At 71.4% G+C, this 100,967-nt stretch carries 13 protein-coding genes; 7 read left to right on the top strand and 6 right to left on the bottom strand.

The annotated features are described in order from the left end of the window. Window positions 1-189: 189 nt before the first annotated feature. Window positions 190-699, bottom strand: coding sequence for a nitroreductase family protein (locus FPZ12_RS18245; RefSeq protein WP_144757152.1), 510 nt, complete (start codon window positions 697-699; stop codon window positions 190-192). A 69-nt stretch (window positions 700-768) separates the two neighbouring features. Here FPZ12_RS18245 and FPZ12_RS18240 point away from each other — a divergent pair, with 69 nt between their 5' ends. After that, window positions 769-2,229, top strand: a complete 1,461-nt coding sequence (locus FPZ12_RS18240; RefSeq protein ID WP_144757150.1) for an AlkA N-terminal domain-containing protein — start codon at window positions 769-771, stop codon at window positions 2,227-2,229. Here FPZ12_RS18240 and FPZ12_RS18235 read toward each other — a convergent pair. From FPZ12_RS18235 to FPZ12_RS18220, 4 genes are all read right to left on the bottom strand, one after another. After that, window positions 2,185-2,895 (bottom strand): pentapeptide repeat-containing protein, encoded by a 711-nt coding sequence (locus FPZ12_RS18235; protein WP_243769905.1) that lies wholly within the window; start codon window positions 2,893-2,895, stop codon window positions 2,185-2,187. The genes FPZ12_RS18240 and FPZ12_RS18235 overlap by 45 nt on opposite strands. A gap of 71 nt (window positions 2,896-2,966) precedes the next feature. Next, window positions 2,967-4,250, bottom strand: coding sequence for a glycosyltransferase 87 family protein (locus FPZ12_RS18230; RefSeq protein WP_243769904.1), 1,284 nt, complete (start codon window positions 4,248-4,250; stop codon window positions 2,967-2,969). An 80-nt stretch (window positions 4,251-4,330) separates the two neighbouring features. After that, window positions 4,331-6,466 carry a polyadenylate binding domain-containing protein gene (locus FPZ12_RS18225; protein ID WP_144757148.1) on the bottom strand — a complete coding sequence of 712 codons (2,136 nt, stop codon included), beginning with the start codon at window positions 6,464-6,466 and terminating at the stop codon, window positions 4,331-4,333. 6 nt (window positions 6,467-6,472) lie between these two features. Then, entirely contained in the window at window positions 6,473-7,546 is a 1,074-nt protein-coding gene (locus FPZ12_RS18220) for a hypothetical protein (protein WP_144757146.1), read from the bottom strand. A 268-nt stretch (window positions 7,547-7,814) separates the two neighbouring features. Here FPZ12_RS18220 and FPZ12_RS18215 point away from each other — a divergent pair, with 268 nt between their 5' ends. Further along, a complete protein-coding gene (locus FPZ12_RS18215; RefSeq protein ID WP_144757144.1) occupies window positions 7,815-8,168 on the top strand; it encodes a WXG100 family type VII secretion target in 354 nt (117 codons plus the stop codon). Window positions 8,169-8,204: 36 nt separating this feature from the next. Continuing rightward, window positions 8,205-8,501, top strand: a complete 297-nt coding sequence (locus FPZ12_RS18210; protein WP_144757142.1) for a WXG100 family type VII secretion target — start codon at window positions 8,205-8,207, stop codon at window positions 8,499-8,501. A 116-nt stretch (window positions 8,502-8,617) separates the two neighbouring features. Here FPZ12_RS18210 and FPZ12_RS18205 read toward each other — a convergent pair whose 3' ends face one another. Further along, window positions 8,618-9,889: a S8 family serine peptidase gene (locus tag FPZ12_RS18205; protein ID WP_144757140.1), complete on the bottom strand. Its 1,272-nt coding sequence runs from the start codon at window positions 9,887-9,889 to the stop codon at window positions 8,618-8,620. Between the two features lie 80 nt (window positions 9,890-9,969). Between FPZ12_RS18205 and FPZ12_RS18200 the strand changes: the two genes are divergently transcribed. The 4 genes from FPZ12_RS18200 to FPZ12_RS18185 are packed head-to-tail and all read left to right on the top strand — an operon-like array spanning window position 9,970 to window position 100,686. Further along, window positions 9,970-10,389, top strand: a complete 420-nt coding sequence (locus FPZ12_RS18200; protein ID WP_144757138.1) for a YbaB/EbfC family nucleoid-associated protein — start codon at window positions 9,970-9,972, stop codon at window positions 10,387-10,389. After that, the gene (locus tag FPZ12_RS18195; protein WP_144757136.1) at window positions 10,386-10,742 is read left to right on the top strand and encodes a hypothetical protein; all 357 of its coding nucleotides are present in this window, start codon (window positions 10,386-10,388) and stop codon (window positions 10,740-10,742) included. Before FPZ12_RS18200 ends, FPZ12_RS18195 begins: the two co-directional genes overlap by 4 nt. Window positions 10,743-10,795: 53 nt before the next feature. Next, window positions 10,796-99,784: a trypsin-like peptidase domain-containing protein gene (locus tag FPZ12_RS18190; RefSeq protein WP_150980394.1), complete on the top strand. Its 88,989-nt coding sequence runs from the start codon at window positions 10,796-10,798 to the stop codon at window positions 99,782-99,784. Window positions 99,785-99,813: 29 nt separating this feature from the next. Continuing rightward, the gene (locus FPZ12_RS18185) at window positions 99,814-100,686 is read left to right on the top strand and encodes an SseB family protein (protein ID WP_144747844.1); all 873 of its coding nucleotides are present in this window, start codon (window positions 99,814-99,816) and stop codon (window positions 100,684-100,686) included. The last annotated feature ends 281 nt before the right edge of the window (window positions 100,687-100,967 follow it).

Raw genomic sequence — 100,967 nt, 5'->3', positions numbered from 1 at the left:
ATCCCCAGCCTGCTTTTGCGATCTTGGGGCTGGGTCAAGGTACTCTTTCCCGCCTTGACGCAGCCCCAAGATCGCAAACACTCACAGATCGGGGCGGCGGAGGGGTCCACACAGCGCGCCCCGCGCGTCCGTTGCTGCCCCAACGCAACCACCAACCAGCGCAACCAACCAGCGCAACCAAAAACCCGACTACCACCGCTCCCGATGCACCACATCGTCGAACGCCCGCCGATCCGGCTTCCGAATCGGCCGCAAAGGTCGTCCGGCCGGGTACCCCAGCGCGATCAGGTACAGGCACGCCCGGTCGTCCGGGAATCCCAGCAGCTCCTGCGCCAGCACCTGGTCCCGCACCGCCGAGTGACCGGAGCCGATGCCGAGGTCGGTCGCGGCGAGCATGATGTTCGCGGTGGCCTGGCCGAGGTCGTACTGCACTCGCTCGCCGCCGGCCTCGTGCACCGGGCCGATGAGGGCGATCGTCGCGGCTGAGCCCGCCACGTGCCCGGCTCCTTGCCACACCTTGGCCAGTTCGACGAGCCGGTCGCGGTCGGTCACCACGACGAAGTCCCACGGCTGGGTGTTCCGTGAAGACGGTGCGCGGCGGCCGGCTTCCAGGATCCGGTCGAGGTGTTCGCCGGGGATGGGGTCCCCGGTGTACTCGCGGACGTTGCGGCGTGCGGTGATGGCGTCCCGGGTTTCCATCGCCCCATTGTCGAGGACGATGTCGCAATCCTGCTAGGCGAACGTCGCACCAGCGGGGATGCTGGAAGCGTGCATGAGGACAGGGAGCGGTGCGTCCGGGCGGTGCAGTCGAAGGACGCGCGGTTCGACGGGTGGTTCTTCTGCGCGGTGGTGACCACCCGGATCTACTGCCGCCCGAGTTGTCCCGTCGTTCCGCCGAAGGTGCGGAACATGCGCTTCTACCCGAGCGCGGCCGCTGCCCAGCAGGCCGGTTACCGCGCGTGCAAACGGTGCCGTCCGGACGCGAGCCCGGGTTCTCCACAGTGGAACGAACGGGCGGATCTCGTCGCGCGGGCCATGCGGTTGATCGCGGACGGTGTCGTCGACCGCGAGGGTGTGCCGGGGCTGGCCACGCGTTTGGGTTACAGCGTAAGGCAAATCCAGCGGCAGCTGCTCGCGGAACTCGGTGCGGGCCCGCTCGCGCTGGCGCGCGCACAACGGGCGCAGACGGCGCGGCTGCTCATCGAAACCAGCGCCGTGCCGATGGCGGATGTGGCGTTCGCGGCCGGATTCGCCAGCGTCCGGACGTTCAACGAAACCGTCCGCGAGGTTTTCGCCCTCACCCCGAGCGAGTTGCGCACCCGGTCCCGGCAGCAACCGTCGTCCGGCGCGATTTCGCTGCGCCTGCCATATCGAGCGCCGCTCTGCCCGGACAATCTCTTCGGCCATCTCGTCGCGACCGGAGTGCCCGGCGTCGAGGAATGGCGGGACGGCGCGTACCGGCGCACGCTGCGATTGCCGCACGGGCATGGGATCGTCGCGCTGCGTCCGACGCCCGAGCACGTCGAGTGCCGGCTGAACGTGACCGATCTGCGTGACCTGACCACCGCGATCGCCCGCTGTCGCAGGCTGCTGGACCTCGACGCCGACCCGGTCGCGGTCGACGCGCTCCTCAGCGAAGACCCGGTTCTCGCGCCCCTGGTGCGAAAGGCGCCCGGCCGCCGCGTGCCGCGGACCGTGGATGCCGAGGAGTTCGCCGTGCGTGCGGTGCTGGGGCAGCAGGTCTCGACCGCCGCGGCCCGCACCCACGCTTCCCGCCTCGTGACGGCCTGCGGCACGCCGGTGCCGGACCCCGCGGGCGGGCTGACGCACGTTTTTCCTTCGGTGGCGGCACTTTCCGAGCTGGATCCGGCGAACCTGGCCTTTCCGGAGAGTCGCCGCAGAACCCTCACGACGTTGATCGAAGCGCTCGCGACGGGCGCGCTGGACCTGAGCACCGGCAGCGACTGGGAACGGGCCTGCGCGCAACTCGCGGAGCTGCCCGGTTTCGGCCCGTGGACGGTCGAAACCATCGCGATGCGCGCCCTCGGCGACCCGGATGCCTTCACTCCGACCGACCTAGGAATCCGCTACGCCGCCGAATCCCTAAGCCTGCCAACAACTCCGGCGGCCTTGACCCGCTATTCCAGCGCGTGGCGCCCCTGGCGCGCCTACGCGACGCAATACCTATGGGCGACGGGAGACCACGCGATCAACCGCATGCCCGCTTAGTCCAGCGGGTCCAGGTCGCGGGGGTTGAGTTCCCACGGCTCGAACGGGACACCGTCGAGGGTGGCGTCGCGGAAGGCGGTGTAGCTGCTGAACGCGGCGCCACTGAACCACGCGTCCCAACCACACGTCCTCCAGGAACGTCGACCGGTCGAAGTCAGCGTCGCGCGCGAACACTGCTTGCCCGAAAAGCGCGGTGCCGGCGAAGGATGACTTCGTGAACTTGGTGTCCCGCAGGAAATGTGTCCCGCGGTCGAACCGGTCGAAACGGGAGTCGCCCAGTTCGCAGGACTGCAGGGAGAAGTCGATGAGCAGGGCGCCGCTCAGGTCCAGCCTGATGTGCTCCCAGAACCGGCTGCCGTCCTCGTTGTCCGGGTTGAGATGGCCGGTGATGATCCGTTGGGCCGTGATCCGGACTTCACGCTCCTGCAACTGTTCACCGTTGTCGGCCGGGAGCTGATACGGCATGCGCAGGTAAGCACTGATGACGTTCACGATCGTCTGGCGCTGTGGTGGATTGTCCTGGGCAAGCCGGTCGAGCGCGTACAGCCCGGCAAGTCGCACCGGAGCCTTTTCCGATCCCAGGTGTTCGACGGCTTTGAGGTATAGCTCGGTGATCCTTCGTTCGGCCGCGTCGAAACGCAGATCCTCGTTGGCTTTCTCCCGCAACGTCAGGTCTGCCCGTAAAGGGCGAAAAGAAACCAGCAGGTCAACGCCCGCGAATGCCGCCAGTCACGAAATCAGGCCGAGGACACCGCCGGTTGTGTGTCCGTTGCGGGGCTGCGCACGCCTCGCCGGGCTAGGGGGCGGAATGCGTTCCACGCCAGGAAAGCCAGGCCCAGCAGCAGATACGAGTCGCCGATGAGGTGTTCCCACGGGGTCCACGTCAGTTCACGGCCGTTGGTGGCCGGCAGGTGGGAATGGGGTGCGACGACGAAGATCACGCCCACCGCAAGCACCCCGCCCAGTGCGGCCGGGTTCGCCGCGCGCAGGGCCCGGCCGCCGAGCAGCACGAGTGCGGGCGCGATCCACACCCAGTGGTGCGACCACGAGATCGGCGAGATCACGAGCCCGGTGAGCGCCGTGAGGATCAGCCCCATCAACCGGTCGGCCCGGCGGATCGCGATCACGCCGAGCACCACGGTCGCACCGGTGAGCAACAACCAGAGCGCCTCGTGCCAGGACGGGGGCAACGCGAGCCTGTTCAGGGCACCCGTGATCGTCTGGTTCGTGGCGTACGGCGAGCCGCTCAACCCCGACGCGCCGGTGAGTTCGCCGCCGAAAAAGTACCGTCGCGTCGAGTCCGGCGCGATGAACCAGCACAGCCCGCAGACCACGGCAGCCGAAAGCACCGCGTTGCGCACGGCCCGGAAGTCTTTACGCAGGAACAGGAACAGGAGGAACACGGCGGGCGTCACCTTCACCGCCACGGCGATACCGACCAGGATTCCCCGCCGCCACCCCGGCCGGTCGTTGAGGCAGTCGACCGCGACGAGCGCCATGAGCACCAGGTTCACCTGGCCGAAGCTGAACGTCTCCCGCACCGGCTCCAATGCCACGCACGCCAACGACAACGCGACGGCGAACCCACAGGCGACACGGCGTGAGGCCGTCGTCCAGATTCGGCGGATCACGAGGTGCAGCGTCACCGCGAGCGAACCAGCCGACGCGGCGGCCATCGCCACCGCCGCCAGCGGCAGCGAGGGCAGCGCCAGCGGCAGGAACGCCAAGGCCGCGAACGGTGGGTAGATGAACGGTAACGGATTGCTTCCGGTCGGCACCGGCAGCGGACCGTACACATCGTGCCCGGCGGCCAGCGCGAGCGCGCCGAACCGGTAGACCTGCAGGTCCGTCGGGGACAAACCGCTGAACACCATGCCCGCGACGATCACCGGCAGCAACCCGGCCACCAGCAGCCACCCTCTGGCACGAGCAGGCAAAGCGCCCCAGCCGTGCACGGTGGTACGAGCCCGTTCGGCCCATCGGTGCACGGCTCCGCGTACTCCGTTCAGCCGTCCGGTCACGCCGGACACCCTAGGTCAGACCCATTCACCGGCAGAAGCGCGAAGCGGTGTGGCCTCCCGCACTCTTACCGACCGTTGACTCAGCTCGTCGAGCGGTTGTCCAGAGGTGTTGCCTCCACTTGGTTGTGCTTGGCCGGGGTGTGCCCGGCGACCATCGGTCCGCCTGGGTTTTCCACCTCCCAGGCGTTTTCGGGGGAAACGTCGGGTTGGCCCGTAGCCGGCTGATGCGCGACACGCGTTGTGCGGTCGGCGTGCTCCACGGGGCGGGCGTGCTTGTCCGGCTCCGGCAGCGCGTGCTTCGGCGCCAGCAACGAAGACGGGACCTCGCCGACCGATTCGACCGGTTCCTGGTGCACTCGGCCTTCCAGCACCGGCGCGGTGGCCGCGGGTAACCCGCTCAGGAACTCCGAGAGCTCATGCGGCTGCAGTTTCTTGTCGCGCCGCAACAGCTTCCGCAACGGGCGCGGCCGACGGCCCATGCCCTTGCCCGCACCTTCACGGCGCGGGTTGCCCAGCACGGGCGGAGTCGCACCGCCCAGACCTTGGTACTCGCTCTGGATACCTTCGGACAGGCTGCCCGGCCGGACGCGCCGCTTCGATTCGTTGCCCAGCACGGAAGGCGTGCTCGCGGGCGGCGGCCGGAAGGCGTCCGCGAGTTCGGGTGAGACACCGGCTGGCGCGCTCCCATCCTGCATTCCCTGGCGGGATTGGGGATTCTGCCCCATTGACGAACCGGGCGGCGGCGTCAGCTGGGAGCCAGGACCGCGACCGGCAGGCGCGCCGTTTCGTTGCGACTGCCGGGATTGCGGGCTCTGCCCCATCGACGAACCCGGCGGCGGCGTCAGCTGGGAGCCGGGCATCCCTTGCTGCTTCTGCTGTTCCTGCGGAACACTGCCGCCCGGCGGCGGGGTGATCGTGCCCGGCGGGTACATGCCGTTCTGCGTGGACAACGAATTCGGCAGGTTCTCCAGGTCCGCCGCACCGGCCGGGGGCGTGCCGCCGGGCGTGCTCCCGCCGCCGAGCGTGTCCGGCATCGACGGCGGCTGCACGTTCGGCAGGTTCTTGCCCATGTTCTTCAGGACGTTCGGCACCGACAGGTTCGGGTTCGCCAGAAACGGGGCCATTGTGGACAGCGCCTGCAGCATGTTCGGCACCGGTGGTGGCTGCACGGCCGGCGGCACCATCATCGGCCCGCCGCCCGCTCCGACCTCGGGCACGTTCGGCACGTCCGTGATCGACGGCACCGCGGGCGGGGTCGCGTTCGGCGCGACCGGCGGTCCGTCGGTGGGCGCGGTGAGGTTGTCCGGAACACTGGGGGCATTCTTGGCGAAACTCGGCACCGGACCGGCCGAAGTGGACGGTGGGCTGCCGCCCGGCGCCCCCGGCGCCCCGGGGGGAGCGCCCGGCGTGGACACGCTCGGGATCGGGGTGCCGAACGCGCCGGGGTGGATGTGCGCGTTGAACGGCTCCATGATCATCGCGTGCCCGCCGCGGAGATCCTGGATGATCGGGGCGTACGTGGTCGCGATCTCGCTCGCCAGCACGCGCGCCCGGTGGTTGAAGTCCTCGTGGTTCTCGTCCAGCGAACGGTTCTGGTACCCGAGTTTCCCCGCCTTCCTGTCCTGCTCCTGCTCGTACCCGCTCATCGCGGACTTGATGCCGGCGAGATCGATCTCGTTCGTGATCGACTGGCTCTTGGCCTTCTGCCATTCGGCCCACAGCGTGCGCATCTTGTCCTGCGCCTCCCGCTGCAGCGAGGCGAGGTTCGCGAGGTTCACCGAGTTCACCGACGACGCGTACTGCCAGACATCGAGGTACGCCAGCATTTCCCCGACCTTGAGCAGGTAGACCTCCTTGGCCGCCGGCGAATCCCAGCCCTCGGCCATGGTCTGCGTCTGCGTGCGCAGCTGCAGCTGGATGCCCGCCAGCATCAGCCCGAGCTTGCCCCACTGCATCGACAGGTCGTCCGACGTACCGGGCTGCTCGCCCATGAGCTCCAGGTTGACCATCTCGATGGTGCTGGCGTTGGCCGAGTCGTCGGCCGCCTTCGTCTCGTCCATCGAGTACGTCGGGTCGCTGGGCTGGTCGCCGTCCCAGGTCTGCGAGTAGTAGGTGGGCTCGTACTTGCCGCCGATCATGTACGGCTTGTCGCCGGTGGAGACCGCGCTCAGCCAGCTGTGGTCGAATCCGAAGTACTGGTCGTCGTTACCCGCCATCGCCGGTCAGTGCCCCTCGACCTTTTTCGAAGTGTCGTCGATCGATTCCTGGATGACCTTGTTCCACGCGTCCGAGGTGACGGCCTGCGGCTGCTCCGTGATCTCCCGGACGTCGCTGGTCGTCGTCTTCCCGTCCGCGGTCTCGGTTTCGGTGTAGTACTTGCGCGTGTAGGTGCCGTCGCTGTTGTAGACGCTGTCGTCGTGTTTGGTGACGGTCTGCGTGACCTTGCCCTCGCTGTTGTAGCGCACCGTGATGTTCGAGTTGTCGACGTCGGTGATGGAGGTGGATCCCGGCGCCGACTGCACGTTGTACGTCTGCGAGGTCATGGACTTCTTGCCGGTCTTCACATCGACGGAGTACGTGGTGGCCGCGCCGTTCGCGCCGCTGATCTTCAGCGTCCGCCCGGTCTTCTCACCGGTCTTCGTGCTGTAGGTGGTCGTCGTGGACCTGCCGCCGGCGACGACCGTTTCGGTGATCAGGTTGCCGTTCTTGTCGTAGAACGCCTCGGTCTTGTTGCCGCCGGGGCCCTGCACGACGGTGTGGATTCCACCACCCGCCAACGAATACGTGGAGAACGTCTCGTTGCCGACCTCGTGCGAGGAGAGCAGCTTCTCGCCCGTGGTGTCGGTGGCCGTCACCTTGCTCATCTCGCCCTGCAGCGTCGAGTTGTCGACGAAGGACGGCAGCCCCTTCGGCTTGTCCGCGCCGGGGATCGCGAACGCCCAGTCGATCGCGTTCACCGCCTGCGAGCCGTTCAGGTCCGTGGTGCGCAACAGCTCGGAGTAGATGAGCGCGACCGAGGACAGCGCGACCACGCTCTGATAGGCCGCCTGGAGGAACTGGCTCATTTCGGTGGCGTTGCGCGAGAGCAGCTGCTGGATCTGGTCGCCCTCGGGGAAATGCCCGGTGCTGACCTGTGTTTCCTCCCCGCCGCCCCGGATCAGCTGGACGGGGCCGTTGATGTCACTCTGGAAGTTCTTGCCGATGCTCGCGACGTTGTTGCCGTAACCCTCCATCTCGTGGGGGTCGTGCGTCAGCTTCGCCTTCGTGAGTGCCCAGTCTTCCCCCGCGTCGGCCATCGCCCCTCCGTCCAGTGGTCGAGCAGCTCTTCCTTAGACAACCAGACTCGGTCAAGGGTTCCCCTGAATTCCCGATCCGACTGGTTCCACCGCAGAGAATGCCGTACCCGGGTGCCCGCCGGTACGGGCTTCCCGTAGCGGGACCGCACCGGTGCCCCCGCGCGAGGTGCCTGACCTGCGATCGGACGGGGATTTTCGGTGTCCGCCCGATGTCAGTGGGCTCGCTTACCGTCGGCATCACCTGGCTAGTGACTTCGAGGGGTGAGCTATGTCCGACGAAAAGAAGCTCGATCCGGCACAGGTCCGGGAGATCCAGAAGATCATCGAAAAGTACGGCTTGGAAGCGCACATGGTCGTCACCGGGATCAGCACCGGCGTCGTCGACGCGGTCAGCAGCTCGACCTGGTCGGGTGCCGCCGCCAACGCGGCTCTGAGCAAGCAGCAGGACGAGCTCGAGCCCTACTGGCAGAACAACCTCAAGCCGATCCTCGACGACCTCGAGTCCGCCATCGGCCGGACCGTCAACCTGATGCAGAGCCAGGACGAGGACGACCGCAGCCACCTGGCCGCGATCTCCGCCGACAGTGGCGGCATGGCGGGCAACTTCGGCAGCAGGCTGTAGCAGGACCCGGGCAAACCAGGAAGGGGTGTGACAGGCATGACCGATCCGATGATCAAGGTCAGCGGGGCCGTCAGCGACATGGGGTCGAGCACGACCACCAAGGCCGGCCAGCTGATCCAGCTGTTCGAGGACCTCAAGAAGGACGCGATGGCCATCGCCGGGGAAGCCTGGGCCGGTCAGGCGCAGCAGGCGTTCGAGCGCGCGCAGGCGCAGTGGACCGTCAAGGCCAACGGGCTGGGCAACGCGCACTCGGAGGTCGGTTCCGCGGTGGTCAACAACGTCGAGAACCTGATCAACGCGGACATCAGGGCTGCGGGCTTCTTCGGCGGCTGACGTCTCGAGCACGGCTGGAACCGGCCCCGGAGTCCTGACTCCGGGACCGGTTCTTTGTCTCCACAATGGACAAACCGGGGGGAGGGGAAATGATGCGGGACGCCGCCCGCCGTCCGTCAGGGACGGTCGGCGAACAGCTGGGCCGGTGGTTCGGGCAGCTCGTCCTCGGGATGCTCGACCGGGGCCGCCGCCAGCCCGCCACGCCAGCGGCGGTTGCGGCCACGCGGCCCGAACGCGATGGCGCCGACCAGCAGCGCGGCGAGCGCGGCACCGGCCGCGGCCAGGATGTACGCCAGCCGGGCCGAGCTGTTTTCCGCGTCCTCCCTTGCCTTTTCGGCCTGATCGACGACGGGCGCCTGGTACGCCGGCATGGCAGCCGGGGTGCCGTCGGTGACGTTGTCCACCACCGCGGCGTACGGGTTCAGCACGCCGTAGCCGTAGCTCGCACTGCCGGCGCCTTCGGGCGCGGGCGCCGCCGCGGCCAGGAGGCGGCGTTCGACGTCCTGATTGGACAGTTGTGGGCGGTAGGAGCGGACCAGTGCGACGCTGCCCGCCACGTACGCGGTGGCGAAGCCGGTGCCCACCGCGGCGCCGAGGCCGCCGTCCGGGTACGTGGTCACCACGTTTTCGCCGGGTGCCACGATATCCACGGCTTGGGCGCGGGAATTCTGGGCCAGCTCGCCGTTTTCCCCGATCGACCCGACGCCGATGACGCCGTCGTACGCGGCCGGGTACGGGGTGAGGGGCAGCGTCTCGTTGTTGTCCCGCTCGCCCGTCGCGGCGACTACGACGATGTTCGCGTTCAGCGCTCGTTGCACGGCCGCGCGCAGCGCGTCGCTGTCGAGGTAGCTGATGGTGGGCACCGCGATCACCGTGGCGCCGTGGTCGACGGCCCAGTTGATGCCCGAGGCCAGGGTTTCCGGCATTACGGAGTTCGTCGGCAGGCCCTGCGGGAACTCGTCCCCGGCGACTTTCACCGAAAGCAGCTGCGCGTCCGGTGCCACACCGTGGAAACCGATGCCCGTGACGCGCTGGCCCACGATCAGCCCGGCCACTCCGGTGCCGATGCCGAGGCAGTCCGGCTTCCCACTCGAGCCACCGCCGGACTCACCGGGCGCGACGCTGGTCTGTGCCGCGATCTTGCCCTGCAGCAACGGGTTCGTGCCGGTTCCGGTGCTCAGCACGGCCACCTTCTGGCCCGCGCCGGTGGTCATCGGCCAGGCCCGTTCGGGCGCGAGCAGCTGTTGCGACCACGGCGCGGCCGTGATCGTGGTGCCCGGCTGGACGCACTGGTTCTGCTGAGCGGCGGCTTCGGGGGCCGAGGCCACGACGGTGGCGATCCCGGTGGCCGCGGCGAGCAGTGCACGAGGAATTTTTCTCGTTGCCATGAAAGGGATGCTAGCCCACTACGGAACCTCGCAAGTGGACTCGGCGTCGAATTTCCGAGCGGATCCGCGAGGAGGACACGATGAGTTTTCCGGTCAGTGACGGGCCGAACCCCGTTTTCCGGGAGATGCTCGCGCAGCTGAGCAAGGCTGCCGAGAACATTCCCAAGGCACAGGCGAAAATGCAGGCGCTCACCGGCGTGGCCTGGTCGGACGACCGGCTGGTCAAGGCCGTCGTCGGTTCCCGTGGCCAGCTCGTGGACCTGGAGATCGACCCGCGGGTGTTCCGCAATCCCGACGCCGGTGAACTGAGCGCGAAGATCGTGCACACGGCCAATGCCGCGGCGCGCGACGTGAGCGCGCAGGCCAGGGAAGTCCTCGAAGAAGGCCTGCCGCCGGACATGGCGGAGCTGCGCGCGCAGTACGCCCCCGACAGGGACGAACTGCCGGACATGTTCCGCACCGACGCCGAGCTCTACGCCGAACAGAAGGAGGACCGGTGAGCACGTACATCGACATGAACGGCGATCCAGCCGAGATCATGGCCAAGGGCGCGCAGTGGGCGCAGACGGGTTCGGAGTACGCGAGCGCCGCACGCGCGAAGGTCAACGACATCTGCACCAGCCTGGACGAGAGCAAATGCTTCGGCCAGGACGAAATCGGGCACAAGGCGCGCGCCAGTTTCTTCAAGGGCGCGCACAGCGCGAACGAGGCACTGGGCGACATGTTCACGCAGGACCACCAGATGGGCGAGAACTTCGGCACCATCGGCACCCAGGTGGTCACCGCGATCAGCACGTTCATCACCACCGACGCCGACGGCAAGGACGAGGTCGACAAGATCGACCCCGCGTAGCCGGTCGCCGGATTTTCGTTTCACCCCAAGCAGAGCACTGAAGGAGGTAAGCAGTGGCAGGCGGTTGGATCGACGACTCCGCTGCTTTCCTCTCCCGTGAGATGACCGCCTTCGCGCAGGCGGTCGACCACTGCATCAAGGAGTGGAGCGATTTCCTCGGCATGGAGTTCGTGCCGGACCACGCCGTCGAGAACGTGATCGACTGGTGTTTCGGCAAATATCCGGACGCGGACCCGAAGATCTCCGCGGAGGCGATGCGGCAGGCGCTGGCGAAGGCCCAGCACGCCGCGGACTTCAGCAAGCAGACCACGTCGCTGACGAAGGACCTGCTCGTCGACTGGGGCGGCGACGGGACGCCGGTCTCGCTGTCCCAGATGATGTCGGACTTCGCCAAGACGATGTACGACCTCGTCGAGGGGAACCTTTCGCTGGCGCTGGGGCTTTCCCAGTTCAACCAGTCGACCGTGCTGCACATCAACATGTTCGAGGCCAACCTCGCGATGATGGCCTTCGAACTGGTCCGCGCGATCCTGATGGCCTGGGGCACGCTCGGCGGGTCGCTGCTGAGCATTCCCGTCGCGCTGCTGGCACTCCGGACGGCCATCAAGGACGCCTGGGAGCGCGCGCTGGCCGCCGCGGGCCGGCACAGCGTCGAGGACGGGTTCGCGAAGTTCGTGCTCCCCGCCGCCGTCCGGATGGCGCCGGATCTGGTGCGGGTCGGCGGCCGGGCCGCGGGGCGGAACATCGCCGAGGGAGCCAAGAACCTCGGGCGCAACGTGGGTTCGCACATCCCGACCGACCCCGCCGCGTGGCGGACGCTCGGCCGGGACGCGCTGGAGCGCGGCAAGGATCTGGGCCGGGACCTTGCCCCGAGCCGCGTTGCGGGGCGAAGTCTTTCGCGGGAGGCGCAGCAGCATGCGATTCGAGCGGCCGCGCGGCAGGCAACGCGCGAGGGCGCCGCCCGAGGCGTCAGCCGGGAGCTCATCCAGCAGTTGAAGACCCGCGCGTTCCGGAAAGCGCTCGCGGAGGAGGCCTCGGTCCGCCTCGGCGGCAAGGCGGCGGCCAGGGCGATGACGAAGCTGTCCCCGGAACTCCAGGCCGCGGCCAGGTCCGCGGTGGAGCGGACCGTGCAGACTTCGGCAGGTCGCTTCGCCAAATACGGGATTCTGGCGAAGAAATCCCTCATGGGGTACGGCCTGCAGAGCGCGCTGAAGTTCGGCATGCTCTCGGACGTCGTCGGCCAGGGCGTGACCGTGCTGGAGACGGGCGGCGCCTACGGGTACCGGGTTTCCAGCACTATCGCCGCGTTCACGGGTGCGTTCCTCGGTGGCGCACCGCTGGGTCTCGCGCACCGCAGCCTCGGTTTCTTCATGCTGGGCGGGATCGGTGGTGTCACCGGCGCGCTGGGCGCGACCCTGTCCACGCAGATGTTCATGGGCCTCGACGCCACGCTGCACAACGCGCACCCCGGCGTTTTCGGCGCGCCGGACAGCGACTACGCCTTCACCAACAAGGCCGATCGCGGTCAGGGCGACGCGGGGCAGGTCACCTGGGGCTCCATCAAACAGGCGTTCAGCGATCTCGGCCATGGCGATTTCGGTGCGCTGCAGGACAGTGCGGTCGGTTCGGCGTTCATGCAGGGCGCGGTCGGCGGGCACTGGGAACAGTTCATCGGCGAGCGCGAGTGGGGCCTGAACCCGACGCAGCGCGCGCTGTTCGAGAACTCGATGATGAACTTCCGCGCCGAAACCGGCTGGGGCGGAGCGGAGAACTTCACGAGCCTGTTCACCGGCGGTTCCGGGGTGACGACTCCGACGACCGTGACAACGGTGACAACGGTGACGACGCCGACGACGGCGGGTGCCGGGGTGCCGTCGGCCGGTGGGACGATCACCTCCGGCGCGGGATCTTCGGGCTCGGCCGGTTCGGGCTCGGCCGGTTCGTCGAACGGCGCGGGGAGCCAGGGCGGTTCGGCTTCGCGACAGACCGCGGCGGCGCCTTCGAGCCCGGCCACCGCCCACCAGACGGCGACGACGAATCACGCACCGGACGAACAGGCAAAGACGCAGCAGCAGGCCCCGGCCCGCCAGACGGCGACAACCGATCACGGCGAGGAAGGGAAAACCGCGCAGCAGGCCGCCGGTACCACCACGAGTCAGGCGCCGGAGGCCCGCACCCCCGCGCACACGGCGGCCACCACCAACAGCGCGCCCGACGTACAGCAGACCCCCGACGCGCAGCAGACCCCTGACGCCTCGGCCACCACCGGCGACGCACCGTCCACTCCGGACCACAACCCGGCGCAGACCCAGGCCCCGGACCAAACTCAGACCCAGACCCCGGACCACAGCCCGGCGCAAACCCAGACGCAGGACCCAGAACAAACCCAGACTCCCGACCAACCGCAGCCCCAGAACACCCACGACGGCAACCAAACCGCCCAGCAATCGTCCACATCGGACGCTCCGCAGGTGCGCAGGCTGGGCGACACGGTCGGCGGCGGGCAGCACACGCTCACGGTCGGCGAGCCTGCCGGGAACACCGTCCAGTGGGACGACGCGTTCCGCCCGCTGCACGCCAGGAACCTGGAAGGCTTCCACAACACCAAGGTCGTCCAGGTCTCGGACGTCGACCCGAGCACGCAGACCTTCACTGCCACGTCGCCGGACGGCCACCAGGTCCGCGTCCAGGTCGTGATGAGCGGTGACGTGCCGCCCCACGAGGCGCATTTCACCGAGGGCCGGTTCGAGCTCACCGAGAACGGCTGGGTGCAGACCGCGGACGCCGTGATGACGTTGTCCACCCAGGGCTCGCCCGACTTCGAGATCGCGGGCCGGATGATCGAGTCGGCCCAGCGCGCGTTGCTGGAGAAGGCCTTCGAAACCACTCCGCTCGTCGCGCCCGGCAGCGCGGGCGCGGTGCACGGGACGACGACGGTGCGCGACGGGGATCCTGGCGCCAACCGCGGTGACTTCCGCCGCGCCGCGTCCCGGCTGGTGCGGGTGTTCCGGTCCACCACACCCGCCGCCGATGCCGAGGACACCCAGCCGCTGCGCGACGCGATCGACGCGCTGCGGGCCCGCCTCGCGGCGCGGCTGGCGGCGGACCCGGAGTCGGCGGCGCGCGGGCTCGGGCCGGACCTCACCGGGCCGAACCTGTGGGAACCGGTGCACGTCAGCACGTCGGAAGACGGGGTGTCACTGGTCGAATACCGCGAAGCCGGGACGAGGGTCGCCGTCCGGATCGTGCACAGCACGCAGGTGGCGCCCGGCTCGTTCGTCATCCGGCACGGCGGGTGGCAGAACGGCACCCAGACCGGCGTCACCACGATCGCGCTGGGCATGACCACGGACGCGCAGGAGACGGCCCGGCTGCTCGACGCTTCGTTGCGGGAGGCGTACTTCGGCGTCCCCGGCAGGGCGATCCCCGGCTCCGACGGACCGGTCACCGCGTTCAACCAGTCCGATGTGGAGCGTTTCCAGCGCCAGTCCGGGCCGAGGGTCGACCGGATGGACGCGGGCGAGGGCAGCACCGACCGCAGCCCGGAAGTGGCCGACGCGATGGCGAACAGGCTGCTCCAGTCGGCCGCCGCGCAACCGGGTACGACGCCGGTGCCGCAGTCGGCGCCGCCGGCGGCGAACGGCAACGGCATGGCGCAGCAGCCGACGCGGGTGGAGCACCTCGGTGGTTCCCTGTGGCGGGTGCATTTCGGCGCCGATGTCGTCGACGTGCACTTCAGTGTCCAATCAGGACTCCCGGCGGGCGAGGTCCAGGTGGTGCCGCCGCAGGTGGAGATCATCGACGGGCGCCCGGTGCAGATCACGCCGATGCAGATCGTGCTTTCCGGGCAGGGGCCGGAAAACGCGATGCAGGTCAGGCTGATGACCGGGCTGCGGATGTCGCGGGCGTTCGGCCTCGCCGCGGAGACGGTCCACGGCCTCGGCAACCTCAGCGACGGCAGGCTCGCCGCCACCTACAACGACGAGCTCCGCCCGATCGTCGACGCGCTGCGGGCGCAGTTCCCCGACGCGGCCGTCGTGCCGGACGTACTCGCCGCCCCCGGCGCGCCGTCCTATTCGATCGTGCTCGGCTCCGAGGACACCTTCGCCGGCGACGCGCAGGCCGTGCTCACGGACCTCACCGATCGGGGTTTCCTGTTCCAGGGCGCCGAAAACGGCTGGGCGAACGGCGACCCGGGACTGGTCACGCGGTGGGTGCACCCGGACACCGGCAACGAGCTGACCCTCCGGCTGGAGACAGCCGACGCGGCCGACGCCCGCCGCGCCGCCGCGGACGTGGACCGGATGCCGCGGCCGCGCACCGGTGAAACCGACCAGCGACAGGCGTTGCGCGACGCGGTGCTCAACGGCTCGGTCGAACCCGAGGGCCTCGGCGTCGTCGAACTTCCCGCGGTGCGGGGAAATGCCTGGGACACGGTGGCGGGTGAGCATCCGGCGCTGAGTTCCATCGTGCTCGCCGACGAGGTGCTGAACGACTTCCTCGGCGCGCACGGCCCCTCGGTCGTGGAGCCGGGCAGCCCCACCGTCCGCACGAGCTGGGTACTCGGACAGGCCACCGCGCGCGGCGTCGATGCGAGCCAGGCGCTGACCGATCAGCACGTCCGTCCGCTGCTCGGTGACGTCGTCCGCTCGGTCGCCCGCACGCCGGATACCGTGCGGCAGCAGGAAAACGGGACCTGGCTGGTGCGGGGCAGCCGCAGCGGGCTGACTGTCGACGTCACCGTCGACACCGATGGCAACATCCTTCGCGTCGAGCTGGTGGCCGGCCCGAACGTCACCGCTACGCCGTCGCTCGCCGAGGCGTACCACGCGCAGGCGGGACAGGATCTCGCCGACGCCGTCGCGCAGGTGGACAACGCGAGCCTCGCGGCGAACCCGGACGCCACGGTTTCGCCTGCCACGACCGGGGATTCCTCCGGCTACCTCGTGCGTTTCGCCGATGGGTCCACGTTCAGCGACGACGTGCAGCGGTTCACCGACACCTTGACGGCGAACGGCTATGCGCAGCAAGGCGAAACCCGGAACGAAGGCACCGACGTCGTCCTGACTTTCGTGCAGGAGGCCACCGGTCACACCCTGCGGATCCGGGCGACCGTCGACGAACCGGCGGAATTCCGGGCACCGCAGTTGGGCGAAGGCGAAGGTGAACCGCTCGCCCGCGGTGTGCGGCTGTTCCGCGACCCCGGGCACGGTTTCAGCATCGTCGTCGACCCGACCGTGCGGCTCAGCCCGGCGGAGGTGGCGGACCTGGTCGCCGCCGCGGTGCGCAACCAGGTCCGTATCAGCCGCGCCGAACTGGTGAAGCTGGTGAACCGGCTGCTGCCCGGTGCGAGCCCGCAGGCCGTGGACCAGCTGGTGCGGATGATGCGGGAGACGTCGCCCGCCACGTTCGCGGCGTTCGCGAGCATGGTGCCGGGGCAGTCGGTCGGCGAGCGGCTCGCGCGGGTCGTCGCGGAGCGGCCGGGGCTGCGCCGGTTCACGCTGGGCAGGCTGATCGCCCGCCTGCTGCCGGGCGCGCCGGGCAGGCTGGTCAGCCAGATCGTCGGACTGGTCCACGGGACGTCGCCGGAACTGCTGGGACACCTCATCGACGCGAGGGTCGGCGGGCGGCTTTCCCAGGTGGCGCAAAGCCGGGCAGCGAGCGCGGAGCGGAAGCTCGCGGAGCAGCTGCGGTCGCTGCTGCCGACCGTCTCGGACGAGAACCGGGCTCAGCTCGTCCGGCTCGTCGAGGGCGAGTCGATGCCGGACACGGCGCGCCGGATAGCCGAGCTGGCCCCGGACGCGAGCACTCAGGCCAAGCAGGATCTGGCCGACCTCGTCGACGGCAGGCCGGACCTGACCGACCAAGGCGTGATCGCCGAGGTCGAGGCGCTGGTCCCGGACGCGTCCGACGAGCTGGTCTCCTTCATCCAGGACGCGCGCCTGGTGCACAACGAGCTGGCACGCCAGATCGTGAGCCGCACCCCGGACGTGACCGATGCGGTGCGCGCGCAGGTCGCGCAGCGGATCTTCACCGCAAGGGACACCGCCCGCACCAGCGACCAGCAGCTCGACGCGCTGGTCGCGCAGCTGCTGCCGGACGCGTCCACGGAGACGCACGAACAGCTCGTGAGGCTGGTGCGGAGCACCCCGTCGGAGGTGCTGAACGCGCTGCGGCAGGCGACCCCCGGGCTGGATCCGGTCACGGCAACGGAAATCGCCAGGGTGCTCGACGGCGACCGTGGCGTGCGTTCGCCCGGCCGCCCGCTCCGGCGGGCAGCCGAGCACGCGCGCGGAGTCTGGCAGCGCAACACTTTCCGCAACACCAGGCGGTTCGCGCGGTGGGTTCGCGGGCGCCGCGGCCCGGCGCCGGAACCGGTGACGCCGGACGCCTGGTCCGGCGAGCACGTGTACGTGTCGGTGCGGCGCGGGGTGGACCCGTTCAGCATGGGCTTCGACCTGCACGAGCTCGGCCGGGAACTGGCCGGCCGGCTCGGCATCACGCTCGACAGCCCGGACGCGACCGGGCCGGGGCCCCGCGTGCTCGGGATGAGCCCGGACGGCTGGGTGCCCGAGTACCGGAACAACTCGGCCACGCTGGGCGAAGAGGCGCTCGACCGGATCTTCGGCACGATCGACTACACCGCCACCGCCCCGGGCGGGAAGGTGCTCAAGCGCAGCTGGTTCGGCGCGGACCGTAGCCCCGAGGCCCGGCGCGAGCGGGTTTCGGAACTGGTCGAGGCCGTCATCGCCAACCCGTCCGAGGTGACGCGGGTCGGCCGCGGCCTGTTCAGCGAGTTCCACGTGCGCGGCACCTACGGCGGCGTGACGCTGACCGTGGTCGTCGGTGCTGACGGCTCCGCGAAGTCGGCCACGCCGGAAGCGGGCGAGCACGTCCGGTCGATCCCTCGACTGCGCCGCGGCAGCGCGGTGAACTACTTGCCGGAGGACGAGGAATCCGTCCGCACGGTGTTGCCGGACGGGCGCGGAATCACGATCGGTGTCGACCACCCCGGCCCGCGCGGTCAGCAGTGGGACGGGCGCTTCACGATCGTCGTGGGCGGTGACCCTGGCTCGCCGGAGAGCGTGGCCCGCAACGCCGGGGACGAGATCCGTCGTGGCGACGGGTTCGGCTGGCAGGAGGGGCAGCCGATCTGGGTCGTCGCCGCGGACGGTCTGCAGTGGAGCCCGGCACAGCTCACCGAGTTCACCAGCGCGCTGACCACGGAGCTCGAGCAGCCGGTCACCACGTCGAACGAGGTGCTGCCCGTCAGCGCGGTGCCCGAGATCGTGTCCACTGTGGACAGTGTCAGGATCGCGCCGGTGGTGGGGCCGGAGCCGGTCGTGTTGCCCGATGGCCGTGGCGTCCTGCTCGGCGCGGCGGAAGCCCCGGCGGGCGAGCTTTGGCAGGACAGGTTCGCGCTCGTCCTCGGTGGCGAGCAGGGCGACCCGGCGGAGCTCGCCACCCGGCTTTCGACGCGGCTGCAGTCTTTCGGACACGACGGCCGCCCGGTGTGGGTCGTGCCGGGCGCAGAGCTGAACTGGACGGAACCCCAGCTCGCGGGTTTCACGACCGCGTTGGCGACACTGGGATTTGACGCGCAGATCGCCCGGAATGCCTTCGCCCCGCCGGAAATCCGGGTGAGCACGCTGCTCGACGCCATCGCCGGGCTCGAAGGCGCGTTCGTCCATCCGGTTCCGGCGTTCTCGCTCGACGCGCCGATGCACTACCTCGTTCAGCTCGCGAGCGAGACCTACACCCGCGACGCGCGGCAGGTGCTCGACCAGCTCGCCCAACGCGGCCTGCGGCTGACCGAACTGCGGAACGACTGGTACACCGAGGACGGGTTCGGTGTCACCGCGACGTTCGAAGACCCGGCGACGGGGCGCCTGCTGGAAGTGGAGCTGCTGACGGCGGAGGCGGTGGCCGCGCGGCCGCAGTTGCTGATCGCGAGGCAGAACGGCGACTTCGAGGCGCAGGCCCGCACGGTGGCCGCGGTCGCGGTCCCCGCCGGTGTCGAAACGGGATGGGCGTCGCCGGAGCCCGAACCGAGGCCGCGGCCGGTGGATCCCGCGCGGCCGCACGTGTTCACGGTCGAGGTCACGTCCGAGGACTTCGTCCACGGCGCCGAAGCCACCATCGCGGAACTGCGCGCGCAGGGTTTCGAACTGGACACTGTGGACAACGAGTGGGCGCGTGGCGGGCTGGGCGTCACGACCACCTGGAGCGAGCCGGTCACCGAACGCACGGTCACTGTCCGGTTCCTCACGCCGGACGCGACCGCCGCCGAGCGTGCGATCGGCCGACTCGACCGGGCAGATTTCCTGGGCAGGCAAGCGGCCAGGGCGACGGCGCCGGAGCCGGCGGGCGCGGCGCAGGTGTTCCAGCCGAGCAACGCGCGGCCGGATCCGGACTACCGCCCGCCGTCGGTGGCCGAACTCGCGAGGCAAATCGAGGGCGCGACGACCGCGCGGGAGCCCGACGGCGAAGACGGCACGGTCCGTTACCTCGTCACGGTTTCCACCGATGGCTATCGCGAAGCCGAGGAGCAGCTCAACGATTCCCTCGCCGCCAACGGTTATCAGCTCATCACGACCGAGAACCGTTGGTGGCGAGACGGAACGGGCTACGTCACGACGTGGACCGAACCGGTCAACGGCCGCACGCTCGAGGTGCGGGTCACCACCCACGACGCCGCGAACGCACTCGCCGAGATCGCGCGGATCGACCGCAGGCTCGGCTCGCTGGAGGCCTGGGACTCCGACAACGACGTCCTGCGTGACCAACTGCGGGACGAACGCGCCGAACTGACGAATGCCCTGACGCCGCCGGAAGAGGTCTACGAGCGGCCGTTGACGGTGACCGAGCTCGTGGCCGACGCGGAGGGCATCACCGCCGTCCAGACCGCCCCCGGCGAGCTGCTGGTCACCGTGCCCGCCGACAGCTACGCCGAGGACACCGCCTGGCTGCTCGGCGAAATGCTGAGCCAGAACTTCGAACTGTCCACACTGGACAACCAGTGGGCGGACGGCACCGGGCTGGTGCTCACCGCGACCGAGCCGGTCGACGGGCGCACGATCGTGGTGCGGGTGAGCACCCCGGACGTGGTCCGGGCGCAGAGCGAGATCGAGACCCTCGACCGCAGGCTCGGCGCGCTGGAGGCGTGGGACAGCGACAACGAGACTCTCCGCCAGGAACTCGAAACGGAACGCGCCGAAGCCGTCGCCAGGGTCCAGGCGCCCGCTGACGCGGACACCGTCGCGTTGCCCGGCCGGGAGCCCGAGCCCGTCCCGGCCCCCGAACCGGCGCCGGCTCCCGAGCCGGAACGGCAGCCGCTGGCCGACGAGGTCTACGACCGGCTGCTTTCCCAGCTGCGGCAAGAGAACCTACGCCCACACGCCAGCACCGTGCGGCCGAGCTGGTTCGCGGGCCGGGACGCGCGCGCCGCGGTCCGGGACCTCGTCGAGCACATCGTGCGGGACAGCACGGACGTGACCGTCACCCCGACGGAAACCAGGGTGCGCGGCGAGTACGACGGGGTCCGGGCGACGGTGACGCTCGACGCGGGCGGAGTGCCGGTGTCGATCTCCGTCGAGGGCGGTGAGCACACCCGGACGAACCCGGCGGCGGGCGTGCGGACGCTGAACCAGGTGGATGCCGCGCTTGTCAACGCCGACGAGCCCTCGCGGGCCCGGCTCCTCGCGGCGCGCGCCAGGGTGGCCGACGCGGACATGCGGGTGGCGCTCGCGCGTGAGGACGTGGCCAACGGAGAGCCCGGGGCCGAGGTCCGGCTCGCCGACGCGCGCACCACGCTGGCGGACGCGCTCGACGCGATCCAGCCGGTGCTGGACTCCGTGGTCGACGGACCCGAGGTGGTCCGGTTCGACGGCGGGGTGGCACTGGGCGCTTCCGGGCCGCGGCTGGCGACCCTGGCCGAAAACGGCGCGTTCACCGTTGTGGTCGCGGGAAATCCCGGGAACCCGGCAGAGCTCGCCCACCGGGTGGCGCGCGCGGTGCAGAGCGACGGTACGTGGGACGGCAGCGAAGTGCGGCTGCTCCCCGTCGGTGCGGGCTGGACTTCCGCGCAGCTGAACGAGTTCCGCGTGACGCTCAGCGCGGATCTCGGCGCGGACGTGGCTCTGCGGCTGCGGACCCCGATGCGTTCCGGCGTCACGGTCGCGTTCCCCGCCGAGCCCACGGCGTCCGGGGAAGACCTCAGGCGAATGGCGCAGCGGCTCGGCCCTGGCGCGCTGACGCCGGACACCGCGGTGCTGCGCGACGGCTGGGGCGGCGACCTGCACACGCTGCTGGAAACCGTTGCGCGAAACGGGGAACGGACCTGGGACGAGGTCCGCGCGACCTGGTCGGTGCACGGCGTGTACGAGGGTGTCGAGGCCACCGTCGTGGTCGGGCTGGACGGCGCGATCCGGTCCGTGGAGCTGGCGCCCGGCGAGCACGTTGAGGTCAACCCGGCCGAGCCGCGGCCGCCCGTGCCGGGGATGGCCGCCGCCCTCCGCAACGCCGACAACGACGGCCGCGCGGCCGTCAACGGCGCCCGCCGCCGGCTCCGGCTGGCCGATCTGCGAGCCGCCAAGGACGGCGTCACCGGCGAAGTGACGCCGGAGCAGGCCGAGGCGTTGCGTGAGCTGCGGAAGGCGATCCTCCATGCCCTGGCGGGATTGTCGGTGCCCACCGGGGAGCCGTCGCTGGCGGCGATGGCCAGTATCGTGGCGCAGCTCGGCGACTCCGGTTCGTATGCCGGGCGCGTCATCGCGGCGGTCGACGCCGCGCTGCGGGACCCCGGGGCGGACGGCCCGGCGTTGCAGGCGATCCGTGACGACGCGGTCGAACTGTCCTATTTGGACCTGGTCACGGTCGACGAGCCGGAGCACGCCGGTGAGCTGCTGGAGCAGGCGGCGGAAATCCGTACGACACTCGCCGCCGCTGTCACCGCAGCGGGGCTGACGATCGCACCGGCCACCACCGTGCCGGACACGCTTTCCAGCCGCGTCGGCGCCGAAATCGCGACGCCGTTCGAGGGCGGGCTGGCTGTCGGTGCGACGGCGGCGCCGGAGGAGGGCCGGTTCACCGTCGCCATCGGCGGCAATCCGGGCGATCCCGGCGCGGTCGCGGCGGAGATCGCGGCGCGGATGCTCGACGGCGGCGAAGCCTGGACCGGTCCACGGGTTCGCGTCCTGTGGAGCGCCGACATCGTCTGGAGCCGCGCGCAGCAGAGCGACTTCGAGGCGGACCTGGCCCGTGCCCTGCACGCGACCGTTTCCCGCGAGACGGCGCCGGTTCCGGTGGTCCCGGACGACTCCGGTGACTCGGGCGACTCCGGGACGGCGCCGGAATGGACGCGCGCGGATGACGGCTGGTTCGAGGCCGGAACCGCCGGTGTGCTCGACCGCGGCCATGGCACGACCGACGATGCGCGGTTCGTCGAGCTTCCGGTCGGCACGCGGGCGGTACTGGACAACGCGGGCGAGGCGCTGCACGTGGTGCTGCCCGACGGGGTCAGCTACGAGCGTGGCCTCGACGGCCGCTGGTCGCGGGGCAGGCTGGGCAGCGGCGAGCTGCAGGTGTCCAAACTGGACGCACCGGTGCGGCTCGACCTCGCCGACGGGTCCACTGTGGAGCTTCCGGCGGAGAGCGAGGTCGTGCACGACCAGGTCACCGGCGAACCGGTGGTCTACCGGCAGGTCAAGAACGAAAACGGCGATCGCCTGGCCGAGCCGCGCGTTTTCGTACCCGGCAGTGAAGGCAGCTGGAGCGAGCCGGCCACCGCGCCGCACCCGGCGGCGTACGAGGCTTGGCTGGCCGCCGCGAACAAGGCGCACGAAACGGCCCGGCTGCTCTACGACATCGCGGCGCGGTCGTCCGAGGACCTCCCGGAGCACCGCCGGCTGACCACCATGAGCATCGACAGCCTGAAGGAGCTGTTGAGCGGTACCAAGGACGACGCGACGGCGGCGATCTTCGAGGTCGCGCGCCGCAAGGACGGCATAGCGCTGCGCTGGACACAGCTGATGGCCACCGAAGCGTTCTACGACGGCGATCTCGTGAACATGGCCGCCGGCGAGGGCAAGTCGTGGGTGTTCCTGGTGGACGCGGTGCGGCAGGCGGTGCGCGGCGACATCGACGCGGCGTTCGCGATCAGCACCAGGGCGAACCTGTCCGACCGCGAGTACGAGCACTACCGTGACCTGCTGACCGAGTTCGGGTTCGACGTGTTCCGGGTCGACCCGGACGGGCCGCCGGTCAAGCTCGTGAAGGGCAAGCCCTCGATCGGCATCGGGACCACCGGCGAGATGGCGTTCTTCTTGCTGAAGAAGGGCGCGCTGCCTGGGCAGCTGCCGAAGGGCACGCGGTTCTCGGTCAGCGTGGACGAGATCGACGAGGCCCTGTTCTACTCCGACTCGCAGTTCATCATCAGCGACGGCGTGACCGAGGCGGCGGATGACGAGGTCGCCGCGCCGGTGTGGTGGGCGCAGGGGACCTTGGACCGGTACCTCGGCGGCAGGCTGACCCCGGAGCACTTCGGCCGCACGGAAGGCCAGCGCGGTGGGCCCGCGAGCCTGACCGAGGAGGGCAGGGCGGAAGTCGAGCGGATCCTCGGGCGGCCCCTGTTCGACTTCGAGCGCGTGAAGCTGGACCTGGCGGCCGCGGCGCGCTGGGAGTACGTGGAGAACGTCCACTACGTCGTCCACAACGGCAAGGTCTACATCATCGACCAGACCACCCACGAGGTGCTCTACGATCCGGAGACCGCGTCGGAGAGCCGGTGGAACGGTGGCCTGGCACAGGCGATCGAGGCCAAGCACGGGCTCACGATCCGCGCCGACGCCGGCTCCAACAAGAGCGTCACCGCCCAGCAGCTCTACGCCAACGAGGCGTTCGTGCGGAAGACGGGCGCCTCCGGCACCGCGGCCGACAAGGAGGACGTGTTCCGCAGGCAGGGTTTCCTCGGCGGCACGACGGACGCGACGGACGACGAGGGGACGTCCGGGAAGATCGTGGACATCGCGCGCTACTACGCGTCCCGCCTCGGTACCACCGACGACCACGTCAGCGAAAACGAGCAGGAGAAGGTGAAGCTGCTCACCGAGCACACCGCCGAAATGCGGAACGGCTCGGGGCGGCCGCAGCTGATCCTGGCCGACCGCAACGACCTCGTCTCGGTGATCTCCGGCGGGCTGGACCGGCTGGATGTGCCGCATATGGCCGTGGACGCGAAGTGGTTCCTGGAGCAGGGCAGCAACCGGGACGTCGCGTTCAAGGAGATCGTCCGCCGGGCGGGCGAGGTCGGCGCGGTCCTGGTCATCAACATGCAGGGCGCCCGCGGCGTCGACATTCCGATCAGCGACGCCGCGAAGGCGCTCGGCGGTCTGCACGTGCGGATCACGGCCCGGTCGAGCGTCTCCCAGGACATCGACATCCAGGGCGAGAACCGCGCGGCCCGCAGCGGTGACCCCGGCAGCGTCGAGTACTACATCGCCAAGGACGACGACGTCTTCCGGCTTTCCCACAACCCCAACGTGCGGCTCGCGGTGGTCCGGTACAGCGACGCGCAGGCCGCGGCGATCGCCAACGACACCAGCACCACGCGAAACGAGCTGGCGCAGGCCGAACAGGGACTCCGCGACCTGGTCGCGGAACTGCAGGCGGACGCGGCCGGGCGCAGGGGCATGCGGATGTCCACCGACGCCAACCCCAACGCCCCGCCCGCCACGAGGACCCCGCAGGGTTCGGCCGCCGCGGCGCTCGACCCCGACGACGAAGACGAGCCACCACCGGAACAACCCGGCGCCGACGCCGATCCGGAGAGCTGGGCCTACGCCGATACCGGCACGCCCGCCCCGGCCGACGGCACCGGGAACCAACGAGATCTTTCGCGCGGGGACGGGTCATCCCCGGTGCGAGCAGGAGATGGTTCGGACTCGGCTCCCCGGAAGGAGGTGTTGAACGGAGCCGATTCGAATACGTCCACCCCTGAGCCCGCGCCTGCCCGCGCGCTCGACGGTTCGGTCGTGCCGGACGAATTGCGGCAGGCCACCGCGGCCGCGCGGAACAGCGTGGTCAAGGTCTGGGTCTATGGCAGGGACGGCCGGACGGTCGGTACCGGGCACGGTTTCGTGGCCGCGAACGGTGTGGTGGTGACCAACAGGCACGTCGCCCGCGTGCCGGGTGCCTACTCCTACGACCTGGAGCTCCCGGACGGGAGCAGCATTCCGGCGACCGTCTTGTCCGGCACGGTGACGAGAAGTGACTGGGCCGAGGCCGCGGAGGAGCTGTTCGCGGATCCCGCCGCCCGCCCGCCGTACCCGACGGAAGACCTGCGCGACGTCGCCGTGCTGACCTTCGACGGCGCGGCCAACCCGTTGCCCGCCCTGCAGCTCGGCCGTACGCCGGAGGCCCGGCAGCTTGTGGCGAGGGTCGGTGCCGGCCAGGCATACGGCCGGATCGTCACCCCGGGCGCGCACAAGCACGGGGTGTTCATCCTGCAGCGCCCCGGCGACTCCGGCTCCCCGCTCGTCGACGAGACCGGCGCCGTCGTGGGCATGGCGACCGAGACCCGGATGGAGGAGCTCGACCCGGAGGTGGCGAGCGCCGTGCTGGGTGTCGAAGATCCGGTGCTGATGCGCAGCAACCGCCGCGGCGCCGTGTCCGCCGGGGTGCTGGCTGTCTACCTGCGACTGCTCGGCGTCGAACCGCTGGTCGCCGACCGTCCGTCCGCTGTCGGCTTCCCCGGTGGGCTGGCGGTGCACGCGTCGGGCCCGGACCTGGAGGATCTGGGCACGCCCGAGGCGTTCACCGTCGCGGTGACCGGCGATCTCGACGCCCCGGCGATCGTCGCGCGGCGGGTGGCGCGCCAAATGGTGGCCGGGGCTTGGCGGGGGGCCGCGGTCCGGGTGGTTCCGCTCGGGGATTCCACCTGGGGCACCGGGGAACTGCGCGAATTCGTGACGGCGCTGGGCCGGGAGCTCGGCGTCGAAGTGGCGTTGGGCAGTGGTAGTCCGCTGGCACCGGGCACCTACGTGGCTTTCCCGCGTGCGCCGCGACTGTCCACGGAGGACGCGGACAAGTACGGCGAGCGGATCGGGCCGGACGCGCAGACGCCGGATACGCGTGTGCTCCGCGCGAACTGGGGCGGCGATCTTCGGGCGGCCGTGGAAAGTGTCGCGGCGAACGGTGAACGGTCGTGGAACTTCGACTACGGGATCTGGACCGTACGCGGTGAAGAGCAGGGCGCCCGCTTCACGGTGACGATCGACGTCACCGGCCGGATCCGCCACGTGCGCCTGCGCGGCGGTGACGCGACCCGGCGAAACCCGGCGGCGCCGTCGCGTACCGTGCCGGGCTTCGCCCATGCGCTCGGCATGGCGGGGAGCGCGCGGAACCTGGCCTTGGTGGAAGCGCGGAACAGGGTGCGGCGTGCGGACATGCGCGTCGCGATCGCTGAGGAGGAAGCGCGCGTTGGCGGGGCGCCCGCGCGCGCGGAGCTGCGACGTGCGCGCGCTGAACAAGCCGAGGCGCTTCGCTTGCTGCGGAAGGCGATCCTGCACGTCGAGGCGCGGCAGCCGATCCACTCGGGCGAGCCGACCCTCGCGGCGATGACGAGCATCGTGGAGCAGTCCGGTGACCCGGATTCCTTCCTGGGCCGGGTGCTGGACGCGGTGGCGAACCGGATCCCCGCTGCCACCGGTCATGAGCGGGTGTTGCTGGACGCTGTCCGCCAGGACGCCATCGAACTATCCTATTTGGACCTGATCACGGCGGATGCCCCGGCCTACGCCGGAGAACTGGCTCTCGAAGCCGCGGAGCTGCACAGGTCGATCGCCGATGCGCTCGCCACACTCGGGCTCAATGTCCGTGCCGGTTCGGCGTTGCCCGGTTTGCTGTCCGGCCAGGTCGGGGTCGTGGCGATCAGGGACTTCGGCGGCGGGCTCGCGATCGGGGGCGTGCCGCTGCCCGCGCCCGAGCGCTTCACCTTGTCGTTGGGCGGAAATCCCGGCCACCCGAACGTCGTCGCGGCCCGGGTCGCCGCGCGGATGCTCGAGGGTGCGGAGCGCTGGACCGGCGAGCAGGTGCGTACGGTCTGGGGCGCCGACACGACGTGGTCGCTCGCGGAACAGGAACTCTTCGAAGCGGACCTCGCGCGGCTGCTGGGGGTGACGGTCGCCCGCGAGTCCTTGCCGCCGGGCCCGGAAGCGCCGCCACAGCCCGCCGACGCCAGTGTCGGGGCGCCGCAGCCGGTTTTCCAGGCGCCGACGACAGCCAGGCCGCTCGGGATCGTCGGCAGCGTCGTGCTGCGCGGGATCGAAGACAGCGTCCGCGCGCGCTTCGCCGGGCGCGACGTGGAAGTCGCCGCCTACGAGATCGCCGATGGCGAGGTCGCCGTGCGGCTCACCGCAGGCTGGGGCAACCCGGATGTGTGGCTGATCGCCGGGAACCACCGTTCGCTGGAAGGGGAACAGCGCGACGACGGCCTGCTGCGGCTTCGCCTGCCCGCGTTCGACCCGGACTCCGCGAAGATCATCGCCGACCGGCTCTTCGTCGCGGCCGAGCAGCGGAGCCCGGCTGAGACGCCGGGCTGGCCGTTGCGCATGGCGGCGGAGGCGCGCCGCGATCTCGAAGGGCGAATCCTTGCCCAGTACGGAATCCGGGCCGACGTCAAGGACACCCCTGGTGGGCTGCTGATCACCGCCGCGGACCGGTACGGCGAGTACCAAGTGCCCGTTTCGCTGCACAACGGCGCGTGGCCGACGCTCGCGCTCACCGTGCCCGGTGAGCGGCACACCCATCGGCTGAGCGTGCTGTCGGCTTCGGATTCAGTGGCCATTGTGGACAGTCTCCGGGCCGTGCACCTGCACCGCGCCCTCGTTTTCGGTGTCGCCGAAGCTTTACCGGACCCCGTGGTCGGACGTGAGGCGCAGGCCGACGCCGAGGTCCGGAAGTCGGCCGCGGACATCGCTTTGCTCGAAGAGGCGTTGCGGCTCCGCGACGGCCACAACCTCGCCGTCGTTCGCGACAAGTTGAACGACGCGCGGATCCGGCACGCCGCGAACCTCCGGAAACAGCAGGCCGCCCGCGTCGATGCGGAACGGACGCGCCGGATCGCGGTGGGCGACCTGCGCGCCCGAATCGCGGCGCAACGCGGCACCGAGCCCGGAATCCCTCCGGCGGAGCCGTGGCGCGGCGCCCCGCCCGCGAGCGCTTCGCTGACCGGCCATCTGCAATACGCCGTGTCTCAGCAGGAACAGCTCTGGATGCGGACGATCACGCTCGCGTCGGCCAGGGCGAGCGGGCCCACGTTCGCGTGGGCCGAGGAAGGCGCGCGCCGCTCGTTGGAGTTCCTGCGCGGCCAGGTCCGGCCGTTGGTGCAGCAGTACACCGACGACGCGGCGCGGGGTGACGTCGCCGCGGCAGGCGCCACGTTGCAGCGCGTGAGCGAACGGATCCGGGCGTACAACGAGTTCGTCCAGTCCGTGCTCGACGCCGACGTGGCCGGGGTGTTCGCGGACCTCCTGCCGGACCAGCTGGTGTCCGTGCACCACACCGACGGCGCGGTCGCGCCCGTCGCGACCATGGCGGACGGGCGACTGTGGGTGCCGGAGACCACGAACCCCGAGGCGCTGCGGAATCCGGCGGGCCCGCTGCTCCACGACCCGCTGGGCCCGAACTACGGCGGCGTCTTCCGGCTCACCACCGACCGGAGCACCGGCAGCGACCGGTACTCGTTCGACACCCAGGTGCTGGTGGCCGGCCTGTACCGGACGCTGCTGGAGGCCAAGGGGCTTCGCGGTGCCGAACTGGAGGACGAGGTCGCGGGCTACACGGGTTTCCTGGCCAGTGCGCCGGTCGTGCCGCGGCTCGTCGGCAGCCAGCTGGTCGAGGTGTTCGGCCACGCCCTGTACGACACGATCGAGATGAACCGCGGCGCCGCGGGCTTCCCGGAGAACGCGGCCTTCGCCGGAAACCTGGCGCGGCTGCGCGGTTTCTACGGCGAGCGGCTCCGGCTCGACGACACCGGCCCGATGGTCCAGACGCACGTGCGGGTGCTGGCGATGCTTCCCGACGCGGTGCACCGGGTGATCGCGCAGGCGATCGCCGACCGCGACGGTGAACTGAACATCGGCACGGGTTACGCGCGCTACGTCGGCGGCCTCGCCAAGGACGCTTTCACCAGCCTGCACAGCGACTACCACCGTGATCTCCGGCTGGACCACACCCACGGGCTCACCGAGTACGACAGCACGCGGATCACCATCGGTGGTTCCGAGTACGTTGCCTTCTCCCCGGACGGTGAACCGGACGGCAGGACGATGATGCATCTCGGCGGGCTGATGGCCGTGAGCCAGACCGGCAACCTGCTGCGGATTTCGGTACACGAGATTTCGCACCTGCTCAGCAGGTTCTTCGGCCCAGGGCCGGGCGAGCCCGCGGAGAACACCCCCGCGTGGACGGCGCTGCACGAGCTGGCGATCGCGTTGCCGGGGCAGCAGTTCAGCGTCTTCTCCTCGGTCAAGTCGCGTGGGGAGGTTTTCGCCGACCTACTGGCGGACTACCTGGCGGATCTCGCGGCGCAGGAACTCGAAGGGCATCAGGAATGGCCCACGCTGGGCACCTCGCTCGGGGTGGATCTGCCGCCCGCGGCGCCCGCGGTCGAGTTCCAGGGCGAGGTGCTGACCGTCCGGCTCCACGGTGCCGACCGGCCGGGCCCGGCCCTGCGCCTGCCACGGAACGGGGCCCCGGCCGTGGTCGGCTCGCGTGCCGGGATCGCCGTGTCCGAAGACGAAGCGCGCTTCATCGACGAGGCCGGCCGGGTCACGTCGATCTCGCGCGACCCGGCCACCGGCGCCAGGTCCGTGCGCACTCCGGATGGCACGACGACAATCGTCGCCGCTGATGGACGGGTGGAGGTCTACCAGTACGAAGAGCTGCTGGTCGCCTTCGCCGCGGATGGCACGGTGCTTCCCGGCACGGATCCGGCGAGCCCGTTCCAGGTCGGCGGCGCGCAACTGCGGCTGGACGCGGGCGGGTGGGTCCGCGCGCACTCCGAGGACGGCACGGTCCGGGTTCAGGCCGGTGGCGGGGCGATCGAGGTGACCTCGACCGGGAACCGGACACCCGGCGGTGTCGGGGTGGACGAGGTGCTGCGGCAGGTCGTCGAGTACTTCGGTGAGCTGCTGGCGCAGCGGGGAACCAGCCAGGACGTCCGCCGGTCGTGGAACGCCGAGGCGAATGTCCGCCGCTCGCACACGCCGCTGACCTATCTGCGGTTCTGGCTGGACGGGCCGTCCGCGGTCCCCGGGTTCGAAGCGCGGTCCGGTTTCGACCGTGCCCTCGGCGACGAGCTGCAGCGGCGTTGGGCGCACGTGCTCGACCGGCTCACGAACGCGGCCTCGTTCCTCGAGTACGCCGACCTGCTCGCCGAAGCCCACGAGGTGATCGAGCGGATCGACGGGCTACTGGAACAGTGGGCGCGGGTCGCGGCGACGGAAGCACCGGTCCACCGGTTCGCGGCCGGAGTCGCCTTGTCCCACGCGCGCAAAAGCGCGATCTGGAGCGATCTTTCGGCGCCGTTGTCCGCCGCGATGCTCGACCGGCAACCGTACGACGGGCAGGTGGTCTCCCAGGCGTTGCTGAGCGCGGCATTGCGGGTCCGTGGTGTGTCCGATGTGGACCCTGGGACCGTGCTGGAGCCGGTGCGGGACGCACGCACGCAGGGCGACGCCTTGCGGCAGATCCTTGCCGCGCGGGGAATCCCGCTCAGCGCAGGGGACAGCGAAGCCGTCGTCCCCCGGCCGCTGAGCGCGGCGGTCATCGCGGAGAACGCGGACTGGAGCACGCTGCCAGGGCTGAACCTCGGTATGGGCCTTGGCAACCAGCACGCACCGGCGGAGGAGCGGGTGCCGGGCCGCGACACCGTGGAACCGGCCGAACTCGTGCTGAGCCTGCCGGTTCCCGAGGGCACGGAAGGCGAAGTCGTCCCGGCGGCGCTGCGCGACGCGATCACCGCGCGGCGGTTCGAGCTGGGCAGCGACATGGTGCTCGGTGATCTCCGCGAGGACACCGGAGACCTGCTCGGCACCTGGGAGATGGGGTACCGCGGCTCCACCCAGTGGCTGATGACCGCGGTGATCGACCCGGCCGCGACGGCGGTCCGCCTGCGGTTGCCGGGTTTCCGGCTCGTCGGCGGGGAGTGGACGGCGGACGGGCCGGTGGTACTGGTGCTGCCCGGGCTGCCGCCCGCCGGGGCCGCGCGCGACGCCTTCCTCGACGAGGTTCTGCGCGCCCTCAACGAGATTTCCGGATACCTGGAACGGTCGCTCAGGAGCGCGGGCCCGGTCGATGTCCGGCCCGTCATGCCGACCGAGCCCGAGGTCGACCTGACGGCCATCACGCGGATGCACGAGATTTTCGACGCGGGCGAGAACCTTCCTGCCGAAGCGGAGACGATCCGGCAGTGGGGCCGCGAAGCGCTGGCGGAACTGGAGGAGGCCGCGCGGCAGTTCGCCGCCGATCCCGCCAGTACTCAGGCCGCCGATCGTGGCGTCGAACTCGTCCAGCTGGTGGAGGATCTCGCCACCGCGTACGGAAACCTGACGGGACAACCGATTTCGCTGCTGGACCCGTCCGTGGTGAGCGCGCTGCGGCCGGTCTCGGGCTGGGGCCGGGTGGACGCGATCGGCTACTTCGTGCATCGGTACCTGGTTCCGGGCGACGCCTATTCGGCGTACCGGCGGCGGGTGGCCGACGTGCCGGCGGATTCCTCGCTGCTGAGGGTGATCGGCGAATCCCGTTTTGCCGAAGGGTTGCTGCGTGACGCCCACACCCGGCGCAGCGCGCAGGCGATGGTCCTCGGCCTCGCGCGGTCGACCGGGGCGAGCGTGCCGGTGGACACGAACACCCGGTTCAGCCGCGAGGTGCCGGATGCCGATCCGGAAGCGATCGCCGAGCGCCTCCGGGTGTTCTGGGCCGGGCTGAGCGAGGACGATCGCGAGTGGCTGGAAAAGTTCCAGGACAAGAACCCGGAACCGAACCGGTATCTCGCGCATCTCGCGCGCTGGCGAGGAGTGCGGGCGGCCCGGCCCGCCGTACCCGATGGCGCCGAGGACATCGGTGTCATCGCCGAGAACGCGGCGCGGATCGTCCGCGACGCGCCACTGGCGGACGAACCCCGGACCTTCCTGCGCGGCACCAAGATCACCGCCGAGCAGTACGCCCACCTGCTCCGGCTCGGTGGCGGGATCGACCCGATGGCCGCGGTGCGGGACGGCATGTTCCGCGAGGGCTCGGCGATTGCGTTCCCCACGCTGAACTACGCGACCACCGACGCCGAGCTCGCGGAGCTGTTCGGCAACGCCGACGGGGTGCCGGTGCTGATGCGCGTCACCACCCGCGACTGGGTGCCGTTGCACGCGTCCGGGAAGCGGAACGAGGTGCTGCTGGCGCCGGAGTCCCTGCTGGTGGTGGAAAGCCGGATCGTCACCGGCGCCGACGGGCGCCGCAGGCTCATCGTCGACCTGATCGGCGAGAGCGCCGAACAATCCACTGTGGACACGACCGGGCGTGCAGACCGCGCCGAGATGGACATCATCGAGCAGACGATCCGGGCGCGCTTCGCCGGTACCGAGGTGGTCGTCAACGCCTACCGGATCCGGGACGGCGAGGTCGTGGTCAGGCTCGGGCATCCGGGCGCGGAGCAGGACATCTGGCTGACGGTGGGCACCGGTCCGGCTGTCCCCGAATGGTCGTACTTCGCCGCGGCGCGGGAACACCGGCCACTGCTGCCGACCGACCTCGTCCAGCGCGACGAGAACGGCTTCTTCCGGCTGCGGGCGCCCGGGGTGTACCAGGTGGACCGATTGTCGGCCCCGATCATCGCCGACAGCCTGTATGCCGCGGTGCTTTCGCTGATCTCCGCCGGGGAGATCACCGAGATGGGCGAGCGGCTGCCGGAATCGGTTCCGCGGTTGACGGGGGAGCAGCGCTGGCGGCTTGAGCGCGAGATCGAACTGCGGCTCGGCGCCTCGGTCCGCGCGGTGCGTGTGCGGGCCGAGTCTGATGGCCTGACCGTCGAGATCCACGACAGCCATGGCGTGTACCGGATCCCGGTGACCTACCAGCAGGGCGCGAGTGGCCCGAACCTTTCCCTGCTGCGTCCGGCGGACTGGGACACGCAGTTGGTCCGGATGCCAGCGAGCGCCGAACCGGACGTGGCCGGGATCGCGGAAAGCGTTGCCGCCGTGGTGTTCTACCGCGCCGTCGTGCTGCGCACGGGCTCGCTGCCGCCGGTTCTGCCGCCGCCCGCCGTCGTCGCCTCGGTCTACAGCGACCCGCGCCGGGAACGTGCGCTCGCCGCGGCTCGCCTCGGCCGTACGGTGCGGGTCGCACCGCCCGCGTGGTGGGGCGAGAACTCCCCAGCCGAGGGGACCATCGCCTGGCACCTGCAGAACTCGGTGGATCTGACCGAAGACGGCTGGGCGCGGTTGATCGCCGCCGCCGAGGCGATCGGTGGACAGTCCTATTCGGACGCTGCCGCGCAGGGCCGGAGGGCGCTCGCCTTGCTGCGGGACGAGATTCGCCCGCTCGTCCAGTGGTACAGCGACGTCGCCGTCACGCGTCAGGTCGTGCCGGCCCAGCAGGTGCTGGTCGAACTCAGCGCCGCCATCCGTGCGTACGACGATCTGGTCCGGCTCGTGCTCGACCAGGACGCCGATCGGGTTTTCCCGGACCTGCTGCCGAACCAGCCGTTGTCGGGAGAGTGGCCCGTGTTCCTGGCAGGACTGGGAATCTGGGCGCCGCGGCCCGACAACCCCCACCTGCTCCGCAATCCGCTCGTGCCGGAGCTGTTCGACCCGCTGGGCACCGAATACGCGGCGATGGCGGTGCTCAGCACCTACCAGCACACCGACGGCCGCCAGTACTTCAGCTTCGAATCCCAGACGTTGCTCGTCGCGATCTACCACGCCGCGCGGCAGGCGGAAGGGTCGGCCGGCGAAGCACTCGCCCGGGAAGTGGCCGCCTACGCCGAGTTGGTCCGCGTCAGTCCGGCGGAGGCCGGGATTTCCGGCAGGCGGGTGGCCGTCGTGCTCGGGCCGGACGGCAGGCTGCGGCAGCCGGTCGCGCCACGCGATGGTGGCCCGGAAGCCGGCTGGGCGACGCCTTCCCTGCCACGCGGGATCCCGGGGCAGTCCATCGTCCTGGCCTCCGGCGGCGAGCAGCAGGAGCGGAAGCCGGACCCGGCTCGTGCCCGGCTCGCGGAAGCGCGGGAAGAGCTGAGCCGAGCCGAAGCGCGATTGCTCGCCGCAACGACTCCGGCCGAACTCGCCGACGCGCGGGCAGCCGTGAACATGGCCCGGTACTACTACTTCGCGGCGCAGGAAGCGCTCGAGCCTGTCGAGCCGGTCACGGGTGAGGCGCCCGCTTCGACCATGCAGGAGGCGCCGGGCTCTGTCGAGCTGGCGCGCGAAGTGCTCGCGGCGGTTCCCGGCCGGGGAGCGATGCGGCGGCGCGTGGTCCGGTTCCTGGACAAGTACGTCCCGCTGGCCACCCGGCAAGGCCGGCTCAACCGGCAGGAAATGGCGGCGGTCCGGCTGCTGGAGCGGTTCGCCGCCGACGTCCGCGAGTACAACGCCGACCTGGAGTCGACGAGGGCGTTCGCGGAGGCGCTCGGCGAGGAATGGACCGCGAGGAGCCATACCCGCGACGTCGATCGTGCTCCGGAACCGCTGAGCGAGGATTGGGCGCGCCGGACGGTGTTGCGCCTGGACGGCCGGTACTTCGACACCGACACCCGGATCCAGCTCGCGGCGTACTACCGCGCGTGGCTCCGCACGACGGGCGTCACGGGCCGTGACTTGGAGAAGCAGGTCGAGGAGTACTTGGAGTTCCTGCGCTTCACGCCTGCGGACCCCGCGCGCGCCGGACAGTCGATCGCCGACGCGCTGCCGGTCTACCCGTACCACGCGCTTTCGGACACCCAGGCCGAGATGCCCGGCGAAGTCGAGGAAACGCGGAACCGGTTGTCCGCGCGTTACTCCGGCCGCCTGGTCGTCGACAGCCCGCATCCGGCCGCGTTCGCCCAGCTCCGGCTGCTCGATCGGCTCCCGGATGACGTGCACCGGGTCCTCGCGCAGCGGCTGGCCACCACCGGTACCGCACTCCACCTCGGCGCCGATCCCTATGTCGGCCTGACGGCACGCGACATCTTCGCCGGGCTGCACGAGGGACACCAGCTGCTTTCCTTGCCGGGCAAGCTCGACGCGGACGGCTCGGCGTTCCTGCGCTCGCTGGGCCCTGTGCTCGTCGGGGCCATCGGCGAAGCTGCGGTGCTGGACCTGCTTGCGTCCCTGCCCGCGCCGGATGGCCGGAGCCTGGAAGCCGCCGAACTCGCCGGCGCCTACCTGGCGGGTTTCGCCGGGACGGCGGGAGCGCTGGACGAGCTGTTCGACGTCTACGTGCCCACCGAGCCACCGCGGGTGCTGGTCGACGACGACTCGGTCACGGTACACGCGCTTTCCGGTGCGGCGGCCGGAATCACGGTAACTGTCCAGATTGGACAGAGCGGCCTCTCGGTGACCGCGTCCGGCAGGCGGTACGAGGCGGTCGACGCGCCGGGCGTCCGGCAGCTCGAGGACGGGCTCGAACTCGAAGACGGCCGTCGTGGCACCAGGATCAGGACCACCGGCGGCACCATCGAAATCGCGCGCGCCGACGGGGTGACGATCACGGTCGCCGCCGACGGGGCCGTGCGCGTCGAGCGGGACGAGCACGTTGTGTTCGAGAGCGACGCGCGGCGCACTGTGGTACCGGGCCCGGGGCAGCATCTGGCGCCCGGCCCGGAGGACACCGTCGGGTACTCCGCCGACCAGGCGGTGGACGTCCGGCTGGGCTCGGACGGCCAGGTCCGGATCACCGGCGCGCCAAGGACTTCTCCGCTCGGCTTCACCGCGTCGGACGCTTCCGGCCTGGTCACCCGGTTCTTCGAAGGCCAGGTGCGCGGGTCGCACGCCGACCGCTCGCGGCTGGCGGACTGGCTCCGGCGGGCGTCCGAAGTGGACAATCCGATCGGCGCGCTGCGGGACTGGGTCAGCCGGGACCCGTTGCTGCGGGAAAACGCCGAGCTGAAGCGGTTGCTGCGGCCGGGGCCGGATGTCGAGTGGGCGTCGGTGCGGGGTGAACTGCTGTCCGACCTGAGTGCGCTTTCGGTGCCGGCGCTGGCGGGTCTGCTGGGCCGGGCACAGGACGCGATGGCCGGCACCGATGCGGTGGTGGCCGCCGTCGCCGAGAAGGTGCGGGCCATCCGGCCGGACCTGGGCACCGCGGTCGCGTTCGACCGGATGCTGGCGGAGTCGGGCTGGCAGGCCATCCGCGGCACCGAGGACCTGATGTCGCCGCAGTTCCTCGCCCGCGTCCAGCACGGCCACGACCCGCTGGCGCAGGCCTTGCTGCTCAACGCTTTCCAGACGCTGTTCACGCCTTTCCTGCCCGAGCGGTTCGCCCGCGCTCTGCCCGGCGTGGGCACGTGGGCGGATCTCGCCGCGGCGCTGGAGCCGAAACAGGGCGTCGGTAACGACGGGATTTCCGTCGCCGACGTACTGCGCGAGGTGGACAGGGCGTTCGAGCGGAGCAAGCTGGGCGTCCAGCCGGCGGCCGACGCTCTCCTCGAACGCGTGCGCACGGGCTTGGCCGTCCGCGGAATGCCTGCGGAACTCGGTCGGAAACTGCGCCTGCTGCGCGATGCGCACGTGAAGCGTGATCTCGGCGCGATCGTTCCTTGGCTCGACGCGGTGCGGGGCGAGCTTTCCGCGCTGGCCGGGGCCGGGGTCGACGTCCTCGGGGCGGAACTGGCTCAGGAGAACGAACTCACGAGGTCCCGGGCGGCAGAGGCGCTGCGCCTGATGCGAGCGGCCACTACGGCGGTCGAGGGCGGGACGATCGGCGCGTTCGTGAGCGAGCTGGACGTGCTTCCCGGGCAGGCGGCCGAAACCGTGAGCCCGCTGTCCCTCGAAGACCGCGCGATCGCCGAGTTCGCGTTGGCACACCTCGGAATCCAGCCGGGTTCGTGGCGGCTGGAGGTTCGCCTCGACGAGTCGGGCTACCGGTTGTTCGCCGACGGCAGCCATGTCGCCGACGTCACCGTGCACCGTTCACCTGGCGAACTGGTGCACCGGCTCGCGGGCCTCGACAGGGCCAGGCTGAACGACGTGGTGCCGGGGCGCGTCCACGGGGCCGCGTTGGTCCGCACGGCGGAAGGGGACGCCGGGATCCTGGTCGAAGCACCCGCCGGGGATTCGTTGCGGGAGATAGGGACCCGGTGGGAGCAGGGGGACCGGCGCGCGCGGGAGGAGGCGTACGCGCTCGTCGGGCACGCTGCGGAAGCCGAGGCACGGTTCGCTGTCGCCGCGGGCGAGCGGTGGGCGCTGGCCGCGGGCGCGAACAACTGGCTCAGCCTCGCCGCGTTGCAGCTGGAATGGGTATCCACGGCGCTCCGGCGGTCCGGCGCGAACCAGGCGGAGGTCACCGCGCTGAGCGACCGGCTCGGCCGCGCGCGCCAGGCCATGGAGCGGTTCGCGGCCTGGTCCGGTAACACGCCGCTCACTTCCGGGCTGCGGTACAGCGCCGGGGACCAGGCGCGGCTGGCCACCGACCCGGTCGGCGGGGTGTCGTTCCTGGCGCCCGGTGGGCTTTCCGGACTGGCCGGGAACAGCATGGCCGAGGAGATCGCGGCGGCGTTCGGTGGTCATCTCGAGCTGGCGGCGGAACTGAGCAGCCACTACGAATCGACCCTGCGACGCGGCCTTGAGCGGAACGTCGAGCTGTACCACGGCGTGAGCGCCGAGCTGTCCCGCGAAGTGGAGGAACAGGGCGCTGCGGCACAGGAGGATCCGGCGGTCGCGGCGCGGCTGATCGAGCGGATCAGCCGGGACCTAGGAATCGGCGAACCGGCGGCGCGGCACTCGCTCGACGACCTCCCGGTGGCCGAACTTGTCGCGCGGGTAAGGGAAAACCTTGGCTGGCGGCCCGAGCCGCCGAGCCTGCGCGTGCTCGAAAACGCCAGTGGAACGGCGGAAATCGAGCAGGCGAAGGCGGCGTTGGGAGACGAGCTGGCCGCGCTGGCCCGGCTCGGTGTCGATCTGCTGCCGGAGCCGAGGCAGGCCGCGCTCGCGCGGATTTTCGCTGCCGTGCGGAAGTTCTTCACCGGAGTGCCAGGGCGTCCCCGTGGGGTGCATGCGCTGGGCAGGCGCGAATTCGTCGCGGCGCTGCCGGAGATCGACGGGATCGACCCGGCGCGGCCGATCGCCCAGCAGCACGAAGCCTTGCGTGCCTTCGCCGCGGACGCCCTCGAAGTCCCGGCCGGTGAGCTGACGATCTCCAGTCCCTACGGCGATCCTGAAGTCCACCTGGTGTCCGATGGCGACGGGCCGCGCGCGACGCTCACTGTCTTCGACGAGATCGGGGACCGTGACCCGGCCACCCGCCCACACGACCGCATCGGCAGGCTCGCGGCGACCCTGCACGGTTACGAGCAGCTCGCCGAGTACGCGGGCGGGACCTTCGACGTGCCCGAGGTGTACTCGGCGGGGCGGGTTTCCGGCGGGATCACCAGGGCAGTGCTGCTGACCTCGGTCGCGCCCGGCGTGACGCTGCGAGAAGCCCTTGCCGCCGTTCGTGACGCGGAGACGGACGAGGCGCGCGCGGAGGCGGTGGCCACCGCGCGGCGGATGGTCACGAGGATCGCGCGAACCTACGCGGACGTGCAGAGCGGGCCCGAGTCGATCCGGCTGGAAGCCACGGTGGAAGCCATCTTGGCGGAAACCGGTGTCTTCCCGGGAGAAGCGGCGCTGCGTGACGCCCTCGGCAAGCTGGCGGAGTCCAGCGGCCGGGCCGCGTTGTCGCTCGGCGACATGGGCGAAAACCTGCGCTACGACTACGATTCCGCGACCGGCGGCGAGCGGCTGACGCTCTCGGCGCCGGAGCACCTCCGCTTCACGGCTGACCTCAACGGCGTCTCGCTGGCCGCAGGGCAGCCGCGAGAAGAACTGGTCGCGCTCGCGGCCGCGATGGAACTCGACGCCGCCGTACCCGGCCTGACCGACGAGCTCGCGGACCTGTTCGGTGAGACGTACTTCGACGCGGTGCGGCCCAGCGGGGCTCGCTTGCCCGAGCCGGCCGCCGTGTGGGCCCGCGCGATCGAGTTGGCCGAAGACCGGCTCCGCACTGTCGAACAACAACTGCGGGGAGCCGCTCCGGAGAATCAGACCGCGGCCCGTGACGCGGTGAACGCGGCTCGTCTCCTGCGTGCGGAAATGACACGTGCCGCGGCGGAATTCGCTTCGACGAGGCCGGTCGCCGTTCCCCTGACCTCGAAGGTGAACGAGGCGCTGAAGCAGTGGAACCGGGCCTTGTTCGAGGCCTGGGATCCTGGGTTCACGGTGCGGTTCGGCGAGCAGGCCGACGTCGCCGCGACGCTGATGAGCGAACTGATTTCGAGCCTGGAGCCGATGCTGCAGCTGGCGTTCCACTTCGACAGGGCGGTCGACACCGGCGAAGTGGCCGAGGCTTCCCGGCTCCTCAGTCTGCTCCGCAACGAGGTCCGAGACTTCACCACGCTCGTCGACGAAGCGATGGGTGTCGACGCCGTGCGCGCCGCGGTCATCGGCGATCCGGCGTTTGCCGATCCGCTGGACGTGTTGTCCGCCGGTCCGCTCGAAACGTCCACAGTGGATGAACAGACCCGGCTCGCGGCGCGGTCCCAGGTCGCGCTGGCCGCCCGGCGGCGCGAGGTGCTCGAAGCCGCGGGGCTGACCGGCGCCGAGCTGATCGGTGAGGTCCAGGGCTTCGCGGACTTCCTCGCGAAGACACCGGTGAAGGCCGGGCTGTCCGGCATCACGGCGGTCGACGTGATCGCCGCGTCTGCCCCGGTGGCGTCCGAGAGCGAGGAGCTGAGCCGCCTTCGCCAGATCTATGGCGAGCGCCTCGTGATCGACGACCCCACGCTGGTGGCCGCCTTCGACGCCTTGCCCGAGGCGATGCACCGCCGTTTGGCCGCGCGCGCCGCCGCCACCGGTACGCAGGTGTACGTGGGCGCGCGCCGCGGAATGCCGCTGAGCGCGCTCTTCGAGTCGTACCCGGAGACGGAATCGCGGGAGCTGAGGTTCGCGCCGGGGACCGCGGCGATGGCCAGCCTGCTCGACACGGGCGCCGGGCCCGAGCGCGAGCTGCTGCTCCAGACCGTGCTTTCCCTTGGCGGACACCGGATCCCGGCGGAGCTGCAGGAAAACCCGGACGCGCTGCTCGCACAGCTGGTTACTGGATACCACGTCGACCGCGCCCCTGAAGGAGCCCCGCGCGAAACGCTGGGCCTGCGCGCGATGTTGGGCGCGCAGCGGCGGACCCCGCGCCTCACCATCGGCGCGGAGGAGGTGACCGTGCACCTCGACGGCGGGCACTCGGTCACTGTGCCCAGGGTCGGGGAGCTGATGATCGACGGCCCGACGCGCTTGCCAGAGGGCCTGTCCCTCGACCGGGCGCGGGTCCAGATCGCCGGTGTGGTCATCGATCGCACGCGCGGCCGGATCACGGTCCAGGGGCCGGACGGGGTTCGCGTCGTCCTCGGCCGCCGGGGCGAGGTCGAGGTGCGCAGCGGCGAGCAGCTGGTCGCGGCGCTCGACGCCGACCGCACGCTGCGCGACACCGACTCGACGGCACGGGTGATCGCGGGCGGCTTCACGGTCCTGGCCGGCACTGTGCGGCTGAGCGCGGACGCCACCGGAGTCGTCCGGCTGACCGGCGCCGCCAACCGGACTTCGGCGGGCGTTTACGCCGAGAACGTGCTCGCCAGGGTCGAAGCCTTCATCGAGAACAACGTCGAGCGGGTCGAACCGGACCCGGCGTGGCTCATCGAGTGGTCGAACCTCGGCGGCACCCTCGAATCGCCGCTGGCGGCGCTGGCGCGGTGGCTGGAGAGCGACCCGCCGGGTGCCGTCTGGTCCACTTTCGACCTCGCCGAAGTCCGTCGGCTGCACCGGTACTGGCAGGAGACCACGGAACGGATCGACTCGGCGGACTCCACGCCGGACTGGCCCGCGGTGCTGATGCGACGGCGTCAGCTGGTGGCCGACACCGTTTTCCTGATGAACCGGTGGGCCGAGGCGGCCGGGCAGGTGCCGCCCGGCGAGCGGTTCGCCGCCGGGCTCGCGGTGGAGCGGGCCTGGCACGAGACGGGCTGGCACCGGCTCTCCGCGATGGGTGACCCGCTGTCGCTGGAGTTCCTGGACCGTGCCCAGCACACCGGCGACATCGTCGGCCCGCTCCTGCTCGCGGTGGCGCTCGAACACCACGGCTACGTGGGTGACGTCGCGCAGCTCGTGCGGATCGCCGAGCAGAAGGACGCGTACGACGGGATCACGCTCGGCGACCTCGTCCGGCTCGCGATCGAGGGCCTGCCCGGTGAACACCTGCGTGACCGCGCGGACGGGCTGACCGAGGCGCAGCACGAGGCGCTCGGCGAGATCACGGCCGCGGCCGATCCGCGGGAGCGAATCCGGAAGCTGAAGAAGCTGAGGGGTTTGCTGCGCGAAGCCGACATGCAGTTCCCGTCGCCGCGAGCGCACGCGCCGGGGCGTCGGGCCACCGCTGCGGAGATCGACAAGGCACCCGGCTACCTCGCGCGGGCACAGGCGGCCGACGCGCTGGTGGAGCGGCTGACCGGGGAAAGCGCTTCCACCATGGAGCTGAACGAGGCCAGGGTCGTCCAGGCGGTCGCGCACCGGGCACTCGACGAGTTCAGGTCCACAATGGACGGACAGCCGGGATCGCCTGGGATCGCGCCGGAGTTCGACGGAGAGAGCTGGGCAGGCCAGGAACCGCCCGCCACCAAGGGGATCGCCCACGAGCTATGGCGGGACGTCACGGCGGCGCAGGCAGCCGGGCCCGCCGACGCGCGGCGGGCGCAGCTGCGGGACCGGCTCGGACCGGCGGTGGCCGCGTTCGCCGCCGAGACCGACGCGGCCCGTGCCGCGACGCTGCTCACCGAGCTCGTTTCCCTTGTCCGGCACTACAACGACGGGGAGCGGAGGCTGCTCGACCCGTTCGCGCAGGCGTATCTCGGCGCGCGGACGCTCACCACCGAGGATGGGCGTTACGACTGGGACACCAGGGTTTTGCTGGCCGCGCTCTACAACACCACGCTGACCGGCGACGACGCCCCTGAGTTACTCGCGGACTACGTCGGTTTCGTCGAGCGGACATGGGCCTCCGAGGAGGCCGCGGGCAAGTCGTTCAGTGAAGTGCTGGGGCCGCAGCTCATCGAAGAGAGCGCGCCGGCCGAGCTGGTGCGCCGGATCGAGAACCTGCCCGGCGAAGTGCGCGCGCGGCTCAACGAGCATCTTCTCGCCGAGAACGCCCAGCTCCGCTTGAGCGCCGCCGGAATCGCGTACGTCCGCGCGAGCGACCGCAACGCATTCGCCGCACTGCACGCCGGGTTCGAGCACCTGTGGCCGGACTTCGTCGAGCCGGTTCCGCTGGGCTTCGGCGAACGCGGGATCGACCAGGCCATCGCGCGCCTGCTGGGCCGGACGGTCGGGAGGTCGCTCGACGAGCTGCGCAACGGCGTCCTCGTGCGGACGAGTCAGGAGTGGGTCAACGCCTCCCACCCGCTGACCACGTTGCCGTGGTCCGAAGTAGGGCCGGGCGACAGCCCGGACGCGGTGTTCGACCTCGCCGCCGGCGCTTTCCTGCTGAGCGCCGGTGATTCGGCGCGGTTCGCGGCGATCCTCGGCCTGGACAAACCGCTCCACCCGTCCCGCGTCGAGGTGACCAAGGACGGGCTCACCGTCCGGATCGGCAGCGGGGATCTCGCCGGGGCCGCGGTGACCGTGGCAGACGGGGTCGCCTCGCTCGTGGTTCCTGGCCGCGAAACCGTTGCGCTGCGTCCCGAAGACTCGTACCCGGGCCTGATGGTGACTGCGGACGGGGCGGTCGAAATCGCCGACCGCGGGCCGGGGCAGCCGGGCACCCGCATCACGGTGGACGGGCCCGCGGTCCGGGTGGACGGCGTGGACGGGGTGGTCACCACCCGCCACGCGGACGGCGGAGTGAGCGTCGAAACCGAGGAAGGCGCGCTGTTCCGCCTCGACGCGGACTTCGTGCTGGCGCGGGAGGTGCGGGCGCCGTTCCTGCGCGACGGCCAGGTCGTCGCCGAAACCGCCGCGGTCACCGCGGCTCTTGACCGGGAAGGCGTGCTTCGCGTCTCATCGAAGCCCAACCGCACGAACGACGGCGTGCCCGCGAGTGAGTACGCGGGCGAGCTGTGGAGCTTCTTCGAGCGGGACTTCACTTCCCCCGAGGCCGACGGAGCCGCGTTCTCGGGCTGGCTGGCGCGCCTGTCGGCCGTGGTCAGCCCGATGTCCGGGTTCGCGGCGTGGCTGCGCGGTCAGGAAGTCCTGCCGGAATCGCTGGTGGCGCAGGGCCTCACCGATCCCGCCGCGATCGAGGAACTCCACCACCGCTGGACCTTGCTGGCCAGGGCGGCCCGCGAGGTGCAAGGCGGTGAACAGGTCGAGACACTCCGCCAGATCCGTCTGCTGGGAGAGCGGATCGAGCAGGTACTCGACGCCTGGCGTTCGGCGCTGGACGAGCTCCCGCCGGACGGCCGGTTCGCCGCGCAGGCCGCGTTCGAGGCGGCTCACGTCGGCTGGCGCGCCATGACCGGCACCCGCAATCCCTTCCACCCGGCGAACCTGGCCGGTGTCGCGTGGACGAAGGACCCGAGGCTGAGCGTGCTGCTCCAGGTGGCGCTGGAGGCGGCCGGGGTTTCGGTGCCGAGTGAACTGCTGCTCGACTTCGCGCCGGCCAAGGGCAGCGTGACTCTCGCCGACGTGATCGGCTTGCTCGCGCCCGAATCGGACAGCAGGTTCGGGCCCGGGCTGATCGAGCGGTTGCGCGCGGCCTTCCCCGAGGACCGGCTTCCGGCGACGGCGAACACGCTCGAACGGCTGCGTGGCGGCGACCCGCGGGCGATTCTCATGGCGTTGGCGCGGCTGAGCGAACACGATCTGCCGGGGGTGTCGCGACCGGTCACGACCAAGGTGACCAGCGCTGACCTGGAGGAGCAGGCCACGCGGCTTTCGGCGCTGGCCGACGCGGCTGTCACCGGGGAGCCCGCGCAACCGGCGACGGTGCCGCAGGAGAAGCTGGCCGAGTTCGTCGCGGAGCTGCCGGTGGTGGCGGGCTCGGCCGAGCTGCGGCCCGGGGCCCGGCTCACCGACGCCGAACTGGCGGTGCTCCGGCCGTTCGTCGCGGGCGTGCTGGGATTCCGAGTGTCCGAAGTGGACCTCCGGGCCGACGACGGGTATGTCACGGTCCTCCACCGGACCGGGCCGCGGCAGGCGGAGTTCGTCGCCAGGGTCAGGATGGTGGCCCCGGAGGACGCGGTCTGGCGGATCTGGACGGTCAACCGCGCGGAACTGTTCCGCGGCGCCGCCCGCACGACGAAGGTGCTCGGTGCGGGCCTGGCCAGGCCCGCCGGGGCGTCGCCGGTGGTCGTGCTCGTCGAGCAGACGCACGGCCACGCGGATCTGGCCGTGGCGGTCAGCAATTTCAACGGAGATCCCGACCGGGCTGGCGAGCTGCGGGACAGGCTCACCACAGCCGCCGAGGTGCTTGTCCAGCTGGGTGTGCCGCACGGCAGGGCGTCCGATGCGGGCGGCTGGCAGGCAGCCGCCGACGCCGCCCGGCGGCTGGGTGATCCGGCGTTGGCCGGCGTCCTCGCGCGGATGGCCGAATGGGCGGCCACCCAGCGGTTCGACGCCTCCGTCCCGGTCATCGGCTCCACGGCCCGCAGCATCGGTTTCGGTCGCGACGGCGCGGCCGTGCTGATCGACCTCGACGGGCTGCGGCATTCGATCGACGTGTTCGGGAACCCGCTGGGGCAGTCCGGAGTGCGCGACGCGCGGCACTACGCCGAAAGCATCGGTGAGCTCTTCGCGGAGTATGACAACGCGAGGCCTCGAGCCGCGGAGTTCCAGCAGTTCTTCCTCGACGCCTACGAGAACGCCTTGCGTGCCAAGGAGAATGTGCCCGGCCACGGGTCGGCCGCGCTCGAAGCGTTGCGGCGGCTCGGTGAAGCGCCGGCGATCGAGGAACCGTTGGCGCGGGTGGAGATCTGGCGGGCGATCACCCGCGGCACCGCGGACCGGGTCGATCGCGCCGAACACCAGCTGCGCACGGACCGGGACGCGGGCTTGGCCGCGCTCTTGATCGCCGAGGTCAACGCCGCGCGGGTCGAGCACGCGCGCGCCCTGCAGGCACTGCACGAGGCCGAAGCCACCGCGCAAGCCACTGCGCGGACGCGCGCGGCGGCGGAGCGGAGCGAGCCGCAGGAGCCGGCCAAGCGGCAGGCGGGGGCGCGTCCGGCTCAGCGCAACCGGTCGGCGCTGCGGCTTTGGCTGGCTGCCACCGAGCAAGAGGGCCTGTGGCTGCGAGCGCAGCGCGCCGCGCGAACCGAACCGGAACGGCAGGCCGTCGAAGCCGCCGGAGTGGTGGTCCGCGCGCTCGGCGAGGTCGGCAGCGCGGTGCGTTCCTACAACGACATCGCCAGGTCCACTTCGGACTCCGAGGCGAAAACCACGCGGGCGGCTCATGCGCTGGTCGCCGTCGACGCCGCCGTGGCGCGGTACAACGAAGCAGTCCGGACCACGCTCGACGCGCACGATGCGCTGCACGATCTGCTCGCGGGAACAGCCGGCCTCGAACGTCCGCTGGGCGCGGTATTCGCGAGCGAATTCACCGCGGAGGTACGCAAGGGCTTCTTCACCGCGGACACGCAGGCCGTGCTCGCCGCGCTGGCCGCCGAGAAGCTCGACGAGGCGGCGCTCGCCGAGTACGTGCATGTCCTGCACACCGAGCAGGCCAAGTCCGGTGTCGCCGACCAGTCGCTGCTTTCCCTGCTGGGCAACGACTTCTTCGCCGAGCGGACGGCCCGCCGGACCGAAGACGAAGAACGGCTGCGCGCGATCTACGGCGATCGGCTCTCGCCCGCGCTGACCGAGGCTCAGGTGCAGGCGCTGGCCGCGGTGCCGGCGGAGACGCATCGGCAGCTCGCGGCGCGGCTCGACGAGATCGACCCACCCGCGGGCCCGGTCGCCGGATTGTTCGCCCTGCACAAGGGAAATCCGGACCGTGTCCCGCAGTCGGGCTCCGGCGTCCTGCGGGTGCGCCAGGTGCACGAGCAGTGGCGCGAGCTGCACGCCGTGCTCCGCTCGCTGCCGGGCAGCACGGTCCCGGAAGACCCGGCGATCGCGCTGAGCCAGGCATTGGGCGCGTATCTGGCCGACCGGAGCCCGGCCGCCTTGCGCAAGTGGCTGGAGTTCCGTCCGGCGCGGCCCGAGATCACCGTGGCCGAGGGGGAGCTGACTGTCCGGGTCGGCCACGGCCACTACGCCGGGCTGGAGATCAGCGTCGGCCGCGACCGGAGGATTTCGGTGCGGCTCGGTGTCTTCGGGGACGAGCCGAAGTCCGGCGACGGGCTGACCATCGCCCCGGACGGCCGCCGCGTCGAGATCGACGGCCTGGTGGTCGGCGTGCACCCGGGTACCGGCGCGATCACCGTGTCCACCGCCAACACCAGCCGCACCGTGGTCCACCCGGACGGCTCCGTCACGGTCCGGCGGGGCCTCCGCTCCGAGCCGCTGGTCGTCCGCGACGCCGACGGCCTGCTGATGCCCGGTGTCGCGCCGGACATCGAGCTGACCCGGGACCCGGGTACCGGCGTGATCACCGCGACGCAGGAAGACCTCACGGTCACCGCCGACGCCGTGGGCGGGCTGGTGATCTCCGGCGGCGCCAGGACCGGCAGTACCTATGGGCTCAGCGCGGTCGAGGTGCGCGATTGGACCGCCGAGGTGCTCACCGGGCTGACCAGGCCCGCGCCTGCCACGGCGGATGCGCTCGGTGAAAGCGGCGTTGTGGCCGAGACGGCCGATGAGCTCGCGGCGGTATTGCGCGCGGCCCACCGAGCCGACCCTCTGAACAGCCCGCTGCGGCTCGAATTCCTCGACACCCAGCAGCACAACGAAGACTGGCGGGCACGCACGCTGCTGGCAGTCGCGCTCATCGAGCTGGACCCCGGGCGCGCCGCGCAGTGGCAGGCGTTCGCCGATGCCTTCGAGGGCCACGACGACGGCATCTCGGTCGGTGACATCGTGCGCGTCGCGCTGCTGGGGCAGGGCGGCACGCTCGCCGCGCGGATCCGGGACGGGCTCGAAGGAATCCCGCACGGGCTCAGCCTCGACGAGCTGACGGTGGACGAGCTCACCGGGATCCGCCCCTACCTCGCGCGGCTGACCCGGCTCGGGGTCGTGGTCCTACCGCGCGGGACGGTGGAGCTGGAAACCGCGCGCCCACTGGTAATCGCGGAGGCAGCACTATCCGAACAGGACACTCCGCGCGCCAGGGATGCGGTGCACGAGGCGCGATTGCGGCACGCGAAGCAGCGGAGGGAACGGGCCGAACTGGAAGCCCGCCGTCAAGGTATCCGTCGCGAGCTGGCGGCTGTCGAGCGGGCGCGAGCCGCCGAGCGACGCAGCGGGCCGGTCACCGTGTCGAAGGACTGGCTCGGGCCCGAACCCGCTCCGCGTAACAAGATCGCGAACCAGCTCCGCGTCGCGATTTCGTCCATTGAGGACAGTTGGCTCCGGGCGATCGAAGCCGCGGAGACCGGGCCGGAACGGGAAGCCGCCGACTTCGCGCGGAGCCTGTTGGCCGAAGGCGGGCCGTTGCGGACGCTCGGCGCGTTGCTGCGCGAGTACACCGAACTGACCGACGGCGGCATCGCCGACGAGCAGCGGCTGCTGGACGCGGCCGCGCTGCTGACCCGGATCAGCGCCGCGACCAGGGACTACAACGCGCAGGCGCAGGCCGGGCTGGACGAGCACGAAGCGCTGCTCGACCTCATCCCGGACCAGCTCGTCGAGCGCGGGGAAACACGAGTGGCGAGCGCTCCCGAGGCCGGTTCCGTGCTGACCGCCGCGCGGCTGGCCGATGGTTCGGAATGGGCGTTGAGCACGGACAATCCTTTCGTACTGCGCAATCCGCGCGGCCCGTTGGTGTTCGACGTGCTCGACGCGGTCTACGCGACGGCGGCGCGGGTGGAGCGCGACAGCCAAGGCTTGCTCACCGGCGAATCACAGGTGCTGCTCGTCGCCTCCTTCCGTGCGCTGCGAGAAGCCAAGGGGCACAACGGAAGCGTGCTCGACGACGCGGTGGCCGGGTTCGCCTCGTTCGCCCGGCGGGCCAAGGTGTCCGAACCGGGAACCCTGCTGGACCGGCTCACCATCGCGTTCTACGAGGACCTGCACGTCGTGCGCGACGAGACGATCCCGGAGCCACCCGGGTTCGCCGAGGTCCGGGCGCGCCTGCGGGCCCGTTACGGTGACCGGATCGTCTTCGATTCGATGACCTGGCCGGTCGTCGAACACGCCAGGCTGCTGGACGCATTGCCGGACTGGTACCACGCACGGCAGCTGCGGAGCCTGACCGAGGCGGGCGGGGTCATTCTCCTCGGCGCGGGGTCGGCCAACTACCTCGGTGAACGGGCCGAGACCAATTTCGCGGGCGCCACCGACAGCCAATGGCGGAGCCTCTTGGCGGAGGCGGCCGGTCTCACCAATGGGAACTCCGGCTGGGTCGCGGCAGGTTCGGACGCGCGGGCCGCGTACGCCGACAGCGGTGCACCCGAGTTCAGCCCGCTCCCGACGGAAACCGGGAGGATGGCCGACCCGGCCGCGTTCAACGGGGAGGTGCTGTACCACGAGCTCGGGCACACCTGGGACCGCAATCCCGGCAGGCCGCGCCCCGGCTTCACCCTGCGAAACCCGGTGGAGACGCAGTCCACGCGGTGGGACTGGGCCGAACTCGCCGAGCTGGTGCGGAAACTGCCCGGCCACCGGTTCGGCCCGTACTTCGTCGATCCCGCGCACCCGGAGGAAACCTGGGCGCAGCTGGCGGGGCTGGTCCAGCTGGATCTGCTGGAAGCGCGCGACAACCCCGGAAACGTACCCGCCTGGCGCCACCTCGCCGACGCGCTAGGTGCCGACCTGCCGGCCTATCCACCCAAGATCGAGATCGAGGACGGCGCGGTCTTCGTGACCGCCACCGCCGGCGCCGCCGAGGGAGTCCGGCTGCGGTTCGGGGACGGCCGGGTGACCCTGTCCCGCCACGGCATCGAGGTGCCGTTGTCCGAGGGGAGCCTGCCAGCCGGTGTGGTGGCCGGGGACGGCGAGATCACGCTGCGCGACCGCGGGGACGGGCTGGATTCCCTCGATGGGACGGTGATCAGGTTCGGTGCGGGCTCGGTGCGCGTCGAGGTCACCGACGGCGCGGTGACCGAGCTGACCGCGGACGGCCGCGTGCTGGTGCACCGCGACGGCGAGTTCGTGGCCGAGGTCGGCGCCGACCGCGGCATGGTGGTGGACGACGGCCCCCGCACCGCGTTCGGCATCAGGCCGCCGGAGGTCTCCCGGGACTCGCGCGGGCTGATGACCGCCACCACGCCGGACGGTCAGGTCGAGGTCGTGGTCGGGCGCACCGGCCGGATCGAGGTGATCTCCCGGGCGAACCGCGGCAGGAAGACGGCGCTCGAGACCCTCGATGCGCTGGTCGGGTACTTCGGCGACCTGCTGGGCCCCGAGCGACCTCGACGCGACGCACTGCTCAGCTGGCTGCCGAGCGGGGCGGTGAGCACCCCGGAGAGCTTCCTGGCCCCGCCTTGGGAGAAGCTGCGGGAGCTGGCGCCCCACGCGCTGCCGGCCGATTCCCCTGTGCGCCAGGCACTCGACGGCGAACTGCCGAGTGCCGTGATGGGCAGCTGGGACGCGGCGGTGGTCGCAGCGCAGGCGGGCACGGCCGCTGAACTCGCACCGGCCCTGCTCATGCTGGACGAGTTGGTCGGCAGGTCCGCCGGATTCCTCGCTGGATGGGCCGGGCAGATCGCGCAGGCCGGCCCCGCCGAGCGGTTCGGCGGCGAGTTGCTGCTGCGCGCGATCCGCTCGTCCTGGGCGAAGGTCAACCACCACGGTGGCCCGCTGGGGCAGGCGATGCTCGACATCCAGCAGTTCGGTGGCGACGTCCGGGCACAGGCCCAGCTCGTCGCGGCGATCATCAAACACGCGGACGGCGGCGAGCTCGCGCGGGTCGGCGAGCTGGTCGCGTTCGCCGAGGCGCTGGAGTCCGACGACGCGCATCCCGACGACGGCGTGTCGGTGGGGCACATCCTGCGGCTCGTGGTGCCGGGGCTGGAAGGCGAATCTCTCGTCGACCGGTTGCGGCCCGGTTTCGGGGCGGCACAAGGACTTCTGGACCGGCTCGAAGAGGCTTCGCGGTCCGGCGACCTGGACGGGATCGCCGCCGCGCTGCGGGACGTGCGGGCGCGGCTGGCGACGTTCCTCGCCGCGGGTACCGACGTGCTCGCGCCGAAGAACGTGTGGGAGGTCGAGCGGAAACGGCCCGTCGTCGGCCCGCGGCCCGCGCAGCTCGCGCCTTCGGAAGACGGCCCTGGCTGGGCGCGGTACCGTCCAGGCCCCGGTTCGCTGCCCGGTGCCGTTTGGGAGGCTTCGGGCGGAAACCCCGGCCCGGGACAGGAAAAGTCGCCGGTCCAGCGCGCCGCCGAGGTCGTGGCGGCGGCCGAACGCCGCCTGCGTTCGGCTCAGTCGGAGGACGTGAGCGCCGCGGTCGACGAGGTCAACCGGGCGCGTGTCGCGCACGCGGAAGCGGTCCGCGACGCACAGGAGCAGGCTTCGCGCACCACGCCACCGTCCCCGCTCCCGGCGCGGCTGGCGGCCGAGCTCAGCCGCGACTGGGACCAGGGCCAGGTCAAGATCGTCGAGCTCGCCGGGGACCAGCCTGCCCAGAGCACCACGGCCTGGCACGCCTGGCACACCGCGGCGATCCTGGAGGAGACCTGGCTGCGCACGCTGCACGCCTTCGGGACCACGCAGCCGGGCGAGGAGGCGGTGTCGTTCGCCACCGCGCGGCTGGCGCAGGTGCGCGCGATCATGCCGACAGTGCGGGCGTACGCGGCGGCGCTGGAGGAGCACGACGCGATGGCTGCGGCGGAGCAGCTCATCGTGCTGCGCGGCCGGATACTCGACTACAACAAAGAAGTCCGAAAAGGACAGACGGAGTTCGGGGACGAGCTGCGGGCCGCGCTGCCGGACCAGCCGGTCGACCGGGACGAGACCACCGTGCGTCTCGCCGACGACGTCCTGACCGCGCGGGTGTTCACGCACAACTACGCGCTGCGGAACCCGGAAGGGCCACTGTTCCACGACCCCTTGGGGCACAACTATGCCGCGATCACCCCGGCGCGGCGCGACGGGGACTTCTACTCGACGGCCACCGCCGCGACGCTGATCGCGATCTACCGCCTGGTGTCGGAACGCGCGGGCCGCGCGCCGGAAAAGGTCGCCGAGTACGCCCGGTTCGTGCAGACCACCAAGGCCCGCTCAGCCGAGCACGGACTACTGGCCCTACTCGGCGACGACGTGTTCAGCGCCCTCGCCCCCGACGGCGTGTTTGCCGCTCCCGCTGGCGTGTTTGCCCCCGCCGTCGGTGTGTTGGCCGACGACGCCGAAGTCCGGTTCTACGCCGGGATCCTCGGGGCGCTGCCGGACTGGCTGCGGCGTGACCTCGCGGAACACCTGGAGTTCTCCGGTGGGCAGCTGGTCATCGGGCCGGAGGGCGTGCGCGTGCTCGGCGACGCCGTGGACGACATCTTCGCCGCGCTGCACGAGGGTTACGAAGACCTTGCCAGGCAACCGGTTTCCGGCCTGACACTCCAGTTCGGCGACGGCCCGGTACTCGACGGCGACACCGTGCGTGACGCGACCGACCAGGTGGTGGCGACGCTCGCCGACTCCCTGGGCCGGCTGCTCGACGAGACGGCGGGCCCGTTCGAGGATCACGAGCTGTGGCCGAGGATCGAGGATCTGCTGCGCCAGCTCCCTGGCGCGCGGTTGCCGCGGGAACCGGACGAGCTGGTGCGCACGATGCTCGCCGCGTGGGTGCTGGAGCTGGCCGGGGACGGCGGCGCCGCGATGGCGGACCTCCTCGACGCCGGCACCCCTGCCTTCCCGCCGCACGTGGAGGTCCGCGGCCGGACCGTCGAAGTGTCCGCAAAGGACGGTGCGGCGACCGGGATCACCTTGCTGGTAGCCGAAAACGGGACGATCACCCTGCGTGCCGGTGGGCAGGAGTTCGCGGTGACCGACGAGGTCCCCGGCGCGGAGGTCCGCGAAGGCGGGCGTGCCGTGGTGCTGGCGGACCGCGGCGCGGAGGGCACCATGGTGCGCGTCGCGGACGGTGTCGTGGTGGTGCGCACCAGCGACGGCCGCACGATCGAGGTCGGCCGCACCGGCCGGACGAGCATCCGGACCGAGTCCGGGGAGGTGATCACCGCCGAGCCGGACGGCACCGTGCGCCCGGTGCTCGGCCGCGGCGGGGACTTCGAGTCCACCTGGCCCGTCGTCCGGATCCTCGGCGGCCAGGTGATCGCGGACTCCCCGGACGGCAGGGCGCAGGTGCTCGTCGAACCCGGCCGGATCGTCAGCACCGGCCAAGGGAACCGCACGGAGGAGGGCCTTTCCGGCGCCGATGTGGCGGAACGGGTGAGCGCGCTGTTCCGGGAGGTCTTCGAACCACCGCGGCCCGGCCGCGCCGCCGTGTCGGACTGGCACCGGCGCGCGGCGCGGGTGCAGAGCCCGCTGGGCGCGCTGGTGGCGCGCCTGGGACAGGCGGAGCCGCTCGATCATGGCTGGCGTTTCCTGCCACGCGAGCTCGTGTCCTGGGCACACAGCATGTGGCTGGGCGTGCTCGGCATTCTCGACCCCAGTGGCGACACCACCGAACTCGCCGAGAACCTCGTCCACGCGCACGGGCACGCGCTGCCCATCGACCGCTACCTCCGTGCCTGGGGCGTGGTGGCCACCAAGCACGAGTCCGGGTCCTTCGCCCATGCCGTCGAATGGCGGAAGGCGGTCCGGGAGTCCCGCTGGTGGCTGATCCGCGGCAGGCACGACCCGATCGCCGCGGTGGTCGCCGATCCCGCGATGGTGGAAGAGCTTCAGCGGGAAGCGGCCGACGCGGTGGGCCGTGAGGATTTCGCGAAACGGAACGCGATCACGGCCCGCGTGGCCGCGCTCCTCGACGACGAGTCCACTGTGGACACGGACCCGCCCGCTTCCGCGGAGCCCGTCGACCCCGGAAACCTGCTGCTGGTCACCGGAATCGACGAGAGTGACCCCGGGCGGGCGCAGGGGTTGCTGGCCGACGCGCTCGGCCGGTTCGCTGCCGGGCGGCTCGGGCTCACTCCGGGCGACGTGCGAGTGGTTCCTGAGGGCGAAAGCTACCGGTTGCTCAATGCCGACCGGGAGCACATCGCGACGCTCCGCCTGCACGACTCGGTGGACCGGCTGCGCACCTTGCTGTCCATTGAGGACTCCGGTACCGGATTCGCGAAACCGGAGATCTATGCCGCGGGTCTCGTGCGCACGGCCGGGGAGCTCCGCGCCGTCTCCGTGGAATCGCCACGGGAAGGCAGTCTCGCCAACCACATCGCACGAGTCGCGGCGGCGGACGGCGACGAGTGGATCGCCGCGGCTGGCGCCTTGCGTGAGTTCGTCGCCGCGACAGCGGCCGCGCTCGCGGAGCGGAACCTTGCCCAGTACGACGAAAACACCCTGCGCGGGCTGTTCGCCGCCGACTCGCTGCGCGAGCAGCACCCCGAGCTGGCCGGGCTGCTGGAAGGCTGGGCCCAGCGGGTGGCCGCCGACACGACGGGCGGGCCCGGCGCCGCCAACCTGTTCCGGACCGACGACGGCCGAGTGCTCATCGACGGGCCTGCGGACGGTGACTTCCTCGCGATGATCACCGAGGCGCTGGCGGTACGTGGGCTCGAAGCGATGTCCGGACAGCTCACCGGCCGTTTCCGCCAGTCCTATGTGGACACACTTCGCGCGCTGAGCCCACAGGCCGGAGCGCCCGCCGGTCTGACCGAGCGGCTCACCGCGCCGGTCGCCGGGGGCACGGTCGCCGCGCGCGTGCGTGCCGCGTTCGGCGGGCTGCCGGTGCCGCCGGGCCTGACCAGGCTGGAGAACGCCGCCGACCCACGAGAACTGCGGGTGGCCTGGGACCAGCTGCGGGCCGAGATCGACGAGTTCCGCGCGATCGCCGGTGACGCGCTGCCCGCCGGGCGGTTCGAGGAGAACGCCTTGTGGTTCGGCGAAGTCGCCGAACCGGTGCGGATCCTGCGCGAGCTTTCCGCCGGGTTGCGTGCCGCTGCCGCGGGTTCGGACCGGGCCGTCGCGCTGGGCTGGACGATCGACCGGTTCGACGAGCTGCTCGCGGACCTGGAAGAGACCCTGCAGGAGTTCCCGGCCACGGCGTCGCACGCGGTGCACGGCACTTTCCTGGTCAACCTGCTGCACGACCTCGTCGCGTCCGCCGACGAGATCGCGCTGGAGCGCGCGGTTCCGCTCGACGGACAGCCGCTCGCCGCGCCATTGCTCGTGGCAGGGCAACGGCCGCGAGGGTTGCTGAGCCCCGAAATGCTGCGACGGCTTCCCGCGAGTGGCGACCCGATTTCAGCGGCGTTCGGCTATTTCGTGTACCGGCACTTCCATCCGTCGGCCTCGTTCCCGGAGTTCCGTGCGGCGGCGGCAGGAAACGAGTCGCTGTGGGACGTCATCGGGGAACGGACCTACTTCGAGGTCGCCCTGCGGGACGTCTACGACCGCCGGAAGTCGCTCGGGGTGCTGGGGCACCTCGCCGAGACCGCGGGCGAACGCGTCGTCCCGGACGGCGACGGGCTCGCCGAAACGATCGGCTGGCAGCTCGACGCACCCGACCAGGCCCTGCTGCGTGGCCGCTGGGAAGCGCTTTCCGCGGACGACCAAGCTTGGGTCCGGCGGTTCCTCGCCGACCAGGCCGAGCTGGGTCGCTACCTCGCCTATGTGGCTTCGTGGGACGGCGAACCCCCGGTGCGCAACGCGGAGTTCGACGAGATCCTCGCCGAGATCGACCGCATCGCGGACGAAAACCTGCTCGTCGAGCCGATGGTGTTCGCCCACGGCACGGCACTGTCCGAAGTAGCCTGGCTCGTTCCGCTGGCCGGCAAGCTGACCGGCGACCAGCTCACCACGCTCGCGAGCGGTTACCTGGCGCAGGGCAGCGCGCTGACCGCGCCCACCGTCGGCCTGTCCAGTTGGGAAGCCGCGTACGCCAAGCATTCCGCGAGCAGCGCGCAGCAGACGCTCATCACCCGGGTCCGGACGCGGCGCGCGGTGCCGACGCCGATCGACGGCCAGGTGCTGGTGCTGCCGGAGCCTTCGTTCGTCGTGCACACCGACCACACCGTGCGGCTTTCCGGCCGGTCGGTCGTGCTCACCGACGTCGTCGCGGAAAGCGCTTGGCTGGGGCAACGGCCGCCATCGCGGACAGCGCCCGGGATCACCGGCGCCGCCGCGGCGGCGGCTGTCGACCGGATCGTCGAGCAGTGGCGCACCGCGCCGCTGCCGGAACTGCTGCGGGCCGTGACCGCATTGCGGGAGCGGGGTTACCGCGCGCCACTGCCGATCTCGCTCCGGGAAGCGCTTTCCAGCGGCCGGGAAACGCTGGTCCGCGCGATCAACCTGCAGCTGGCCGGCCTCGAGTTCGGTGGCAGGACGGTGCAGGCCGAGCTCGTCGGGCCGGACCGCACGCAGGGCGGGTTGCCCCGTGAGTTGTTCGATTTCGTCGAGGAGTGGGCGCGCCAGTCCGGGGTGGAAGACGCCGAGTACCTCCCCGAGCTGCTGGTGGCGCTGGGCGTTGACGCCGAGCAGCCGTTCGCACCGCAAGCCGAGCGTCGTGACGCGTGGACCGGCCAGGCGCGACCCGCGTCCGACGTCCGGGCCTACCTCCGGGATCGGCTGCCGCCCAACGGTTTGTACGCGTTGCTGCGCGCACAGGCCGACCTCGCCGGTCCGGCGTTGGGCGAGTTCGTCGAAGCCGTGCTTTCCGAGTTGGACGGCGCGCCGGAGATCCCGGAGACGCTCGCCGACGCGGCCGCCCTGTTCGACTACGCGGACGAACTCGACGCCTTCGTCGAGCTGTTGCGCGCGGCGGGCGTGCCGGACCCGGAGCAGCCCGGCGAGCGTGACCGGCGTGCGCTGCTGAACCTGGCGGCGGAGCTGGCCATCACGCACAACCTGGCACAGCCTGGGCAGCGGCGCGGGGTGTTGGAGCAGGACCCGGGCTGGTTCACCGACGGCCTGAAGTACCGCCCGGCGCACCTGAGCCCGCTCGCGGAGCTGCCCGCCGTTCCGGCACACGACCAGCTGGACCGGACCACGAGCACCGTGCTCGCCGGCGCCGGTGAAGCGGCGCGGGAGCAGGTCCGGGTCGCGATCGACCAGTACGGGGTGTCCTACGGCGCCTGGCTGGCGGCCACGCTCGCGGGCGCCGGCGCGAGCCACGGCGGGGTCGGCAGTCTCACCGGGCCCGGCACGGTCACCGCAGCGCAGCAGCGGTTCCTCGACGAGCACGGACTCCGTCCACAGTGGATCGCGGCGGGACCGGACGCGTTGGAGCGTGCGCTGTCCGCCGTGCCGGGACACGAAGAAGGCGGGCCGGTCACGGTCGTCGAGACGGACGGTTCGACGACGCACCTCGGTCCGGCCGGTGGCGGGGTCTTCGTTCTCAAGCGGGGTAACCACTTCCTGCCCGCCGTGGCACTCGGAGCACCAGCCGAGCCGGGGCCTGCCGACTCGCGGCAGCGCATCGAACTCGCCGTCACCACTGGGGAAGCGCTTCCCCTGAGCTACGGCGAAGTGCTGTCCGGGCACCGCATCGCGGTGTTCACCGGTGACCCCGGCGACGTGGCGATGCAACGGCACCTCGTCGCGGTGGCGGGCAGGCTCGCCAACGCGGGGATCACCCACGTCGCCGCGGATGGGCCGGAAGCCGTCCTGGAAGCGTTGGCAGCAAAGGGAATCACCGTCATCCCTGCCGACACCGACTACGTCGAAGCGGTGCTGGCCGAGGACGACGCGGCCCGGATCGCGGTGCTGCCCGGCGCCGAGCAGAGCCCGGAGTTCCCCGGTTCGGTGACCATCCGGTTCGTCGGCGGCACCCCGGAGGCGGCCCTGCTCGCCGAGGTGCTGGATTCCTACGGGCTGGGCGAGGACCCCGTCGCCGTTCCCGCGTCGGCCGTGTTGGCCGGCGCCGAAGGCTGGGTGGTGCACCTGGCGGCGGAACCGGAGGAGCAACCGGAACCCGAGCCCGAGCCGGTGCTGGTGGCGGAGCCGGATCAGCCGCCGGCCGGATGGTCCCTTGTGGACGACAAGTACGGCCGCGCGGAAGGGCCGGTCGACTGGGACGCCGGTGTCGCGGAAATCCTCGACGCACTGCGGGAAATCGCCGCTGACCTGCCCCCGTCTGTGTCGCGTTTGGACATCACGGGCCGCGACGCGCTCGGCCGGGTCGTCGCCACGGTGGAGTTCGCCTCGGGTGCCAATGCCGAGCTGCACTTCACCCCGTCTGCGCCCGCGAGGGGCGGGCACGCCGGGATCGAGTTCTCCGCGATGTCGAGGGATGCCCGCGGAATCGGCCGCTCGGCGATGCCGGCCCGGATCTCGCTCGACACCCGGCTCGGGTACGTGCGGGAGCGCGTGCTGGAAACACTGGCCGTCGTCGACGCGCGTTACGCGCCGGTCGATGCACGCTTCACCGTCACACGCCTGGACACGGCGGCGAAGGCGCGCATCGAGGCGATGGCCTGGTCGGCAGCGAGCAAGATCGCCACCGCGGCGGGCAAGAAGGGCCTGAAGACCAACGGGCCCGAACTCCGCGCCCGCTTGCACGCGCTCCTGGACGACGCGTTCGAGCTGACCCGCGTTGGGGTTCCGGCTGGCCGCACCGACCTGCTGGCGTACCTGGACGCGCCCGGGGTTTACGACTGGAGCTCCGGGCGGATCGGCCTTGCCGTGGGTGAAGAGCTGAACCTGCTCGTCGCCACGCTGCTCAAGGAGGCCGTCACCTCCCTGCGGCCCTCGCCGCTGAACGCGGAGCGTGAGAACGACGACCTGATCGGCTTCATGCTCGGCCGGGAGATCGAGGACCACCAGGTCGTCCTCGAATGGCTGCGCACGGTGCCGCCGGAGCTGCTGTCCGAGGAACTGCGGGAAGTGGCGAGCTGGTCCGACGACACGCTCACCGCCGTGCTGATCGCGCGGTACCTCGCCGCGCCCGAGCACACGAACCTGTTCGTCTCGTCGATGGAGCGGGGCCGCGAGCCGATCGAGCCGAGCCTCGGCCGCGATCAGGTGGCGGCACTGGAAAACGCGCTGGGCGGGGTGCCGGGCGTGGCCGCGGCGCAGGTGCTGAGCACGGACGCGGAGCGGGGCGGTGAGGCGCTCCTGACACTCGCGGACGGGTCCGAGCTCGAGGTCTTCATCAGCGGGGAAGCGTTCGCCGGTACCGATTCTTACCGGGTCGTGCGCGGTGACGGCCTCGTGGACGCCGAATCCGGGATCCACGGTCCCGCCGGGATCGCGGCGACCGTCCACCGGCTTCTGATGGCTGCCGCCGCGCACGAGGCGATCACGGCGCGGATACCCGGCGTTTCGCGCGTGGGCGTCAGCCACGTCGGTTCGGACGGGCGTCTGGTGCTGGACCTCCAGCCGCGCGAGGGCGAGCGCGTGCTGGTGGACGTCCTCCGCCCCGGCACCCCGCGGCCCGAGGGCGGGCAGGACGGGGTCTTCCACCGGTACGACACGCTCGACGGCACGCGATCCGAAGTGGCACAACGGATCGCGGGCATCGCCGAGCAGGTTTTCGCGATCCGGGACGACTTCGAGGCCGTGCGCGCCGGGATGGCGCTGGTACCCGGAGGCGACCCGAACGGCGTCCAGGCGTGGGAACGCGCGGCGGCGGTCCTCCGGCAGCTGATCGGCGACCCGTCGGTGACGGTGACCGGGGAGCCGGGCAACCAGGCCCTGACGGTGCGCCGGGGCGACCGCGCGATTTCGGTGCTGCCCCGCTGGCAGGTCGGTGCCGGTGAACCCACGCTGCGGCCCGGGGTGGTCGGCGGCTTCCACCGGCTCCACCTCGACCCCACCGTGTCGACAGTCCCGGCCGGCACGGTCGATGTCGGTGCGCTGTTCGCGACGCGGAACCTCGGCGCAATGCTCCGGGACGCCGTCCAGCAGCCGGAACTGCTGGAGTGGAGCCTGATGGACGGCGAGGCGCCGTCCTGGCCGGAGCTCTACCGGCGGTTCGGCTTCGCGACGCCGGAGGCCGTCCGGGTCGCCGCGCTGCTGGGATGGGACTACCTCTACGAGCACATCCGGCCGGAGGCGCTCGCGCCGGGGGAGAACGAAATCCGGGCCGTGTACCGGATTCTGCGCGATCTGCGGCACGACGCGGTGCAGGTACCGGCGCCGGTGGCCGGGGATGCCGCCCGGTGGTTCGGGTTCGACCCGGAAAGCGAGTTCGACGACTTCCGCGAGCTGGTGCTGGGCACCGGACTGGACCTCACCAGCGAGACCGATCTGGTCCGGCTGCGTGCGCTCGCGATCGAGCTGACCGTCGTCCACGACGCCTGGACACCCGAAGCACGACGTTCTTTCGTGACAAGGGAAAGGCCCGGCTGGCTGGCCGACGCGCTGCTGTCGCGGCCCGCCGGGATGACGGGCTTCGGGTACGACCTCGGTAGGCGGTTCGCCGGGCGGTGGACCGTCGAGGAGGGGCGAACGGCCAGTGCGTTCCTGCACGAGCCGACTCCGACCGAGGACCACGACGACGACTGGGCGATCACGGTCATCGCGGCGCTGCGGGGACACGGCGCGCGCTACGCGTCCTGGCTCGCGGACCAGCTCCTCGGCCGCGCCAGGGTGGGGCACGCCGACCGCGACATCTGGGCAGCGGCCGGTGTTCCGGCGCAGCCGCCGCAGGTCGCCGAGGAGCCTGCGGAGACTCAGGAGCCCGCTGAGCCCGCTGAGCCCGCTGAGCCCGCTGAGCCCGCTGAGCCCGCTGAGGCCGAGGAGCCCGCTGAGGCCACGGAGTGGGTCCGGGATGCGGAAGCGGCGTTGGCGGCGCTGCCGGAACTGGCGGGCGGAAGCTTCGAACTCACCGAGGTGCCCGGTGCCGTGCGGGTGCATTTCGAGACGGCCGAAGGGGAGCACTACACGGTCTTCGTCCGGGACGACCTGCCGGACGGGCTCCCGGACGCGGAGTCGAACCTGCTGATCGGCGCGGGCACGGTGGAATTCCGGTTCGGGGGCGTGGCGCACACCGTGTCGCAGGACGAGTCGGGGCCGTGGCATTACGTCGGCTACCGGACGGTGCCGGCCGAGTTCACCCCGGCGGAGCGCACGGAGTTCCTGCTCGGCGTCGTCACCGGCCTGCTCGAACCGTTCCGCCCGGAGACCGGCGCGCCCTGGGTCCGTGCCGTCGAGGAAGGGCTGCGGGCGCTGCCGAACCTGGCCGACGCCACCTGGGCGCTCGAAGAGCTGCCCGGCGCGTTGCGGGTGCACGTCGAGACGGCGGGCGGAGAGCAGTACACGATCTTCTTCCGGGAGCAGCCAAGCGACGAGGACCCGGACACGGCCACTACCCTGCTCGTCGGCGCGGGCACCGCGGAGTTCGCGCTCGCCGAAGGCCGTTACGCGGTCTCGCAGGACGAGTCGGGGTCACGCCACTTCGTCGGCTACCGGACGCTGCGCGACGTCACCAGCGACACCGGACGCGCGGACTTCGTCGTCGCGACGATCGACGCGCTCGTGGATCCCGGCGAGGCGGCACCGGAAACGACGGCAGCCCCGGCAGCCTCGGAAACTGCGGAAACCCAAGCCCCGCAAGCGGTCTCCGGTGGCTGGATCGCGGAAGCCGAGGCGCTGGTCCGCGCCTTGCCGGAGCTGGACGGCGCGACGCTCGAAGTCATCCCGGAGCCGGCCGCGGTGCGGGTGCACGTCACCACCGAAGCCGGTGTCGAGCACACGATCTTCGTACGCCTCGACGCCGAGCCGGGCGACGAGCGTGCGTCCCGTGCGCTGATCGTCGGACCGGCGAGCACCGAACTCACGTTCGCCGGCGGCATCACGTATTCGGTCACCCAGGACAGCCCGGGCGTGCCGCACCACGTCAGCCACCGCACGTTGTCGCGCCGCATCGGCGAGGCTCGCCGGGCGCACGCCGTCGCCGACATCGTCCGGGCGCAGCTGACTGCCGACGACCTGATCTCCCAGCGCTGGGTCGCCGACAGCGTCACCGCCGTCGCCGCGCGGCTGGCCGTGTTCGACGCGACCGTCGTCGCGCGGATGAACCACGAAGGCACCGTCTGGCTGGAGATCACCGACGGCGGTAGCGCGGGCCCCTACCGGCTTGCCTTGTACACCAAGGGAAACCGGCAAACCGAACTGCGCACGGACGGGCGCGGCTGGGCTTCGCCGAAGCGGGTGGGCCGGTTCTTCGAGGCGTCGTCGCCGGGGTCGGACGAGCTCGCCCCCTTGTTCGTCGCCGAGCAGGCACTGGCGATCACGGCCACCAGGCTCGGGATCCCCGCCGTGCGGGACGCGGTCCGGCTCCACCCCGACCGGACGGCGGGACTGGCGGACCACACGCGCCGGCAGCTGGAGCAGCTCATCCACCGGCTGAGCCCGCGCTCCCATCCCGTCGTGTACTCCACCAACGGCGATCTCTGGGTGTTCCTCACCGATGGCCACGGCGAGCAGTTCCGGCTCTACCTGAGCGAACAGGACGGCCTCACCCAGCCCAGCGTGCAACTGCTCGGCACGGCCGGCGCGCACCGCCTGCGGTTGCCCGACGGTCGCGGCAGGGACCTGGAGACGATCGCCGCCTACGCCGCGCGGGTGGTCGCCTACCGCGACCTGCTCGGCGGGGACCTGACGGAAGAGCCGACCGTGTCCCGGCCAGGTCTGGAGAGCGAGGAGTACCGCACCGCCTTCATCACGGAGCTGATCGCGCGGGTGCAGGGCCTGCCGGTCCACGCGATCCCGAGTTTCACCGGCCCGGATCTGACGCAGGGGCCGGGAAACAGGTCGGTGCAGGTCCGGATCGCCACCGCCACCGGGGAAGAGTTCCAGGTTCTGATCCGGGACGAGGCCTACGAATGGCCGGTGTACGCGGAGCTGCGCGCCGGGAACCGGCCGCCCGCGCATCGCGCGTTCGGCGAGCACCACGACGTCTACCAGGTGCTCAGTCCCTTCGCCGGACTCGACCCGCGGGTCGCCGCGCGACTGGCCGCGGACAAGGTCGCGCTCGCGATCGCCGACCGGCTCGGCACGGTCGAACTGGAGTCAGGGGAGCCCGACCTGGTGGCGCCGCGCGTGCTCACGCTGGCCGCGAACACGGCGGCCGAACTGCTCGCCCCCTGGATGTCGCGGGTCCAGCCGTTCACCGACCTCGAAAACCAGGCGATGCAGATCTCCTACCGGGACGCCGAAGGCAGGTCGGCCCGGCTGCGGATCACCACCGGGCGGAATCGCGCGCAGGGCATGGTGCCGAAGCTCGTGCTGAGCGAAGGAGAGGAGCGCAGCTACCGGCTCGAACTGCCGGCCGGGCTGAGTGAGCGGGAGCAGCACGAGGAGATCGTCGAGGCACTGCGCGCCGCGGCTGCCTATCAGGTTTCCGTTGCGGGAGAAGGAGAACTGCCACCCGCCGGGGCGCGATGGGCGGTCGAGGCCACCCTTTCGCGGATCGCGGGCTGGTTCGGCGTCGACCCCACCGACCTCGCCGAGCGCCGGCGGTTCGTCGAATTGCTGGCCCGTGCCGGGATCCGCGCGCTGGACGGTCCGTACGACGGCATGTTGCTGGCGATGCGCGAAGTCGCCAGGGGAGCCGGATTCCACCGGGGCGACTCACCCGTCGTGCGGATGCGGCGGAGGCGCGCGCTGCGCCGGACCGCGAAACTGGCCGCCGCCTACCGGGACGAGCTGCTGCGGATCGAACAGATCGCGCCGGCGATCCCGGACCTGCGCCAGGCGAGGCGCGCGCCCGAGCTGCCGCCGCCCATCGACCCGTCGGACAACGGCTCGCTGCCGGAGATCTCCGCCGTCGTCACCCGTGCGCTGCTCGAACACGGGCTGCAGGCGACAGCCGAACGCCTCCCGAACGGCAGGCTTTCGCTGCGGGTGACCAGGCTCGGCACCCGGCAGCACGAGTTCAGCGTGCTGGTCGAGGACAGCGACGAGCTGTGGCAGGTCTACCGCGATCTGCGGGTCAGCCAGCTGCCCGCCGACGAAAGCTTCACGGTGCGCCGGGGCAACGAGTACACGGTGCCGTTGCCGCTGGGCAGGCTCGGCGTGTCCGTGCCCGCATTGCTGGCCGACCAGGTCCTCCTGATCACCCGGGCGAGGCTGCGTGCCGAGCTACTGCCGCGGAACCTGACCCGGCTCGGCTGGTCGCATGAACTCCCGATGTCGCCGGAGTACGCGACGAGGGTGGCCAGGATCGCCGGTGCCACGTTCGGCGGCAGCTTCGGGCGGCTCGACCCGGACGAGAACCGCCTGACGATGGTGATCCAGGTGCCGGCGCCGGGCGGGAGCGCCGTCCGGCGGGAGACCGACGTCCGGCTCGCCGTGGTCGTCCGGCCCGATCTGGAGGAGCCGCGCCTGCGGCTGCACACGAGGGGTGTCTCGACACTCGAGCTGCCGCCGGGGCTTTCGGAGAACGACCAGCTGATCGCGGTCATCGGCGGCTTCCGCGACCTGCTCGCGTTCCGCCACCTCGCCTACGGGGACACGGAGATCCCCGGACCGTCCACTCCGGACAATTTCCGGCAGGCGTTCGACCTCACCGAGAGGCTGGTCACGCGGGTCGACCCCGACTGGCTCGCCCGGCACGCGGGGACGCCCGAGGAGCCGGCCGCCGAACCGGAGGGCACGGGCACGCCGGAAGCGGGCCCGCCGCTGACCACCGAACAGGTGGAACGAGCAAGGAAGGCCGTCGCCAACCGGGTTCGCGAACTGGGCATTTCGGTGTGGGCGCAGCTGAACAGCGAAGGCCACCTGCTGCTGAACCTGACCGATCAGCAGGGGCAGACGTTCACCGTGCTGCAGCGCGATTCCGGGGTCCCGTGGCAGTACTTCCGCGACGTGCGCGAATACCAGGCCAGGTACCAGGGCCGGTACCAGGATCTGCCGCCGATGCCCGCCGACTCGCAGGGCCTGCGCTCCGCCGAGTACGAGATCACCACGCCGTGGTCGCGGCTCGGGGACGCGGCGTTCGCCGTCGCCGGCGACCAGATCCGGCTGATCACGTTGTCCCGCCTGCGGAACCGGTCCATGCCCGCCGAGGCGCGGCCGGTGCCGGGGCCGCCGGTGGCCGATCCGGTGCTGGAGTCGGTCACCAGGGTCGCGCCGCTGCTCTTCCCGCAGCTGACCGCGGAAACCCAGGCGGGCCAGGACATCCCGACGCTCGTGTTCGACGACGGGCACGACGACTTCCGGCTCCAGGTGGCGACGGTGCGGGACCTGCGCACGCCGCGGCTGGTACTGACGACCGCGGAACGGAACGTGCACCGCCTCGAGCTGCCCGCCACCGCGTCCGGGCCGGAAAACCACCGCGCGATCCTGGCCGCGCTGCGCGACGTGCTCGCCCACCGGGCGTGGATCACCGGTGAGGCCGAACTGCCGAGGGTGGACGAGAACTGGGCCAGGGAAACGGAACTCGCCGCGGTCGCGAGGCTGATGGGCCGTCCGGCGCCGGAGGGGCTGGACGCGGTGCGCGCCCGGCTACTGGCCGAGCGCATCGAACTCGACCCGCTGTCCGCGGACCTCGGTCTGCTCGCCGAAGCGCTGAGCGATCCGGCGGTGCTCCGCCACCGAGGTGATCTCGGGGCGCGCTTCACCCGGCTTCGCGCGGCGGCCGAAGCCGAGCTCGAGCCGGGGACCATGCGGCCGGCGGACCCCGTCGTCGCGGCCGAGCCCGAGGCGATCGTCGGCAGCTCGATGCTGGAGGCGATCCGCAACTCGGTCCAGACTTCGATCCAGGAGTACGGCGCCGACGTCAGCGTCGAGATCTCACCGGAGGACCGCGAGCAGATCCTGGTGCGGGTCCACCGCCGCGGCGCGGGTACTGCGGAGATCGTGCTGCGCGACGGCGGCGAGGTCGTGGACCGCTGGTCCTCGTTGACCGGTACCGGCACCGAAGGCGAGCTCTGGCCGGTGTACCAGCAGCTTCGCGACGAGGTGCCGATCGGCCCGGAGGCGTTCCTGCAGGAGGACGGCGCCTATCGCGTGGTGGCCCCGATCCGGCACCTCGGTTCGCAGGCGCCCACGCTGATCGCCGACCAGGTGCGGCTGATCCTGGCCGACCAGCAGGCGAGCAACCCTCGGCCGCTGCACCTGCTCGCGGCGGGCGGGCCGGTCAGCGGCGACGCGGCGAAGCACGCGGCCGCGATCGCGGGCGGCCTCTACCTCGACGACCTGGATGCCGGGCAGGTGCGGCGATCCGGCGACGAGGTGCTGGTGGTTTTCCGTGACCGCCTGGGAAATCCCGTCGAGCTGACCGTCGCCACGCTGGCCGGGCTCCGCAGCCCGCGCATGGTGCTGACCGGGGCGAAGCCGGACCACTACCGGCTCGAACTGCCTGCCGGGACGAGTGAGGACGATCAGCGGTTCGCGATCATCGCGGGGCTGCGCAACGTGCTGACTTACCGGTTCGTGGTCTACGGCGTCGGCGATCTGCCGCAGACCCGCGTGCAGTGGGCGCGCAACAAGACCAGGGGCGTCGCCGCCAGGATGTTCGGCTACGACCCGGAAAACCTGGCGCAGCGGGAGGCGTTCGCCGCGTTGCGCGAGCGGCACCGCATCCGGTTGCGCCCGTACACCACCGACCTGATCGCGCTGGCCGAGGCGCGCGAGTACGTCCGGCGAAACCCGGGAACCGACCTCGGCGACGCGTTCCGGGCGAAGAAGGAACAGCTGCGCCCCGCCGTCTCCACCGACCGCGCCAACAACGACCAGGCGTGGGACGAGGCGGCCGCGGGTCTCCGGGTGCTGCTCGGGGACGCGGTGAGCGACGTGCGCGCGATCGTCAGCGGGCAGCTCAACCAGCAGCGCACGATCCTCGTCACCGACCATCAGGGCCGCACCTACTCGATGTGGGTGTCCTGGCACGCCGATCTCGCGCGGCCACGGGTCCGGTATTCGTTGCGGGACTTCTACGCCTACCGCGTCGAGCTGCCCGCCGATCTGGTCGGCGCCCCGGAACCGGACGATTTCCAGCCAGACAGCAGGGAAATGCTGCTGGCACTGTTCGAAGGCGCCCAGTCGACGCTGGACTTCGGGCGCAGGCTGCACGACGCGTTCGCCGACCCGGACGTCGTGCGCCGCCTGCTCGACCACCCCGCCGTGCTGCCGCTGAACGAGATCTACGAACGCTTCGGCGAGCACCTGCCAGCCGCCGTGCAGGTCGCCGCCGCGTTCGGGATGGACGCGCTGCGCGAGCTGTACGAAGCACAGGCCGAACGCGGCTGGGCCGAGCCGGTGCCCGCCGGGCACGACCGGTTCATGCTGGACATCCTGTTGCGCGCCGCGCTGCGGGAGCTGCTGAGCACGGCGGAGCCGGTCGCCGAACCGCGGTCGATCGAGGACGCCGCGCGGTGGTTCGGCTACGCCCCGGAGGACCCGGCCGAACTGGAGGCTTTCGAGCAGTTCCTGCGTGACGAAGGGCTTTCCGCCCGCCCGACGCCCGCGCAGCTGGTGCGCCTGCGCGATGTCGCGGTCGATCTGACCGTGCTGCACGACGTGCTCACGCCGACGGCGCGCAGGCAGTTCCTCGACGAGCACCAGGGCTGGCTCGGCGACGCCGTCCGCGTCCGGCCGGACGGCCTGCAGCCGCTCACCTTCGTACGTGACTCGACGACGGCGGACACCCTCGCGCAGCCGCCACAGCTCGGCCGCGAACAGAAGGACCGCCGCGACCGCATCGCGCAGGAACTGCTGAGCGCTTCCGGTGCCGCGCAACCGGTTCGCCCGGAAACGCTGGAGTACATCGAGACGATCAGCGGCGCGTACGGGCTGAACTACACGTCGTGGTTCATCGGCCAGCTGCCGGGTGCCGCGATCACGACCGGGCACGCGGAGCGCGACTTCGACGGTGCCGCCGAGCCGGCGCGGACGGTCGAGCCCGCCCGGCCCGCGACCACGCGCCCGCCGGACGCGCCGGCTTCGATCACCGGCGACGGCCGGAAGTTCGGTTTCTCCAAGCTGTTCGCGAAGGGCTCGGTCAAGGCGTGGGGCCCGAAGCCCGCCGAACGGTTGCGGCTGCTGGGCGACGTCAACGCCCACGTGCTGCGCTCGGAGCCGCGGCAGCGGAGCCTGGCCCGCGCGCTGGCGCGTGCCGCCAAGGCGACGAGGCTGTACGAGCAGCGGATCGCGGACGTGCGGTGGCTCGTCCGCGCCGGCGTGGAGTTCAAGCAGAAACAGGGCATTCCCGTCCCGATGGACGATCCGGAGGTCGTCGCCGACGTCGCCCGGATCTACCGGCTGTCCCCGCAATTGGTGGCGTCGCTGGTGCTGGACCCTGGCACGCCGGTCGACCCGCCGCCCGCGCTGCACGCGCGGATCCTCGAAGCGGACAACTGGGAGGACGTCAAGCTGCTCATCGAGCAGCACGTGCAGCGGCTGAGCCGCACGCTGGACCAGGCGACCGACCAACTGGAACGGGAAGAGGGCGCGTGGCTCCGCTTCAGGGAGACCACGCTGGCGGTGATCGAGCGGAGCGGGCAGGAGGCCGCCGACCGCGGTCTCGGCGCCAAGGCGCGCGAAGCGATCCTCGACGAGGCTCGCGCCCGGCTGATGGCGGTCGCCACTAGGCCGGTGCTCGCCGAGGTCGGCACGACCGAGCTGCCGGACCTGGCCCGGCCGCGCCGCCGCCCGCTGCTGCGCCACCGCCGCGGCATCCGCGGGGAACTGGTCGCGGCCCGGTACGAGGCCGAGCCACAGCGCCACGCCGCCGAGGTCGAGTACTTCGAGTCGGTCGCCGAGCTCCGCTCCGCCAGGGCCGCGGTGCTCACGGAACGCATGCGGATCCCGCACCTGCTGCGGATCACCGCGGGCGACACCGATGCCGTGGCCTCGATCCTGGGCCTGCCGGTGCAGTACGTCGCTTCTCAGCGGATGGCCAACGCGGTCGCCGACGACCGGCCCGCGACCGAAGTGCTGCGGGACCTGGCGGCGAAGGCGCAGACGAACCAGGACCGGCTCCGGGCCGCGATCGAGCGAGTGCGGGAGGCCGAGCGGCAGCGGCGCGACAGTCACGTGGTCTACGTCCGCGCGATGCAGGCGGTGGTCGTCAAGGCGGGCAAGGAAAAACTGGAGAACCGGGAGATCGCCCGGCTGTCCGGGCTGACGTTCGACGCGGTCAGCACCATCACGCGCAACCCGGAGATGCTGCCGGACGCGCCGCGGCTCCCGGTCGTCGACGCGTCGCTCGACCTGAGCCTCGCGCTGACCCGCGACCGCCCGTCCGCGGGACTGGAGGACGTGCCCGACCGGATGGCCGCCTTCGCCGCGCTCGACTCCGGCAGCACGGTGCTTTCCGAGGACCTGCAAGCGCTCGGTGTTTCGGAACGGGTGGCCGGCCGGGTCGGGAAACCGCGCCGGTGGGCGTTCTTCCACGACATCCACATGCACCCCGAGGGCTACGACGCCGGGCGGTACATCACCTACGAGAACCTGTTGCGCTGGCTGCGCAGGCAGGGCCTGCCCAACATCGTGGTCGCCTCACCGATCCCGCAGCGCGGGATCGGGCTGGTCGCGGGCTCCACCGGCTCCTGGTACTACGGCCTGATCAACGTGCTGCGCATCGGGTTCGTTTTCCGGGTGCCGATGCTGAACATGCACGGCAAGCTCTCCGACGTCCGGTTCTTCGACGCGCGCGAACGCATGTCGGAGGAGGAGCAGGCGCGCTGGTTCCCCGGGATCTCGGGTTCGCGGGTGGACATGCCGGGCGTCGGCGGCTACCTGATGTCGAAGCTGATCATGCACGGCGAGGCCGCGCGCTACCTCGCCGAGACGACCTTCGCCAAGGAAGCCGTCAAACCGCTGCTGCAGCGGGAAGCCAGCGAGGTGCTCAACCCGGAGTGGGTGCCGTTCGTCGGCAAGCTCACCTCCGCGGCGATGATGGTCAAGGAGGACCTCGCTTCCCGGCCGTCGATCCGCAGGCTCTTCGAAGAGCTCGCGGCGGACCACCCGGACCTGCGCGAGCTGTTCCCCGCCGACGGTGGCCTCTCCGAGCTGGGACAGCTGGAGTTCTCCGACAAACTCACCGAGGCGCTGCCGCAGATCCGGGCGCTGCTCAAGGAAGCAGGCCGCGAGCGGGAGCTGAACAGCCTGCCGGAGATGCTGCCCGGCGTCTACAACCCGCACCTGCTGGAGCTACTGCGCGCGATCTCGCTCACCGGCCAGGTGCTGATCCTGCACAACGACATGGGCCAGGCCCTGCTGCGCCCGAACGGCCTGTTCAAGGCCGCCCCGCCGGACGAGCGCAACCTCGCCCCGATGGCGTATCTGTTGCAGCAGGAGGAGTTCAAGGACGCGAACGTCGTCTGGGCGCATCTGGGCGTCGGCAGCTGGACCACGCTCACCGTCGAGCACTTCGCGCGCCTGCAGTGGCTGCTCGACACCACCAACGTCAAACTCGACATCTCGTGGAACGTGCTGGAGCAGCACATCAACGCCGATCCCGAGGTGCGGGAGGCGTTCATCCAGTTCGCGATCCGCAACCACCGGCGGCTGCTGTTCGGCACCGACTCGGTCAACCCGCAGCCCAGCGGGCACTACCTGCGGCATTTCAACGACATGACGCCGCTGCTGGAGGAGATCGCGGAGCGCGCGGGCGAGGAGGTCGTGGAATCGATCCTGCACGGCAACTTCGCGCGCCTGCACGAGGAGGCGGGCCGCCGCACCGCCGAGTTCGCGTTCAACGAGATCAGTTCGGGCGCCTGGGACCACTTCATCGGCGAGCTGTCGGAGGAACGCCAGGACCGGATCAAGGACTGGGTCGACGAGAAACGCAGCGAAGGCTGGCAGCGGAAGACCGGGTACAAGGCGCAGGGGCCCGGTTTCGGGATGGAGTCGCTGGCCGATCACCTCCGCGTCCGGCCGGACGTCTGGCAGCACAACCCGCAGATCATGGCGGGCAAGCGCTGGTACGACGCGGCGGACGGCCGCGTCGCGGCGGGCTCCAACCCGCGCAAGTTGTTCCGTGCCGCGGCCACCGCCGCTTCCGGCGAGTTCCGCGAAGACCTCGGCGTGCTGCGCGACGCCGCGATCCAGCGCTGGCGCAACCGCGGTGGCCTGAAGGCCGCGGGGACCGTCGACGGGCTGTTGCACGGCGGCGGGACGATCGAGGCGCTCGTCGCCGGGGGCCGCGCACGCGACGCGGTCGAGGCGGGCGAGGAGTCCCGGCTGCGGATCAACCGGGGCGTCCGCGCGGACGAACGCGACAAGAAGCGGACGTACCGCGAAGCGTCCGAGCCGATGACGGCGGAGCAGCGTCAGTCCTTTGTGGACGAGATTCAGTCCGGTGTGGACGAGGCGGAGCGGGACCAGATCGCCGCCCGCGCCTCCATCGCCAGGGTGCGCGCGAGCTTCAAGCGGAAGGCGTTGCTCGGCTGGGGTGGCGTCGGCCTGGTCGCCGGCGGGGCGGCGGCCGCGGCCGTCACGGCGGGCGGGCCGCTCTGGGCGGTCCCGGCCACCGCGCTGGTGTTGCAGGGCATCAACGGCGCGGCGTTCGGGATCAGGTCGCTGCTCAACAACGCGAAGGTGGCGCACTCACAGGACAACCGCGTCAGCAGCGAGGCGCTCGTCGAACGCGGCAGGCTGGACTACCGGCTCGCGAGCAGGCTCGCGAAGATGATCAACGACTACATGCGGTACGACATCAACCCCGGCAACGAGTTCGCCGAAATCCTGGAGGAGGTGCGGCGGGAGGTGCTGCCGGACACCCGGCAGTTCCTGCTGGACTTCCAGGCGATCATCACCACCCCCCTGGCGGCAGGCGAGACCCAGTTCGACCGGCAGCAGCTGGCGATCGAGGAGTTCTCCCGGTGGCGCGACAAGGTGAACCGCTCGGTCGGCGGCACCACCGACTCGATCAGCAAGCTCGGCCCGCACGCGGGCAAGCTGGGCAAGGTCTTCTCCTCGGCGCTCGCCGCGAGCTGGGCGGGAAGCCTTGCGTGGCAGGTGTTTTCGGCGGTCACCCATAGCGGGCTGCAGTCCTGGACACAGGCCGCGTTCGCGGTGCCCTCGGCGCTGTTCCTCTCCTCGTCGCTGTCCAACGCGATCGGCGGGTTCGCGGGTTACGACAACACCCTGCTGCCGCGCTGGCGCCGGCTGCAGAACCTGCTGGCGTTCCCGTCGATGACGGTCGCCGCCGGGATGCTCACGGTCAGCTCGCTGTCGCCCGGTTCGTTCAACTGGACGCAGGCGCTCGTGAGTGCCTCGCTGGCCGGCGCCGGTGCCTACATCTCCAAGCTGGGCGTGCAGATCGAGCTCAAGATGGGCCGCGACAGCTCTCGCAAGGGGCCGGTCGCCAGCTACATCGCGAACTCCGCGCTGGCCTACTACAGCCTGACCGGGCTCGCGGCCGCCACCGGCACGTCCGGGCCGGTGCCGACGGCGGCCGGCACCGCGATCGCGTTGTCCGGGCCGACGATCTGGGCAGCCCGCGCCGCGTGGCTGCGGCTGCAGAAGTGGCGCGCGCAGCGTGCGCCCGAGGCGCCGGCGTACTCGGCGCAGCGCGTGGGTTCGACCCCGGTCGCGGCGAAGCTCCGCCCGCGCTTCGACCCGAAGACGTTCACGTCGGAGGCGGCGCGGGAGAAGCGCGCGGTCGCGGAGCTGCTCGCGGTCGAAACCCGGGATCCCGTTGCGGGGGAACAACTTGTGTGGGCCGGCGCGCCGGGACCGGAGCGTGAACTGTCCGAAGAGGACCGTCGTGCGCTCATCACCGCGGCGGCGGCCCGGCGGCGCGCGATGGCGGACACCGCGCCCGCCTTGCCACCGTCCCGTTCGCTGAGCCGGGAAATGGCGCTGCTCACCACGATCATCGAGGCGCAGGCGCCGAACCTGCACGCCGCGCAGGCGCTGGAGGGTGTGAACGAAGCGCAGCAGGAGCACAACGAAAGCGTTCGCACCCAGGGCAAGCGCATCTTCCGTGAGCGGCGTGCGGGGAGCGGGCCGCGGCGCACCGGGCCGGGTGAAGGCCCTGCGCACACGCGCCCCGGCGAGGATCCCGTGCACCGGCAGGGCTTCAACCAGGGCCCGCCGCCGGTGTGGGGCTCGGCGGACAACCTCGCTCGTGAGCTGTCCGACGCCGCCCGCATCCCCGTGGACTACGCGGAAATCCTTGGCCAGCACCGTGTCCTGCGCGTCCCGTGGATTCCGGTCGAGCACTTGGAAGCCCTGGTCCGCGGCGGCATCACGCACGCGCTGGTGCCGGACGAACTGCCGATCACCGACCTGGTCGAGGCGGCCGGGATCCATGTGGTGCCGATGAGCGAGCTGTCGCGCACCGCCGACGTGCTGGGGCAGCCGGACACCCGGCTGCTCGTGCTCACCGACGAGCCGGTGCCCGGCGCCGTCACGGTCAGCTACGCGGATCCGGCCGAACCGCTGGAGGAAACCTTCCACGAGGCGATCGTTTCGGCCGGGTTGCGGGAGACCGGGTTTTCGCTGCCGCTGGCGCCCTACGCCGGTGACCCCGATCTGCCGTTCGACACCGACCACGTGATCCACCTCGGCTTCTTCCCCCGCACCGTCACGGCTGCGCCCACCTCGCCGATGAAACCCGGGGAGGTGTTGGACCGCTTGCCTTTGCGCCCGTGGACGAGGCGTGGTGAGAGCACCGATCCCGTGGACGCGCAGGAGGCCGCGGCCGTCGCCTTCGCGCGGCACTCGGGCTGGGACCCGGAGCGGAAGGAAGGTCTGCTGCGGCTCGAGGACGGCAGGGAAGCGCGCTTCGGCGTCGCGCTCGACCCGGACCTGACCGCACCGGAACTGCTGGTGTTCCCCGGAAACCGGCTGGTGCTCGCCGTGCCGCCGGTGCTGGCCGCGGGCCCGCCGCGCGCGCTGTTGATGGGCCTCACGGTCAAGGAAGCGATCGACGCCGTGCGCGCCGACCCGGACCGGTTCCTGCGCGACGACGAGGATCCCGGCCAGGACGAGGGCGGCGATGGCACCGTTCCGACACCCCCGCCGACCGGCCCGCAGGGCGGCACCACGGCGCCGGAAAGCGCTTCCCCAGGAGAGACTCCGGACTCCGGCGGCACCCCGCCGCCGACAGCGCCGCCCGCCGCCCCCGCGCCGTTGGTCGATCCGACGGAACTGGCCATCGTCAAGGCGCTGCTGGTCGACCAGCGACTGCCCGCGTTGAAGGACCTCGTCGCCGAGTTCAACGACAACGGCGCCGAACCGCCGATCGCGCAGGACGAGCTGAGCACGAAACTGCTCGCGAACCTGCCGGCGGTGCTCGGCGGCACCGGGTACAAGCTCATGCACGGCGGGGTGACCCGCACCATCGGCTTCCGCGTGGGCAGGCCGGTCCGCGTCCCCGTGCCGATCACCGTGGACCGCCGGACCGGACTGCACTCCGGGCTGCCGCTGATCGGCGCGAACTCGGGCGACGTGCGCACCACCGAGGGCCGGGCCCGCGCGGCGGCCGGGCTCGGCGTCCAGGGCCGGTGGACCGGCCAGAAGACCACCACGGCGCAGGAACAGCGGATGGCCCGGCGCGGTTCCGGCGACGAGCACGAGGGCACCTTCGTCGCCTACGACCTGGACGCCACCCCGTGGGTCTACGACGGCAAGGGCTGGCGCGAGCTGGAGCGCCCGGCGGAACCGCTGCGGGTCTGGATCAACGCCGCGTACCAGCAGCCGGTCGGCGAGACCGTGGCGTTCGACCAGGCGGCCCGCGACGAACAGGAGTTGCTGCGGGCCGGGCGCCTGACCGCGCTCCAGGACGACGACGACCTCGCCGGCACGATCATGTCCGTCGTCCCGCGAGAGCGGCAGGAAGAGGTGCTGATCAACCTGCAGCGCCAGGAACGCACTCAGGAAGCGTTACGCGACAAGGGTTTCGGCTTCGTCCTGCGCGACGACGACGGCAAGCCCGAGTACGAGATCGTGCTGCGCACCGAGATCGACTGGGCCGCGGCCCGCCCCATGCACGCCGCGGCGCCCGGGATCCACCCCGGGCACAGCTCGATGGTCCGGCGCTCCACGGGCGAGACGGTCGAGCTGAACCGCGGGCTGCAGGGCGGGGTTTCGGCGGGCACCAAGGTCATCTGGGAGCACCGGCGGCTGGCGGGCAGCGCGGTCGATCTCAGCACCGGCTACGACATCGGCAGCGTTTCGTTCCCCGAGGGCTACGACACCAGGGCGCAGCACACCTACGCCGTCGAAACCAGGACGCGGATCGAGGTCCGCCGCGCGGGCAAGGCCACCGAGCAGTCGCTGGTGTACGGCGACGGGTATTTCGAGATCGCCGCGGAAGTGGCCGCCGCCAACGGGTTGCGGGTCGGGAAGAACGAGCTCCGCTACGACGGGAACGGCGCGATCGTCACGCGGGCGGTCGCGGTGCCGGACGTCGACGAGCACGGGGTGGCCCGCGTCGGCGAGAACGGCGAACAGTTCGTCGTGACACGGCAGGTGCCCGTGATGGTGGACGGCGGGTTCGAGGAACCCGTGGCGGAGCAGACGGCTTTGCGGCCCGCCGGCCCCGGTATGACCGACGACGTATGGCGGCTGTCCGGGCTCCACGAGGTGCAGCGGTTCATCGAGGAGCAGCTCGCCGAAGGCATCCACCCCGACCTCGACCGGGTGCTCGACCAGCTCTCGCCGGAGAACGCCACGCTGTGGCTGACCGAGGCGCTGCAGGACGGCTACCGGATCCCGCTGGCCGAGGCCGGTCGTCTCGGGGTGGCCGAGGAGGCGGAGGTCGTCGTCAAGGCGGTGTGGGACCTGGAAAAGGCGGAGCCGGTCGGGCGGCTGCCGCACGCCTCCCGCACGGTGCTCGACGCCGCGTCCGCGCAGGTGACCACGGCGACCACCTACTCCAGGACCTCCACCAAGGCGTTCACCGCCCTGCTGCGCGTCTACGACCGGGACCGCACCAACACCTACAGCACCGGCGACTCCCAGATCTGGCTCCAGTACGCGGGAAGCAGGCTGGACTACACGGGCCCGGCGGAGTTGTACCGGGTGCCGCTGCGCTGGGAGGTGACGGTCCGGCCCGCGCTGGCCGAGCCCGTCTCCCAGGACTTCCCCGGCCAGTTCGCCGAGGTGCTCACCGCCGCCGTGACCCCGGTGCGGGGCGAAAAAGTCCCGACCCCGTCCGGTGTTCCGGTGGAACTGCTGACCGCGGGCACCGCCCCGCAGGGACTGGACGCGCGCGGCCTGACCGCCGCGGTCGGCCGGACGTTGCGTGCCGGGGCGCCGCCCGCGGATGTCGGCAACGCCACCGTCCGGCCCCGGATCGGCCGCCTGCTCACCGACGGGATCCCGGTGCCGCACCGCGACCGCTCCGGCCGTCGCACCTGGATCACCGGCTCGGTCACCGCCGTGCAGGCCACCGGGCTGGTCGACGACGTGGCCGGCGGACCGTGGGCGCTCACCCTCGACGGCCAGGAATCCCTGCTGCGCCAGAGCAAAACGGGCACCACGACGCAGACAGCCGAGGTCGGCGGAGTACGCGGGGTGGTACTGGCCGGTGGCCGGACCGTGGAACGGCAGGGCCGCCCCGGCGGGACGGAGGAGCACTCCTCGGCGAACCCCGGCCCGGCGCTGATCCTCGAAGCCGCCATCGCGGCCACCGTGACGGGCGGCGGTCACGAAGAAGCCCTGCCGATGACGTACGAATGGCTGCTGCCCGCGACCAAGGTGCTCCAGTACTACGCCGCCGGGATGGACGTGGTGCTCCGCGCGGTCCCCGCGGACACGATCGCCGAGCTGCTCCGGCGGTGGCGGGACGGCCGATTCGACCTGGCCGCCGATGTCGCCGCCGGTGCCGTGCTGCGGCTGGGAGATCCCACGTTCGCCGCCGCCGCGTTGGCGCTGTACCCGGAGGCGGATCCCACGGCGGCCGATCCGCTGGCGGAGCTGAAGCGGGTGCACGAACGCCGGGACTACCAAGCCTTGGTGCGCGGCGGTTTCCAGCCGCCGTCGTACGCGCGGCTGCCCGGCAAGCCGGTGATCGGGCACGGGCTCGGCGCGGGCACGGTCACCGGCTGGCGGCAGGACCACGGCGAGGCCACCCCGTTCCGGCGCTCGATGCGCGTGCTCGCCCGGCTGATGCCCGACTACACCCAGGTCGCCGGCCTCGCCGAACGCGTCGGCGACGTGCTCGCGCCGGGTGCCGCGCTGAGCAACACGCTACGGCTCGCGATGGCCGAGGGCGGCACCGAGATCTACAGCGGACTGGTCCGGCGGCGCGGCCAGTGGATGCGGTTGAGCGGGCGCTACGAACTCGTCCCAATCGGCGAGCCGGTGCCGGTGGCGCTCGACCCTTCGGCGCGCAGCGAGGTCAAGAGCCGCGAGTGGCCGACGTGGAGCCGCGCGCGGATGCACCAGCGCGCGGCCGGGATCGGCGGTTCGGGCGGGTTCGTCGACGGCGGCGCGATGGCGGGCAGGCCCACCACACAGACCACCACGATGTCGTGGATGCGGCAGCAGGGCACGGTCGACCGCGACGGCGCCGTCGTGTTCCACCAGCGGTACGAAGCCCGGTTCACCTGGGAGCTGGAACCGGCGCGGGCCTGGCTGACCGACCGGATCCTGGCCAAACAGCCCGGCGAGGAACGGCACGAGGCGTCCACCGGGACGCTGACCATCAGCTATCCGCAGGCGAAGGTGGCGCGCGCGCCGATGGGCCCGGAGCTGCCGCCGGACTACCGCCGGGTGGAGACCTTCCCGGTCGGGCTGGCCAGCACGCCACTGGAAATCGGGTATCAGTCGTTGTTGCCCGCAGCCGAAAACGTCGTGCGGAAGCTGTTGAAACCGCACCGCGCGGCCGCGGCGCTGCACACGCTGCGGCACCTGTTCACCGCGAACCAGGGGCCGACGAAGTGGCCGGATCTCGCGGCGTGGTGGGTGGACCTGGCCAAGTTGCCCGCCACCGCCGACGACCTGCTGGCGCTGCGCGTGCGGCTGCGGGGCGAGCCGCAGGTGGAGATCGTCCGGCGGTACAGCACCGGCGGGCTGCAGCAGGCGGACTGGTCGGAAAAGACCCGCATGATCGAGCGCGGCTCGCATCGCGGCGGGACGTTCGGCGGCGGCGTGTCCGTCGTGTCCGGTGAGCGCGGCAAGGACAACTCCCGCGGTTCGCAGAGCCAGGTCGGCCACCGGCACGGGCTCGGCGGGGAGAGCACCAGCCCGCAGGTCGAGGTCCGGGTCCGGCTGCGGTTCGAGGTCGGCGGGGAGCTCAAGGGTGCCGTCGCCACCGCGGACACCGGCATGGTCGACGTCGTGCTGCAGCTGCACGAGCACGAAGTTCCCTTGCTGCGGCAGCGAATCATGGCCCGCGACGCGTGGCGGCTCAGCGAGGACGTGCCCGGACTGGATGAGCGAGCGCGGGAACTGCTCGCGCGGCGGCGCCAGGCCGCGCAGGAGCGTCCGCTCGACCTCGACCCGTTGTTGCGTGAGGCCGCCCGGCGTCCTGGCTACGAATCCCATGCGGCGCACCGGAAACTCGCCGAGGTGGTGCGCGAGGCGCGCCCGGAGCAGACCGAGCCGGGTGGCCTGCTGGTCGTGACCACGGACCGAACCGAGGCCATCGCGCAAGCGAACGTCGAACTCGCCGCGCACGTGCTGGCCTTCCTCGCCGAGCACGCGCCCGGCGCGGACGGAATGCGCGCCGTGGCGGAGCAACTCGGCCGGACGGCGCGCGACGTGCTCGCCACCCGTGAAGCCCGGACGCAGGCGGCGGTGCGGTACCTGGCCGAGGGGGCGAACGCCACGCCGGAGCACGCGCTGGCGCACGCCGAAGCGCACCGGGCGGCAGGGGAAGCGCTTACTCGTTGGCACGAGGCTTACGCGATCGCGAACACCGCGTTCGCCGAACTACCGTCCGAAGTGGACTTCGACGTTTCGCTCGACGCGGGCGGCCTGTTGCTGGACCGGGTCGAACTGATGCGGGGCGTCGCGGCCGAACTGTCCACCGACGAGCGGAGCGCCGTCGAGATCGAACTCGCCGAAACCGAACCCGACGGCAGCATCAGCCGGTACCGGATCCTCGGCGACGGCCAGGTGCACGTCCTGCACACCGAACACCCGCGCGACCAGCTCACCGAGATGCAGCAGGCCGAGGTGAAGGCCAAGCGGCTGGATCTCGACGCGTTGCGCGTGCGCGCCACCAGGACCGGGATGCCGCTGACGCAGCTGGTGCGCGACGCCTACAACGAGGAAGCCGTCGCGGACGCATGGGCGGGCAGGCCGGTGGACGGCCGGCCGCAAGAGCCGCGAGCCGCGGTGCCCGCAGGCTTCGCCGAAGCGCTCGGCGAGCTGCTGCCCCTGCTCGGGGGTGCGCGGAACCTCATGGCGCACAACATGTTCCAGCTTTCCCAGGGCAACGCCGAAGTCGATCTTGCGGAGCTGTTCCGGGTACACGGGCCCGACCGGTTCACCGCCGCGGTGGCCACCGCGCTCGTGCGCGGGATGGCTTTCGCGGCCGACGCGGACGCGGAGTTGATCGAACTTCCCGCCGCTCCCAGCGCGGGCGCGCTGACCGCGCTGGCCACTGTGGCTCCGAGGCAGCACGCCGGACTGGCCGCGCTGTTCGGCTTCGGCCCGGACGAGGTCGGCGAGTTCGAGCAACTGCTGCTGCGCACCGGTGTGGACGCCGCCACCAGCACCGCACAGGCCGTCCTGCTCGACATCGCGGCCGAGCTGGTCCTGGTGCACGACCGCGCCGAACCCTGGCAGCGCAGGCAGCTGATCGAGGTCGATCCCGGCTGGCTGGACTCGATGTTCTGGCTGCGGCCCGTGGCGCTGGCCCCGCTGCCGCCGGCGCCCGCCGATCCCGACCTGGTCGCCACCACCAGGGCCGTGCTCCACCGCTTCCGCCACGGCGCGCTCGTCGGCGAGCAGTACCGGGGGCCGGCGGATTCCTCCGAGCACACCGAACTGGTCCGCTCCGCGATCTACCACTACGGGGTCCCCTACGGCGCGCTGGTCGCGGCGACGCTGCCCGGCGCGAAACGGATCGGCAGGCTCCCGGCCACCGACTTCGCCTTCACCACCGGTGATCCGAACGCGCCGAGCATCGGCCAGACCCGGCGGCTGAACCAGGGAATGCTTCGCGCGCAATGGATTCCGGCCGGGCCGGACTCGCTCGGGCGCGCGCTGCGGCTGCTGGGCGCCGACGTGCCGGAGTCGGTCACCGAGGCGGATCTGGCCGCACAGCGGGAAATCGCGGTGGACATCGTCGAACCCGACGGCAGGCTCCGCCACCTCGGCGGCGACGGCCCGGCGGTGCTGGTGCTGAGCACCGGGACGCACCACATGCCCGCCGTGCCGGTGGCGGCGGCGTCCGGCCCGGCCGAGGTGCCGGCGGTGTTCGCGCCCTGGCGGGTCGCGTCGGTGGTGGCGGATCTGCGGGACGAGACACTCGCCGAGGTCGCCGTGGCCGCGGCGCCGGTGCTCACGGAGGTGCTCGACGGCGTCACCGAGGACGAGGCGCGCGAGACGGTCCGGCGGCTCGTCGAAGGGCTGTTCGAGCTGAGCCCGGAAGGCGTGCGGACGCAGTTGAGGGCGCCGGCGTGGTCGGTGCCGGGGCGCGCCGCGGCGGACCCGACGGTGCGCGCGGTACTCGACGACACCCGCCGGATGGGCGTGCGGCTGGGCCGTTTCGACGCCGCCGGCAACCGGCTGCGTGACGTGACGGTGGCCGATGTCGTGGCCGCGATCCTGCACGAGGCGGCGCACGCCCTGCAGGGCGAGCCGACGGGGCTGACCGCCGCGCAGGTGGTGGCGCGGGAGATCGGCGCGCACGAGGCCGAGCGGCGGTTCCTCAAGCTGTTGCCGGGCGGCGTGCTGCCTGCCGAACTCGCCGCGATTCAGAGTCCCTTGTGGACGGAGGAGATGACCGAGGCGGTCGTCTCGCTGGCCGTCCATCCGGAGGACAGCGAGTACGTGCGTTCGCTGATCCAGCTGCGGCCGGGCTCGCCCGCGGTGCAGTACTCCCGCGCGGAACGGGATCCCGCCGAGCGGATCGTCGCGGGGCTCTCCGAGTTTTCCCTCGGGGGAGCCAGGTTCCGGCCCGAGGACACCGAGATCACCCGGGGCCAGGACGGCGTCCGGATGCGGTTCTCCCTCGGCGACGCGGGCACGGTGGAGTACCTGCTGCAGCTCGGGGACACCGCCTGGGCCGAGAACACCTCGATGGACGTCGAAACGCGCGGTCTCGCCGCGGCCCTGCACGCGCACTTCGACGACGCCCTCCGCGACGCCGGTTTCGCGTACGTCGAGGTGCCCGCGCCCGGCCGGGACTGGATGTCGCTGGTGCTCGACGGTTACGGCTGGGCGCCGACGCCCGCGGGTGAGCTGGCCGCGGGCTGGGCGTTGGACCTGCTCCGCGAGCAACGGCTGGTGCTGGAGCAGGTCCAGCACTCGCTGCTGGCAGGCATGGTGCCCTCCAACTACTTCACCGACGACGCCGACACCCTGCGCGCCGAGCTGCTCGCCGAGATCCACCACATCACGCAGCTCGAGGACGTCGCGGAAATCCACCGGTTCGGCACGCCGGGCTTCCCCGGCCCGGCGGATGTGCTGCTCGTCGGCCGGGCCGGGTGGACGGTCCTGGAGAGCCTCGGCCAGGTGCCGCTGCGTCGTGAACTGGACTCCGATCGCGCCCGCGCGACGCTCCCGTCTTCGGCCGAACCGGGCGCCGTGGTCCCGCGGGAGGTGCGCCGGGACGAGTTCACCGGTGGCTACCGCAACGCGGTGCTCGAACTGCGGAATTCCTTGCCCCACAACGACGTTCTCGTGGTCAACGGTGCCGGGGACCTCGTCGACGCGCTCCGCCCGTGGTACGTCGTGGTCGACGGGCCTGATGCAAACGGCGAGATCCGCATCGCGCTGCCGAGGCTGCTGCCGGACCTGCCCGAGGTGACAGCGGGGCCGCACCCGGAGGCCTCGATGCGGGCGGCGGCGGACCGCCTCGGCAGCGGGGAGCGGCTGCACTTGTCGGTGCGCCACAGTGAAATCGCCGAGCTGCCGAGGCTGATCGCCCAGCTGGCCGCGCTGGGGCTCAGCAACTTCCTCGTCGATGGCGACCACGGGAACAGGGTGGTGCTTTCGGCCGGGAAAACCGATGCGCGGTTCGTCATCGCGCTGAAGGACTGGAATTACCGGGAGCTGAGCCCCGGACTGCTGACCGCGATCGCGGACGTGCTGCCGCCGCGCGGCTACCTGAGCGTCACCACCGGTCCCGCGGACCTCGGCGAGCTCGTACATGTGTTGCAGGCCCACGAAATCCAGGCGGCGGCCTACCCCGCGCCCGACCGGACCGTGCTCACCGGCGCCAAACGCGATCCCGGCGGCGAAACAGCGACGCGGGTCCCGGACGACCGCCTACCCGCCGAACCGCCCACCGGCGACGAGTTCGACTTCGACGCCTGGAAGGGCTGGCTGGCGCGGGCGGAGGAGTTCGCGGTCACCTGGGACAAGCGCTGGACGGCCCGGTACGGGATCGCGAAACCGGACCTGAACCGGATCGCCACGCTGGCGGACGAGCTCACCTTCGAACTGCCCCACGTCGAGGCGGCCGGCCTCCTGGCCGAGTTGCACGACGCGATGCTGGCCGCCGCCGAAGGTCTGGAGCTCTGGCTGCGGGAGTCCACGCTCCTGCCGGAGCCACCGGCGCGGGACAAGCAGCTGGGCGTCGCCCGGCGAGCCGCCGCGCTGCGCGAGCAAGCGCCGCTCGGAAAGCGCACGCTCGAACTGATTCCGGTCGGCGGGAACTTCTCGCTCGGCTTGCTGCTCGCCGCGTTGCGCAGGCACCTCGGCCCGGAGGAAAACGCTTTCGGCGCCGCACACGGTTGGCGCGAAACCGGCTGGGAGCACGTGATCACGCTGCTGTCATTGACAGTCCAGCCCGGCGTCGTCCTCGGCTACTCGCTCGCCGACCTCATCGACGTGCTCGACGTGGCGGTCCACCGTGAGCCCCGGACCCCGAAGCTGGCCGGCTGGGTCGGGGAGGCACTGACAACCGCATACGCGCAGGCCGAAACCGAAACGGTGCGCGCCGCCGTGCTCCGGGCATTCGGGCACCTCACCGAGCTGACCGTCTTCATCGGAATGTGGCGGGACACGAGCCCCACGCGCACTCTTGAGGGTCTCATCAGGTTGGACGAGGCGATCGCGCACCTGCGGACCGAGCACGGCGTGCACCTCGAAGCACTCGCCACGCCACCGGTCGGCAAAACGGCCCTGGACGCGCTCCCAGCGCTGCCGGAATCGGTCGACGACACCGAGGAACTGTTCGGCTCGCTGCCGGAACGGCCGGCTCACCCCACCCGAGGCGAGGCGCGCGTCCTCGGCGGCGCGGGCGAGCACGCCAAGCGCAAACCGACCCTCCGAGACCGGGCTGTCAAACGCGCCACCGGCATTGCCGCCGGCGCGGGCGCTTTGCTGTGGCCCAACGCGGCGCGCCTGGTACGGCATTTCCTCGGCAACACCGGGGAAACGTTCCGGATCGAGCCCGGCGAGCTCGTGCGGGACCTGCCGGGCTTCGGCGAAGCGGTGCGCAGGCACGTGACCGCGGAGGCGCTGCAGCTCGTCAGGGACGCCGAAACTTCCCGCTACTACGGACCACGGCCGTTCTCGACGGGCTGGGTGCGTCACCCCGCGCAGCCGGGCGAGCCCCGGGAAAGCGACTGGTTCCACGCGCTCGGCGACTTCCAGTACGCGGTGACCGGCCTGGTGACCCTCACGCCCGGCGCCGATGGCGAACCGCCCGCCGTGCACATCGCCTACCAGGTGCACCTGTACGACGAGTACTCGTGGGGCGCCGCCGCGCCGATGCCGGTCTGGCTCAGCAGTTCGCGGGAGAGCATCACGGTTCCGTTCGGGTACCGGGATTTCCGCGATCTGCACCAGGCCGGGCTGGCGCGGGAGTTCGTCGTCCAGGGCAGCAGCAGGGTGCACCACTTCACCGGCACTCCCGACGAGCTGGCCACGCTGCGGGTTCCCGCGGCTCCGCGGCCGCGGAGCTGGAACCGGTTGCTGGACGGCGTGTTCGAGCGGCCCGCGGTGCGCGCGGCGCCGGCTGTCGTCGAGGGCAGGGCGTGGGCCTACTACTCGGCCGTCGACAGCACCGGCCGCACCTACGACCTGTGGACGGCCCCGGACGGCGACGGGCTGATCGCGAACGGCGCGGTTCAGGACGTGGACGGGACGTGGAACACCTGGCAGGCCAGGCTCGTCCCGGGCGAGCACGACGGTTTCACCAGCCACGGCGGCGGTCCGCAGGTCGTGGTCATCGAGCTGCCCGGCGACAAGGCACTGCTGACCTTCGGTGATCGCCATGGCCTCCAGCTCGACCGGGTGGGCGTGTACCGCCGAGACGCCGACCTCCCGGCCGCGGACAGCGGCCTCGAAGAGGACCTGCGGAACGCGCTCGCCTGGTACCGCCTCGGCCTCGACCGTGACGTCACCGCGCCGGGGCAGGCCCGGTACCTGGTCGGCGACGTCCACTTCGCCGGGCCGCCGTCGTCCGGCTGGTCGACCTCCGACCTGGTCCATGCACTGCGCCAGTCGTCCACAATGGACACTCCGGCGAGCAGGGTCTACGTGCACTACTCGCCGCAGGACAGCGACGAGATCCCCCTCGCTCGCGTCGCGGGCTGGTGGACGGTGCGCTGGAACGCCGACCGCACGGACTTCGCCGCCGAGTGGACCGAAAACCCCGCTGCCGAGCCGATAACCACGATGGTCACCGGGTTGGCGCAGGCGATGCCCTGGCTGCGGGAGCTTGCCGGGAAGGCCGTCCCCATCCTGGCCCGCGCGCACGGGAAGTCCGAGGACGAGGTCCGCGTGCACGTCGAGGAGATGCTGGCGCGGGTGTTCGAGCTGAGCCCTCGCGGGCTGCGGCAGGCGTTCCCCGCGGACAAGTCCGCGCGCGACCGGCTCACCGACTACCTGTCGTCCGCGGGGGTCGTCGACTGGGCGAGCGGCCGCATCGGCCTGCGTCCCGGCGAGTCACTGGACATCCTGGCGACGACACTGGTCAAGGAACTGTCCACGACGCTGCGGCAGGCGCCGGAGGCCGCGTGGGCTCCCCGCGCCATCGCCGAGCTGGTGCTGATCGAGCGCGAGGTCGCGGATCACCTTGTGGCGCACCAGTTCCTGCAGGAGCTGACCGGCACGCTGTCGCCCGAAGCCGCCACCGTACGGGGCTGGAGCTGGGAGACCCTGTCCGAAGTCGTCCGCTACCGCTACGGGACCGAGCGCGAGCACCTGGACCGGGCCGTGTCCGCCGTGGTGATCGGCGGGGACATCGTCGAGCCGGGGCTGGGCAGGGAAACCAAGCCCCGGTGGCTTCCTTCCGGCGTCGCCACGAACGGCCCGGCCTCGTGGCTGAGCCGTCGCGCCGGGGTGGACGACGACGAGCTGGTCGCCGACATCCGGGCCCGGTTCGGCACCGACCCGAAGGTCGCGACCGGGGCACTGCACGGCAGGGCCCGGCAGGCACTCGCGCAGGCGCTGCCGGAAGCCTTCCGGCTCACCCCGCTCGACCCGGCACGGATCGCGTACCCGGCCGAGGGCGGTCCGGTCTGGGTGGTCAGCCACGACGAGCTGGAGCGGATCCTGCGCGACTCGCGCGCCGGACGCGCGGTGCTGGACTCGGTTCTCGTGTTCACTGTGGACGGAGAGGTCTACCTCACCGACCGCTGGGCACAACGGATCGAAACCTATGTCCGGTGGGGCCTGCTGCCGGAGAACTGGTTCACCCGGGTGCTGGAGGCGCGCGGCCGGGAGCTGGACGTGCTGCTGCAGCAGGTGCGCCGGGCGCAGAAGATCGAGCGCACCGCCGAGCGGGTCAACGCGAAACTGGAGAAACGCCACCGCGACAGCGCGCGCCCGCTGCGGCTCGCGCTGCCGGGTCGCGTCCGCTGGCTGCGCGAAGTGGTCGACGCGGTCCCGACCCTCACGGAGACGGGCGGCAAGATCGGCAGGCTGCCGGACGCCCGGCTGGACAGCCGGGTGCAGGCGGGATACGACCGGCGGGGCGCGTTCGTGGCGTTGCGGGGCCCGCGCGGCACGCTTTCCCTGATGCCGCCTTACCTTGCGGCAACCGACAAGATGGTCGGCGACGAGTTCGCACGGCTGAACGTGGAGGCGGGCCGGATCGGCCACACCGTCGACGTCGTCACGCGGCTCGTGCAACGCCGGGTCGGGGCGCCCGCGAGCCCGCTGGAAGCGACCAGGTTGCTGGCCGACCTGTGGGAGGCGGCCGCGGAACCCGTCCAGCAGCGGGAAAACCTGGAGCTGTACCGGGTGCGCCTGCGCGACCAGTGGAGCGCCGAGCCCCGTGAGTGGGAGCTCGCCGTCCAGTTCGGCCGCCACGGCAGGGAGTTGGCCGGTCTGTCCCTTGTGGACGATATGGCCCCGGACCTCGTGTCCGGCCTCGTCGAAGCCGAGGGCCCCAACGTGATCCAGCCGACCATGGGCAAGGACGGGCGCGGGACCGCACTGATCGTGGCCGACGACCTGGTGCTCACGGCGCGGCACGTGCTGGCCGGGCTGCGGCCGCGGCGGGTGCGCTTCGGCGGGCACCGGATCCGCGCCGTGCACGACTTCACCTGGACGGAACTGGGCCTGGCCGAGGACCCGTTCCTCGGCGCCGATCTCAGCTGGGAGCGGCAGCGGAGCCGACCGGACCTCGTGCTCGTCGAGGTGCCCGGTGTCCGCCGGGTGGGCGGTCCGCCGCGGATCGCGCGGAACCCGGCCGCCGGCGAACCCGTGGTGCACTTCGGAAACCCGCTCGGCGTCCGCAGCGTGCTGACCGGAACGGTGGCGGGCCAGGCCCCGGCCATGGGCGCGGTCAGGCTGAACGTGGCTTCCGTGGGAGGTTCCTCGGGCGGCCCCCATTTCACGCTCGACGGGAAGCTGGTGGCGATCACCAGCAACGGGAGCGCCCGCGAGGGCGCCATCGGCGGGGTCTCGGGGCAGCTGCTGGTCAACGCGATGCGGCTCTTCGAACCGGTGGCCCGTCCTTCGCGGCTGCACGACGTCCGCGCGGTGGTCGACCGCGGAGTGATCGCGGAACTCGTACGGAAGGCGAGCACCGCGACGACCGTGGTGGTGTCCGAACTCGGCGTGTTCGGCGGTCTCCTGGCGGAGGCGTTCAGCCTGGCGCGAACGCAGTTCACCGGGCACGCCGAAAACGGTCTCTGGGTCGATCCCACCGGCGGGCAGATCCTCGGCGGCATCGTCGGCGAGGTGGTGATTCTCGGGCTCGCCATGGGCAGCATCGGCGGGGCCATCTGGCTGTACGAGCGGCTGGACGACCTGGGCAGGTCCCTGCTGCCCAAGGTGTTCGACCGGGTCGAGGATTGGCGCGATGCGACCGGGCGCCTGCCTGGGGCGCGGCTCGAACTCCCGATCGGCGAGTCCGGCCGGAAACTCCGGGCGAACCGACTGGGCCTGCTCGTCTACAACCGCGGGGACCGGTTGGCACCGTTGCCGGGCGAGTGGCCCGAGGGTACCGCCGTACCGGAGATCCGGATGCTGGACGCCGACGAGGTGCTCGGCGGTGAGCGCATCGCGGGCTGGGGTGCCTTCGTCGCGGAAGGCGCGCTCCACGTGCCGGCCACGCGGGTCGCCGAGATCCGGGCACACGTGGCCGAGGGCAGGCTCGCGCGGAACGCGATGGCGAGGCTGGCGGACGAAGCGCTCAAACTGACTCGAACCGGCGTGCGCGAAGAGGATTCGGTCACGGCCGACATCGAGCGGGCACGCCAGGCCGAACTGCGGGCGAGTCTCCCGGGCGGGCTCCGCCCGGACCTGTCGATCGAGGACTTCCGCGCGCTGCAGAACCAGGTTTACGGCGTGCCGCGGCTGACGGACCCGACCCGGTGGGCCGGCGAGCTGGAGCGTGGGGAGCGGTGGCTCGACGTGCGGAGCGATCCGGCGGGGCACAGCCTCGACGTGATCCGCCGTGCCGTCGCCGATCTGGTGCGGGGCAACGACAATCTGCTCGCCGAACTGCTCGGGGAGCCGCCGCGGATCGTCTTCCACGAGCTGCCCGCGCCGTTGACCGCGGATGGCCGGATCCTCGCGGACTCCTTCGCGCTGCGGCGCGACGACGAGCTCCACGTCTACGCCACGAACGCGGACCGCGCGCTCGACGTTGTGGTGCGGGAGTTGTTCGGGCCCACGGTGGCGGAGCCGGTGGTCACGGATCTGGAGTCCGCCAAACCGGCGTTGGCCCTGCTGGCGGAAAGCGTTGTCAGCGTCCTGGCCGAGGAACACGGCCGCGGCGAGGCCGAGATCCGGGCCCGCCTCGCCGAAGTGCTGCGCGATTCCTTCGAACTGACCGAGCGGGGCGTCGCACGGGCCTTCGGCGACGACCAGGCGGCGCGGGATCGGCTCTCCGACTACCTGTGGTCCTCCGCGGTCTACGACTGGAAGTCGGGACGCGCCGGACTGCGGACGGGCGAACCGCTGGCGCTCGTGGCCGCGGCGCTCGTCAAGGAGGTGTCCACTTCACTGCGCGAGCGGCCGCAGGACGCCGTCGCCGGTCAGGGCGAGCAGCAGGCCCGGCGGTCGCTGGTGGCCCGCGAGGTCGCGGATCACCTTGTGGTGCACCGGTTCCTGCAGACGCTGACCGGCCCGCTGCCCACCGAGCTGGCTAAGGTGCGGGACTGGGCGCCGCAGGTACTGGCCGACGTCGTCCACTACCGCTACGGGATCGAGGACGCGCACCTGGACCGGTCCGTCTCCGCCGTCGTGCTCGGCAGGGACATGGTGGAGCCGGGCTTCGGGCGTGAACCATTCGACACGGGACAGCTCGCCGCGGACGTCAATGCGGAGCTGGCCGATGCGTCCACTGTGGACATGGTGGCCGTGCCGGACGGCGCTGGGCGGGTGAAGGTCACCGTGGACGGGGCGCTCACCGTCGTCTTCGCCGACGAGTCCGCCCGAGCAGCCGGTGGCGAGGAAAGGTTGCCGCTGCGGGAACTCGGGGCGCTGGCGCCCACGGTCATCGTGCTGCGGATACACGACCTCCTCGCCGCGCGCCCGGACTACGCCTGGCTGCGGCACCGGCACGAGGCCTTCCGGCGGCCCGCCGATCCGCGGATGGTCGGACGGGCGGTGGACGACATCCTCGCGCTGCTCCCGGAAGTCGACGACATCACGTGGGAGGACGACGGGGCCGACGTGGTCGTCACAGCCTACGACCCGCGCGCGTGGGTGTTGCAGCTCCGCGTCGGCGCGACCGAGCAGGACCGGCCGCGGGTGAGCGTTTCCGGCGGGCGGTTCCGGGTTGAGGTCCCGGCGGCCTGGCCCGCGCGCGAGCAGCGGCAGGCGATCACCGAGGCGATGCGCACGGCCATGGCCTACCAGCACGCCACCGTGCACGACTCGTGGCGGCTCCCGCCGACCGAGCCGGACTGGATCAGCAGGCAGGCCGCCGTCCTCGCCGGGGAGCTGTTCGGCTTCCATGCGAAGAACCCCTTGCAGTGCAACAGTTTCGCGCGGTTGCTGGCCGAGCAGGGGATCACCGTCGACCCGTTCGGCGAGGATCTCGCGCGGCTGGCTTCGCTGGCCGAAAACCTGCGTGACCGGTCCTGGACCGGGATCGGCCTGCGACACCGGATCCGCCGTTCGCCCGAGCTGCTCGCACTCGCTCCGGCCGAGGCCACGGATGAGACGGAGGTCGCGCCGCCAGAGCCGGTTTCCCTTACCAGCGAAGAACCTCCGGTCCCCGGCGAAGACCGCGAGCTGCTCGGCGCGTTCGAAGAAGGCGTTCTGGCGCGAGACCACGAACACCCGCTGCAGGTGCGGGCGAGCTGGGAAGCGAGCGGCGAACTCCGGATCGACGTCGGCTACACCGGGGAACCCGGGTTCACCGTGCTGCTCCGGCGCGGCCTCTACCACCTCTGGCGGGTCGACAGTGGCGCCACGTTCGAGGGCGCGCTCCGCGTCGACGCGCTCGACGAGACCACGGTCGGCCTCGTCGCCGACACCGTGCACCGGGTGCTGGCCGAGCAGTTCCGGCTCGGCCGGATCACGCCCGCTCCCCGCCGGTTCGAGACCGCCCCGGTCTCCGTGGACGGACCGACTCGCGCGACGGTCGCGCATCGTCTCGGCCACACCGCATTGGAGGTCCTGGACGACCACACCGGCCTCTTCATCCGCATCCCCGGTGACTCGTACTACGAAGTCGGGATCAAGCGTGTCCAGGGCCTCGGCAGGATCACCACCGTGCTGACGAACGAAGACCGGCGCCGGCACGAGATCTGGCTGCCGGAACAAGGGGCGAGCACCGGGGAGATCGCCGAAGCGGTCGCCGAGATCGCCCGGTTCCGGCACCTCGTGCTGCGGGAAGCGATGCATCCGCCGGTCGTCTGGGGCCTGCCGGAGCGGCTCGCGGCGCGGCTGGCCGAAGTGCGCGCCCCGGTCGACTATCGGGAGATCCGCGGCACCAACCGGATCCTCGTGCTCACCGAAGCGCCGGGCACCGAGCTGCTGCACGAGCACCTCGCGGCGAACCTGGTGTCGCTGCGGAACGCGGGCGTCACGCACCTCGTCGTCGACCAGCGGACCGACCGGCCTGCCGGCTCGTACCCTGGGCTCGAAAAGCGTGTGGTGACAGGGGATCCCGCGGGCGAAGTCGCCGGAATCCTGCGCGATCCGGATGCCACGGTGGCCGTGTTCGTCAGCGGCGACCCCGGCCCGATCCGGGACGAGGAAGGCCGCCCAGCCGTGGTCGTGCGCTACCCCGACCCTGCCGACCACAGGCAGAACACCTTCGCGCTGGCGGCCGCGTTGGCCGGTCTCGGCAGCACCACGTTCGCCGTCCCGCTCCGCCCGGAGGCCGGTGACCCCGACGTGCCGGACGCCGACTTCCTCGTGCACCTCGCGGCCGAGACACCGGATTCCGGCACCGATGGCCGCGAAGTGCCGGTGCCCGGCCTGGTTCCGGCCGAGGGGCAGCCGTGGCTGCCGGGTGAGCGCATCCTCGCCGGGATCAACGCGCGGCTGGATGGAGTGGACGTTCGCGGCCTCCGGATGCGGGCCGTCGAGGCGATCCCGGACTTCCCGGTCGCCGATGCGCCGCACGGGGCCCGGATCTTGGGCGTGCGGGTGCGCTACACGACGCGGGACGGTTCCGTCCTCGGCGACGGCCTGCACCTGTTCTACCGGGACGCGGACGACAACCTGTGGGCCGAGCACGTCGAACACCCCGACCTCGCCTACGACGAACTGGCCCGGCTGACCGAGCACTGGGAAGCCTTCTACCGCGAGTCGGGGCTGACGCACTACGTCGTGCACGCCCGTGGCGACGCGCGCGAAGCACTGGCACACGCGGGTTACGACTGGGCGCTGGACGAACGCGGGCACCAGGACGCCGAGGACGTGCTGTGGGTGATCGGCGCGCTCCAGGTCCAGTTGGAGCGAGACATCCGTACCGTGCGGCGGCTCCATCGCGCCGCAATGTGGAGCAGCTTCCAGTCGCGGGCGCGCCGGGCGCGGGCCGAACTCGACCAACTCGCCCGGAAGTACGGCCGTTCCGAAGACGAGCACTGGGACTTCGAAACGACATTGCGCGCCACGCACGAACGCGCCGCGCGGCTGCTGCGCGACGCCGAGCGCGCCACCTTCGGCTCGGAGCACTATCCGAAGCCCGCCGACGTCGCGGCGCTCGCGTTCGTCGGCCGAACTTCCTTGCGTGCGCCCGAAGTCGTGCGGTTCGAGCGGGTCATCGGCACGCGCCCGGTCGACGCGCCCGCGCTCACCGTGGACTCGTCGTCGCCGGACCTGCCCTGGCCCGGCGCGGTCACGCCGTTCGGCGAAGTCGTGCTCGAGGAGCTGACACCGGACGCGGCCACCGGCAGCGTCACGGACACGATTCACCAGGCATGGCAGGTACTCGGCTTCAACGGACGTCTCGTGATCAAGGCGCCGCGGGCGGACCGGGTGGCGGCGCTTCGGCAGCAGCTGCACCGTTTCTTCGGTGAGACCGCCGTTGTCGAAGGTGACCTCGTGGCGACCGCGCCCCTGCGGAACGTCCTGCCGACCACCGTGCGGGGCGAGACGACAACCGCCGAATGGCACGGCGAACGGATCTGGGCCCTCGGGCTCGGTCCGCGCGGTACGGCCGACGCGCTGGACGCGCTCAAGGTGGTGGCGGACCTGCTTCCGGCCCCGCACGGCCGGATGGTCGTCACCACGCCGGGCGAGCCGAACCTGGACGCGGCCACCGACCTGGCGCTGCTGGCCCTGCTCGCCGGCGCGGAACGCGTCGAGCTGGACCATTCGCTGACCAGCGGAATGCTGGCCGACATCAGCCGGGCCGGCGAGGCGCCCGGGGCCAGGCGGGCGGTCCTGGAAGAGGTGCTCCTGCGCGTCGAACGGGAACTGCGTCAGCTGCACCCCTCGGGCGAACGGCGGGACCGGCTGACCAAGGCCCAGCGCGACCTGCAAGACGCGCTGCAGCGGATGGACGACGAGCCCGCACCAGAGGTGGGCAACCCGGCCGAACTGGTGCTGACCGGTTGGGACCACACGCTTTTCACGAGCGGCGAGCCTTCCACGCTGACGCGGCTCGCGCGGGCGTTGCCGCCCGGTACGACGCTGCGGCTGTCCACGGGCCGCGACGCGCGGCCGGAGGTGCTGCACGAAATGCTGCGCGCGGGCGGCATGACCGGGTTCACGGCCACCGGGGACGGCCCGATCGTGATCACCGCGCACAAGGACGTGCCGCCCGAGCCGGTGGTCTACTCCCATGCCGACGGCCACACTGCGTTGGGGGAACTCCGCCGGGCACTGCCCGAACGGCTCGAGTCCGATCTCACGTACCGCGGTATGCGCGTCCGCGTCGTCCCGGTGGCCCCGAGCCAGCTCGACTACTGGGCCCCCAGCTCCCACACCCTGCACACCGAGCACGGGGAACGGGTGGTCACCGTCCTGGTCCGGCGCGGCCTCGGCCAGACCGAGGCCCAGCGGGCGATCGCCTACGAACTCGGCCGCGCGGAGTTCGAGAGTGGACGGCGGAACAGGCGGCGCGGCGTGCACAGCGCGCACGTGGCGGGCGGTTTGGTGAGGCTGGAACGCATCGCCGCCGAGTACGTCGACGCGCTCGCCGAACGGCCGGACGACGTCGAAGCACTGCGCACGGAATTCGCCGAGCAGGCCGGGCAGCTTTTGCCTACCACTGCCGAGGACCGCGCGGTCGTCATCGACGGGCTCACCCCCACGGCCCGCGCGTTGACAGCGCTTTCCGAGGACACGCATGACTTCCTGGTCCGCGCGGCCATGCGCAAGACGCGGAGCGTCGAAGCGCTCGCCCGGCTCGCGGGGTACCGCCTGGACGGACAGGCCGACGACGTCGACGCCGCGCTCGCCTTGTACGAGAGTCTGATGCTGCACAACCCGACCGTCGCCCCGCGCGGCACCGGAAGGCAGGACTTCGGCCGCATCGAAGAGCTCGGCGGGAGCTTCCAGCGAGTCGCGAACACCCCGGACGAGGTCGCCGCCGGATATCAGTCCATTGTGGACGCTTTGCGGGGTCGCCGGGCCTACGCCTTCGTGGTGGTGCACCGCGCCGGTGAGCCGCCGTTCGTCACCGCCGCGGCCAACGTGGGCAGCCTGGTGTTCGCCGACCCGGTGCTCGGCGACGCCGAGGACCAACCGCTCTACACGGACGGGGTCGAAGCGCTGGACGTGCTGATCCTGGACGAGGCGCGTCGCCCGGTGCCGGTGGCTCGACCCGTTCCGGCGGACGCGGCGGACCGGCCGCGGCTGCGGGCGTTCGAACTCGCCGTGGCGGCCCGCGACCACAATCACCCGCTAACCGTGCGCGCGAGCAGCGAAGACCCCGAAGAGCTCCGCATCGACGTGACGTACGGGAAGGGCGCCGCGGTTTACTCGATGCGGTTCCGGCTCGCCGGGTTCGGCTCGTGGAACGCCTTCTCCGACAACGGCCGGTTCATTGCCGCCCCGGTACTGGCTTTTGACGAGGACGCCGCCGAGGTGATCGCCGATCTGGCGCACCAGGTGCTCGCCGCGCGGTTCCACGACCGGCGGATCACCCCGGCCCCGCGGCGGATCGGCACGTCGCCCGTGCAGCCGGATGAGGCGGTCGTCGCGGCGGTCCGGGCCAGGCTGGGGGAATCGGTGTACTCGGTCCGCGCGATCGAGCACGGCATCGGCATCGTCGACGCGCACGGCGGCTGGTTCGAGATCGCCTTCGAACGCCTCGACGAGCTCGACCGCCTGGTACCGGTGTTCGTCAACCGCGCGCAGGAGGCCCGGCACCAGCTGCGGCTGCCAGCCGACCGCGACCCCGCCCCGGCGGAGATCGCCGAGGCGATCGCGAAGGTCGCGGCGTTCCGGCACCTCGCCTTCGGGACGGCCAAGCACCCGCCCGTCGTGTGGGGGCTACCGGACCGGCTGGCCGAACACCTGTTGGCCGAACGCGCCGACCTCGACTACGGCGAACTGCTCGGCGACAGGCGGGTGCTGATGCTCACCGAGGCGCCGGGGAACCCCGCCGTGCACAGGCATCTCGCGGCGAGCGTGCGGGCGTTGAAGGCCGCGGGGATCACTCACCTCGCCTACGACGGCACCGATGGCATCGAGCGCGACGCGCTCCTTCGCGCCATGACGGCGGTGGGCATCGAGGTGCGGGACATCGGCTTCCGCCCCCAGGAGGCGGACCGGTTCGCCACCCGCGAGACGATCCGCGCTGTCATGACCAGCGGCATCGAAGGCGTTCTCCGTGCCGACGAGAACGCCAAGGTGGCGGTGCTCGTCGACGAGACCAGGACGGGGAAGAGCACGCGGGGGACGTCGGTCTTCACCTCGATCGAGTACCAGCTCACGAAGGACGGCCGCTATCCGCCGGTCTCCCTTCGCTACTCCGACCCGAGCGACCCCCGGCAGCAGCAGTTCCGGCACGCGGTCGAGGTCGCCGGTCTCACCGCCACGCCGTTCGCGATCGACCTGCGCCCCTTGGTCGACCGCGATCCGGACGTGCCCTACGGCGCCGCCGTGGACCACCTCGTGCACCTGCCCGGCGAGAACCGGGAAAGCGCGAAACCCACGCCGCGCAAGTCCTATCCCGCACCCGCGCCCGAAGGCACGGATCTGAGTGTCGGGACTTACCGCAACAGCGACCCGTTCACCCTCAACTACTGGACGCCGGGCAACGTGCAGACCGGCCGCGGTCCCGCGCCCGGAGGGTTGCACCGCGAGGAAGCCGCCGCGTGGTTCGGTTACGACGCAACGAGTCTGGACGAGTTCACCGAACTGCTGCGGCAGGCAGGAGTGCCGTCGGTGCTGTCACCGGTGGATCTCGACCAGCTGCGTGCCTACGCCGCTTACCTGACTTCGGAACGAGGTCTCACCGAAGGCGCGAGCCGGCGGGAGTTCGTCACCCCCGGCCGGTTGCGCGACGCTTTCCTGCTGCGGCCGGAGGTTCAGCCCGAGCAGAACCGGGAGCGCGCGGCACGGATCGCCTGGCTGATCATCGAGCGGTACTACCACGGCGTCGAGCCCGGCGAGCCGGTCCCGTCCCAGGCCGAGCTGTCGAGCGCGCTGCGCGAGCAGGTGACGGACAGCGTGCTCGCCTTCGGGCCCAAGGTGGCGGCGTGGGTCGCGGGACAGCTGCCCGGCGCCCGCGTCACCGAAGGCTTCGCGGACCTCGACGTCGTGGCGGACCTGGAGATCGACGAGCTGCCGGTGTTCCCGCCGCGGCCGGACTATCCGCCGGACGCGCCCGTGGAAGCGCAGGCAGCGCTCGACGAATTCCGCCCGGACCGGCAGCTGCTCGCTCAGCTGACCGAGTTCGGCGAGATAGCCACGGCGCTCGCCGAAGGGCTGGACGCGCTGCCCCGCGCGGGCACCGAGGCGGACGAGCTGATCCCGGCCACCATGGAACTGTTCGAGGCGGTGGGTTCCCGCGCGGTGGATCTCGGCGACGCGGTGGCACAGCTACTGCTTCGGCACGCCGAGCCGGTCAACCTCGGCCGCATCGAGCTGAGGGAAGAACTGGTCCTCGAATACCAGCGCCTCGGCGTGCTGCTCGACGAAGTGACCGGCCGCTGGACCGAGCTGCACCAGTACGTCACGCAGCTCGGCGAAGCCTTCATGGGCGCGGTGTTCTGGCAGAAGGCCGCGGAGGACGCGGCCAATGCCGAACGCAGCGGCGGGGTCTTCGAGTTCGAGGGTGAACGGGTGACCGCGGCGGAGGCGGCCGAGAACGCTGCCGCCGCGCGGCAGGACGTCGAAGGGATGCTGGCCAGGGTCGAGCGGTTGCACTTCGATCTGGACGAAGCCGTGCGGCGAGTGGCCGCCGCGACCGAGGAGATGACGCGGGCGCGGGCGGCGCACCCGTTGCTGGCCTTCGACGCCGACGCGGTCGACCCGTCCGCCGACCGCGAGCGCTACCTGCGCCCGGACCCGAATCCCGGCCGTGGCCCGAAACCGGGCGAACTGAGCGAGCGCGACCGGGCCACGATCCACCATCTGCTCCGGCTCTCGGACCGGTTCCTGGGGCTTTCGGACTTCCTCGGGGCACGCGGCTTTTCCGGTGACCCCAAGCAAGTCCTCGACTGGCAGGCCGGGCGGCAGGCGGACCGCGAAGAGCAACAGGCCGCGGGCGAGCTGTTCCAGCTCTACGCGCAGCTGCGCGACATCGTGCAGGAAAGCATGAACGAGGGCCTCGACGGGGCGGACAAACGATTCCGCTGGCTCACGAAGATCGTGTTCAGCGTGCCGGAGTTCCGCGGCACCAACAGGTTGCGCGCGCTCCGCCTGCTGGGCAGGCTGCGCGCCGCCGAGGAAAGCACGGCACCCGGTCTCGTCAACGCCCTGTGGGCGTTCGGCAACAAGGAACTGGGCGACCCGTCGGTCGAGGGCGCCTACGGCGACCGCATCTACCGCGTGGTGGTCAAGCAGACCACGGAGTTCCCCATCGAGCGGCTCAGCTTCGGGGTCGGCGAGCACCGGTCGCCGTCGGTGGTCGACGCCGGCGAGGACGCGTTCCACCTCGTGCTGGCGATCGACTGGTGGTCCGGGGCGAAGCGGTTCCTCGGCGGACGGCTGTTCCGGCACGGGTTCACCGTGCAGCTGCGCGTCACCGACGAACCAGGGCCGGCGGTCCGGCACGCCGAGTACGCCGGGCCGGACCTGCTCAACGAAGGCCGGGTCGAGGGGACCCAGGTCATCTACGAGGTGCGTCGGCAGGCCACCAAGGAACAGGTGCTCGCGGCCCTCAAACCGTTGCTGCTCGGCGACATCGCGAAATGGCGCTCCTCGTCGCCACCGGTCAGGGCGTACGTCAAGAACACGCTGCTGGCCCACCTCGGCAGCGCGGGCGGGCTCACCGCGGGCAGCCTCGTCACACTCGGCGCGGGACTGGGCCTGAGCGCGCCGTTCCTCGTCTCCCGCGCGGTCGCGTACCTGTGGGGCTCGGCCTGGTCGTGGTCGATGAACTTCATCATCTTCAACCACACCCTGCGCGAGAGCTACGCGCTGACCCGGCTGCGCGCGTTCGAGCGCGGAGGGCAGGGGCCGTCGGTCGAGGAACTGACCCAGGGCGCGCACGAGGTGACGGAGAAACAGTCGCCGATGGCGAGCCTGCTGCACGTCGGACAGCAGGACGCGCCCGCGGCGGAATCCTTGCTGCACCTCACTTCCGCCGAGATCACCGAGCTGGGAGATCGGGTCGCCGAGGCGGGCCGGACACTCGCCAGGCAACTCGCGGACGGCGAGGTACCGCTTCGGTTCCTGCCCGGCGCCGGACTGCAGAAGGTGGTGCGGGGGATCGTCGAAGCCGAATGGCTGCCGCCGGGCGAGGGCGCGATCGACGTGGACGGGCCCGTGGAGCACGACTTCGGCACGATCCGGGTGCGGCTCGGCAGCGGGACGGACACCAGCGGGAAGGAGCCGGTCCACCTCGGCGACGGCGAAATCCTGTATCTCGGTTTCACCCTGGGCAGCCAGGCCCACTCGTACTACAAGACCACCGGCGGCGACGTCCCCGCGAACACCCAGCGCTACCGCATCGGCGTGGCCCCGAACCTCTTCCAGGCCGACGAGGCGCTGCGGCTCGGCGAGCTGACCGCGCAGGTCGTGGCCGGGGTGCAGGCCGGCTACCGGCTCTGGGTGCAGAACCCGATCAAGACCTACCTGAAGCAGTACTACGGGATGGCGCCGGTCGACGCGGGCGTGACCTACCTGTTCGCGCTCGCGGCGCACACCAAATGGCAGATCGCGCCGCTCGTGGGCATCAGCCTCGGCACGCGCGGCGGCACGCTTTTGGCGCAGTACACCAACTTCAAGTACTCGGCGCTGGCCGCGGTGATCAAACGGGACAACGTGCGTGAGCTGCTCAACTTCGGCATGGTCACCACGCCAGCCGAGTCGCTCCGGCTCGGCAGGCGTTCGCTGGGCACGATCCGGGTGGCGGTGGAGTCCACCGACCGGCTCCGCGAGGAGCTGCGCCGCTTCGACGGCAGGCCCGAGGCACTGACGGAGCGGGTGCCGGAAACGGCGGAGGAGCTGGAGCAGCTCGTGGTGGCGCGGATCGGCGAGCGGGCCGCGCGCGAGCACGACGTCCGGGACACCGACGTGGTGGTGTCCCAGGTTCCGGTGGACCCGGGAGATCCCGAGCAGGGCACGATGCGCCAGGTCGTCGTCGAGGTTTCGGCGAAAGCCCGTGTGCCACAACCGAAACTGCCGGGGAAGCTGCGGTTCGAGGTCAAGTTCAGTGACAGTTTCCCGGCGCTGGCGCCGAGGCTCACGCACGGCGTCATCACCAAACGCGGCGTGTACGACGTCCGCAACTTCACGGTGCTGCTGCCCGCCGCGAACCGGATGACGGCGGGTGAACTGGCGGAGTGGGTGGACGAGCACGTCGGCGACGCCATCCGGCGTTCGCGCACGATCCACCGGCGCGAGACCAGCCAGCTCGCCGTCAGCGCGGCGAACCGGGCCATCGGCGGCGGGGTCGTCAACACCGTCACCAGCATGCTGCAGCACAACACGGACGCGGCCGCGTCGGAGGTCCTCGGCGTCGCGACGAAGACCGGTGACGCGGTGATGGGCCTGTTCGGTGAACGCGGGAATCTCCAGCGCCAGACTCAGAACCTGCTCAAGGGGCTGCCCGAGGACGCGCCGACGCCGCGCGTGATGGACGACCTGACCTGGATGGGCGCCCGGCGGCTGCGGGCGCTCGACGCGGAGCTGCGCGAAGGCATCGAAGCCGATATCGAGCAGGCGACCGACCCACGGCAAAAGCGGGAGCTGGAGGAGCTGCTCGCCGAGCTCGGCGAACCCGCCGACGACCCCGAGCTGATGATCGCGCGGTTCGACCGGCTGGTCGCGACCGGCGAGCTGGCCGAGCGGATCCCGCACCTGGCGATGGTGCGCAGGGTCGGGTACGGCGAGTACGAGCTCTACGTCGACAAAGCGGATGTCGCGGGCCCGGCCGAGCTGAGGGCGAAGTGGAAGGGCCTGCACCGGCAGCATCTGCTGTTGCGGCTGCTGCCCGAGATCCCGGGCAGGCCTGTCGTGCTGTCCCGCTCGTGGACGGACGCGGACTACTTCGGTTTCGGCGGCGATCTCGACACCTTGCTGGAACTGCTGGCCGCGAAGGTCGGGATCGCGCACAACGGCGCGACGGGGGTGCCCGACGGGCGGATCTTCGCGCTGGAGGAGATCGGGGACGGCAACGTCGGCGGTGTGCTGAGCCGGAGCAGCACCCAGCTCTCGGCAGGTGAGGTCAACGGGCTCGATCTCGGCGCGCAGGGAGCCAGCGGGTACGTGTCCACAGTGGTCAATATGAAAACGAACTCCTGGGTCCGCCGAGGGGATTTCCTGAAGTCCAGCCAGACGAGGAAGCGGCTCTACTACGACATGGCCGGGGTGTCCGACGACCGCGCCCGGCTCGCGCAGTACATCGGCGACGCCTTCGACGACCACAACCGGATGCTCGCCGCCGCGCAGTTGCGCCGGGCGGAGATCACCGGGAGGTTCGACCCGGTGACCGTGCGGCTCCTGCGGACCGTTCTCGGCGGACGGGGCACGGACTTCTCCCTGCCCGCGCTGTTCCGCTCGTACGACCTCGATTTCGCCGAGCTGCCGGACAAGTTCACCTGGCAGGACGTCGACGACCTGGTCCGGGCCGGGCGGCTTGGCTCGCGTGCGCGGCCGGTGTGGGGGTCTGCGGAGCGGCTGGCCGAGTACCTGACGGCCAAGGCGGCCCCGCTCGACTTCGCCGGGCTGCTCACCGGCCCCGGCGCGGTGCTGGCGGCGGTTCCGGCCGAGCCACGCGGCTTTTTCGCGGCGCACGCGGAGAAACTGCGCCGCGCCGGGTTCACGCACGTCGCCGTCGAAGACCCCCGCGCGCACGACGAGGTGCTGGCCGCCATGCGGGCAGCCGGACTCGACATCGTGGCGCTCGGGGAGAGCGCACCGGAAGGCGCTGCCACCGCGGGGATGGCACGGCGGATCAAGTCCCTTGTGGACGGTTCCGGGGCGAAGGTGTTCGTGCTGACGGATATCGACCGGGTGACGCGGGAACAGACGCGCTACGAGAGTTCACTGGCACTGCGCCTCGCCGACTACGAACACGTCGACGTGGTGACTCTCGGCTTCGGTGACCGGGAGGAACACGAGCTGCTGCACGAGGCTGCCGCCCTTGCCCGTTTGGCGGACGGATTCGCCGTGGCACTGGGTGAAACCCGGCACGACGAGAACGCGCCGTTCGCCCTGCAGGGCCTGGACTTCCTGTACGGGCGATAATGAGGACGACGAGAGTAGGGAGCCGTTAAGTGGACAGTGGATGGCAGCCGGCCAACCAGGTCGAACGGGACATGCTGACCGCGCTGCAGGCCGGTGACAGCGCCGCGTACGCGCGGCTGGTGCGGGCCGCCCCGCTGTATCTGCCGGTGTTGCCCGATGGGGGCAGCCTGCAGTTGCCGGAGGGGTTGCAGCAGCTGTTCGACGAGGAGAACGTCGTGGTGTTCACCTCGGAGGTCTCCTTGTACTGGCTGCTGTCCGGGCTGGCGGCCGGGCACGAGCAGCTGAACTACGACGAGGTGCTGGCGCGCTTCCCGGCCGGTGGCGGGCAGCTGGTGATCAACCCGGCGTTGCCGATCGGCGTGCTGCTGTCCCCGGACGAGGTCGACGACGTCGCCGAGGGCAGGCAGACCCTGATGCCGGTGCAGGACGTGCAGGACACCGTGATCGACGGCGTGCTGGACGAGGTGCGCCGGATGTGCCTGACCGAGCTCGGGAGCGACATCGAGACCGCGCAGGCCCCACTCGGCGACGCGGCCAACGACCTCGAACGCAGGCTCGCTCGCGCAGTGGAGTCACTCGACTTCGATGAGTTCCTGTTGGCGCTGCTGGAGTCCGATGTGGTCCTGCCGGTCACGGCCGAGACCACGGCCACCCCGGCGGCTGCCGACTTCCCGTGGCGTGTGCTGGGCGCGGTCGATTCGCCGATGATCCCGGTCTTCTCGTCCGCGACCGTCCTGGACCGCGTCGCCCCGGGCGAGTTGCCGCGCGTGCTGGTCCCGTTCGTCGAGGTCCTGACGCACTGGCCGAGCGAGGAGCACGTGCTGTGCTTCAACCCCGGGACGAGCATGGAACTGACCCTGCCCGGCAACAGCGTCCCGGAACTGGTCGAGGCGCTCGGCTAGCGACACCCCTTCGCTCACCCTTCGCCGCGGTCCTCGTGGGTGCGGTTGCCTGCGTGCTCGCTGTTGTCCGCGCCCTCACCGAAGCCTGCACGCTCGCCAAGGCCCGCTGTTCGCCGAAGCCCCCGCCCCCACCAACCTAGGCGGCTAACCGACGCAGGTGCCGCGGCACCCTCCCCGAACCGGCAGCCCGCAAGAACCACCGCCACCAGTGCGATCGCCGTTCCTGCACCCCAGCGCGCCGCCATGTTCCACTCCCGCCCCCCGCGCCCACGCCCGCCCAC

The sequence above is a fragment of the Amycolatopsis acidicola genome (genome assembly GCF_007713735.2).
Classification (GTDB): Bacteria; Actinomycetota; Actinomycetes; order Mycobacteriales; family Pseudonocardiaceae; genus Amycolatopsis_E; species Amycolatopsis_E acidicola.
Note: the sequence above shows the minus strand (reverse complement) of the source record. Positions and strands in the feature narration are given on the sequence as shown.

Coding starts and splice junctions, on each gene's coding strand:
- FPZ12_RS18245 (WP_144757152.1), bottom strand. CDS start 699: ATGGAAACCCGGGACGCCATCACCGCACGCCGCAACGTCCGCGAGTAC.
- FPZ12_RS18225 (WP_144757148.1), bottom strand. CDS start 6,466: ATGGCGGGTAACGACGACCAGTACTTCGGATTCGACCACAGCTGGCTG.
- FPZ12_RS18220 (WP_144757146.1), bottom strand. CDS start 7,546: ATGGCCGACGCGGGGGAAGACTGGGCACTCACGAAGGCGAAGCTGACG.
- FPZ12_RS18215 (WP_144757144.1), top strand. CDS start 7,815: ATGTCCGACGAAAAGAAGCTCGATCCGGCACAGGTCCGGGAGATCCAG.
- FPZ12_RS18210 (WP_144757142.1), top strand. CDS start 8,205: ATGACCGATCCGATGATCAAGGTCAGCGGGGCCGTCAGCGACATGGGG.
- FPZ12_RS18205 (WP_144757140.1), bottom strand. CDS start 9,889: ATGGCAACGAGAAAAATTCCTCGTGCACTGCTCGCCGCGGCCACCGGG.
- FPZ12_RS18200 (WP_144757138.1), top strand. CDS start 9,970: ATGAGTTTTCCGGTCAGTGACGGGCCGAACCCCGTTTTCCGGGAGATG.